Annotated in this window: 94 protein-coding genes and 2 pseudogenes (1 of these 96 cut by a window edge); 36 read left to right on the top strand and 60 right to left on the bottom strand. The window is 60.5% G+C overall.

The window, feature by feature from the left end; genetic code table 11:
- The first annotated feature begins 865 nt into the window (after positions 1–865).
- From PPUTUW4_RS04670 to PPUTUW4_RS04655, 4 genes are read left to right on the top strand one after another with little or no spacing between them, the layout of a single operon-like run.
- The gene (locus PPUTUW4_RS04670) at positions 866–1,342 is read left to right on the top strand and encodes a formate dehydrogenase subunit gamma (RefSeq protein ID WP_015093614.1); all 477 of its coding nucleotides are present in this window, start codon (positions 866–868) and stop codon (positions 1,340–1,342) included.
- Positions 1,342–2,901 carry a formate dehydrogenase beta subunit gene (locus PPUTUW4_RS04665; protein ID WP_015093613.1) on the top strand — a complete coding sequence of 520 codons (1,560 nt, stop codon included), beginning with the start codon at positions 1,342–1,344 and terminating at the stop codon, positions 2,899–2,901. Before PPUTUW4_RS04670 ends, PPUTUW4_RS04665 begins: the two co-directional genes overlap by 1 nt.
- Positions 2,898–5,780: a formate dehydrogenase subunit alpha gene (gene fdhF / locus PPUTUW4_RS04660; protein WP_015093612.1), complete on the top strand. Its 2,883-nt coding sequence runs from the start codon at positions 2,898–2,900 to the stop codon at positions 5,778–5,780. The genes PPUTUW4_RS04665 and fdhF overlap by 4 nt, the downstream gene beginning before the upstream one ends.
- Positions 5,777–5,998: a formate dehydrogenase subunit delta gene (locus tag PPUTUW4_RS04655; RefSeq protein WP_015093611.1), complete on the top strand. Its 222-nt coding sequence runs from the start codon at positions 5,777–5,779 to the stop codon at positions 5,996–5,998. The genes fdhF and PPUTUW4_RS04655 overlap by 4 nt, the downstream gene beginning before the upstream one ends.
- Positions 5,999–6,244: 246 nt before the next feature.
- Here PPUTUW4_RS04655 and PPUTUW4_RS04650 read toward each other — a convergent pair whose 3' ends face one another.
- On the bottom strand, positions 6,245–6,739 hold the full coding sequence (locus PPUTUW4_RS04650) for a hypothetical protein (protein ID WP_144443064.1): 495 nt from the start codon (positions 6,737–6,739) through the stop codon (positions 6,245–6,247).
- A 254-nt stretch (positions 6,740–6,993) separates the two neighbouring features.
- On the opposite strand from PPUTUW4_RS04650, the gene PPUTUW4_RS04645 reads away from it, so the two are divergent.
- Positions 6,994–7,215, top strand: a complete 222-nt coding sequence (locus PPUTUW4_RS04645; RefSeq protein WP_015093610.1) for a formate dehydrogenase subunit delta — start codon at positions 6,994–6,996, stop codon at positions 7,213–7,215.
- A 118-nt stretch (positions 7,216–7,333) separates the two neighbouring features.
- Here the strand turns inward: PPUTUW4_RS04645 and PPUTUW4_RS04640 are convergent, their stop codons facing one another.
- The 8 genes from PPUTUW4_RS04640 to PPUTUW4_RS04605 form a co-directional block, all read right to left on the bottom strand.
- Complete coding sequence (locus tag PPUTUW4_RS04640) at positions 7,334–7,675, bottom strand: potassium channel family protein (RefSeq protein WP_015093609.1); 342 nt, start codon at positions 7,673–7,675, stop codon at positions 7,334–7,336.
- A 276-nt stretch (positions 7,676–7,951) separates the two neighbouring features.
- Positions 7,952–9,595 carry a fatty acid--CoA ligase gene (locus PPUTUW4_RS04635; protein ID WP_015093608.1) on the bottom strand — a complete coding sequence of 548 codons (1,644 nt, stop codon included), beginning with the start codon at positions 9,593–9,595 and terminating at the stop codon, positions 7,952–7,954.
- 23 nt (positions 9,596–9,618) lie between these two features.
- Positions 9,619–11,397 (bottom strand): acyl-CoA dehydrogenase C-terminal domain-containing protein, encoded by a 1,779-nt coding sequence (locus PPUTUW4_RS04630; RefSeq protein ID WP_015093607.1) that lies wholly within the window; start codon positions 11,395–11,397, stop codon positions 9,619–9,621.
- Positions 11,398–11,403: 6 nt separating this feature from the next.
- Positions 11,404–13,923 (bottom strand): MMPL family transporter, encoded by a 2,520-nt coding sequence (locus PPUTUW4_RS04625; RefSeq protein WP_015093606.1) that lies wholly within the window; start codon positions 13,921–13,923, stop codon positions 11,404–11,406.
- A gap of 16 nt (positions 13,924–13,939) precedes the next feature.
- The gene (locus tag PPUTUW4_RS04620; protein WP_015093605.1) at positions 13,940–15,031 is read right to left on the bottom strand and encodes a YCF48-related protein; all 1,092 of its coding nucleotides are present in this window, start codon (positions 15,029–15,031) and stop codon (positions 13,940–13,942) included.
- 149 nt (positions 15,032–15,180) lie between these two features.
- Positions 15,181–16,539 carry a DUF1329 domain-containing protein gene (locus PPUTUW4_RS04615; protein WP_015093604.1) on the bottom strand — a complete coding sequence of 453 codons (1,359 nt, stop codon included), beginning with the start codon at positions 16,537–16,539 and terminating at the stop codon, positions 15,181–15,183.
- A 41-nt stretch (positions 16,540–16,580) separates the two neighbouring features.
- Entirely contained in the window at positions 16,581–18,584 is a 2,004-nt protein-coding gene (locus PPUTUW4_RS04610; RefSeq protein ID WP_015093603.1) for a DUF1302 domain-containing protein, read from the bottom strand.
- Positions 18,585–18,707: 123 nt separating this feature from the next.
- Positions 18,708–19,274 (bottom strand): alpha/beta hydrolase, encoded by a 567-nt coding sequence (locus PPUTUW4_RS04605; RefSeq protein ID WP_015093602.1) that lies wholly within the window; start codon positions 19,272–19,274, stop codon positions 18,708–18,710.
- 356 nt (positions 19,275–19,630) lie between these two features.
- Here PPUTUW4_RS04605 and PPUTUW4_RS04600 point away from each other — a divergent pair, with 356 nt between their 5' ends.
- A complete protein-coding gene (locus PPUTUW4_RS04600) occupies positions 19,631–20,665 on the top strand; it encodes an AraC family transcriptional regulator (protein ID WP_015093601.1) in 1,035 nt (344 codons plus the stop codon).
- Positions 20,666–21,378: 713 nt separating this feature from the next.
- Here the strand turns inward: PPUTUW4_RS04600 and PPUTUW4_RS04590 are convergent.
- The 9 genes from PPUTUW4_RS04590 to PPUTUW4_RS04550 all read right to left on the bottom strand — a co-directional run bounded on the left by PPUTUW4_RS04590 (position 21,379) and on the right by PPUTUW4_RS04550 (position 28,898).
- Positions 21,379–22,389, bottom strand: coding sequence for a putative sulfate exporter family transporter (locus PPUTUW4_RS04590; RefSeq protein ID WP_015093599.1), 1,011 nt, complete (start codon positions 22,387–22,389; stop codon positions 21,379–21,381).
- Positions 22,386–22,712: a Rieske 2Fe-2S domain-containing protein gene (locus tag PPUTUW4_RS04585; RefSeq protein ID WP_015093598.1), complete on the bottom strand. Its 327-nt coding sequence runs from the start codon at positions 22,710–22,712 to the stop codon at positions 22,386–22,388. Before PPUTUW4_RS04585 ends, PPUTUW4_RS04590 begins: the two co-directional genes overlap by 4 nt.
- A complete protein-coding gene (locus tag PPUTUW4_RS04580) occupies positions 22,709–23,371 on the bottom strand; it encodes a DsbA family oxidoreductase (protein WP_015093597.1) in 663 nt (220 codons plus the stop codon). The genes PPUTUW4_RS04585 and PPUTUW4_RS04580 overlap by 4 nt, the downstream gene beginning before the upstream one ends.
- Positions 23,368–24,699 (bottom strand): MFS transporter, encoded by a 1,332-nt coding sequence (locus tag PPUTUW4_RS04575; protein WP_015093596.1) that lies wholly within the window; start codon positions 24,697–24,699, stop codon positions 23,368–23,370. The genes PPUTUW4_RS04580 and PPUTUW4_RS04575 overlap by 4 nt, the downstream gene beginning before the upstream one ends.
- A 92-nt stretch (positions 24,700–24,791) precedes the next feature.
- Positions 24,792–25,844 carry a 3-keto-5-aminohexanoate cleavage protein gene (locus PPUTUW4_RS04570; RefSeq protein ID WP_008001201.1) on the bottom strand — a complete coding sequence of 351 codons (1,053 nt, stop codon included), beginning with the start codon at positions 25,842–25,844 and terminating at the stop codon, positions 24,792–24,794.
- Between the two features lie 101 nt (positions 25,845–25,945).
- Positions 25,946–26,794 carry a TauD/TfdA family dioxygenase gene (locus tag PPUTUW4_RS04565; RefSeq protein ID WP_007979208.1) on the bottom strand — a complete coding sequence of 283 codons (849 nt, stop codon included), beginning with the start codon at positions 26,792–26,794 and terminating at the stop codon, positions 25,946–25,948.
- 13 nt (positions 26,795–26,807) lie between these two features.
- Complete coding sequence (locus tag PPUTUW4_RS04560; protein WP_015093595.1) at positions 26,808–27,788, bottom strand: quinone oxidoreductase; 981 nt, start codon at positions 27,786–27,788, stop codon at positions 26,808–26,810.
- A gap of 107 nt (positions 27,789–27,895) precedes the next feature.
- Positions 27,896–28,159 (bottom strand): hypothetical protein, encoded by a 264-nt coding sequence (locus PPUTUW4_RS04555; protein ID WP_015093594.1) that lies wholly within the window; start codon positions 28,157–28,159, stop codon positions 27,896–27,898.
- 112 nt (positions 28,160–28,271) lie between these two features.
- Positions 28,272–28,898 carry a hypothetical protein gene (locus PPUTUW4_RS04550; protein WP_041474784.1) on the bottom strand — a complete coding sequence of 209 codons (627 nt, stop codon included), beginning with the start codon at positions 28,896–28,898 and terminating at the stop codon, positions 28,272–28,274.
- 125 nt (positions 28,899–29,023) lie between these two features.
- On the opposite strand from PPUTUW4_RS04550, the gene PPUTUW4_RS04545 reads away from it, so the two are divergent.
- From PPUTUW4_RS04545 to PPUTUW4_RS04530, 4 genes are all read left to right on the top strand, one after another.
- Positions 29,024–30,943 carry an alkaline phosphatase D family protein gene (locus PPUTUW4_RS04545; protein ID WP_015093592.1) on the top strand — a complete coding sequence of 640 codons (1,920 nt, stop codon included), beginning with the start codon at positions 29,024–29,026 and terminating at the stop codon, positions 30,941–30,943.
- 140 nt (positions 30,944–31,083) lie between these two features.
- The gene (locus PPUTUW4_RS04540) at positions 31,084–31,566 is read left to right on the top strand and encodes a hypothetical protein (protein WP_015093591.1); all 483 of its coding nucleotides are present in this window, start codon (positions 31,084–31,086) and stop codon (positions 31,564–31,566) included.
- Positions 31,567–31,775: 209 nt separating this feature from the next.
- The gene (locus PPUTUW4_RS04535) at positions 31,776–32,030 is read left to right on the top strand and encodes a type II toxin-antitoxin system prevent-host-death family antitoxin (RefSeq protein WP_015093590.1); all 255 of its coding nucleotides are present in this window, start codon (positions 31,776–31,778) and stop codon (positions 32,028–32,030) included.
- Positions 32,027–32,281: a Txe/YoeB family addiction module toxin gene (locus PPUTUW4_RS04530; protein ID WP_015093589.1), complete on the top strand. Its 255-nt coding sequence runs from the start codon at positions 32,027–32,029 to the stop codon at positions 32,279–32,281. The genes PPUTUW4_RS04535 and PPUTUW4_RS04530 overlap by 4 nt, the downstream gene beginning before the upstream one ends.
- Before the next feature lie 8 nt (positions 32,282–32,289).
- On the opposite strand, the gene PPUTUW4_RS04525 is transcribed toward PPUTUW4_RS04530, so the two are convergent.
- Positions 32,290–33,465, bottom strand: a complete 1,176-nt coding sequence (locus PPUTUW4_RS04525; RefSeq protein WP_015093588.1) for an aspartate aminotransferase family protein — start codon at positions 33,463–33,465, stop codon at positions 32,290–32,292.
- Between the two features lie 102 nt (positions 33,466–33,567).
- Between PPUTUW4_RS04525 and PPUTUW4_RS04520 the strand changes: the two genes are divergently transcribed.
- Positions 33,568–34,473, top strand: a complete 906-nt coding sequence (locus PPUTUW4_RS04520) for a LysR family transcriptional regulator (RefSeq protein ID WP_015093587.1) — start codon at positions 33,568–33,570, stop codon at positions 34,471–34,473.
- A 34-nt stretch (positions 34,474–34,507) separates the two neighbouring features.
- Here the strand turns inward: PPUTUW4_RS04520 and msrA are convergent, their stop codons facing one another.
- The 3 genes and pseudogenes from msrA to PPUTUW4_RS30115 form a co-directional block, all read right to left on the bottom strand.
- Complete coding sequence (gene msrA / locus PPUTUW4_RS04515) at positions 34,508–35,215, bottom strand: peptide-methionine (S)-S-oxide reductase MsrA (protein ID WP_015093586.1); 708 nt, start codon at positions 35,213–35,215, stop codon at positions 34,508–34,510.
- A 44-nt stretch (positions 35,216–35,259) separates the two neighbouring features.
- Positions 35,260–35,778, bottom strand: a complete 519-nt coding sequence (gene msrB / locus PPUTUW4_RS04510; protein ID WP_015093585.1) for a peptide-methionine (R)-S-oxide reductase MsrB — start codon at positions 35,776–35,778, stop codon at positions 35,260–35,262.
- Positions 35,779–35,929: 151 nt separating this feature from the next.
- A pseudogene (locus tag PPUTUW4_RS30115) lies at positions 35,930–36,034 on the bottom strand (metal ABC transporter ATP-binding protein); the annotation flags it as partial.
- 43 nt (positions 36,035–36,077) lie between these two features.
- On the opposite strand from PPUTUW4_RS30115, the gene PPUTUW4_RS04505 reads away from it, so the two are divergent.
- Together PPUTUW4_RS04505 and PPUTUW4_RS04500 are read left to right on the top strand one after the other, a co-directional pair.
- The gene (locus PPUTUW4_RS04505; protein WP_015093584.1) at positions 36,078–36,797 is read left to right on the top strand and encodes a response regulator transcription factor; all 720 of its coding nucleotides are present in this window, start codon (positions 36,078–36,080) and stop codon (positions 36,795–36,797) included.
- Positions 36,794–38,314: a HAMP domain-containing sensor histidine kinase gene (locus PPUTUW4_RS04500; RefSeq protein ID WP_015093583.1), complete on the top strand. Its 1,521-nt coding sequence runs from the start codon at positions 36,794–36,796 to the stop codon at positions 38,312–38,314. Before PPUTUW4_RS04505 ends, PPUTUW4_RS04500 begins: the two co-directional genes overlap by 4 nt.
- Positions 38,315–38,426: 112 nt before the next feature.
- Here PPUTUW4_RS04500 and PPUTUW4_RS04495 read toward each other — a convergent pair whose 3' ends face one another.
- The 4 genes from PPUTUW4_RS04495 to PPUTUW4_RS04480 form a co-directional block, all read right to left on the bottom strand.
- Positions 38,427–39,182, bottom strand: coding sequence for a class II aldolase/adducin family protein (locus PPUTUW4_RS04495; RefSeq protein WP_015093582.1), 756 nt, complete (start codon positions 39,180–39,182; stop codon positions 38,427–38,429).
- On the bottom strand, positions 39,179–40,129 hold the full coding sequence (locus tag PPUTUW4_RS04490) for a GTP-binding protein (protein WP_015093581.1): 951 nt from the start codon (positions 40,127–40,129) through the stop codon (positions 39,179–39,181). Before PPUTUW4_RS04490 ends, PPUTUW4_RS04495 begins: the two co-directional genes overlap by 4 nt.
- Entirely contained in the window at positions 40,126–41,874 is a 1,749-nt protein-coding gene (locus PPUTUW4_RS04485; RefSeq protein WP_015093580.1) for an amidohydrolase, read from the bottom strand. Before PPUTUW4_RS04485 ends, PPUTUW4_RS04490 begins: the two co-directional genes overlap by 4 nt.
- Positions 41,875–41,955: 81 nt before the next feature.
- The gene (locus tag PPUTUW4_RS04480; RefSeq protein WP_015093579.1) at positions 41,956–43,560 is read right to left on the bottom strand and encodes a 5-guanidino-2-oxopentanoate decarboxylase; all 1,605 of its coding nucleotides are present in this window, start codon (positions 43,558–43,560) and stop codon (positions 41,956–41,958) included.
- Positions 43,561–43,711: 151 nt separating this feature from the next.
- On the opposite strand from PPUTUW4_RS04480, the gene PPUTUW4_RS04475 reads away from it, so the two are divergent.
- From PPUTUW4_RS04475 to PPUTUW4_RS04445, 7 genes are all read left to right on the top strand, one after another.
- A complete protein-coding gene (locus tag PPUTUW4_RS04475) occupies positions 43,712–44,617 on the top strand; it encodes a LysR substrate-binding domain-containing protein (protein WP_015093578.1) in 906 nt (301 codons plus the stop codon).
- A 300-nt stretch (positions 44,618–44,917) separates the two neighbouring features.
- Positions 44,918–46,009 (top strand): ABC transporter ATP-binding protein, encoded by a 1,092-nt coding sequence (locus tag PPUTUW4_RS04470; protein ID WP_015093577.1) that lies wholly within the window; start codon positions 44,918–44,920, stop codon positions 46,007–46,009.
- Between the two features lie 88 nt (positions 46,010–46,097).
- Positions 46,098–47,210 carry an ABC transporter substrate-binding protein gene (locus PPUTUW4_RS04465; protein ID WP_007972055.1) on the top strand — a complete coding sequence of 371 codons (1,113 nt, stop codon included), beginning with the start codon at positions 46,098–46,100 and terminating at the stop codon, positions 47,208–47,210.
- A gap of 10 nt (positions 47,211–47,220) precedes the next feature.
- A complete protein-coding gene (locus tag PPUTUW4_RS04460) occupies positions 47,221–48,093 on the top strand; it encodes an ABC transporter permease (protein ID WP_015093576.1) in 873 nt (290 codons plus the stop codon).
- A 7-nt stretch (positions 48,094–48,100) separates the two neighbouring features.
- A complete protein-coding gene (locus tag PPUTUW4_RS04455; protein WP_015093575.1) occupies positions 48,101–48,928 on the top strand; it encodes an ABC transporter permease in 828 nt (275 codons plus the stop codon).
- A 300-nt stretch (positions 48,929–49,228) separates the two neighbouring features.
- A complete protein-coding gene (locus PPUTUW4_RS04450; RefSeq protein ID WP_007970398.1) occupies positions 49,229–49,933 on the top strand; it encodes a hypothetical protein in 705 nt (234 codons plus the stop codon).
- A gap of 362 nt (positions 49,934–50,295) precedes the next feature.
- Positions 50,296–51,726 carry a PLP-dependent aminotransferase family protein gene (locus PPUTUW4_RS04445; protein ID WP_015093574.1) on the top strand — a complete coding sequence of 477 codons (1,431 nt, stop codon included), beginning with the start codon at positions 50,296–50,298 and terminating at the stop codon, positions 51,724–51,726.
- 113 nt (positions 51,727–51,839) lie between these two features.
- Here PPUTUW4_RS04445 and PPUTUW4_RS04440 read toward each other — a convergent pair whose 3' ends face one another.
- The 10 genes from PPUTUW4_RS04440 to PPUTUW4_RS04395 form a co-directional block, all read right to left on the bottom strand.
- The gene (locus PPUTUW4_RS04440) at positions 51,840–52,640 is read right to left on the bottom strand and encodes an N-acyl homoserine lactonase family protein (RefSeq protein WP_015093573.1); all 801 of its coding nucleotides are present in this window, start codon (positions 52,638–52,640) and stop codon (positions 51,840–51,842) included.
- A 14-nt stretch (positions 52,641–52,654) separates the two neighbouring features.
- The gene (locus PPUTUW4_RS04435; protein ID WP_015093572.1) at positions 52,655–53,614 is read right to left on the bottom strand and encodes a diiron oxygenase; all 960 of its coding nucleotides are present in this window, start codon (positions 53,612–53,614) and stop codon (positions 52,655–52,657) included.
- Between the two features lie 67 nt (positions 53,615–53,681).
- Positions 53,682–54,440 carry a TauD/TfdA family dioxygenase gene (locus PPUTUW4_RS04430; RefSeq protein ID WP_015093571.1) on the bottom strand — a complete coding sequence of 253 codons (759 nt, stop codon included), beginning with the start codon at positions 54,438–54,440 and terminating at the stop codon, positions 53,682–53,684.
- Positions 54,441–54,461: 21 nt separating this feature from the next.
- Positions 54,462–55,334: a branched-chain amino acid aminotransferase gene (locus tag PPUTUW4_RS04425; protein WP_041474782.1), complete on the bottom strand. Its 873-nt coding sequence runs from the start codon at positions 55,332–55,334 to the stop codon at positions 54,462–54,464.
- A 31-nt stretch (positions 55,335–55,365) separates the two neighbouring features.
- A complete protein-coding gene (locus tag PPUTUW4_RS04420; protein WP_015093569.1) occupies positions 55,366–56,706 on the bottom strand; it encodes a lysine 2,3-aminomutase in 1,341 nt (446 codons plus the stop codon).
- A 32-nt stretch (positions 56,707–56,738) separates the two neighbouring features.
- Positions 56,739–57,383, bottom strand: a complete 645-nt coding sequence (gene yfcF / locus PPUTUW4_RS04415) for a glutathione transferase (RefSeq protein WP_015093568.1) — start codon at positions 57,381–57,383, stop codon at positions 56,739–56,741.
- Positions 57,384–57,614: 231 nt separating this feature from the next.
- On the bottom strand, positions 57,615–58,100 hold the full coding sequence (locus tag PPUTUW4_RS04410; RefSeq protein WP_015093567.1) for a cupin domain-containing protein: 486 nt from the start codon (positions 58,098–58,100) through the stop codon (positions 57,615–57,617).
- 84 nt (positions 58,101–58,184) lie between these two features.
- Complete coding sequence (locus PPUTUW4_RS04405; RefSeq protein WP_015093566.1) at positions 58,185–58,679, bottom strand: RidA family protein; 495 nt, start codon at positions 58,677–58,679, stop codon at positions 58,185–58,187.
- 48 nt (positions 58,680–58,727) lie between these two features.
- Positions 58,728–60,008: a hypothetical protein gene (locus PPUTUW4_RS04400; RefSeq protein ID WP_015093565.1), complete on the bottom strand. Its 1,281-nt coding sequence runs from the start codon at positions 60,006–60,008 to the stop codon at positions 58,728–58,730.
- A 42-nt stretch (positions 60,009–60,050) separates the two neighbouring features.
- Positions 60,051–61,151: a hypothetical protein gene (locus tag PPUTUW4_RS04395; protein WP_015093564.1), complete on the bottom strand. Its 1,101-nt coding sequence runs from the start codon at positions 61,149–61,151 to the stop codon at positions 60,051–60,053.
- A gap of 148 nt (positions 61,152–61,299) precedes the next feature.
- On the opposite strand from PPUTUW4_RS04395, the gene PPUTUW4_RS04390 reads away from it, so the two are divergent.
- The 3 genes from PPUTUW4_RS04390 to PPUTUW4_RS04380 all read left to right on the top strand — a co-directional run bounded on the left by PPUTUW4_RS04390 (position 61,300) and on the right by PPUTUW4_RS04380 (position 65,285).
- Entirely contained in the window at positions 61,300–62,718 is a 1,419-nt protein-coding gene (locus tag PPUTUW4_RS04390; RefSeq protein ID WP_015093563.1) for a PLP-dependent aminotransferase family protein, read from the top strand.
- Positions 62,719–63,063: 345 nt separating this feature from the next.
- Complete coding sequence (locus tag PPUTUW4_RS04385; protein WP_015093562.1) at positions 63,064–64,377, top strand: hypothetical protein; 1,314 nt, start codon at positions 63,064–63,066, stop codon at positions 64,375–64,377.
- Positions 64,378–65,006: 629 nt separating this feature from the next.
- Positions 65,007–65,285 (top strand): DUF3077 domain-containing protein, encoded by a 279-nt coding sequence (locus PPUTUW4_RS04380; protein ID WP_015093561.1) that lies wholly within the window; start codon positions 65,007–65,009, stop codon positions 65,283–65,285.
- A gap of 59 nt (positions 65,286–65,344) precedes the next feature.
- Here the strand turns inward: PPUTUW4_RS04380 and PPUTUW4_RS04375 are convergent, their stop codons facing one another.
- The 6 genes from PPUTUW4_RS04375 to cyoA form a co-directional block, all read right to left on the bottom strand.
- Complete coding sequence (locus PPUTUW4_RS04375) at positions 65,345–65,659, bottom strand: helix-turn-helix domain-containing protein (RefSeq protein ID WP_007970375.1); 315 nt, start codon at positions 65,657–65,659, stop codon at positions 65,345–65,347.
- A gap of 203 nt (positions 65,660–65,862) precedes the next feature.
- Entirely contained in the window at positions 65,863–66,750 is an 888-nt protein-coding gene (gene cyoE, locus PPUTUW4_RS04370) for a heme o synthase (protein ID WP_015093560.1), read from the bottom strand.
- An 11-nt stretch (positions 66,751–66,761) separates the two neighbouring features.
- Positions 66,762–67,097 carry a cytochrome o ubiquinol oxidase subunit IV gene (gene cyoD / locus PPUTUW4_RS04365; RefSeq protein WP_015093559.1) on the bottom strand — a complete coding sequence of 112 codons (336 nt, stop codon included), beginning with the start codon at positions 67,095–67,097 and terminating at the stop codon, positions 66,762–66,764.
- On the bottom strand, positions 67,098–67,724 hold the full coding sequence (locus PPUTUW4_RS04360; RefSeq protein WP_015093558.1) for a cytochrome o ubiquinol oxidase subunit III: 627 nt from the start codon (positions 67,722–67,724) through the stop codon (positions 67,098–67,100). It abuts the gene before it with no gap.
- Between the two features lie 3 nt (positions 67,725–67,727).
- Positions 67,728–69,758, bottom strand: coding sequence for a cytochrome o ubiquinol oxidase subunit I (cyoB, locus tag PPUTUW4_RS04355; RefSeq protein ID WP_015093557.1), 2,031 nt, complete (start codon positions 69,756–69,758; stop codon positions 67,728–67,730).
- Between the two features lie 3 nt (positions 69,759–69,761).
- Positions 69,762–70,706, bottom strand: coding sequence for a ubiquinol oxidase subunit II (gene cyoA, locus PPUTUW4_RS04350; protein WP_015093556.1), 945 nt, complete (start codon positions 70,704–70,706; stop codon positions 69,762–69,764).
- A 27-nt stretch (positions 70,707–70,733) separates the two neighbouring features.
- Between cyoA and PPUTUW4_RS04345 the strand changes: the two genes are divergently transcribed.
- On the top strand, positions 70,734–70,994 hold the full coding sequence (locus PPUTUW4_RS04345; protein ID WP_041474780.1) for a hypothetical protein: 261 nt from the start codon (positions 70,734–70,736) through the stop codon (positions 70,992–70,994).
- A gap of 551 nt (positions 70,995–71,545) precedes the next feature.
- Here the strand turns inward: PPUTUW4_RS04345 and PPUTUW4_RS04340 are convergent.
- Positions 71,546–72,055 carry a disulfide bond formation protein B gene (locus PPUTUW4_RS04340; protein ID WP_015093555.1) on the bottom strand — a complete coding sequence of 170 codons (510 nt, stop codon included), beginning with the start codon at positions 72,053–72,055 and terminating at the stop codon, positions 71,546–71,548.
- Positions 72,056–72,332: 277 nt separating this feature from the next.
- Positions 72,333–73,514, bottom strand: coding sequence for an NO-inducible flavohemoprotein (gene hmpA / locus PPUTUW4_RS04335; protein WP_015093554.1), 1,182 nt, complete (start codon positions 73,512–73,514; stop codon positions 72,333–72,335).
- A 156-nt stretch (positions 73,515–73,670) separates the two neighbouring features.
- Here hmpA and norR point away from each other — a divergent pair, with 156 nt between their 5' ends.
- From norR to PPUTUW4_RS04315, 4 genes are all read left to right on the top strand, one after another.
- Complete coding sequence (gene norR / locus PPUTUW4_RS04330) at positions 73,671–75,221, top strand: nitric oxide reductase transcriptional regulator NorR (protein ID WP_015093553.1); 1,551 nt, start codon at positions 73,671–73,673, stop codon at positions 75,219–75,221.
- A 272-nt stretch (positions 75,222–75,493) separates the two neighbouring features.
- Positions 75,494–76,396: a chemotaxis protein gene (locus PPUTUW4_RS04325; RefSeq protein WP_007970363.1), complete on the top strand. Its 903-nt coding sequence runs from the start codon at positions 75,494–75,496 to the stop codon at positions 76,394–76,396.
- A 3-nt stretch (positions 76,397–76,399) separates the two neighbouring features.
- Positions 76,400–76,882, top strand: coding sequence for an N-acetyltransferase (locus PPUTUW4_RS04320; protein WP_041474779.1), 483 nt, complete (start codon positions 76,400–76,402; stop codon positions 76,880–76,882).
- Positions 76,883–77,057: 175 nt separating this feature from the next.
- Positions 77,058–77,384: a hypothetical protein gene (locus PPUTUW4_RS04315; protein ID WP_015093551.1), complete on the top strand. Its 327-nt coding sequence runs from the start codon at positions 77,058–77,060 to the stop codon at positions 77,382–77,384.
- 178 nt (positions 77,385–77,562) lie between these two features.
- On the opposite strand, the gene PPUTUW4_RS04310 is transcribed toward PPUTUW4_RS04315, so the two are convergent.
- Positions 77,563–77,820, bottom strand: coding sequence for a hypothetical protein (locus PPUTUW4_RS04310; RefSeq protein ID WP_015093550.1), 258 nt, complete (start codon positions 77,818–77,820; stop codon positions 77,563–77,565).
- Between the two features lie 213 nt (positions 77,821–78,033).
- Between PPUTUW4_RS04310 and PPUTUW4_RS04305 the strand changes: the two genes are divergently transcribed.
- Both PPUTUW4_RS04305 and PPUTUW4_RS04300 read left to right on the top strand, forming a co-directional pair.
- On the top strand, positions 78,034–79,008 hold the full coding sequence (locus PPUTUW4_RS04305) for a D-glycerate dehydrogenase (protein ID WP_015093549.1): 975 nt from the start codon (positions 78,034–78,036) through the stop codon (positions 79,006–79,008).
- A gap of 175 nt (positions 79,009–79,183) precedes the next feature.
- Positions 79,184–79,732 carry a DUF2165 domain-containing protein gene (locus tag PPUTUW4_RS04300; protein ID WP_015093548.1) on the top strand — a complete coding sequence of 183 codons (549 nt, stop codon included), beginning with the start codon at positions 79,184–79,186 and terminating at the stop codon, positions 79,730–79,732.
- On the opposite strand, the gene PPUTUW4_RS04295 is transcribed toward PPUTUW4_RS04300, so the two are convergent.
- The gene (locus PPUTUW4_RS04295; protein WP_015093547.1) at positions 79,724–80,626 is read right to left on the bottom strand and encodes a DMT family transporter; all 903 of its coding nucleotides are present in this window, start codon (positions 80,624–80,626) and stop codon (positions 79,724–79,726) included. The two genes, PPUTUW4_RS04300 and PPUTUW4_RS04295, sit on opposite strands and share 9 nt — an antisense overlap.
- A 151-nt stretch (positions 80,627–80,777) precedes the next feature.
- On the opposite strand from PPUTUW4_RS04295, the gene PPUTUW4_RS04290 reads away from it, so the two are divergent.
- Positions 80,778–81,653: an AraC family transcriptional regulator gene (locus tag PPUTUW4_RS04290; protein WP_015093546.1), complete on the top strand. Its 876-nt coding sequence runs from the start codon at positions 80,778–80,780 to the stop codon at positions 81,651–81,653.
- Positions 81,654–81,770: 117 nt separating this feature from the next.
- Here PPUTUW4_RS04290 and PPUTUW4_RS04285 read toward each other — a convergent pair whose 3' ends face one another.
- The 6 genes from PPUTUW4_RS04285 to PPUTUW4_RS04260 form a co-directional block, all read right to left on the bottom strand.
- Entirely contained in the window at positions 81,771–84,200 is a 2,430-nt protein-coding gene (locus PPUTUW4_RS04285) for a TonB-dependent receptor (RefSeq protein ID WP_015093545.1), read from the bottom strand.
- A 210-nt stretch (positions 84,201–84,410) separates the two neighbouring features.
- On the bottom strand, positions 84,411–85,352 hold the full coding sequence (locus tag PPUTUW4_RS04280) for an IS110 family transposase (RefSeq protein ID WP_015093544.1): 942 nt from the start codon (positions 85,350–85,352) through the stop codon (positions 84,411–84,413).
- 239 nt (positions 85,353–85,591) lie between these two features.
- Positions 85,592–86,581 (bottom strand): FecR domain-containing protein, encoded by a 990-nt coding sequence (locus PPUTUW4_RS04275; protein ID WP_015093543.1) that lies wholly within the window; start codon positions 86,579–86,581, stop codon positions 85,592–85,594.
- On the bottom strand, positions 86,578–87,150 hold the full coding sequence (locus tag PPUTUW4_RS04270) for an RNA polymerase sigma factor (RefSeq protein WP_041474778.1): 573 nt from the start codon (positions 87,148–87,150) through the stop codon (positions 86,578–86,580). Before PPUTUW4_RS04270 ends, PPUTUW4_RS04275 begins: the two co-directional genes overlap by 4 nt.
- A gap of 253 nt (positions 87,151–87,403) precedes the next feature.
- On the bottom strand, positions 87,404–87,811 hold the full coding sequence (locus tag PPUTUW4_RS04265; protein WP_007970346.1) for an HPF/RaiA family ribosome-associated protein: 408 nt from the start codon (positions 87,809–87,811) through the stop codon (positions 87,404–87,406).
- 213 nt (positions 87,812–88,024) lie between these two features.
- The gene (locus PPUTUW4_RS04260; RefSeq protein ID WP_007970343.1) at positions 88,025–88,972 is read right to left on the bottom strand and encodes a LysR substrate-binding domain-containing protein; all 948 of its coding nucleotides are present in this window, start codon (positions 88,970–88,972) and stop codon (positions 88,025–88,027) included.
- Positions 88,973–89,107: 135 nt separating this feature from the next.
- On the opposite strand from PPUTUW4_RS04260, the gene PPUTUW4_RS04255 reads away from it, so the two are divergent.
- Both PPUTUW4_RS04255 and PPUTUW4_RS04250 read left to right on the top strand, forming a co-directional pair.
- Entirely contained in the window at positions 89,108–90,484 is a 1,377-nt protein-coding gene (locus PPUTUW4_RS04255; RefSeq protein ID WP_015093541.1) for an L-serine ammonia-lyase, read from the top strand.
- A gap of 309 nt (positions 90,485–90,793) precedes the next feature.
- Positions 90,794–91,111: a DUF3509 domain-containing protein gene (locus tag PPUTUW4_RS04250; RefSeq protein ID WP_015093540.1), complete on the top strand. Its 318-nt coding sequence runs from the start codon at positions 90,794–90,796 to the stop codon at positions 91,109–91,111.
- On the opposite strand, the gene PPUTUW4_RS04245 is transcribed toward PPUTUW4_RS04250, so the two are convergent.
- Entirely contained in the window at positions 91,108–91,608 is a 501-nt protein-coding gene (locus PPUTUW4_RS04245) for a phosphate-starvation-inducible PsiE family protein (RefSeq protein WP_015093539.1), read from the bottom strand. The genes PPUTUW4_RS04250 and PPUTUW4_RS04245 overlap by 4 nt on opposite strands.
- 276 nt (positions 91,609–91,884) lie before the next feature.
- Between PPUTUW4_RS04245 and PPUTUW4_RS04240 the strand changes: the two are divergent.
- A pseudogene (locus PPUTUW4_RS04240) lies at positions 91,885–92,124 on the top strand (YebG family protein); the annotation flags it as partial.
- Positions 92,125–92,306: 182 nt separating this feature from the next.
- On the opposite strand, the gene PPUTUW4_RS04235 reads toward PPUTUW4_RS04240, so the two are convergent.
- On the bottom strand, positions 92,307–93,326 hold the full coding sequence (locus tag PPUTUW4_RS04235; protein ID WP_007970336.1) for a Glu/Leu/Phe/Val dehydrogenase dimerization domain-containing protein: 1,020 nt from the start codon (positions 93,324–93,326) through the stop codon (positions 92,307–92,309).
- Between the two features lie 183 nt (positions 93,327–93,509).
- On the opposite strand from PPUTUW4_RS04235, the gene PPUTUW4_RS04230 reads away from it, so the two are divergent.
- Complete coding sequence (locus PPUTUW4_RS04230) at positions 93,510–94,313, top strand: transglutaminase family protein (protein ID WP_015093537.1); 804 nt, start codon at positions 93,510–93,512, stop codon at positions 94,311–94,313.
- A 117-nt stretch (positions 94,314–94,430) separates the two neighbouring features.
- Here PPUTUW4_RS04230 and maiA read toward each other — a convergent pair whose 3' ends face one another.
- Genes maiA through hmgA form a run of 3 tightly spaced genes read right to left on the bottom strand, consistent with a single transcriptional unit; the run spans position 94,431 to position 97,691 of the window.
- A complete protein-coding gene (maiA, locus tag PPUTUW4_RS04225; protein WP_015093536.1) occupies positions 94,431–95,066 on the bottom strand; it encodes a maleylacetoacetate isomerase in 636 nt (211 codons plus the stop codon).
- A 12-nt stretch (positions 95,067–95,078) separates the two neighbouring features.
- Entirely contained in the window at positions 95,079–96,383 is a 1,305-nt protein-coding gene (gene fahA, locus PPUTUW4_RS04220) for a fumarylacetoacetase (protein WP_015093535.1), read from the bottom strand.
- 3 nt (positions 96,384–96,386) lie between these two features.
- On the bottom strand, positions 96,387–97,691 hold the full coding sequence (hmgA, locus tag PPUTUW4_RS04215) for a homogentisate 1,2-dioxygenase (RefSeq protein ID WP_015093534.1): 1,305 nt from the start codon (positions 97,689–97,691) through the stop codon (positions 96,387–96,389).
- Between the two features lie 165 nt (positions 97,692–97,856).
- Here hmgA and PPUTUW4_RS04210 point away from each other — a divergent pair, with 165 nt between their 5' ends.
- On the top strand, positions 97,857–98,657 hold the full coding sequence (locus tag PPUTUW4_RS04210) for an IclR family transcriptional regulator (RefSeq protein WP_015093533.1): 801 nt from the start codon (positions 97,857–97,859) through the stop codon (positions 98,655–98,657).
- Positions 98,658–98,726: 69 nt separating this feature from the next.
- On the opposite strand, the gene PPUTUW4_RS04205 is transcribed toward PPUTUW4_RS04210, so the two are convergent.
- The 3 genes from PPUTUW4_RS04205 to PPUTUW4_RS04195 all read right to left on the bottom strand — a co-directional run.
- A complete protein-coding gene (locus PPUTUW4_RS04205) occupies positions 98,727–101,273 on the bottom strand; it encodes a LuxR C-terminal-related transcriptional regulator (protein ID WP_015093532.1) in 2,547 nt (848 codons plus the stop codon).
- A 142-nt stretch (positions 101,274–101,415) separates the two neighbouring features.
- Positions 101,416–102,783: a DUF1329 domain-containing protein gene (locus PPUTUW4_RS04200; RefSeq protein ID WP_015093531.1), complete on the bottom strand. Its 1,368-nt coding sequence runs from the start codon at positions 102,781–102,783 to the stop codon at positions 101,416–101,418.
- A gap of 23 nt (positions 102,784–102,806) precedes the next feature.
- Positions 102,807–103,028, bottom strand: the 3' end of a protein-coding gene (locus PPUTUW4_RS04195) for a DUF1302 domain-containing protein (protein ID WP_015093530.1). It continues 1,572 nt past the right edge of the window; 222 of the gene's 1,794 nt are visible here — the last part of the coding sequence; the start codon falls outside the window, past its right edge; the stop codon is at positions 102,807–102,809.

Here is a 103,028-nt window from a genome sequence, read left to right as displayed (position 1 = left end):
CGCAGACGCCGTTTTGAAGTCCTCGCTTCTCGTTGAATCTGCAAACGTCCGGTTAGTTAGCAGACCTGGATTTTGCGTAGGTGCGTGTTTTTCGCGCCGATTATCATTGCCGTATCTGCCTTAAAATGTTTTTACACAGCCTCGCCCCATAGCTGTCCCTCGCCAGCGGCAGCTGTCGACCGATTCTGTTGAAAAAGTCCGAGCGTAGTGGGCGACGCGCCGGAATAGCTTTTGGTTTCAAGCGTCAGGCGTGATGCTGTGAGGGCGGGCTTGGTTGCGGTGGGCGGGGTAATCAGTGGGACATGTGGATGCCTTGGGTTTTTCGCGAGCGGGCTCGCTCCTACAGGAGGTGCGGTGAGCTGACAGGCGTTGTTTGGCCCCTGTGGGTTGTGATTTCGGTGCACCTTCAGCATTGATGGTGGTTGGGCTGGCGCTTTCGCGAGCAAGCTCGCTCCCACAGGGTTAGCGGCGTACTTCAGCGCATCTGCTCCGTAGAATCGCCCTGGGTTCTGATGCTTCTTCTCACCTGTAATGCTTGCTATACATCAGCCATCGACAGGCCCTTTGGGCATTAGGCCAGTGCGTGAACGCCCCTTGCGGCACTCATCTAGACTTAATGAATAGTCGTAGGCAGAACCGAGCACGTCGCTTTGGTGCAGGTCGATCAATAGCGGCGTGGCAAGCTGCCTTTTATGCCCAGTTGAGGTGCGGCGAAGACCGTGCCGGGCACAACAAGATGCCCGCTCAGGGTGCCCTGGCCAACGGCCAAATTGCCACGATACCGTGACGTGGTGTGAGTGCCGCAGCCGACACTTTCGGACGACCGACAGCCATCTGGTTTGTCCGTGACCGTGAGGATTGCTGAATGCCTGATGAGATGTTGCACCTGCCTGTGGTCAACAGTTTGCTGGAGCGCCACAAGGGCTCTGCGGGTGCACTGTTGCCCATTCTTCATGATATTCAGGAGCGTATCGGTTACGTCCCCGATGTCGCCGTCCCCGAGATTGCCCATGCCCTGAACCTGAGCCAGGCCGAGGTTCGTGGGGTGATCAGTTTTTACCATGATTTCCGTACTGCACCGCCCGCGCGGCATATCCTGCGGCTGTGCCGGGCCGAGTCGTGCAAGAGCCGTGGCGCCGAGCAGTTGGCTGCGCAGTTGCGTGAGCGTCTGCAACTGGATGACCACGGCAGCAGTGCCGATGGCAGCATCAGTTTGCGTCCGGTGTATTGCCTTGGGGCCTGTGCCTGTTCGCCGGCTCTGGAGCTGGATGGCCGGGTGCATGCGCGGCTCAGTGCCGAGCGTCTGGATGCCTTGCTCGATGCTTGCCGGGAGGACGTGTGATGCCAGCTTTCTATGTGTCTGGTGATTCGGTTGCCCGTGCCGTGGGTGCAGAAGATGTTGTGGTAGCCCTTATCACCCATGCCCGGGGACGCGTTGTGCCGCTGGAGATTAAACGCACCAGCTCGCGGGGCCTTTACTGGCTGGAGCCACTGCTGGAAGTGGACACGCCGCAAGGCCGTTTCGGCTTCGGTCCGCTGACAGATGCTGATGTGCCGTCTGTGCTCGAAGCGCTCAAAGGCGACCCGTCTTCTCATCCACTGGCCTTGGGCCTGGTGGAAGAGTTGCCCTATCTGAAGACTCAGCAGCGACTGTTGTTCGCCCGTGCTGGCATCACTCGGCCGCTTTCGCTGGACGATTATCGAGCCCACGGCGGTTTCGAAGGTTTGAACAGGGCCGTCGCCCTTGGCGGCGAGCAAACTGCGACGGCGGTGTTCGATTCTGGCCTGCGTGGCCGTGGCGGCGCGGCCTTCCCCGCCGGGATCAAATGGCGCACGGTGCGTGCGACCGAAGCGGCGCAAAAGTACATCGTGTGCAACGCCGACGAAGGCGACTCCGGCACCTTTGCCGACCGCATGCTGATGGAAGGCGACCCTTTCCTGCTGATCGAAGGCATGGCGATTGCCGGCCTGTGCGTCGGCGCCACCTATGGCTACATCTATGTGCGCTCGGAATATCCGGATGCCGTGGCCACCCTGCGCAATGCGCTGCAGATTGCCCGGGAGAACGGTTACCTGGGCGCCAATGTCGGCGGCAGCGGTCAGGCCTTTGATATGGAAGTGCGTGTAGGTGCCGGTGCCTACATCTGCGGTGAGGAAACTGCGCTACTGGACTCTCTGGAAGGCAAGCGCGGGATCGTTCGCGCCAAGCCGCCGATTCCTGCCTTGAAAGGGCTGTTTGGACAGCCGACCCTGGTGCACAACGTGCTGACTTTGGCCTCGGTTCCGCTGATTCTGGCCAAGGGGGCGCAGTTCTATCGCGATTACGGCATGGGCCGTTCCCTGGGCACCATGCCCTTCCAGTTGGCGGGCAATATTCGTCAGGGCGGTCTGGTGGAGCGGGCTTTTGGCCTGTCGCTTCGGGAGTTGGTGGAGGACTACGGTGGCGGGACTGCCAGTGGCCGGCCACTGAAGGCTGCACAGGTGGGTGGCCCCCTCGGCGCCTGGGTGCCGCCGTCGCAATTCGACACGCCGCTGGATTACGAAGCCTTCGCCGCCATCGGCGCGATGCTCGGTCACGGTGGTGTGGTGGTGGCGGACGACACCCTGGACATGGCCCACATGGCACGTTTCGCGATGGAGTTCTGCGCCGAGGAATCCTGTGGCAAATGCACGCCGTGCCGCATCGGCTCGACTCGGGGCGTCGAGGTGATCGACCGCCTGCTGGCAGCGCCTGACCAGAACGGTCGGGATGAGCAGGTGATCATCCTCAAGGACCTGTGCGACACCCTGCAATACGGTTCGCTGTGCGCGTTAGGCGGTATGGTCTCTTTTCCGGTCGCCAGCGCCCTCAAGCACTTCCCCGCCGACTTCGGCTTGCAGCCCTCGGAGGCCGAGCAATGATCACTCTCTTCGACCCGAACACCGATATCGATCTGGGCACCCCTGCCCGCGAAAGTCAGGTGCAAATCACCCTGAACATCGACGGCCGCAGCATCAGCGTGCCCGAAGGCACCTCGGTGATGCGCGCCGCTGCGCTGCTGGGCACCACCATTCCGAAACTCTGTGCCACCGACAGCCTGGAAGCCTTCGGCTCCTGCCGCATGTGCCTGGTGGAGATCGACGGCATGCGCGGTTATCCGGCGTCCTGCACCACGCCGGTCACTGAAGGCATGACCGTGCACACCCAGACGCCGAAGCTCGCGACCCTGCGGCGCAACGTCATGGAGTTGTACATCTCCGATCACCCGCTGGACTGCCTGACCTGCTCGGCCAACGGCAATTGCGAGCTGCAAACCGTGGCTGGTCAGGTCGGTTTGCGGGAGGTGCGTTACGGCTATGAAGGCGACAACCATCTGGCCGATGTGAAGGACACGTCCAACCCGTATTTCGACTACGACCCGAGCAAGTGCATCGTCTGCAACCGCTGCGTGCGCGCCTGCGAAGAAACCCAGGGCACCTTTGCCCTGACCATTACCGGGCGCGGTTTTGAATCCCGGGTGGCAGCCGCCGGTGGGGATAACTTCCTCGACTCGGAGTGCGTGTCCTGCGGCGCCTGTGTACAAGCCTGCCCGACCGCAACCCTGATGGAAAAAAGCGTGGTCGAACTGGGTCAGCCGGAACGCAGCGTGATCACCACTTGCGCCTATTGCGGCGTGGGCTGCTCGTTCCGCGCCGAGATGAAAGGCGACCAGCTGGTGCGCATGGTTCCGGACAAGAACGGCCAGGCCAACCACGGCCACTCCTGCGTCAAGGGGCGCTTTGCCTGGGGCTACGCCACCCACCCGGATCGCATCACCAAGCCGATGATCCGCAAGCACATCAACGACCCGTGGCAGGAAGTCAGCTGGGATGAAGCGGTGACCTACGCCGCCAGCGAGTTCCGTCGGTTGCAGCAGAAATACGGCCGCGACTCCATTGGTGGCATCACCTCCAGCCGCTGCACCAACGAAGAAACCTATCTGGTGCAAAAACTGGTGCGCGCCGCGTTCGGCAACAACAACGTCGACACCTGTGCGCGGGTCTGCCACTCGCCGACCGGTTATGGCTTGAAACAGACCTTGGGCGAGTCCGCCGGCACCCAGAGTTTCGACTCGGTGATGCAGGCCGACGTGATCCTGGTGATGGGCGCCAACCCCAGCGACGCCCACCCGGTGTTCGCTTCCCAACTCAAACGCCGCCTGCGTGAAGGCGCGCGGCTGATCGTCATCGACCCACGGCGCATTGATCTGGTGGACTCGGTGCACGCCCGCGCCGAACTGCACCTGGCCCTGCGTCCCGGCACCAACGTCGCCATGCTCAATGCGTTGGCCCATGTCATCGTCACCGAAGGCCTGCTCAACCAGGCCTTTATCGACGCCCGTTGCGAGGGCAGCGATTTCGCCAGCTGGAGTGAGTTCGTCAGCCGCGCGGAGAACTCGCCGGAAGTGCTTGGCGCGATCTGCGGCGTGCCCGCTGCCGACATCCGCGCCGCCGCCCGCCTGTATGCCACCGGCGGCAACGCAGCGATCTACTACGGTCTGGGTGTCACCGAGCACAGCCAGGGCAGCACGGCGGTCATGGGCATCGCCAACCTCGCGATGGCCACGGGCAACATCGGCCGCGAAGGCGTGGGCGTGAACCCGTTGCGGGGGCAGAACAACGTTCAGGGCTCCTGCGACATGGGGTCTTTCCCCCATGAGTTGCCCGGTTACCGGCACATCTCCAACGAGGTGGTGCGGGCGCAGTTCGAACAGGCGTGGAACGTCACTCTGCAACCTGATCCGGGGTTGCGCATTCCCAACATGTTCGAAGCAGCGCTGGGCGGCAGCTTCAAGGGCCTGTATTGCCAGGGTGAGGACATCGCCCAAAGCGATCCGAATACCCAGCACGTCACCGCCGCTTTGTCAGCGATGGAATGCGTGGTGGTGCAGGATATTTTCCTCAACGAAACCGCCAAGTTCGCCCATGTGTTCCTGCCGGGCAGTTCGTTCCTGGAAAAGGACGGCACCTTCACCAACGCCGAACGGCGCATCTCCCGGGTGCGCAAGGTCATGGACCCTCTGGGCGGCAAGGCCGACTGGGAAGGCACGGTGGCCCTGGCCAATGCCCTGGGTTACCCGATGCACTACAAACACCCGTCGGAAATCATGGATGAAATCGCCAGCCTGACGCCGACCTTCACCAACGTCAGCTACACCGAACTGGATCGCCACGGCAGCCTGCAATGGCCGTGCAACGCCGCGGCGCCGGACGGTACGCCGACCATGCACATCGAGGAGTTCGTGCGCGGCAAGGGGCGGTTCATGCTCACCGGCTACGTGCCCACCGAGGAGAAGGTCAACACTCGCTATCCACTGCTGCTGACCACCGGGCGCATCCTCAGCCAGTACAACGTCGGCGCCCAGACCCGGCGTACTGACAACGTCGCCTGGCACGACGAAGACCGCCTGGAAATCCACCCGAGCGACGCCGAGAGCCGTGGCATCAACGAAGGTGACTGGGTCGGCATCGGCAGCCGTGCCGGGCAGACCGTGCTGCGAGCGCGGATCACCGAACGGGTCGCCCCGGGCGTGGTGTACACCACTTTCCACTTCCCGGAATCGGGGGCCAACGTGATCACCACCGACAACTCCGACTGGGCCACCAACTGTCCGGAGTACAAGGTCACGGCCGTCGAAGTCAGCCGCGTTTATCACCCTTCGGAGTGGCAAAAGCGCTTCCAGGAATTCAGCGAGGAACAGGACCGTTTGCTCAAGGATCGCCGCCACGCCCGTGGTGATAAAGCCGAGGTGCGCCGATGAGTACTGAAAACCTGATCAAGATGGCCAACCAGATCGCCCAGTACTTCGCCAGCCAGCCGGACCAGCAACAGGCGGTGCTCAGCGTGCGCAATCATCTGCAGATGTACTGGGCGCCGAGCATGCGCAAGGAATTGCTGGCCTGGCAGACGGAGCATAAAGGGGCGGACCTGCACCCGCTGGTGCAGGCGGCAGTGAGTGGGGCGGGTTGGGGGGCTTAGACCAGGGGAACTGTGTAACCAGAGGGAGCGAGCCCCCTCGCTCCCTCTGGGATTGCATGTACTTTGATCCCAGGATATTCAATCTGAATCGGTTCAGGAGTGAGGTACTGTCGCCGAAGGCAAAAGACATAAATGATCATGCCCGATAAATAGATTGTAACGGGCCTGTCCATTACGAAGAGCCTGGTGATCACGGAAACGACCACCAGGCTTTCGATATCGCTCTTATTACTTTACTGCTTCCATTTATCGCTCATCATGAACCCACCCAATCTTATTCTGATTATATTCATTTTGATCTAGCTTAAACCCCTCGATCTTTTGTTGATTTCTTACTTTACACAACTCAACGAGGAATGGATTTTTTTTCACACAGGAAATTTCAGCGCGTTCTAGACTATCAATAGTCGAGTCTATTTTTTTGGCCAATGACTCTAACTTATCCCATTTAAAGTCTGCATGCTTATAAGAGCTCCGCGCCATTTCATCTCCCAAGAACACGACTTCTGCTTGCTTTTGAGCCAACGTCTCACGTAAAGCATCCGAACTACTCGTGTTAGTTCTTTGCTGATCAGCAGGAAGTTTTTGACTCTTGAGATCCACGATTATTTTCGAGGAGCTTTGCAGAACAGAGTTTATACTACGCGCCAAGTTATCAACATCGCTTTTATGCACAGTTTTTTGGTCAGTATCAAAAGACACGAACCTTGAGCCATGACTGCCAGATACGTTCATCGCCACTTATCTCCAGAGTAACTTTAAATACGCAAGCCATTTACACCCAGCAGCCCGCAGAACAAATTATTGCCCCATTACAAACAGCTGGGCTTGAAGCCTATAGCGCAATAAAATATTTACTCTTTCAAATTTCGCTCACTTTTATAGAATCGGCGCCTACCACCTTCGGAGTGGCAAAAACGCTTCCAGGCATTCAGCGATGAACAGCATCGTCTGCTCAAGGACCGGGCCCACGGCGCCAAAGCGGAGCTTCGCCGATGAGCACCGGCAACCTGATCAAGATGGCCAACCAGTTCGCCCAGTACTTCGCCAGCCAGCCGGACCAGCAACAGGCGGTGCTCAGCGTGCGCAATCATCTGCAGATGTACTGGGCGCCGAGCATGCGCAAGGAATTGCTGGCCTGGCAGACGGAGCATAAAGGGGCGGACCTGCACCCGCTGGTGCAGGCGGCGGTGAGTGGGGCGGGTTGGGGGGCTTAGGTTCAACCTGCTGGCTGCCCCCCTGTAGGAGCGAGCTTGCTCGCGATGGTCGTCAACGATAACGCGTGCTTCCTGGTTAAACGCGGCGCTCTCTAGTCCATCGCGAGCAAGCTCGCTCCTACACGTCCTTGCGTGACGCTGTCACTGTCACTTCAATCGCCCGGACACTGATCGCCGCGAATGTCGCCGTCATCAGTACCCCATTGAAACCCAGCAGAATCGCCAGTACCCGTGAAACACCCAGTTTGGGCACCAGTTCTCCGTAGCCGATGGTCAGCCCGGTCACGAAGGCAAAGTAGACGCCGTCAAACGGGCTCCACCCTTCCAGGTGGGCGATGATGAGGCCGAACGCAATGATCACTAGCAGCAGTATCGAAAAGATCGGCCACACCACTTTGAAGTAGAACCAGACGGCCTTGTAGAACTCGTGGCGGACGTTTGATGCACGGGTGAGGTTCATGTCGTGGGCTTCCTGGGAATTGACTGATGCACAGCGGTTCAATACCCCGTTCAGCTTGGCACAAGCGCTGAAAACTGCGACCAACGGGGCGTTATCTCTGGCCAGGACTATGACAAAGATGACGCCAACCGGGCTATCCAGAAACCGCCCGCTGTTGGATTCCTGTAGGAGCGAGCCTGCTCGCGATGGTCGTCAACGATAACGCGTGCTTCCTGTTTAAACGCGGCGCGCTCTAGTCCATCGCGAGCAGGCTCGCTCCTACAGGGTTCCAGGCTCTCAGTTCGCTTCCGTTTCCCGAATCAGCTTCTTGTTAATCTTGCCAACACTGGTCTTGGGGATTTCGGCGACGAACTTGAACTGCTTGGGGATCGCCCATTTGTTGATGCGGCCGCCGTCGACGAAGGCTTGCAGGTGCGTCTCGAGGATCTTGCGGTCCAGGTATTGCCCCGGCTCGCACACCACCATGGCCATGGGCCGCTCGCCCCACTGCTCATCGACGATGCCCACCACCGCGACGGACATGACGCCCGGGTGTTCGCTGATCAGGCTTTCCAGTTCCAGGGAGCTGATCCACTCGCCGCCGGTCTTGATCACGTCCTTGATGCGGTCCTTGATTTCCACGCCGCCCTGTTTGTCGATCGAGGCCATATCGCCGGTGTGCAGCCAGCCGTTGTGCCACAGCTCCGCGCCTTTGTCCGGGGCTTTCAGATAGCCCTGGGTCAGCCACGGCGCGCGCACCACGATCTCGCCCAGGGACTCGCCGTCATGGGCCACGTCATTGCCCTCGGCGTCGATGATCTTCAGGTCGACCAGCGGCACCGGTGTGCCGGTCTTGATGCGGATCGGCAGCTGGGCTTCGGCGGATAGCTGAAGGTCCTCGTCGCGCAGGTAGGTCAGGCACAGCAACGGGCAGGTTTCCGACATGCCGTAACCGGCGTGCACCACCATGCCCTTGGCATTGGCTTCGCTGGCGATGCCGAGCGTCAGCGCACTGCCGCCCAGGAGCATTTTCCAGCCGTCGAAACGGGTCGCCTTGCCTTCTTCACAGTTGAGGATCATCTGCAAGATGGTCGGCACACAGTGAGAGAAGGTCACCTTCTCTTCGCGGTACAGCCGGACCAGGCTGTTGGGCTCGTAGCGGCCGGGATAGACCTGCTTGATGCCCATCAGGGTCGCGACATACGGCACGCCCCACGCATGTACGTGGAACATCGGCGTGATCGGCATGTACACATCGTCGGAACGCAGCAGCGGCTGTCCCTGATAGACGCCCAGGGTGCCGACGGCATTCAGGGTGTGCAGCACCAGTTGCCGATGGCTGAAGTACACTCCTTTCGGGTCGCCGGTAGTGCCGGTGGTATAGAACAGCGTGGCGACCGAGTTCTCGTCGAAATCCGGGAAGTCGTACTGGTCCGGGGCCAGGGACAACAGGTGCTCGTACTCACCGAGCACCGGCAGCGATGTCGTGCTCGCCTCGTCATCGGTGAGCTGCAGGTAGCCTTTTACCGTTTCCAGCCGCCCGTGAATCTGTTCGACCAGGGGCAGGAAGTCGTCATGCACCAGCACCAGGTCATCCTCGGCGTGGTTCATGGTGAACAGCACCTGCTCCGGCGACAGGCGAATGTTCACCGTGTGCAGCACCGCGCCGATCATCGGCACGGCGAAGAAGCATTCCAGGTAGCGGTGGCTGTCCCAGTCGAGCAAGGCCACGGTGTCGCCGGCCTTGACCCCGGCCGCCGTCAGCGCATTGGCCAGGCGGCGGATGCGCTGGTTCAGCGTCTGGTAGCTATAACGCAGTTTGTCGGCGTAGACGATTTCCCGGCCCGGCTCGTAACGCACGCCGGACAGCAGCAATTGCTTGATCAGCAAGGGATAGGCACAAGCGCCGTCGGCGGGCGGGATTATTTTTGTTTTCAGCATGGTTGGAGTTCCTTGTCCTTCGATCAGAACTGATCGGCTTTCAGCTCGTAGAGGCAGTCACTACCGGCCTTGACCGATGCACTCAACGAGTGGATACGCGGCAGCAACCGGGCGAAATAGAAACGCGCGGTGGCCAGTTTGCTGGTGTAGAAGTCGTCTTCGGCATCCCCGCTGATGACGGCCTTGGCCATCCGCGCCCACATGTAGGCGTATGCGGTGTAGCCAAACACGTGCAGGTACTCGACCGAGGCCGCGCCGATTTCATTCGGGTTGCCCTGGGCCCGGTCCAGCAGCCATGCGGTCAGCTCGTCGAGGGTATCCACAGCGGCATTCAGCGGCTTGGTGAACTCGTCGAGGTCCGCAGCGGCGTTAGCGGTAAAGTAGCGGATCTCCGAGGCGAACAAGCGGTAGAGCGCCCCGCCGCTGCCGACGATCTTGCGCCCGGCCAGGTCCAGGGACTGGATGCCGTTGGTACCTTCGTAGATCTGGGTGATGCGCACGTCGCGCACCAGTTGCTCCTGGCCCCACTCGCGGATGTAGCCGTGGCCGCCGAAGACCATCTGACCGTGCAAGGTGGTTTCCAGGCCCATGTCGGTGAGGAACGCCTTGGCCACCGGGGTCAGCAGTGCCACCAGTTCTTGCGCGCGATTGCGAGTGACTTCGTCTTCGCTGTACCTGGCCGTGTCCAGTTGCAACGCGACGTAGCTGGAGAACGCACGGCCGCCTTCGTTCAAGGCTTTCATGGTCAACAGCATGCGGCGCACGTCCGGGTGCACGATGATCGGGTCGGCGGCCTTGTCCTTGTTCTGCGCACCGGTCGGCGCACGGCTTTGCAGACGGTCGCGGGCGTACGCGACGGCGTTCTGATAGGAACGCTCGCCCTGGGCCAGGCCCTGGATGCCCACACCCAGACGCTCGTAGTTCATCATGGTGAACATCGCCGCCAGGCCTTTGTTCGGCGCGTCGACGATCCAGCCGGTGGCGCCATCGAAGTTCATCACGCAAGTGGCGGAGGCCTTGATGCCCATCTTGTGTTCAATGGAGCCGCAGGACAGCGCGTTGTTTTCGCCCAGCGAACCGTCGGCATTGACCAGCACCTTGGGCACCAGGAACAGCGAGATGCCCTTCGGCCCCGCCGGTGCATCCGGCAGGCGCGCCAGTACCAGATGGATGATGTTCTCGGTCAGGTCGTGGTCGCCGCCGGTGATGAAAATCTTGCTGCCGCTAACCTTGTAGCTGCCATCGGCCTGGGGTTCGGCCTTGGTGCGAATCAGGCCCAGGTCGGTGCCGGCGTGAGCTTCGGTCAGGCACATCGAACCGGTCCAGGTGCCGGCGTACATGTTTGGCAGATAGCGTTGCTTGAGCTCTTCGCTGGCGTGGGCCTTGATCGACAGACAGGCACCGGCGGTCAGCATCGGGTACAGGCCGAACGACAGGCTGGCCGAGTTGACCATCTCTTCGACCTGCGCCGAAATCGCCTTGGGCATGCCCATGCCGCCGTACTGCGGATCACCGCCGACACCGACCCAACCGCCCTCGGCGAAGGCTTGATAGGCCTCGGCAAAACCCTCTGGCGCGGTGACCGAACCATTGCTCCAGGTACAACCCTGTTCGTCGGTGGCGCGGTTCAAGGGTGCGATGACTTCGCCAGTGATCTTGCCGGCCTCTTCGAGGATGGCAGCGGCGGTTTCTTCATCGATCACGTCGGCCAGGCCGGGCAAACTGGCCCAGAGCCGGGACACCTGGAAAACCTCGTTGAGTACGAAGCGCATGTCGCGCAGGGGAGCTTTGTATTCAGACATCTTGGCTTACTCGGAAGTGGTCAGGGCATGGGGCATGCCCGGACGTTCAGTGGATTCAGTGTTGTCGGCGACGGTAGCGGAGCCCGGCTGCGGGGCCCGTTCGCGCAGCAGGAAATACGACAGGGCCGGAATCAGGATCAGCGCGCCGAGCATGTTCCACAGGAACATGAAGGTCAGCAGGATGCCCATGTCGGCCTGGAACTTGATCGGCGACCAGACCCAGCACACCACGCCGGCGGCGAGGGTGATGCCCACCAGGCCGACCACCCGGCCGGTAAAGGACACGGCGTTGCGGTAGGCCTGGGACAGCGGCAAGCCCTGGCGCTGGAAGTGCAGTTGCACGCTGAGCAGGTACAGGGCGTAGTCCACGCCGATGCCGACACCGAGGGCGATCACCGGCAGGGTCGCGACTTTCACGCCGATGCCCATGGCCACCATCAAGGCTTCACAGAGGATCGAGGTCAGCACCAGGGGCAACAGCGCCACCAGCGTGGCCCGCCAGCTGCGGAAGGTGATCAGGCAGAACAGCGTCACCGCCGCGTACACGTACAGCAGCATGGTGCGATTGGCCTCGCGCACCACGATGTTGGTCGCCGCTTCGATACCGGCGCTGCCGGCGGCCAGCAGGAACTGGCGATCCTCGGTGCTGTTTTCTTTGGCGAATTTGTCGGCGATGGCGACCACCGCATCCAGGGTTTCGGCCTTGTGATCCTTGAGGAAAGCGATCACCGGCATCAGCGAGCACTCGGTGTTGAACAGCTCCGGGGAGTTGACCGAGGCTTGCTGCGCGGCGTAGTTGAGCACGTCCTGGTTGCGCTGGATGCTGTTGAGCTTGGGGTTCCCTTCGTAGGTGCCGGCGGTGATCTGCCGTACTGCGTTGACCAAGGACGCGGTGGCCTGCACGCCCGGATACTGTTGCAGCTCCCAGGCCAGGCGGTCGGCGAGCACCAGGGTCTTGTAGTTCAGACAGCCTTCCGGCGCGGTCTTGATCATCACCGCGAACAGGTCGCTGGACAGCGCGTAATGCTGGGTGATGTAGGCGTTGTCGCGGTTGTAGCGCGAGTCGGCGCGCAACTCCGGCGCACCGCTTTCCAGGTCGCCGATCTTCAGGTTGAGGCTGACCACGTAGCCGCCAATGCCCATCAGCACCGCGACCAGCACGGCGCCTGTGGCCCACTTGGCGGTGGTGAAGCGGTCGAGCGCGTCCCACAACCGGCCGAAGCCTTTGTGCTTTTCGGCACGGGTGTCGATTTTCAGCGCGCGCTCGGCGGCCTTGGCGCCAACTCCGATATAGGACAGCGCCACCGGCATCAGCAGCAGCGAGGTGAAAATCAGCACCGCGACACCGATGCTGGCGGTGATCGCCAGGTCCTGGATCACCGGGATGTCGATCAGCATCAGCACCGCAAAGCCCACGGCATCGGCCAGCAATGCGGTGACGCCGGCAATGAACAGGCGGCGGAAGGTGTAGCGCGCAGCGATCAGCTTGTGGGTGCCACGGGCGATGTCCTGCATGATGCCGTTCATCTTCTGCGCGGCGTGGGACACGCCGATGGCGAAGATCAAAAACGGCACCAGCACCGAGTACGGATCGATGGCGTAACCGAGCCAGGCGACGATGCCCAATTGCCAGACCACCGCGACCAGCGAGCAGCCGACCACCAGCAAGGTGCTGCGCACGCAACGGGTGTAGGCGTAGATGATGGCCAGTGAAGTGACGACGGCCAGACCGAAGAACATCATCACCTGGATCAGGCCGTCGATCAGGTCGCCCATGAGTTTGGCGAAGCCGATCACCCGGACCTTGTAATGGCCGGTACCCTCTACCCCGGATTTACGCGCAGCGCTGTCGCCGGCGTATTCGATCTTGTCGCGCAACTGCTCTTCGAGCATCTGCGAGAAAGCGTGGTAGTTGATGCGCTGGCCACCGGCGGCGGCTTTATCCAGCAGCGGCACGATCAGCATGGTCGACTTGAAGTCGCTGGCCACCAGGCTGCCGACAATGCCGGCGCGGGAAATGTTCTGGCGCAGCTGTTCGATCTGTTCAGGCTGCCCTGAATAGGTGTCGGGCATCACCGGGCCACCCTGGAAACCATCCTCGGTGACTTCGGTCCAGCGCACCGCCGGACTCCACAGCGACTTCATCCAGGCGCGGTCGACGCCTTCGGTGAGGAACAACTGGTCGTTGACCTGCTTGAGTACGTCGAGGTATTCGGGATCGAAAATATCGCCCTGGGTGTTCTCCACCACCACCCGCACCGAGTTGCCCAACCCGCGCAAGGAAGCGCGGTTTTCCAGGAAGTTCTGGATGTACGGCTGGCTCTGCGGAATCATCTTTTCGAAGCTGGGACGCAGCTCCAGGCGCGTCGCCGCCATGTAGCCGAGCACCACGGTGGCCAGGGCCATCAGCAGCATGAACAGCGGACGGAAGTTGAACACCAGGCGTTCCAGGCGGTTGCCGGAGCGGTGGTCGAAATCACGCAGATCGCGGATCACCGGCATGGCGTCTTGTTTGATGTTGCCCATGTCTGGGTTCTCGCTCTTAGGGTTCGAGGGCTGGATCGGCGGACAGCGTCCGGGCACCACGGTTTCCCGCCAGCATCAGTGCGCCGTCGGTGGACTGGGCAGCGCCGGCGACCGGTGTCGGTGCCGGTTGCCGCACCAGATGCATCTGCGCGCCCGTCCCCTGGCTGACCAGCATCTGCCCGCCCTGGGTGAACAAGCGATAATTGCCACGGGCATCGATCAGGCCCGCGGTGATGCTGACGTGCAGGCCGCTGTCCAGCGCAGTCCAGCTCTGGCCGCCATCGGTGCTGCGCAGCACGTTGCCGCGCAGGCCGTAGACCAGCACTTCGCCAGGCTTGCCGAGCACGCCGAAGAAGCTGCCCTGATACGGCGTCGGCACGGCATTGAAGCGTTGGGCGCTGTCGTCCCACTTGAGCAACAGGCCTTGCTCGCCGGCGATGTACAACGCATCGCCAGTGGAGGCGATGGCGTTGAGGTGGAAGCCCTGCGGGTTGTCGGTGCGGTCCTGGAAGGGCGTCCAGGTCTGGCCGCCGTCGTCGGTGCGCAGGATCAGGTTGAACACGCCGACCACATAGCCGGTTTTTTCGTTGGCGAACCAGACGTCGAGCAGCGGTTTGTCCGCGCCCTGATCGGCTAGTCGTTGGCCTTCCATAGCCAACTGGGGCCATTGCTCGTTGCCCGGCTCGGCCTTGGCCAGCGCCGAGTAATGCTTGATCAGCAATTCGCCGATCTGGCGACCGTCGAGTTGCTTCTTCCAGGTCGCGCCGGCGTCGCTGCTGTGCAGCACCACGCCGTCATTGCCCACCGCCCAGCCTTGGGTGGCGGTCGGAAAATTCACCGCAGTGAGGTCGGCACTGGCCGGTACGACGGCCTGTTGCCAGTGGTTTCCCGAATCATCGGAAAACAGAATATGGCCACGCTGGCCGACGGTAATCACGCGCCCGCCGGCGCGGGTCATGCCGGACAACGGGCTGTTGATCGCCAAGGCACTGACCCTGGCGGGCAGGTCCAGCACATCGACGTAATCGGCCGCCTGGGTGACGCCCTGCGACAGGCCGAGCACAACGCCGAACGCCAAACGCACAATATTATTTTTATACGAACACATGCTGCGTCCTCTTCGGAAAACCGCGTCGAGCAGGTCATGTGGGAGCGAGCCTGCTCGCGATGGACGTTAACGATGACGCGTGCTTTCTGGATGCCCGCGTCGCCCTCTGGTCCATCGCGAGCAGGCTCGCTCCCACAATGGATCGTGGCTTAGCGAATACCGGCGCCGGCCAGGGATTCCGAAGACCATTGGGCCTTGGAGAGCGGCTCGATGTACTTGATGCCGCCGTAAGGGCCGACCACACCGTTGATGTTGTAGGAACCGCCGACCAGGTCGTAGATCATGAAGGGCGTGGAATCCGGAACCTGCTTGTCATAGCTCTGGCTCAGGAAGGCGAAGGAACCGCGATACAGCTGACCACGGGCGTCATATTGATCCGAGGCCAGAGCGGTCCAGCTGTCTTCGTCGAGGTAGAAGCGGCGCTTGGCGTAGATGTGACGGGCACCGGCCTTGAGGTTGCCTTCGACGACCCACACGCGGTGTTTTTCCCAGCGCACGAAGTCAGGCGACAGGTGATTGGCAGTGGTCAGCGACTTCGGATCCTGGACGTAGGTCAGCTTGTAGGTGTTGTAGGGCACGATCATTTCCTGCTTGCCCACCAGCTTCCAGTCGTAGCGGTCCAGCGCACCGTTGAACACGAACACGTCATCGTAGGTGCCCGCGCCGGCGGTACCCGGGTTAGGCGTGTCGTACGCCAGGCTCGGCGCCAGTTTCACCCGACGCTGGCCCGGCAAGTACTGCCAGGCACGACGCGGCTGCTGCAACGGGTTGGCGGCGTCCTTGAGCATGATCGCCTCGCCGGCACGGCGCGCAGGGCCGGTGTACGCCAGCTTCATCTGGTAGTAAACGTCGGCGCTGCTGATCGGCTGCGAGAGGTTTTCATAGATCGGGTAGGAGATGTTCGCTTGCCCGGTGGTCGCCAGGCTCGCCACGCCAGCCGAGTCGACGTTCCAGGAGTCGTACTTGGAGCTGATGCTGACGCCCTGGTAGCGCAACAGGAAGTTCCACATCGCTTCGTTGCCCGACTGCGGAATCGGGAACGGAATGCCCGGCAGCACGTTGTCGATGGCCAGGCCCCCTTCCAGGGACTTGGCGCCGCTGGCGTTCTTCACGCCGTTATCCAGAATGGCCTGGGGCAGCGAAACGGTGCGGTGCGTCGGGAACACGTCGACACGGAACGTCGGGAAACGCTTGGCCAGTTCCACCGTGGTTGCCGTGAGCTGGCCCTTGTATTGATCGACGTTCTTGCCGTCGATCACCAACAGCGGCTTTTCGCTGGCGAAAGGATCCGGGCGCATGCTGTCGCCGGCTTTGAAGCTGGCCGGCGCGGTGGTCAGGCCACCGTTGTAGGCGGGGATGGAGCCATCGGCGTTCCCGGCTTTTTCAGCCCCTACTTGTGTAAGGCTGGTACCCAGTTTGGCAGCTTCCTGAGTTGAAACAGCAGCCTGTGCCTGGGCGGCGAAGACCATGGCCAGCGAAGCGGCCAACACGGTTTGAACAAATTTCATCTTGTTATTCTCCTGCTTGCTTTGAGCAAATCAGTGGTGAATCAGAATGTTGTTTTCATCGTCAGGTACAGGGCGCCACGGTCCTCGGTCGTGGCACCACCGCCGGAGAAGGACGAGTAGCCGCCGGCGTAGCAGGCGTAGTTTTCGTTGCCGCTGAAGGCGTTCGGGGTGGAGCCGTCACCGCCCTTCGAGCCGGTGCTCACGCCGCTGACGTTGCACTTGTCGGTCTGGCCGAAGGAGTCCACGTACTTCAGGTCGATAAAGTATTTGTTGTACACAATGGCGCCGACGCCCACGGCATAGTTGCCGGTGTCCTTGGCCCCGCCACCGGAGACCGGCGACACACCGTCGAGACCGACGTTGACGGACATTGGTGCGTTGAGGTCGACACCGGGGAACACCTGGTACCAGGTCGGTGTGAAGTTGACTGCCAGGCCCCAGTTGTCACGGGTCGGCGCGTCGATGCCGCGATAGCTGTCCTTGCCCTTGTAGAGCGCCTCGTTCTTGCTATCGAGCTTGAGCAGGTTGCTGTAGTACAGCTCGGCCAGCACGGTTGCCTGATCGAACACCGGGGTTTTCGGCAGGGTCATCAGACCGTTGAGTGTCCAGTGCAGGGTGTCGCCTGTGGCGCTCATACTGTCGCCACGGCTCGGGGTGTCGTAGACCACACCGGTGGCGTCCGTACGTGCAGGCAGCAGACCCAGACCTTGACCCAGGCCCAGCGGGCTGCGGGTACTGACGATCGCCGGGATACTGGCCAGCGGCATGTTGTGGCGAACGTTCAGGTCCGAACCGACGCTGATCCCGCCGACATCCTTGGACAGGCTCAGGCCAAGGATCTTGATGTTGTCGGCATAGGCCAGTTGATAGGTGGCGGTGTCCAGCGAATTGAGGGTGTTGATCACCGCCGGGACCTGCCCTGCCGGGCGGGTGCCGTTCGGGTTGGCCGAGGTAATGCCCCTGGCGTCCAGATAGGCTTGCGGCAGGATTTCCGAGGTTTCGCGGTAGTAAACGCCGAGGGTGCCATCCAGCCACGCCGGCGACCACTTGGCCATGACGCCCCAGTCGCCGCTGTCATGCGGTGTCAGGTCCTTGCCGCGACGCACATTGGTCAAGGCGTTGCACGGCGCCAGGCCACAACCCAGCGGGCTGCCCGGTACCACGGCGTTGGTGTTGCCCAACAGGAACGATTGCGCGCCGAAGCCGACCAGGTCGGAACCACCGTAATAGGTGCCCGCTTCCGGCAAGCGCGCGGCATCCCAATTGAGGAAGTACTGGGCACCCACGGTCAGCTCGGGATTGACGGTGAACGTCATCGACAGCTGGTTACGCGGAACGAACAGTTCCTTGGCTTCGGTACCCGGCGACGCGGCAAGCTTGGCCAGGTCGAGGCCGGACTGGCCATAGCTGACCGAGTGCACCGGGTTGAGAATGGTCTCGCCCCAGAACACGTTGTGCTGACCGGCCTTGGCGCTGAACATCGACTCCTCGCCCACTTCGGTGCTGTAGAACACGAAGGCATCGAGGATTTCGCCCGAAGGACCGCTGTAGTAGCGCTGGGCATAGTTGCTCAGGTGCGGGCTGCCGTTGCCGACGTTGTCACGGGTGACCCCGGCCAGGCGCGGGTCGTTGGCAATCAGGCCCGAACGCGCATCGTTGCCGTTGACGAACGGGTTGGAATTGGAGCCGGTGTTGTCATAGGCCTTGTCGTACCAGCTGGCGGCGCTGACGCGAAAACCCATGGCGTTCTTGTAGACCACGTCCATTTCGGTCAACAGGTCGATACGGTTGGTGATGTTGGTGCCGGCCTTGCGGAAGTTGTAGTCGCCGTCGTTGTTGTTCGGCGTTCCCAACATGCGTTTGTCGGCGCTTTCGGTGCGCACGCCATAGTTATACTTGATGGTGTTATCCACGCGTACGTTCCAGTCCGGATTCCCCGTCTCGATTTCGGCCCCATGGGCCACCGGTACGGTTGCCGCGAGAATGGCCGAGGCCAGCAAGGTGCAGCGTGGAGCGGTGAAGCCGTGACTCTTGTTGTTGTGCATTGCGTTGTCTCCGCCTTTTTGTATTTGTTTTTAGCGCAGCCGCCCTCACGCAAGCCTCTTCGGGTTTGCGTTTAAGGAATGAGGGCAAATGCCGGTGGCGTACTGCCAGTCCAGCTCCTTGTACTAGCGGTCCAGCTCCAGGATGAGTGCTTCGGCTTGCGGCCAGTGGCCAAATCCTGCGGCCGGATTGAGGTGACCGACATCGCCCAGATTGAGCAATTCGGCGCCCCAGCCTTCTGCCATGCGGGTGACCGCAGGCAGCGTGGCAAGGTGATCGTTGGTGCTGCCGGCCACGATGCTGCGAAATGGCAGCGGACCTTGTGGCAGTGGATTCCAGCCCTGGCTGCGCAGGGTTTCGGAGGATGGATAGTTTGCCGGCCAGACCGCATCGAGGTCCGGTGGCGCGGCCAGCAAAGCGCCCTTGATCGGACGGCTGTAATGCGCAGCCCAGTGCGCGACCATCAGTACGCCGGCACTGTGGGCCACCAGAATCACCGGCCCGTCGATCTGCTCGAGTTCGTGCTGGATGGCCCGCACGCGAGCCATGCAATCGAGCTTGTCGGTCTCCAGCGGCGGGACGCTACGCACGTTGCTCAGCCTGGCTTGCAGCAACGTTTGCCAATGTTCGGCCACGTGCTCGCGCAGACCTGGAACAATCAGAACGGTGGCGGCAGTTTGCAGTTTGTCCACGGTGAACACCTTCGCTTTCTCGATAACTCGACTGGCTGTTTGCGCCAGGGGCTTTTTGTAGGCTCGACATTAAAGAGCGCCCACCCGAAGCGCTTTACATTGGACGTCAGGCACTTTTCTTTTGATGACAAATTGTCCGACACTCAGACGCGTGACCGTCGGTCTAAAAAACCCAGCAGGTTGGCGCAAGGTCACTGTAATCAACGGATGAGCGCTGATGGCTCCCTGCAGCGTAGAAGATGGGTGAGCGCACAGCATGAAAACCATCGACGACATGACAACTGTTCAACTGTTGATACGCTGGATATAGTCGCCACGCTCACGCCAATCGCCATCGGCACAGGGAAGCCCCTCGCATGACCAAGCTTGTTCGCGCCGCCGTCTTGACCAACTACCTTGAGGTCACCCAGTACCTGGGTTTCAACCCGCGCGACGTGCTGGCCGCTGTCGGCCTGAGCAGGGCCCAACTGCAAGCCCCTGAACACCGCATCCAGATCGATGCCGCCGTACGCCTGCTGGAAGACTCCGCTACCGCCAGCGGTTGCCAGACCTTCGGCCTGAGCATGGCCGAGTCGCGCCAGCTCTCGGACTTCGGCGTGGTCAGCCTGCTGCTCAGCCACCAGCGCACCCTGCGCGATGCCTTGCAGGTCGTGGTGGATTACCGACACCTGATGAACGATTCGCTGGCCATCTTCATCGAAGAGGCCGGCAAGATGGTGATCATTCGCGAAGAGGTGGTCACCGAAACGCCCATGCCCAGCCGCCAGGCCACGGAGCTGGCCATCGGCGTGATGTTCCGGCTGTGCTCGGCCCTGCTGGGCAGTCACTGGCACCCCTACAGCGTCAACTTCATGCACCAGGCACCGGACAACCTGCACCTGCACCGCCGGCTGTTTGGTTGCAAACTGGAGTTCGGCAGCGAATTCAACGGCATCGTCTGCCCCGACATCAGCCTCGACATGACCAACCCCAACGCCGACCCGGCCATGGCCCGCTACGCCCAGAGCTACCTCGACTCGCTGCAGGGCCACGAAGGCACCTCGATGCTGTTCGAAGTACGCAAGGCGATCTACCTGCTACTGCCCATGGGGCGCGCCACCATCGAACAGGTCGCCCAGAGCCAGGGCATGAACGTGCGCACCCTGCAACGCCGCCTCAAGGACGACGGCTGCGCCTTCAACGACGTGATCAACGATGTGCGCCGTGATCTGGTGCTGCGTTACCTGGACAACCCGAACTACTCGCTGAGCCGCATTGCCGACATGCTTGGGTATTCGATGGCGAGCTCGTTTACGCGGTGGTTTATCAGTCAGTTCGGGATGCCGCCGGCTTCATGGCGTGCGCAAAAACAATCCACAGCAAAACCTGGCGCAGGCCCGAAAGAATCCTGAGTCGAGCACACACATGTAGGAGCCGGCTTGCCGGCGATGGACTCAAGAGCGCCGCGTTCATCCAGTTCACCCGCGTTATCGTTAACGACCATCGCTGGCAGGCCAGCTCCCACAAGGGACCATGCTCACGCTGAACCTGTAGGAGCCAGCCTGCTGGCGATGGACTCCAGTGCGCCGCGTTCATCCAGTTCACACGCGTCATCGTTAACGACCATCGCAGGCAAGCCAGCTCCCACAAGGGACCGCACCCACGCTAAAACTGTAGGAGCCAGCCTGCTGGCGATGGACTCCAGTGCGCCGCGTTTATCCGGTTCACACGCGCTATCGTTGACGACCATCGCTGGCAAGCCAGCTCCCACAAGGGACCGCGCCCACGCTGAAACTGTAGGAGCCAGCCTGCTGGCGATGGACTCCAGCGCGCCGCGTTCATCCAGTTCACCCGCGTTATCGTTGACGACCATCGCTGGCAGGCCAGCTCCTACAGGGGGACCGCGTTTATCCAGCACATAAGCGCTATCGTTAACGCCCATCGCAGGCAAGCCAGCACCTACAAGCGACCGCGTCCGAGTCCAAACCGGTGAAAGCAAAAAAAACGGCGACTGCTGGTACAGTCGCCGCGAAAGACCGGTGTTTGTGACACCGATCGAGAGCCCCACGGCATGAGGAGTCAACGCCGTGTGGCCCTGCCATAAAACCTGTGGGTGATGAGGCGTTCAGAACCCCCAGCGCAGCAGCAACAACACCAGCACGACCAGGAACACCGTCTCCCCCACCATCAACAGGATCGGCTTGATCCCGACTGCTGCCAGCTCACGCAAGCGGGTCTTCATGCCCAGGGCACTGATGGAAATCACCAGGCACCAGCGCGACAGTTCGTTGACCGTGCCTTGCACCGCAGGCGCGATCCATCCGGTGCTGTTGATGCAGGCCAGGATCAGAAAGCCGACGGCGAACCACGGCAACAGCGGCGGGCGTTTGCCGGTCGGGTCGGCGCCCTGCATGCGGGTGATCATCGCGGCGGTGACGATCACCGGCAGCAGCATGGCAACGCGCATCAGCTTGACTACCGTGGCCGTGTCGCCGGTCTCGGTCGACATGCTGTAGCCGGCGCCGACCACTTGGGCCACGTCGTGGATCGTGGCGCCGAGGAACACGCCCGCCACCTGCGGCGATAACTCTAGCCAGTTGGCGATCATCGGGTAGACGATCATCGCCAGGGTCGACAGCGCCGAGACGCCGATGACGGTAAACAGTGTGGCCCGCTCTTTCTGCGGATGGTTCGGCAGCGCCGCTGCCAGTGCCAGGGCCGCCGAGGCGCCGCAGATGGCGGTCGCGCCGCCGGTGAGCATGCCGAACAGGCGTTGGAAACCCAGGGCCTTGGCGGCAATCACAGAGACGCTGATGGTCACCACCACCAGGATCACCACCAGCGCGATCGGCTTCCAGCCCAGCGCGGCCATTTGCTCCAGGGTGATGCGCATACCCAGCAGCGCCACGCCAATGCGCAGCACGGTGCGGGCGGTGAACTCGATACCGGCCTTGCACGGACCGTCATCGGCGAGAAAATTCAGGGCCATGCCCAACAGCAAGGCGAACAACATGACTGGTGCACCGTAGTGCTCGGACAGGAACGACGCGGCGGCCGCCACGATCAGGCTGACGATAAACCCCGGTGCCAGTTCGCGCGTGCGACTGTGGATGCGGGTGAGAGCAATGGCGCTCATGGCGCGGCCTCCTCGGAAACAATGACGATAAACGCCTGGCCGTCGATGATCTCGACCGGGTAGTTGGTGACTTTGACTTGCCTGGAGTTGAGCAAGTAGCCGCTGTGCAAATCGAAGCGCAGACCATGGGCGCAGCATTGAATCACCCGGCCCTCAAGACGCCCGCCACACAGCGAAGCGCCCTGATGCGGGCAGCTGTCGTCGATGGCAAACAGCTGCCCGTCGACGTTGAACAACGCCAGGCTTTTGTCCTCGAATTCGAACAGCGCCCGGCCACCGGCCTGCGGGTGTTTGCCGGCCGGCACGGGAATGCGTCGGGTCATGCTGGCTGCCGCTCGCGATCACTTTCCTTGAGGGCCTCGTTCATGGCCCCGAGCAACGCCTGAGCAGGTTGTGCACCGATCACCGTCATGCGGTTGTCGAACTTGAAGCTCGGCACGCCACTGGTCGCGCCGGGAGATCCTTCGAACGGCGTGGCATCGCCCTTCAGGCAATCGAGCAGCCCGTGCGCATCAACGCCGCAGGAGCGGGCAATGGCCAGCAAGGTCTCGCGGCAACCGAGGTTTTCGCGTCTCAGGAAATAAGCGGCGAACAGTCGTTCGAGCAACATTTCACGCTGACTGGCATTGCCCAGTTCGCTGACACGCTCGAACAAACGATGGGCGTCTGCGGTGTTGGGCATCGTCTCGATACGGCTGAGGTCGATGGCCAGGCCAACCGCACTGGCAGCTTGCTGTACCTGCTTCTGGCGCATGGTCATGGCGTCGGCATTGCCCAGGCGTTTGCGGTAGAAATCGGCGAAGGGTTCACCCTCTACCGGTATCTGAGGCAACAACTGCACGCCATGCCACACGGTGGTGATCTGCACGTCCGGGTGACGACTGCGAAACTGCACCTGCGCATGCTCCAGTTGACGTTTGCCGATCAGGCACCAGGGGCAGATAAAATCGAAAAACACATCAATACGTAAACGACGACTCACAACTTCACCTCTAAACCCGCTTCACCGACAGGGTCAGGCACGCTCTGACCCTGAAGCCGGGCAATATCTTTGTGGTAGTGACACTTGGCATAAAAGAACACCGCTGCCGCCGCGAGGCTGACCAGTGGCACCAGTTGAAACGCGGCATGCAGGCCGATGAGGTCGGACACCCGGCCGGTGATGAACGGCCCCGGTGCCAGCCCCAGCATGTTGTTGGCCAGGGTCAGTGTGGCGAACGCCGTACCGTGCACCGAGTAATGGGTCAGGTTGGCAACCATCGCACCGGCGGGGCCGGTGGTGCCTGTGGCAATCGCCATGCCCAGGCAGATCAGCAGCAGTTGCACTGGCCCTGCCTGCAAGGCAAACGCCGCCGACAACAGCAGGCAACTGCCCAGGCAGAAGCCGATGGCCAGGCTGACCTTGCGCTCCGGCGAGTTGCGACACAGGCGATCGCTGAGCATGCCGCACAGGATCATGCCCGCACCGCTGCACAACACGATGACCGCCGCCATGCCGCCGGCCTTGTCGGTGGGCATGTCGTAGTAGCGGTTGAGGTAGCTGGGAATCCACACCATCACCGTGCCGCCGACGAACAACTGCAAGCCGCTGGCGATATAGGTCGACACCACCGAACGGCTGGACCACAGCGTGCGCAGCGGACGCTTGACCGCCGCAGCCGTCTTGTTCGCAATCTGCGCGGCACGCTGTGGCGCAATGCGCGCTTCCTTGACGATGAGCGGATAAATCATCGCCAGCACCAGGCCAAACAACGACATGCCGGCGAACGACCAGCGCCAGCCCAGCTTGGCGGCAATCGCACCACCCAACGCCATGCCCAACACCGAACCGAACATGCCGCCTGCCATGAAGGCACTGGCCAGGGTGGCCCGCATGTGTTTGGGGAACACCGAAATCACCACCGCAATGCCCACGCTGCCGTAGGCGGCTTCGCCGACACCGACCATGAACCGTGCGATGAACATCTGCTGGTAGTCTTGCGCCAACGCGCAACCCAGGGTTGCCACGCTCCACAGGAACGCCATCAGCGCCAGGCTCTTGACCCGGCCGAAACGGTCCGCCATCAACGACAGGGGAAACGTCAGCAGGCCGACCATCAGGGCGACGATGCCGCTGAGCAGACCCAGCTGTCCGTCGCTCAACGCCCACTCAGTCTTGAGCAGGGGGAATACCGCGTTCAGTACCTGACGCGACATGTAATCGGAAATCAACAGGCCGAACGTCAAGGCAAAGACGATCCAGGCATATTGGCGCGCAACGCCGACTCCGCTGGAGTCGTCATCGTCAGCGGCTATTGGGTGAAAGGCCATGCAGCCTCCTCAAGAGCTTTGTTTTATTTTTGTTATCAAGCGTGTAACGGTCAGGCGGACGAGAGGCCACGGCCTCTCATCCCGACCCTCGGTCAACCGCGTTGCGGTACACCTTTTTGCCCAGCCTTGCGGTTGGGGGCCATGCCGTTGGCCAACAGGGTTTCTTCGATGGTTTCGTACTGCACGCCGATGCGGTAGATCTCGCGGGCTTCTTTGCCGGTGGCGATTTCGCGGCCCAACTCATGAGCGATGCGCACGGTCTGCCGGATCTGTGCCACCGAGCCGAAACGATCGCCCTTGTGATCAATGATAGTGTCTTCATTGCCCACGCGCGGGTGCATGCCCATGGCCATCGACATGGTGTTGAACGGCATGACGTTCTTGAGCAGCGATTCGGAGGTCAGGGTGCAACCGTCCGGCGCGCGGTGGATGAAGTTGAAGAAGTTGAACGGGTTCGGGCCGTCGAAGCCGCCGCCGATGCCGATCCAGGTCAGGTTCAGCGGGCCCTTGTAGATACCCCTGCGCACCAGGCGCTCGAGGGTTTCCATGGCGTGCATGCCGGTCAACTGGAAGTGCGGCTGGATGCCGTTCTCCGTCAGGCGCTTGAGGTGCTCGGCAACCCAGGCCGGACCTGCCGGTACGGTCATTTCGCTGTAGGCGGCCTGGAACATCGGGTTGGCCAGTGAGGTGCCTTCCAGGTACTCCGGATACAGCAGCTCCATGATGTTCATCTGGGTGGTGTTGATCGCCACGGTGACCTGATCCGGCTTGGGGGTCAGCTCGGCCAGCATGTGGCGAGTGTCGTCCGACAGCCACTTGGCCGCTTCGCCATCGCTTTCCGGGGCGAAGGAAATCGAACCGCCGACCTGGATGATCATGTCCGGCACGGCTTCACGCACACCGGCAATGAGCTCGTTGAATTTCGACAGGCGCTTGGAGCCCTTGCCGTCCAGTTCACGCACGTGCAAGTGCAGAACCGTGGCGCCGGCTTCATAGCATTCGACCGCTTTCTGGACTTGCTCGTCCATGGTCAGCGGGATGTCTTCCGGGAAGTCTTCCGGCATCCACTCCGGGCCGTACGGGGCCACGGTGATGACTACCTTTTCCATGTTTTCCGGGTGCAGCGAATCGTCGAAGAATTGCATGGTCTACTCCAGTTCTTATGATTGTCCCGCCCACCCGGGGTCGAGCCGGGTTGGCGTGTTTACGAGTGCGAATGTGCGAGTGCGATGCCGGTGGCGTTCGATCAGAACGTCTTGTCGCCGATGATCCCGGCACGTTCCATCTTGCGATGGCAGGGCGGGTAATCCATGACGGCGTAATGCTGGGTACTGCGGTTGTCCCAGATGGCGATGCTGTTCGGCTTCCAGCGCCAGCGCACCTGATACTCGGGGATGTACGCCTGACTGATCAGGTAGCGCAGCAACTCGCCGGCGCCGGGGTTGGCGTCCTGGCCGAAGCGCACCCGCTCAGGGGTGTGGTAGTTGCTGAAGTGGGTGGTGAAGGCGTTGACGAACAGCACCTTCTCGCCGGTTTCCGGATGGGTGCGCACCACCGGGTGTTCGGCGTCCGGGTACATCGCCTTGAGCGCCAGGCGTTTTTCAATCGGCATCGCCGCACCGAAGCTCGCTTCGATGCTGTGGCGGGCACGCAGGTCGGCGATCTTGACCTTTACGTCCTCCGGCAAGTTCGCATAGGCCTGGACCATGTTGGTCCACATGGTGTCGCCGCCCACTGGCGGGCATTCCACGCAACGCAGCACGCAGCCCATCGGTGGTGCTTCGCGCCAGGTGGCGTCGGTGTGCCAGGCGTTTTCATAGCGGTCCATCGGCTGGTCCGGATTCTTGTAGATCCGCACCAGTCCCGGATGATCCGGATCACTGCCGGCCACCGGATGATCTTCCAGCTCGCCGAAGCGTCGGGCGAAGGCCACGTGCTCGGCGCGGGTGATGTCCTGATCGCGCAGGAACACCACGCGGTGCTTGAGCAACTGGGCACGAATCTCGGCAAACAGACCGTCGTCATGCACCGCGTCGGCCAGGTTGACGCCGATCAGTTCGGCGCCAATGCTGCAGGTCAATTGTTCGACTTTCATGGCTGGCCGCTCCTTAAACGACGAAAATCGAAGAGCCGGTCGTCTTGCGCGATTCAAGGTCGCGATGGGCCTGCACCGCGTCCTGCAAGGCGTAGTGCTGGTTGATCTCGATCTTGATCCGGCCGCTGCCGACGTGGTCGAACAACTCGCCAGCCAGGGCGGCTTTTTCGGCCGGGTCGCTGATGTAGTTGGCCAGGGCAGGACGGGTCAGGTACAGCGAACCTTTCATCGCCAGCATCACCGGGTCGAACGCCGGGATCGGTCCGGATGCGGTACCCACGCAGACCATCAGGCCACGGGGTTTCAACGAATCCAGCGACCCCATGAAGGTGTTCTTGCCAACACTGTCGAACACCACGTTGACGCCCACACCGTCGGTCAGTTCGCGAACGCGAGCGGCGACGTCTTCATGGCTGTAATTGATCGTATGGTCACAACCGTGAGCCCGGGCAATTTCCGCCTTTTGCTCGGTCGAAACCGTGCCGATCACGTTCAGGCCCAGCAACTTGGCCCATTGCGAAACGATCAGGCCGACACCACCGGCAGCGGCGTGCAGCAGGATGCTGTCGCCGGCCTTGAAGTCGTAGATGCGGCGCATCAGGTACGAAGACGTCAGGCCGCGCATGGTCATCGCAGCAGCGGTTTCGAAGCTGATGGTTTCCGGCAGCTTGATCAGCGGTGCGGCCGGGATCAGGCGCTCGGTGCTGTAGGCGCCGAGGGTATTGAGAAAACCGGTGTAGGTGACGCGGTCGCCGACCTCGACGTTGGTGACCCCTTCACCAACGGCCTGGACCACGCCGGAAGCCTCGACGCCCATGCCATTGGGCATAGGAATCGGATAGGTACCGTTACGGAAATAGGTGTCGGCGTAGTTCAAGCCAACCGCCACATGACGCAGACGAACCTGGCCTGGACCGGGTTCGCCGACTTCGACGTCCTCGTAACGTAGAACTTCGGGACCACCGGTTTCATAAAAGCGTACGGCTTTGGCCATTTTTCTTATTCTCCAATCTGCAATATGGGCGTGTTGCATCGAATTGCGCTGATTGGACTGTAGGACGCGGCCTGTTGTGACGCTTCTCATCAGGCGACAATGGCTTTTCATTTCATGACAGGTAGGGCCGCTCCCTCCTTGCCGTCGCTCGGCTGGTCCCCGGTTTTTTCGCCAGCGGCCGGTGCTTGCGGGTTGCTGAATCCGGCCTTGGCGTTTTCGGCTTTGCTCTTGTGGATATCGCAGCCCTCCAACTCGCTGACCTGGGTGCAACCGGATTGCTCAAGCTGTTTGCGGTACTTGTCGTTGATGGCGTGGGCCGGGGATTGGGCTAACAGCAAAATGGCCAGGGTTGGCAGGAGGGTTTTGTTCATTTCACGCTGCTCGAGGGGCTGGGGAGACATGGGTAATTATAGTGGATCAGCCATCGCGCAAAATTGGTGGCTGCAAAAGCAGCCACCAAACTTGGCTATTGAAGCGTTTTTATTACTTCACCAAAACCGTCTCTGAGAATTTTACGGACTTTCCTTCCGCACCTTCACCGGACTTATTAATATTTTCAGCCGATTCAGTTACTCTCGAATCGGGCCGCAGGCTTGCCACATATGTATTGCGTAAGGTTTTAAGCGTATTGGCATCCAACTTTGCATCTTTGACATAAGAATCAATCCCTTTTATGATCAAATCCTTACTTTCGCAAGAACTATTGATCGCAAGGTCCTTATTAGCGCCGGCTAACACCAGATTATCTGCCATTTTGGCAAGAATCAGATTTGAGTCCACTACGAGCTTTTCTTTCTCCGAGCTCGACAACTTCGAAAACTTCGGCAACTCCAACGAGCTCGACAGTGTGGTTTTTTCAAACGCCACGATTAACTTTTCGTAACCCTGTCTAGCAGACTTGAATTCCTCAAACATTTTATTTGCCAGCGCAACGTGTTGATCGTCACTGAGAGTTACACGTCCTCCTGACGAAGATCCATTAACATTTGATATCCCCATAAAACTCATCACCTTTGAGAAATTTAAAATTACGCCTTCACCACTATTAAAATAGCCAGACAACTTAAACCTATGGCACCACACAATATTCATCTGTAAAAAAACGCTCATTTCTTTACATCATTCATCTTCTGATTCAGGCATACCCTTCCCCAAACAGCATGTAATGCTTAACAGGCAACAGAAACCATCTGCGGTATCATCGCCCGCCTGTGCGCCAAGAGCCTTGACCCCGGATGTCCGTACCCTTGCAATTACCTGAACATCAAACCTCATTGCCACCGGTCCTCGCCGGCCCGCTGCTGCGGCGGCTGGAGCCAACGCGCCTGGTGTTATGGCTGGTGGGGTCTCGCGCACTGGAGTTGACCCTGCGCTTGCAGGGCCGCGCCGACATCCGACTGGATACCGGGCAATGCACGGTCATTGCGATAGGCAGCCATACCTTCGTGCATTTGATTGATGTGTCGCTGGACGCCGCTCTGCCCTGTGACGAACGTATCGAATACGACCTGCTGCTGGAAGACGGCAAAGGTATCGCCGAATGGGCGCCGCACCTGCTGTATGGCGATGCAGGTTGCCCGAACTTCGTCCTGCGTTCTCGCATCGATCAACTGCTCCATGGCTCCTGCCGCAAGCCTCATCACCCGGCGGCAGACGGCTTGCTCTGCGTCGACCGGTTGCTGGCGCAGGAACATGCAGCCAAGGACCGCCCGGCACTGCTGATGATGACCGGCGATCAGGTCTACGCCGACGATGTCGCGGGGCCGATGTTGCGGGCGATTCACGCCTTGATCGAGCGCCTGGGCCTGTTCGGCGAACACCTCGAAGGCGCCGTGGTCAGCGACAGCGCCAGGCTCTACGAACATCCGGCCAGTTACTACCACCGTGCGGATCTGCTGCCGGCGCTGCAAAGCAATGAAACCCTGCGCGAGCGTTTCTTCGGTGGCGCACGCAAGCCGATCTTCACCAGCAGCAGTGCCGACAATCACCTGGTGACCTTCGCCGAAGTCATGGCCATGTACTTGCTGGTCTGGTCGCCCGTGCCCTGGACCCTGATCGCCCCCCAGGCACCGACGCTGACACCGGAGCGGCTCAAGCGCTACGCCCTTGAACAGACACGCATCGATGTCTTCACGGCCAGCCTTGGCAAGGTCGCGCGGGCACTGGCGCATCTGCCGACGCTGATGATTTTCGACGACCACGACATCACCGATGACTGGAACCTGTCCGCGCAATGGGAGGAAACGGCCTACGGCCATCCGTTCTCTCGACGCATCATCGGCAACGCGCTGCTGGCATACATGCTGTGCCAGGGCTGGGGCAACAACCCGGATGCCTTCGCGGCCCTGCTGCACAAGGCCGGTGCGTTGAGCGCCAGCACACAGGAGCGCCACCTCGACAGCAGGGTTCAGGACGACCTGATCGATGACCTGCTGAAATTCCAGCACTGGCATTACGTGCTGCCGACCACCCCCGCCATGGTGGTGATCGACACCCGCACCCGGCGCTGGCGCAGCGAAATGAACCTCAAGCAGCCTTCCGGCCTGCTCGACTGGGAAGCCCTGAGCGAACTGCAACAGGAACTGCTGGACCACCCGAGCGCGATCATCGTTTCACCGGCGCCGATCTTCGGCGTCAAACTGATTGAAACCGTGCAGCGGGTCTTCAGCTGGTGCGGTTATCCACTGCTGGTGGACGCGGAAAACTGGATGGCCCACCGCGGCGCAGCCCAAGTGATCCTGAACATATTCCGCCACTCGCGCACGCCGGGTAACTACGTGGTGCTGTCGGGCGATGTGCACTACTCCTTCGTCTACGAAGTGCTGATCCGCCACCGCAAGGCCGGGCCACGCATCTGGCAGATCACCAGCAGCGGCATCAAGAATGAATTTCCCCCGACCCTGCTCGAATGGTTCGACCGCCTCAACCGCTGGCTGTACTCGCCACGCTCGCCACTGAACTGGCTGACCAAACGTCGACGCATGCGCATCGTGCCGCATGTCCCGGAACACGCCGAAGCCGGAGAGCGGCTGTGGAACTCGGCGGGCATCGGGCAGGTGTTCTTTAATGAAAAAGGTCAGCCGCAGGACATTTTTCAACACAACGCCAATGGCTCGCCAAAGACACGAATGGTTGCGCCGGAGGGTGAGGACTAAAGGTATAACCCCTGTGGGAGCGAGCTTGCTCGCGATGGTGGCGTATCAGTCGACATCGATGTTGGCTTTGAGTCCGTCATCGCGAGCAAGCTCGCTCCCACAGTGATCCTCGTCAGGCACATAGGTAGAGGCAACTCGGCATGAACCTCACCCGCACCCTGATCATCGGCAACTCCGGCTCCGGCAAGAGCTGGCTGGCGCAGCGGCTGGCCGAGCAATTGCGTGAGCCCTGGACCGATCTCGACCGGATTCACTGGCTGTCCGACGAACACAGCATCCCCCGCCCCCGCGCCGAAGCATTGACCATGGCGCGGATCGCAGCCGACGAGCAGCGCTGGGTGATCGAAGGGGTTTACGGCTGGATCGCCAGCGAAATCCTTCACCGCGCCACGGCCTTGATCTGGCTATGTGTCGATGACAAGGAATGCGTCGCCAACATTCACCAACGGGAAACGCAGGATGACGAACGGTTGGTGGCAATGCTGGAGTGGGCGGGCAGCTATCACAAACGTGATGATTCAAGTGGATTCGCTGCGCACCAGCGCCTTTTCGCTGGGTTTTGCGGCGAGAAAATCCGATTGGCGGATCGGAAGAAAATCGCAGCGCTGATTCATCACCTGTAGGTTTGCGCAACTGTGGTCGCACACAAACCTAATGGATGGCATGTAACTCAGAATGGAATTACATCTGTCACGGAAACGTCTTGAGGAACATTCGGCTGATACTCGATACAGACGTGGCTGCACTTTCCACGTAACAACCACTCGTAGGTATCGCCTTGCTAACATGTACTCATTTCTGTACGTTCTCTGCATCAAGCGAGGACAATCACATGGAAACCATCAACTACACCAACGCTCGGGCACACCTGGCGCAAACCATGGACCGGGTGAATGAAGATCGCGCCCCGCTACTGGTAACCCGTCAGAAAGGCGAGCCGGTAGTGATGATGTCATTGGCCGAATACAACGCTCTCGAAGAGACAGCCTATCTGCTGCGCTCCCCCGCCAACGCTGAACGCCTGATCAAATCAATCGGTAACCTGCGAGCCGGCGAAACCAAAACCAGGCAACTGATTGAAGAATGAATATCGAGTTCACTCCGGAAGCCTGGGACGATTATCTCTGGTTCCAGCAGAACGATAAGGCTGGGCTCAAACGTATCAACCTGTTGATCAAGGCTATCCAGCGTGAGCCCTTCGACGGTCTGGGGAAACCCGAACCGCTCAAGCATAACTTGAGCGGATTCTGGTCACGCCGGATTACGGCTGAACATCGTCTGGTCTACGCCGTTGAAGACGGCGAAATACGCGTCGTGATGTGCAGATACCATTACTGAGCAGAACTTCAGCCCTCCTTCACCACACCACTCACCCCCCTGACAATCATCTCCACCTCCCGCTCATCCAGAGTCAACGGCGGTAACAGGCGAATGGTTTTGCCCCGCGTGACGTTGATCAGCAAGCCATGATCCCGCGCAGCGATCAGGCTCAGGTCGCGGATCGGTTGCTTGAGTTCGATGCCGATCATCAGCCCCTGACCACGGATCGCCATCACGTTCGGGTTGCCCGCCAACTCGGTGCGCAATCTGTCGAGCAGCCGCGCGCCCTGAAGCCGGGCGTTTTCCAGCAGCCCTTGTTCTTCAACGATATCCAGCACGGTGCAACCGACCCGGCAGGCCAACGGATTACCGCCGAAGGTGCTGCCGTGGCTGCCCGGTGTGAACAGGTCGGCCGCTTTGCCACGGGCCAGGCAAGCGCCGATGGGCACGCCGTTGCCCAGGCCTTTGGCCAGGGTCATGACGTCCGGAACGATGCCTTCGTGCTGGAAGGCGAACCACTGGCCGGTGCGGCCGATGCCGGTCTGGATTTCATCGAGTATCAACAGCCACGAGCGCCGGTTGCACAGTTCGCGCACGGCCTTGAGATACCCCGGTGGCGCCAGTTGCACGCCGCTTTCGCCCTGGATCGGCTCCATCAGTACCGCCACGATCCGCGATCCGTAAGCCTGTTGCACCTTGTCCAGCGCATCGAGGTCGCCAAACGGCACTTTGACGAAATCCCCCGGCAGCTGATTGAACCCCAGGCGCACCGCCGGGCCGTCGCTGGCCGACAAGGTGCCCAGGGTGCGGCCATGGAACGCGTTCTCCATGACCACCACCAGCGGCTGTTCGATACCTTTGTGCCAGCCATGCAGCCGGGCGATTTTCAGTGCGGTTTCGTTGGCTTCGGCCCCGGAGTTGTTGAAAAAAGCCCGGTCCATGCCCGCCAGCCGTGTCAATTTCTGCGCCAGCCGTTGTTGCCAGTCGATGCTGTAGAGGTTCGAGGTGTGCAGCAGTAACCCGGCCTGTTCAACGATGGCTGCGACGATTTTCGGGTGGGAGTGGCCGACGTTGGTCACCGCCACACCGGCGACTGCATCCAGGTATTCGCGACCGGTCTGATCCCACAGGCGAGTGCCCAGCCCCTTGTCAAAACTCAAGGCCAGGGGTTGGTAAGTGCTCATCAGGCAGGCGGCGGTCATGACGTCAAGCTCCAGCAAGGGTCGGTGTTTTTGCAGTATGGTTAGCCACCTGAGCTGGATAAACGCTGTAAAACTTCAATCATTTAAAAGCTGGGCTTGATAATGGATCTGTTCCAGGCAATGAGCGTCTACGTGAAAGTGGTGGAGACCGGCAGCATGACCGCCGCCGCTTTGCAGTGCGATATGTCCACGACCATGGTCGGCAACCACCTCAAGGCCCTGGAGCAGCGGCTGGGTGTGCGCCTGCTCAACCGCACGACGCGGCGTCAGCGGCTGACCGAGTTCGGCGTCGCGTATTACCAGCGTTGCCTGGAAGTGCTGGGGCTGGTGGCCGATTCCGAGCGTCTGGCCGAGCAGGCCCTCGACGAACCGAGCGGGACGTTGCGCATCACCGCTCCCCTGACCTTCGGCACCGAACGCCTGGCACCGGCACTGAGTGAGTTCAGCCGGCAAAACCCGCGGGTGAAACTCGACGTGGTACTGACCAACCGGCGCCCGGATCTGCTGGAAAACGGCCTGGACGTGGCCTTTCGCCTCGGCGCGCTGGAGCCCTCCAACCTGATCGCCCGCCCGCTGATCGACTACACCCTGACCATGTGCGCATCACCGGACTATCTGACCCGTCGCGGCACACCGCAAACGCCTGAAGACCTGCGACACCACGACTGCCTGTCCTTTGCCTATCCGGCCGGGGATGACTGGCAATCGGTGCAAAAGGAATGGCGCCTGGCAGGTCCCGAGGGCGAAGTCAGCGTGGGGGTCAGCGGGCCGATGCTGATCAACAGTTCGGCCGGTTTGCATCAGGCGGCGCGGACCGGCATGGGCATCGTGATGATGCCCGACGCCCTGGTCGAGCAGGACCTCAAGGACGGAAAGCTGTTGGCCTTGATGCCCGATTACTGCCCGCCCAGCCGGCCGATGCACCTGGTCTATGCCCAGGATCGCCACCGTTTGCCGAAACTGCGACGCTTCGTCGAATTCGCCGTACAGATGTGGGGCAAGCACTAGTCGGTCGAACAGGCATGCAGTCGCTGATCGCCATTTACCTCCCCGCCTTCACCAGCACCGGCTGTTCCTGATAACGATTCGGGTACAGCTGCTTCAACTGCGCAACCTTCGGCAAATCATTGATCACGATGTACGGATAGGTCGGATGCTCGGTCAGGAAATCCTGATGTTCCTCCTCCGCCGGGTAGAAACCGTTGAAAGTTTCAAGTTTGGTGACGATCGGCTTGTCGAAGGCATGGGCGGCGTCGAGCTGGGCGATGTAGGCCTGTGCGACCCGCTGCTGCTCGGCACTTTTGGTAAAGATCGCCGAACGATACTGGGTGCCGGTGTCCGGTCCCTGGCGATTGAGTTCTGTCGGGTTGTGCGCCACTGAGAAGTAGATTTGCAGCAAGGTGCCGTAGCTGACCTGGCTTGGATCGAAAGTCACTTCGACAGACTCCGCATGGCCGGTATTGCCGTTGCTGACACGCTCGTATTGCGCCGTGTTGGCTGCGCCACCGGCGTAACCGGAAACCGCATTTTTCACACCTTTGACGTGCTGAAACACCCCTTGCACGCCCCAGAAACAACCGCCGGCGAACACCGCCGTTGCGCTTTGAGCCTGGGTGGTTTCATCGAGGGCCGGCGGCGGAATAACGACGGCTTCTTCAGCACCACTGAGAGAGAACGCCGAGCATGATCCGATAACGCCAACGGTGGCCAGTGCCAACAGCGTACGGCGCCAGGTGAGCAGGTTTTTCATGTAAGGAACTCCTGAATGATCCAAGGGGACAGGGCAGTCAAAAATCAGACTGTTCGGGGCTCGAACTTCATCGCCAGGCCGTTCATGCAGTAGCGCAGGCCGGTGGGTTTCGGGCCGTCATCGAAGACATGGCCCAGATGCCCGCCACAGCGCCGGCAGTGCACCTCTTCGCGGACCATGCCGAACGCACGGTCCTGACGGGTTGCCACGGCCTTGTCCAGCGGTGCCCAGAAACTCGGCCAACCGGTACGGCTGTCGAACTTGGTGGCCGAGGAAAACAGCGGCAGGTCGCAACCGGCACAGACGAAGGTGCCGTCGCGGTGCTCGTTGTTCAGCGGACTGCTGTAGGCCCGTTCGGTGCCCTCCTCGCGCAGGATCTCGTACTGCTCGTCACTGAGAATCGCGTGCCATTCGCTGTCGCTGTGGGTCACTTCGAATGTTTCCGCTGCGCTGGCCTCACTGATCAAGGCCGAGCCTGTGGAAAACTTCGGCAACAGGCCGATCGCCAGAGCTGCAACGCCCAGCCCGCTGCTCGCCAGAAGAAATTGCCGTCGTGAAAACATGCTCGTCTCCAAAAATCCAGGGGTGTTTCATGGAACACAGCCTAGGCTTTGGGTGATCGCCAAATCCTCACGGGAAGTTAAACAATTCGTGATAACTCGGGCGCTGAAAAACCCGCACAATGCATAACGCCAACCTTGAACACTGCTATTCCTGTGGGAGCGGGCTTGCTCGCGAAGGCGGAGTGTCAGTCGATGGTGATACTGGCTGACCTGACGCTTTCGCGAGCAAGCCCGCTCCCACAGGTTTTTTGAACATAAGCCGAATGGCATGCGCTCATTGCACCGAAGGATTGATCTGGATGGAACAAACCAAACGCGTCCTCGTGGTCGAGGACGACCAGCACATCGCCGACCTGATCTGCCTGCATCTTCGCGATGAGCAGTTCGAGGTGGTGCACTGCGCCGATGGCGATGAAGGCATGCGCCTGCTGCAGCAAGGCAACTGGGACGCACTGGTCCTCGACCTGATGCTGCCCGGTGTCGACGGCCTGGAAATCTGCCGCCGCGCCCGGGCCATGGCGCGCTACACGCCGATCATCATCACCAGCGCGCGCTCCAGCGAAGTGCACCGGATTCTCGGCCTGGAGCTGGGCGCCGACGACTATCTGGCCAAGCCCTTTTCCATGCTCGAACTGGTGGCCCGGGTCAAGGCGCTGCTGCGCCGGGTCGATGCCATGGCGCGCAACCTGAAGATGGACGCCGGCAGCCTGCTCACCGACGGCCTGGCAATCGACCCGATCACCCGCGAGGTGGCCCTCGACGGACGACGCCTGGACCTCACGCCCCGGGAATTCGACTTGCTGTACTTCTTCGCCCGCCAGCCCGGCAAGGTGTTTTCGCGCATGGACCTGCTCAACGCCGTGTGGGGCTATAGCCACGAAGGCTACGAGCACACGGTCAACACCCACATCAACCGCCTGCGCGCCAAGATCGAGGCCGATCCGGCGCAACCTGTACGCATCCTCACTGTCTGGGGCCGCGGCTACAAATTCGCCACCGGGGAGGAGCCGCAGCCATGAGGCTGACCCTGACGCAACGCCTGTCCCTGGTGTTCGCCGTGCTGCTGCTGGTGTGCTGCGGCACGTCGGCGTGGATGCAGGTTCGCTCCAACCAGATGCATGAACAGGAAGTGGTGCAAGGCTTGTCCCGGGACCTGGCGCAGCACATCGCCAGCGACACGGTGCTGATGGACACCCAGGGCCTGATGCCCAATGCCGTGCGTGATTTGTTCAGCAAGCTGATGCAGGTCAACCCCAGTGTCGAGGTGTACCTGCTCGACACCGAGGGCAAGATTGTCGGCAGTGCCGCGCCCGAGGGCCGGATCCGTCGGGAGCGGGTCGACCTCGCGCCGATCCAGCGCCTGCTGCGGGGCGATCCGCTGCCGATTCCCGGCGACGACCCGCGCAGTGTCGATGCGCGCAAGGTGTTCAGCGCAGCACCGCTGAAGGTGGATGGCAAGCCGGTGGGCTATCTCTACGTGGTGCTGCTCGGTGAGGATCACGACCGCCTGGCCGAACGCGGTGCAACCAGCGCGGCGCTCAACACAGCGCTGCTGTCCATCGGCCTGGTGGCATTGCTGTGCCTGATTGCCGGCCTCACCGCGTTTGCCCTGATCACCCGGCCGTTGCGCCGCTTGACCGAAACCGTCAGCCAGTTCGACATCGATGGCGTACCGGTCACACCGGCCCTGCCCGTCGCGATGGAAAAAGCCGCCAGCCACGATGAAATCGCCGTGCTCGATGCCACGTTCCGGCAGATGCAGGCCCGCCTGGGCGAGCAATGGCGTTCGTTGACCCGCCAGGACCAGGAGCGCCGCGAACTGGTGGCGAACATCTCCCACGACTTGCGCACGCCGCTGGCCTCGCTGCACGGCTATCTGGAAACCCTGTCGCTCAAGGACGCCACGCTGTCCCCTGCCGACCGCCGTCGCTACCTCGGCATCGCACTGGACCAGAGCCGCAAGGTCGGTGGTCTGGCGCAGTCGTTGCTGGAACTGGTGCGGCTGGAACACGGCTTCGTGCAGCCGGTGCTGGAGCGTTTTTCCCTGACCGACCTGGCCCAGGACATCTTCCAGAAATTCGAACTCACCGCCGAAGCGCGCCAGGTCGAACTCAAGGCCGCGTTCGCGCCAAACACCTCGGCGGCCTGCGCGGATCTCGGGTTGATCGAACGGGTGCTGACCAACCTGTTCGACAATGCCCTGCGCCATACACCGCCAGGTGGAGACGTCGAACTGGGCCTGCGCCCGCAAGGGGCATTCATCGAAGTCACGGTCAGCGACACCGGCCCGGGCATTGCCCCGCAATTGCGCGAAGGTTTGTTCCTGCGTCCGTTCAACATCGGCGGCGCACGGCGCGATGGGGGGTTGGGGCTGCGGATCGTGCATCGCATCCTGCAATTGCACGGGCGCGATATTCAGCTGATCGATGTACCGGGACGGGGGGCGACCTTTCGGTTTTCGTTGCCGATCGATGAAGAGACAGCGTTGGCGTTGGCGGTGCGGTCGATGAACCTGAATACGCCGCGGCAGGCCTGAAAGACCGCGGCGCCTGCTTCGCGAGCAGGCTCGCTCCCACATTTGGAATGCATTCCCCTGTGGGAGCGGGCTTGCTCGCGAAGAGGCCGGCTCAAACAACACAGGATCTGGATCAGTCGCGATAACCCGGCGCCACTCGATCCAGCATTCGCAACAAGGCCGCCCAGGCCAGTTGCATGGCATCCGGGTCATCGAACTCGCCCTCATCCAACGGCCGCCCCGGATCATTGAACTGCCGCTCGGTGTGCGCGCAGACCTCGTGCGACGGCAGAACAACTTCACCGGCAGCTTGCGCCGCCAATTGGATTTCACAGGCCTTTTCCAGGTAATACATGCGCATGAACGCCTGCCCCACCGTCTCGCCCACCGTCAGCAAGCCATGGTTACGCAGCATCATCACCGGCTTGTCACCCATGTCTGCCACCAGCCGTTGTTGCTCACTCAAGTCCAGCGCCACCCCTTCGTAGTCGTGATAGGCAACGCGACCGTAAAACTCCATGGAAATCTGGTTCACCGGCAATAACCCGCACTTCAACGCCGCCACCGCGCACCCGGATCGGGTGTGGGTGTGCAGCACGCATTGCGCATCTTCACGGGCACCATGAATGGCGCTGTGGATCACGAAACCGGCCGGGTTGACCGGGTATGGCGAAGGCTCCACAGCGTGGCCATCGAGGTCGATCTTCACCAGGTTGGATGCGGTGATTTCGTCGAACATCAGCCCGTAGGGGTTGATCAGAAAGTGATGCTCCGGCCCCGGAATGCGCACCGAAATGTGGGTGAAGATCAGATCGGTCATGCGAAAGTGCGCAATCAGGCGGTAGCAGGCCGCCAACTCCTCACGCAGACGTTGCTCTGTCGATGTCATACCCCGGCAACCTCTTTCACAGTGCAATCTTCCAGCCCTTGCCCCAGGGCATCCCAGCCATCGAAACCCCGGCGAGCGATGAACACCAGGCGTGTGGCGTTGGTATGAGCGTCATCCAGCGCCGGCAGAAACTGACTGCGGGTGCCGACATGTTGCAGCCAGTGCGCCGTGCTGCCCGGCGTCAGCAGCACCAGGCCTTTGACCCGGAATACATCGCTGGGCAGCGCCCTCAACCAGCCACGCAAGCACTCGACGTCGAGGGCCGCGTTGCTCTGCCACAACCAGCTGCTGAACATCTCGCCGTGATCACCATCGGCCACCCGGGTCAGCGGTTTCTGTGCCCGAGGCTCAAGGTCCAGATCGGTATCCAGCCACAACGCATCGGGCAACTCGGCTTGCACACTTTCATGCACACGCGTCCTGGCGCCCAGCGCATCGCGCAACGCCTGCAACTGCGCCTCATCGACCAGATCGGTCTTGTTCAGCAGCAGCAAGTCGGCAGCGGCCACCTGCACCCGAGCCAGGCGCGCGTATTCACCGTCGAGTTGCAGATGGCGGGTGGCGTCGACCACTGTAATCACCATATCCAGTTGCATCTGGCTGCGCAGCTGTGGATAAGCCAGGGTCTGCACAATGCGCTGCGGATCGGACACACCGCTGCACTCGATGACGATGCGCTCCAACCTTGGTTCAAGCTGCGCCAGGCTGGCGAGTTGCGCCAGCAGGTCTTCCTGCACCGTGCAGCAGATGCAGCCGTTCTGCAGGCTGTACACCGCGTCGGTGACTTCGGAAACGATGGCCGCATCGATGTTCAGCTCGCCGAAATCGTTGACGATCACCGCCAGCCGACTGCCTTCGGCACGGCGCACCATACGGTTGAGTAGTGTGGTTTTACCGGCGCCGAGAAACCCCGACACCACGGTCACGGCGATACGTGGGGAAGTCATTCTGCCTTGCCCTCCAGCACCGGTGGCTCGCCCTGCCAGACGGCTTTGAGGCCGACGGCTTCCAGCGTTGAGTGGCGGTCGTAGACCAGTTGCCCTTCAACGAAGGTCAGCAGCACCTGGGTCTTGTGGATGTAGTTGCGTGCCGGTGCAGCGAACAGGTCGCGGTCGATGACGATCAGGTCCGCCGATTTGCCCACTTGCAGGCTGCCGGTGCTGTGTTCCAGGCCCATGGCCACTGCGCCGTTGCTGGTGATCACAGTCAGCGCCTGCTCGAGGCTGATCGGGTCGCCGAAGCAAGCCGGGTCGTCGTTCCACGGGTTCTGCCGGGTGATCATGGTTTCCAGCGCCAGCCACGGATCGATGGACGCCACCGGCCAGTCGGTGCCCATCACCGCAGTGCCGCCGGCGGCGAGCACACCTTTGAAATCGTAGATGCGCTTGAGGCGTTCCTGGCCGTAACCGGAACGCGCACCGCTGGCGAACGGCGTCGGGTACCAGGCGGCCGGGGAAAACTCGGCGATGACATTCAGCTCCTTGAAGCGCGGCAGGTTGCCGGGGTGCAGCAAGGTGCTGTGAGCGCACTGGTGACGCACACCGCTGAAACCGTTGCGACGACGGGCCTCGGCCACGGCATCGAGGAACACGTCGGACGCGCCGTCACCGGTGCAGTGGGCGATCACGCGGATGCCCTTGCGGTCCATGTCCACCACCATGTCGGTGATGTGTTCCGGAGTCAGGTTGAGCTTGCCGCGCCAGCTCGACTCCTGCGGCCACGGGGTCAGCAGGTACGAAGACTTCGGCTCCACGGTGCCGTCGAAGTGGAACTTCACCGCGTTGGCGCTCAGGCGCGCGCTGCGGTAGTAGTGACGTTCGCCGGCCAGCAGCTCCCAGCGACGACGCACCGGGAAGATGTCGTCCTGCCAACTGATCGCCGCTTCGATGCGCACCGTCAGTTCGCCGCTGTCGTCGAGTTCCTTGAGGGCTTGCAAACGCTGTTCGCAGACGTGCACGTATTTGCTCGCCGTGACGCCGCGCGAACTCTGGAAGTGCACGCCATCGCGGTAGGCGCGACGCAACACGCTGACCGGTGTCGGTGGCATGGCGGCGTGGATCATCGCGTAGGCACCGTCGATCATCAGGCCGGTGGGTTCGCCGCTCAGCTCGTCACGCTCGAAATAACCGTTGCGCGGGTCGGACGTGTGGCGGTCGATGCCGGCCAGTTCCAGGGCCTTGGAGTTGACCATCATGGTGCCCCACATGCGGTCGAGCAGTGCCACCGGGCGGTCCGGCATGACGCTGTCGAGCCACTCGCGGCCCGGGGTCAGGCCCGCCTCGCGGAAGGTGTAGCGCACCCAGTACTGGCCGTAGATCCAGCCGTCGCCGGGATGGCTGTCGGCATAGGCGAGGATGCTTTCGCGCAGCTGCTCCGGGGTCGGGTCTTCGATGCCGACGTCGAGGTCATCGGCGTAGCGCGGCGCCAACGCGAGGTCGGGGTGCGTGTGCATGTCGTGCAGGCCCGGCATGCAGAATGCGCCTTGCAGGTCGTGCACGCGGGTGTTCGGGCCCTTGAACATCTCGATCTGGCCGAGGCTGGCGACTGCGATCAACTTGCCGTCGCGGATGGCCACGGCCTCGGCCCACGGGTTGGCCGGGTCCTGGGTGTAGATACGCCCGTTGGCGAGGATCAGGTCGGCGTAGGTCCCCTGCACGGAATGGGTAGAGGAAAAGTTATCGGACTCAGCCATGTAAGCCACCTTTGAGTTCAGGAGATTGAAAGGTCTGCCGGACGATCTACGTTTCGGCGACCTGAAAAAATTGTTGTTGTTTTAGTCAGCCAGAAACATGGCGGCGTCGACCTCGATCATCACCGGCTCATCGCTACTGCCGAGTTGCCCCAGCAGCTCGCGCAAGCCGTCCAAATCACGTGCCCGGTGATGGCTGACGTGGCAGCTTTGCGCCAGCGCAGCGAAGTCCGGCGTGAGGATGTCCACCCCCAGCAACGGCACCGCCTTGGCGTTCATGTAGTCGCGGATTTCGGCGTAGCTGCTGTTGTTCCACAGCAGCAGGATCACGCCGACGCCGGCCTCTTTGGCGGCGATCAGTTCGGCGCTGGAAAACTGCAAGCCACCGTCGCCGACCAACGCCACCACCGGTCGCAGGGGTTGGGCCAGCTTGGCGCCGATGGCGGCGGGCAAACCGTAGCCGAGGGTGCCGTAGCCGCTGCCGGCGTTGAACCAGCTATTGGGGGTTGGCGCCCGGTAGCCGAGGGCGCCCTGGTACACTGGTTGGGTCGAATCGCCGACGATCAGTGGCTGCGGCAAGTGATCGCGCAGGGTATCGAGCAGCGTTTGCATACGTGATTGTCTGGCGCTCCAGCCGGCGTGTTCGAGGGCGTTGACCTTGCTCACTCGCTCAGCCGCCCAAGCTGGATCGGCCTGGCGTTGCGGCAGGCGATCGAGCAACAAAAGCAAGCCTTGCCCGGCATCTCCCAGCAAGCCGACCGTGGCCGCTTGTACGCCGAGTATTTGCATGGGGTCGATGTCCAGGCGAATCAGCGGTGCCTTGAACTGCACAGGGCCAAGACCGAAAAAGTCGTAGTCGGTTTCCCCCAGCTCGGTGCCGATGGCCAGCACCAGGTCGGCCTCGGCAAACAGTTCGCGACCATGGGCCGAGGACTGGACACCGTCGAGCAACAAAGGATGTTCGGGGGCCAGCAAACCGCGGGCGTTGGTGGTCAGTGCCACGGGGGCCTGCAGGCGTTCGGCGAGTGCGGTCAGGGCTTCACTGGCCCGGCGCGCGCCACCACCGGCGAGAATCAAGGGACGCTTGGCGTTGTTGATCAGGGCCACGGCGTCATCAATGGCTTGCGGCGCAGGGGCCGGCGCGGCAGGCAATGAACGCGCACGCAAGTCCAGCCCGTCGGCAGACATCTCCAGCACATCCAGCGGAATCTCGATGTGCACTGGCCGCGGCCGCGTACAGCCGAACAAGGCAAAGGCCCGTGCCAGCACTTCCGGCAATTGCGACGGGTGTTGCAGCGTATGGCTGAAGGCACAGACCCCGGCGACCAGCGCGCGCTGATCCGGCATTTCATGCAGGTGGCCATGGCCCAGGCGCAGGTGTTCGCGACGGTTGCAGGTGGAAATCACCAGCATCGGCACCGAGTCGGCATAGGCCTGGCCCATGGCGGTGATGATGTTGGTCATGCCCGGTCCGGTGATGATGAAGCACACCCCGGGCTTGCCGCTGGCACGGGCATAACCGTCCGCCATGAACCCGGCGCCCTGCTCGTGGCGCGGGCTGATGTGCTTCAGGCGACTGCCGTGCAGGCCACGATACAACTCGACGGTGTGCACGCCGGGAATACCGAAGACGGTTTCAACACCATAGCCTTCCAGCAACTGAACGAGCGCCTCGGCACAACGGGTCATGCAGCACCTCTTGGATAAGGGGGCCAGCTCGGCCCAACGACGAATGGGGCTAGTATTGTTGAATCAACCGATACAACAATCGATTTTTTTTGGCCTGACTGTTCGATTTACGTCACCATATCTACCGCTCAAAACCATAACGGGATGATTTATGCGTTTTCCTTCGATGACAGCCCTTCGTGCGCTGGATGCGGTTGCCCGTCTGGGTAGCGTGTCGGTCGCGGCCCGTGAACTGAACCTGACCCGCAGCGCCATCAGCCACCAGATCAGCAAGCTGGAGGAGTGCGTCGGTTTCGCCCTGACCGAGCGCATTGGCCGAGGCATCGGCCTGACGTATCAGGGCGAACGCTATGCGCGGGAAGTGCACGGGATTCTGTTGAACCTGCTCGACGCCGGGCAGTTGGTCGACGACCAGGAAATCTCTGGGCGGCTGTGCGTCAGTTGCGCGCCGGGGTTCGCCACCTATTGGTTGTGCCACCACATTGGTGCGTTTCTGCGCCAGTACCCGCAAGTGCAACTCCAGCTGATTTCGCCGCGCACGCCGGATGACGTAAATAACCCGGCTGCTGACCTGTGCATCGCCTACGGGATTGGCGACTGGCCGGAAATGATCGTCGAGGAGATCGTGGCATTGCGTTTCTTTCCGGTGTGCAGCCCGCGCCTGATCAATGCCTTGGGCGGCCTGAAAAGCCCGCAGGAACTGAGCAGCTACCCCTTGCTGCACATGACCGACTACTCGGACTGGCGCGTGTGGCTGACCGCCGCGGGGGCTTCCGGGGTCAATGCGACGAGCGGCATCCTGTTCTCCGATGCGCACTGCGCCCAGTCCGCGTGCATTGCCGGCCAGGGCATCGCCATCGGTGACAACCTGATCAGCGGTGACGCGTTATCCAAGGGTTTGCTGGTGCGGCCGTTCGACATCACCATCGATTTGCACCGTGGCTACTACCTGGCGGCAGACCCGCAAAAGGCCGACCGCGCCGTGGTCCAGGCCTTCGGCAACTGGATCAAGACCCAGCTGCAATCGTCCCGTCAGACCTGGCAGGACACCCTGTAAAAGCACATCACATTCCCCTGTGGGAGCGAGCTTGCTCGCGATGAGGCCACCACAGTCACCATTGATGTCGCCTGATAAATCGCTATCGCGAGCAAGCTCGCTCCCACAGGGTAGAAGCTCTATTTCGGGGCATCTGGCCGAGGCGAAACACGCAGCTTATTTGTTCAATAAAACTAACCAATACGAGCAAAATAATTCCATTGATGTAGCGATATTTTTAACAATAATAAGCCCAAAGCCCATTTCGGATTCGCATCCGTCCTCGTACGTCTTATGGGCAATAAAAAGAGGAACCTCATTGTGTCCAGCCGTTCAGCGATCCAGCTCAGCGCTCAAGGTATCAGCCAGTATTACGGCCGTTTCGCGGCGCTGGATAACGTCGATCTCGACGTTCGCCAAGGTGAATTTCTTACCCTGCTGGGTCCGTCCGGCTCGGGCAAAACCACCTTGCTGATGATACTGGCCGGTTTCCTCAGCCCGACCTCGGGCAAGTTGATGGAGCAAGGCGTCGACATCATCCGGCGCTCCGCCGAGAAGCGGAACTACGGCATGGTGTTCCAGGGTTATGCGCTGTTCCCGCACATGAGCGTGGCCGACAACGTGGCCTACCCGCTGCGCATCCGCAAAGTCCCCGTTGAAGAACGCAATCGCCGGGTCAAGCACATCCTTGAAGTGGTCGGCCTCGGTGCACACATGCACAAGAAACCCGCCGAGATGTCCGGCGGCCAGCAGCAGCGCGTGGCGATTGCCCGGGCGCTGGTGTTCGAACCGGAACTGCTGCTGCTCGACGAGCCACTGTCGGCGCTGGACAAGAACCTGCGCGAACAACTGCAAACCGAGCTGCAACGCATCCACCGTCAGGTCGGTACCAGTTTCGTGTTCGTCACCCACGACCAGAACGAAGCATTGGCGCTGTCCTCGCGCATCGCGATTTTCAACCACGGCAAGCTGACCCAGGTCGACACCCCGGAAAACATCTACAACCGCCCCGAGAGCCGTTTCGTCGCCGAGTTCCTGGGCAAGATGAACCTGTTCCCGCTGGACAACCTGACCCGCAACGGCCAGATCGCCAGCGGCCGCTGCGGCACCAGCGTATTGCATGCCCAGGCGCCGAACGCACTGAGTGCGGCAGCGATCGTGCTGGCCGTGCGCCCAGAGCACATGGAGCTGCACAGCGAGTGCCCGACCAGGGAGGGCTACAACGTGATGCCCGCGCAACTCACCGACAAGGTTTATCAAGGCTCCAGCACCCATCTGGCGCTCAAGGTCGGCGGCGACACGCTGCCGATCAACCTGTCCGTACCCGGCAATCACCCGGGCGCGTCGATGCCCGGCGGCGCGCCGGTGTGGTTGAGCTGGCCGGTGCAGCAAAGCTTCCTGCTTCAGGCCTGAACCCAAAAAACTGCGTCACAAAGCTCTCTTCCAATGACAACAACAAGGCCGGTGCCCACGCAGGCACCCGCTGACTGAGGACTTGCCCATGCGCCAGGATCACCAACAAGACTGCATCGAAGTGCTTATCGACAAGGCCCGCGACGGTCAGATCAACCGCCGCACCTTTATCCAGGCCATGGGCCTGCTGGCAGCGGTGCCCCTGGCGCTGCGCAGCGGCATCAGCTGGTCGGCGGACAAGCCGCTGGTGGTGGTCAACTGGGGCGGCGACGCCCTGAACGCATTCCGTTCGGCATGGACCGACACCTTCACCAAAAACACCGGCATCCAGGTGCGTATCGACGGTGCCGGCCCGACCGAAGGGGCCATCCGCTCGCAGCTGGCCAGCGGCCAACCGAGCTGGGACGTGGTCGACGTCGAGAGCTACAGCGCCATCGTGCTGGGCCGGGAAAAGATCCTGCAGCCACTGGACTACAACACCATCAAGCGCGATCAGGTGGCCCCGGCGCTCTCCTCCGATTACGGCATCGCCAGCTACCAGTTCAGCTACGTGATGGCCTGGGACAGCGAAAAATTCGGTGAAAACGGGCCCAAGACCTGGGCCGATTTCTGGGATGTGAAGAAATTCCCCGGCAAGCGCACGCTGTACAAGTGGATGAACGGCATGCTCGAAGCGGCGTTGCTGGCCGACGGCGTTCCAGCTGATCAGTTGTACCCGCTGGACGTGCCACGGGCCCTGAAGAAGATCGACGAGATCAAGCCGCACGTCTTGTCGTTCTGGAGTTCGGGTGCCGAGAGCCAGCAACTGATGGTCGACGGCGAGGTGTCGGTGGGTGCGATCTGGCACACCCGCGCCAAGCTGCTCAGCGAAGACACCGACAACCGCGTGCGCTGGAGCTTCGACAACGGCTTCATCAACTCCAGCAGTTGGGCGGTATTGAACGGCAACCCCGGCGGCACTCAACCGACCATGCAGTTCATCCAGCAAGCCTTGCAACCCGAAGGCCAGCTCAAGCTGTTCGAACTGCTGGGCAACGGGCCGTCCAACAGCGCCACGGAAAAGCTGATGTCGGCCAAGCAACTGGAAGCCAACTGCGCCTCCGAAGAAAACCTGAAGAAGCAGATCGCTCTCAACGCCCAGTGGTACGCCGACAACTACTCCAAAGCTCTGGAAGAGTACCTGACGCGGCTGTCCAAGTGAGCCTGTGACCATGACCACCACCCTGACCTCGACCCTGACCGCCCCCAAGCCCCGCTTCAGCTCACCGGGCCTGGAGCGCGGCCTGCTGCTGTTTCCACTGCCGGTGTTGCTGCTGGTCTTCTACGTGCTGCCGTTCCTCGGCGTGGTCGGCTGGAGCTTCTCGCTGCCGACGCCGGGCATCGAGCAGTACCAGCGCATCGCCACGGACCCGGCGATCCACGAAATGCTCTGGCGCACGTTGCGCCTGTGCCTGACCGTCAGTGGCCTGGCCTTGATCATCGGTTACCTGCTGGCCTACTGCTGGGTGTTCAGCCCGCCGTTCTGGCAGCGCGTGGTGGAGATCTGCATCTTCATTCCGTTCTGGATTTCCGTGCTGGTGCGGGCCTTCGGCTGGTTGATCGCCCTGCGCAGCAACGGCGTGCTCAACAACGGGCTGATGGGCATGGGGTTGATCGACCAGCCGCTGCAACTGAGCCGCAATGAGATAGGCGTGGTCATCGGCATGCTCCACGTGATGATTCCGTATGCGGTGTTCCCGCTGCTGTCGACCATGCGTCAACTCGACCAGCGTGTGCTCATGGCCTCGCGCGGCCTGGGGGCCGGTGCCTTGCGCACCTTCTGGCAAGTGCTGCTGCCGCAGACCCTGCCGGGCATTCTGGGCGCGTTCATCATGGTCTTCGTGTTCTGCCTGGGCTTCTTCATCACCCCGGTGCTGTTGGGTGGCGGGCAAACGGTGATGATCGCCGAGTATGTGTTCCTGCAAATGTTCCAGACCAGCAACTGGGGCCTGGGCGCGGCACTGAGCGTGGTGTTGCTGGCCCTGGTCAGCGCGCTGATCTGGGTGCTGTTGAAAATGACCCGCGTCAACCGACTGGTAGGCTGAGATCACTATGAATACCCATCGCACAAGCCTGAGTACGCGGCTGTTGGCCGTGGTCGCCATGGCCTTCATGCTGTTCCCGCTGCTGACGGTCATTCCGGTGTCGTTCACCAGCAAGCGCTTCCTGTCGATGCCCGAAGGCAACTGGTCGCTGCGCCACTACGAAGCGCTGGTGAGCAACCCGGACTGGTTCCACGCCATCAGCCAAAGCCTGACCATCGCCTTCGCCACCAGCGTCATCGCCACCCTGCTGGCCGCCAGTTTCAGCCTCGGCATCTGGTACATGCGCTCCAAATGGGCCACGGCCCTGATCGGCCTGGTGCTGTTGCCGATGGCGATCCCGCCGGTGATTTCCGCACTGGTGCTGTACTTCATGGAGACCAAGCTCGGTCGCTTCGCGCCGGGCATGGGCTACGACACCCTGACCGGCGTGGTGATTGCCCACGTGATCATGGTGGTGCCGTACGGCGTGGTGACCATGCTGGTGGCCCTCAGCCAGATCGACCGGCGCATCGAACTGGCCTCGCGCAACCTTGGCGCCAGCCTGATGCAGACCACGTTCATGGTGATCCTGCCGAACCTGAAACTGGGTCTGGCCTCCACCGCGCTGCTGGGTTTCGCCCTGTCCTGGGAAGAAGTGGCGGTGACGCTGTTCATCACCAGCGTCAACGTCGACACCCTGCCCAAGCGCATCTGGAGCGGCTTGCGCGATAACGTCGACCCGAGCGTCGCGGCGATTTCGGTGTTGCTGATCTCGCTGACCTTGCTGGTGCTGATCGGACGGCTGGTGGTTCAGCATCTGGCGGATAAACGGGCGCAGAAACTCCTGCATCCGTAAGCATTTCAAAAAAAAGCCCTGCGCTTGCCATACAAGCGCGGGGCTTTTTTCGTTCAACCGCCGCCATTCCTGTAGGAGCGAGCCTGCTCGCGATGGTCTCAAGGGCACCGCGCTCATCCAGAATGAACGCGTTATCGTTAACGTCCATCGCGAGCAGGCTCGCTCCTACAGAAAGCGAAATCATGACCAGCCGCCTGTTGATCCGTGACAACGCGGCGTCGGTCCAATAGATTAGGCGGCCTGAAAAAGCCCCCGGGCTTTCTCGCCCCTATTCAAGTTCAAAGAAGTAGTGAAATTTCAATGTCCGATTCCAACACCGCTGAATCCGTAGTCACCTTGTCGTCCAAAGCGGAATACGAAAACTCCATCAATCTTTCACAACACGTACCCCAGGCGAAAACCATCAGCGAGATGGTGCTGGACGCTTTCCAGTCCACCCGCGAAAGTGATCAGATCCGCGAACTGCGCGCCGCCATTCGGCAGGCCCACGACAGCTTCGACGACGACAAGGCCTATGAACTGATGGGCCAGCTCAAGCAACTCAAGGACGCCGAAGCCGCCGACATCGCCGCGCTGGAAGACCTGAGCAGCAAGTTCCCGATAAGCCGCATCCTCTCCAGCTTCAAGGACGACCCGGCGTTCCAGGAAATCGTCTACGGCCTGGCCCTGAAGGTGCTGAACCAGACGCACCAGGCCATCAGCAACCCGAGCGGCGGCAAGAGCAAGGCCGCCAAGGCCAAGAAAGAAGTCGAAGTGTTCACCATCAGCAAGGACGGCATCAGCGTCACCCTGCCGCTGCGCACCCCACGCTCGCGCCTGAACGTCGACCGTGAAGCCCTGGAATTCCTCGGTTTCACCTTCGTTGGCGAAGGCGATGAGGCAGAACTGGAAAGCGAGACGTTCCTGGACAACAGCGGCGCCGAGCAAGCGGTCAACCGCAAGAACATCATCACCGCCCTGCAACAGCAGACCGCGTTCGACGGTTATAGCATCGCTGCGCAGTAATACCTGATGTTGTGGCTAGCGAGCTTGCCTGTGGCGAGGGGGCTTGCCCCCGTTCGGCGGCGAAGCCGTCGTAAACTCGGTGAATGCGGTTTTCCTGAAAGACTCAAATAGCTTGATTGGGGTGGCTGCGCCACCCAACGGGGGCAAGCCCCCTCGCCACAGGTCACTCACTGACTCAAATAAGAGCCCTGCCCTAGCGCAGGGCTTTTTATTGCCCGTGATTCGGGCAAAACCGCGATTACTCTTCCAGTATCGACGCAGAACAACACTTCCCTTCACCCATGAGCACCACGGGTCCGCCTGCGGGGAGCGTCAACTCACTTTCCAGCCCAGACCTCGGTGGTGCAACTGCTGAGGTCATCATGAACACGACCCCTTTGTATCGCCAACTGGCCAATCACTATCTGGACGCTATCCGCAGCGGCACCTTGAAAACCGGTGAACGCTTGCCCTCGATCCGCTTGATGATGGAAAAACACGCCGTCAGCCTGTCGACCGCGGTGCAGGTGTGCCGGGAACTCGAAGACTGCGGCGTGCTGGAAGCCCGACCGCGTTCCGGCAACTACATTCGCCTGCCCGATACCTTGCCCAGACCCGCCCCGGTTGCCTCGGCGCCAGCGCTGGATACCACCGCCTATGTCGGCATTCATCAACAGGTCTCAACGGTGCTCAAGGCCAGTCAGCGCGCAACGATCAAGGTCAATTTCGCCAGCGCCTACTGCGCGCCGGAGCTTTATCCGCTGAAGACCTTGCAAGACAACATGATCAAGTCGCTGCGCTACGACACCCGCCTGCTCGGCGCCGCGAGCTCGACCTGCGGCAACAGCGCATTGCGCCACCTCCTGGCGCGGCGGGCGCTGACCAGCAAGACCCACCTGGCCCCCGAACGGATCGTGATCACCAACGGCGCCACCGAAGCAATCAACCTGGCCTTGCGTGCGGTCACCCGCCCCGGCGACACCGTGGCCGTGGAGTCGCCGACCTTCTACGGTCTGCTGCAAATTCTCGAAAGCCTGAGCCTGCGAGTACTGGAAGTCCCGGCCTCGGCCCACACCGGGCTCAATCTGGCGGCCCTGGAGCTGCTGCTGCAAGGCCCTGAACGGGTCACGGCGTTGATCGTCATTCCCAACCTGCAAAACCCGCTGGGCAGCATCATGCCCGACGCCAACAAGGCACGGCTGGTGAAACTGTGCGCCGAGCACGACACCGTGCTGATCGAGGACGACACCTACGGCGACCTGGTGGACACCGAGCAGCCGCTGTCCACACTCAAACATTGGGACCGCACCGACAACGTGATCTATTGCGCCTCGCTGAACAAAACCCTGGCACCGGGCATGCGCCTGGGCTGGATCAGCGCCGGGAAATGGCACGACCGTGTGGAGATGCTCAAGCACACGCAGTCGCGGGGGTGCGAGCTGTTATCGCAACTGGCGGTCAGCGAATTCATGCGCACACCGTCTTATGAGCGTTACCTGCGACGGTTGAGGAAAACCCTGACCGTACAACGCGCGCAGATGAGCACGGCGATCGCCCGCTATTTTCCCATCGGCACCAGCGTGACCCACCCGCAAGGCGGCACGCTGTTATGGGTGGAGTTGCCTCGCCGGCATTCATCCATGGCGTTTTTTCACGAAGCGCTGAAGGTCAGCATCCAGATTTCCCCTGGGGATATCTTTTCCAACACCGAGCGTTTCGATCACTTTGTGCGCATTGGCTGCGGCGCGCCGTATTCGCCACGGATTGATGAGGCACTGCAGGCCTTGGGTCGCATTCTGAAAAATCAGGGCTAACACGTCCCTGTGGGAGCGAGCCTGCTCGCGAAAGCGGTGTATCAGTCACATCGACTTTGAATGTACTGACGCCTTCGCGAGCAGGCTCGCTCCCACAGGTTGGGGCGTGATCTTCAGATTGGATTCTGGTGCAGACAAACGATATGCGGGTCGTCATTCCAGTGCGCGAAGCGCTCGGCGATCAGCGGGTCGTGACCGGGGATGACGTGGTCTTCACCATCGGCCAGGCGGTCGATCTCGGTGAAGGCTTCGAGGGTTTGCGCCAGGTCATCGAGGATCGGGAACGGACTGCGCTCACGAATGTTCACCCACAGGTGCGCGGCATCCGAGGCCAGCACAATCCAGCCGCGCTCAGTGTTCACGCGCACCACCTGGCTGCCCGGCGTGTGTCCGCCCACGGGGTGCAGGGTCACACCTGGCAACACCTCGACCGTGCCGCTGTGCAATCGCATCCGCCCTTCGAACAGCGGCGGCAGCGCCGACATCACGTCCTCGACCTCGTAGGTTTTGTTCACCGTGCGATGGGCCATTTTCGGCCCGGTGCAGAAACGCAGTTCCGCTTCCTGCAAATGCACGGTCGCCTTCGGGAACAGCCCGAGGTTGCCGGCATGGTCCCAGTGCAAATGGGTCAGGATCAGGTGCTCGACCCGGGCCGGATCGATGTCCAGCTGCCGCAGGGATTCTTCCGGCAGGCGGTACATCTGGCGATTGCGCCGGTCCGCCGTGGCCGGTTGGAAACAGGTGTCGACCACTATCACCTGCTGCTCGTTGCGGATGACCCAGAAGTAGTAATCCAGCGGCATCGGCGCATTCGGATCACCGCAACAGGCGTCGTAGAGAAAATTCTCCCTGGCGGTGCGCTGGGCGTTTGCGCCGACACGGATGGCGAACACTTCGTACACAGGCGTGGACATAGATACCTCCGGGCTCAGGCGGCCGCCGTGGTTTTGAGGGTCGGACGGAAGTCGAAATCGATCTGCTCGCCGATGCCCAGGTCCTGTGCCAGTTTATGCAGGCCGCTGTAGTCGCGCATGATGGTCGCGTTCTTGTTGCTTTCGCGGGTGTCGGCAATGATCATTGCCGCCTCCTCGACCCCGAGCTGCGTCAGAATCGCCTCCCACATCGAGTAGTCCTGAGCGATAAAGGCACTCAGCGCCACAGACAGGTTGCGTGCGAAAAATTCCCGCTGGGTCGGCTGCATGTTGGCGTACATGACCTTCGCCACTTCAGCCAGCACCTTGCTGTGAGCGTATTCGTCGCGGTTGTGCAGTTCGGCCACCCGGCGGTTCTGCGGCTGGATGGTCTGGTCATCCGCCAGCAAATCCAGATAGGCGTTGACGCTGATCTCGGCCACCACCGCAAAAGTGATCGCCGCCAGATCTCGCTGCCATTGCTCGGTCAGCTCTGCCTGCAAGGCTTTCAAGCGCAGGTAAGTGACGGACGGCGGCAGATCCAGATTCTGATCCAGCGCCCGCTCCAGCCTGGTCCGTTCGATGGCGCGCAGGTGCATCAGCGTGTGGTAGTGCTCGTCGATCAGGGTCTGTTGCATGGCCTCGCGAAAATGCCAGTCGTCCTTGCCCAGATACTGATTGGCAATGACGCTGAGGGCCGGATTGACAATGTGTTCTTCGGCGGTGACGGTGCGCAGGTTGTAGCCGATCCAGCCCCAGGTCACCACGCTGCTCTTGAGTTCGTCACTCAAGGCCTGGAATGTCGGGTGATGGAAAAACGGCACCATGCACTCCGGGTAATCCGGGCGCAGCGGGTCGAATTCTTCAGTGATCCGGGCCCTGTCCGGCGCACAAACGGAGGCGCGCTTGGTCCAGGCCTGGTTGAGCCGCACGATCAGTTGATGATCGATCTGGGCGATCTCGATTGCTGTTTGCATGACGCGATACCTGTAAGACGCGTACCCGCCAAGGGGTACGCCAAAAGAATGAAAGGCGCCGGAAAAATCAGGCCAGCCAATAGCGGGTCAGGTTGCGCGCCGGATCAGTGTAACGACTGCGGGCGTGAATCATCCGCCAGTTGTCCCAGATCAGCAGGCATCCGTCGGGAATCAGCACCGGAATGTTGTGCTCGACGAAGTACGCCTCGCCGAGCGCGGCAAACCTGGCCAGCGGCGAAGTGCTGTTGGCGACCAGGGATTGTTGTAGAGCTTCCCTGGACGGGTTTACATCGCCGTAGTGAAACTGGTTGTAGCTGAAGCGGAAAATATCCCCGTCCTCCGTAGGCGTGAGGATGTACTCCTTGACCCGCCGTTGGCCCGGTTCCCCCGGTTTGGCGGTGGCGACAAATTCGACCGGCGTGTCATCGAGCCATGCGCGCAGTTGCGGCTCGCTGCGTTCGAGGGTGCGGAGAAATTCATAGCCGTCCACCAGCCCGGTGTGCCCGCCGCCACACGTCGCCTGTTTATGGCAATGCAATGCCAGGTAACGGGGCGGCGGTCCGTACACCGGCGCCTCAGTGTGCGGGCCAATACCGTTCATGCTCTGGGAATAGGGCAAGTCTTCGTAACCTGGTTTGCGAGTGATGGGAAAGGCCATCTGGCCGTTGAACTGCGGAATGATCGGACCGAACTCATGCAAGGTGCCTACGACATCATCGGCAAATTCTTCCGGGGTCAGCACAGTCCAGCCCAACGTCGACAGCTCTTCATGACGATGGCCGAGCGAAATGTAAGGTTGAGACGCAACAATCCCTTGATCTGACATGGTGAGTTTCCTGGCAGGTGATCAGGCGTTTACGGTTGAGGTGTAAGCGGCAATGAAGTCGCGGCAGGCGCCGCCCGGTCGATAGCGGCACTCATCGATGCTCTGCACCGGGGTGATTTCGGCGGCGGTGCCCGTGAGAAAACATTCATCGAAGTCGCCGAGTTCCGTAGGCAGAATCGTTCGCTCGACCACCTGATAATCCAACGCCCTGGCCAGTTCGATCACGGTTTGCCGGGTGATGCCGTTGAGAAAACAATCCGGCAGCGGGGTGTGCAGCGTCCGGCCCTTGACGAAAAACACATTGGCGCTGGTGGCTTCGGCGACATGGCCGCGCCAGTCGAGCATCAACGCATCGTGGTACCCCGTGTTCTCGGCGTCGTGCTTGCTCAGCGTGGCGATCTGGTAGTGCCCGGAAGCCTTGGCCTCGAACGGGCTGCTGCAAGGTGGCGGGCGGCGCCAGCTCGCGGTTTTCAAGCGGATGCCGGCCATGCGCGCCGCCGGGTCGAAATAGCTCGGCCACTGCCAGCAGGCGATGGCCAGGTGAACACGGTTGAAGCGTGCCGAGGTGGAGATCATTTCACTGCCGCGCCAGGCCACCGGGCGCAAATAACCGTCGACCACCTTGTTGCGTTGCAGCAGTTCATGGCTCGCCGCCTCCAGTTCGGCCAGCTCATAGGGGATGGCAAAGTCCATCAGGTGCGCCGAGCGGTACAGCCGCTCGCTGTGCTCGCGCAGCTTGAAGATCCTGCCGTTGTAGACCCGCTCGCCTTCATACACGGTGCTCGCGTAATGCAGGCCGTGGGTCAGCACATGCAACTGCGCCCGGGACCACTCGACGAACTCGCCGTCGAGCCAGATGACACCCTCGCGCTGATCAAACGGGATACTGCTCATATCCATATCTCCCCATTGTTCATGAATGTTCCTACGCCGTTTCCAGCAACACCGGTATCAATTCCGGCACGGCAGAGAGCTCGGTCTGAAAGAAGAACGAACGCTCGCCGAAGGCCGGTTGCAAGTCGTCGAACCAGGTCACTTGCGGATCGAAGCGCGCGTAGAACGTGCGCAACACCCATTGCGGATTGCGTGCCTGGAGGAACTGCAAGACGAAGACTTTTTCCCCGGCGACGGTCTCGATGCCGTTGATCAACACCTTGCCGTAGAAGGTGCTCATGGACGGCCCGCGCACCGTTCGCGCAAGCCCAGACACCGTGCGGTACGCCGCCTGGAAGATCTCAAAGGCCCGTGCCAGCGGCATCGCGAAGTAGTGGCTGGGGCCGGTGTCACGCTCGACGAACATGTAATACGGCACGGCCCCTAGCCGCACGCCTTCGGTCCACAGCGCGGCCCAATCGGCGGGGTTTTCGTTGATGTGGCGGATCACCGGCGCCTGCATGCGCAGTGTCGCGCCCGTCGAGCGGATGCGCTCGATGGCCTGGCGGGCAATGGCCTGGCGGATCTCCACCGGGTGGTTGTAGTGGCCCATGATCGACAGGTTTTTACCCGCCGCGACGATGCGCCGGAACAGCTCCAGCAACTCGGGCGCATCCTTGTCGCTGACAAAACGCTGCGGCCAGTACGCCACCGATTTGGTGCCGATGCGGATGCTCTTGAGGTGTGGCAATTGCAGCAGCGGCTCGATGTAACCGGCCAGCGAGCGGGTGTTCATGATCATCGGGTCGCCGCCGGTAATCAGCACGTCCGTGACTTCGGTATGCACCCGCAGGTAACTGACCAGCTCCTGGGACTCTCGGGCGTTGAATTTGAGTTCTTCCTCGCCGATGAACTGCGCCCAGCGGAAACAGAAGGTGCAGTACGCGTGACAGGTCTGACCGGCACCGGGGAAAAACAGCACGGTCTCGCGGTACTTGTGCTGGATGCCCGGTAGGACTTTGCCGTTGAGCGTGACGCCGTTGTGGGTCAACTGTCCGGCCGGATGCGGGTTCATGCGCAGCCAGATCGCCTCGATCCGATGCTTGATCGCCGCGCTGTCATCCAGCTCGATCAGTTGTTTGAGCGAGGCGTATTCCTCTGGCAGCAACATGTCCTTGTGGGGGAAGGTCATGCGGAAAACCGGATCGTCCGGAATGTTGTTCCAGTCGATCAGCGTACCCAGCACGTATTCATTGGTGCGAAACGGCATGACCCGGGCCACGACGGTCATGGCCTCCTGCAACGCCGGCGTCAGCTTGTGCCAGTAAGGTGTGTCGCGGATGGTGCGTGAGTTATAGGGTTTGTAGCGTTCGTGCTCCGACAGTCCTTGCATGGCCGCGCTCCTGGTGGTTGCCCTGAGTGTTGTTAGGCGATGGCCGGCGCTTTGCGCTCTATGTCCATCCACGCCCGAACGCTGTCGCGATCCCACTGGCGACGCACATAGGCTTGGAGCCGTGCCGGCACCGGATCGCCGTTGGCAACCAGGCGGTTGAGCATGATTGCCAGGTCGGTGTCGGCAATGCTCCAGTCACCGAACAGATGCTCGGCGCCCTCCTCCAGCAGATGGTCGGCGACGAACAACAGGCGTTCGACGGCGGCTTGGGCCTCGTCGGGCAGCGCGGTGTTTTTCTTGCCGAAGTACACCAGGTCAAACGGGCGCTCCTTGCGCACCGCCAGCAAGTCACTGCGCAACCAGGCCTGCAATTGACGGGCACGGGCACGCTGCTGGAGGCCCTGTGGATAGAGCTTTTTATGCCCCGGGCAGAGTTCATCGAGGTACTCGGCAATCGCCGAGGATTCCGACAAGGCAAAATCGTCGTGAACTAATGTTGGTATTTTGCAGGTCAGCGAAAGATCGCGATAACTCGTCCCATAGTTCTCGCGCGATTTCAGATCAACCGTGACAAGTTCAAATGAAAGTTGCTTTTCCTTGAGCGCGACAAAAGCCGACATCGCAAAAGCGCTGACATGATCGGCGCCGACATACAGTTTTAGCTTCCTGTTTTCCATAGAGCACTCCATTGACTGACTGCAGGGATCAACGTGCATTGGAAGTGATCGTAGTTAGTTGAATGAAGGCTGAATAGATACAGAATTTGTCCGTTTCAATCGATACAGAAAGTTGTTTTCTACCGGCAGACACGCAGCCAAAAGCACTGCAAATGGGGATACAGGGGCAGGCCTGTAAAACAAAAAAGGGAGCCAACGAAGGTTGGCTCCCTGGGTTGATGCGTTGGGTAATTACGGCCGGGTGGTGATCAGGCCATGGCTGTCGGCAAAGTTCGAGAGCAGTGCCATTTGTGGCATGTTGCTCATGTTCAGCATCGCCAGAGACTCGTGTTTGCTGGTGTTGACGAAGCCATGCCGGGTCCAGGCCGGCACCAGCAGCACGTCGCCGCTGCTGACGTCGACCCCATCGGCATCGCCGAGGGTCAGCACGCCACTGCCACACTGGATAACGAACAGATGCCACCAGGAGTGGGCATGACCGTTGAGCGTCACACCGGGGTTCAGCCATTGCATGGCGATCGCCATCCCGGGCGTCACCGCACAGCCGTCAATGCTCTTGTCGTGAGCCAAGGCGACAATATCCACGTCGCTGGCCTCAAGGGTCTGACGCATACCCGCCAGTTCGGTGCCTTTCCACACCTTGGCACTTTGCTGTCGATGATGCAGACTCTGACGAAAGTCCTTATATGAAAAAAACGCACCTTGAAAGTTGTCCATTCGCACGTCCTTTCTTTTTATTTCCCACACTTTAGCGCTAAACCTTAAGTTATAGGGTTCAGCGCTGTAAAGTCTGGAATTAATTTACAAAACCGATGGGCGCAAGGCGGCGATCATGTCCACTTCTATCGCGGCATTCTTGGGTAATTGATAAACACCGACTGTAGTGCGTGTATGTTTACCGGCATCGCCCAACACGTGGCTGAACACATCCGAGGCGCCGTTGGCCACTTCGCTCAAGTCGACAAAATCCGCCGTGGACCTCACATAGACCGTTACCCGGATCAATGACTTGATCTTGTCCAGCGAACCGATGGCATCGACGATCAACGCCAGCCCGCGCATCGCACTGATGCTGGCGGCCGCTTGCGCATCGGCCATGCTGAGGTCCAGCCCGACGCGGCCAGGGTAATGGATCTTGCCGTTCATGCGTGGCACCAGGCCGCTGATGTACAGCTCATCGTGATGACGGATCAGCGGCGCATAATGCCCGCCTGCGGTGTTTTCGCCGTAGATGTCATAGCCAAACTCTTTGGCCAGGGCGATGAAGCGTTCATCGCAGGTCATGTGCTGGATCATTGATCGAACCCTCTTGATCGGTAATGCAAAAAACGGCTGCTTGCAGGCTCAACACACGGCACAGGTAGCCGGTGCCAGGCAAGTCACCTCGATGCGTGACTCAATCGACTCGGCCAGGCGCAACAGGTCGTTGCTCAGTTGCCCGTAGTCTTCGTTGAACAACACGATGTGGCCGACGAATGAGAAGTTGTCTTTCACTAATGCGCTGACCGAGTCGCCAATCCGCTTGGCGTACTGTGCTTCCACCAGGTCGATGCGCAGTTCGCGGGCCAGGGTCTCGATGTCTGGTGTTACCCGCAGGATGCCGCCGGCTGGCGCTCTTAGCAGGCGAATGCCGCAGTAGCCGCGAGCCACCGGCTCATGCTGCTCGGTCTTGCCTTCCACCGCCCAGCGCACCCAGCGTTCCCACGGATCGAAATTGACGAAGGCGCGCTTGGCCAGGTCCCAGATGTGCATGCCGCCGGGGCGCATGTTGGTTTCCACGGCGCTGGTCAGGTTGTCGCGGCGCAGGAACACTTCGTTGTGCCAGGCACCGTTGTCCCGGGACACCAGACCCGACATATGCCGACCGGCAGCCATCAAGCGTGCCTGAACCTGCGCCGCAAGCGGTGCGGGGACGACTTGCTGGATCTCTGCTCGGTAGGCGCCTTCGGTGGTGGTTTTTTCAGTCACCCAGGTGCTGCCGGCCACATAGTCCCAGCTGTATTCGCGGGCGTTCTGCACCAGTTCTTCAAGGACGATGCCGCCTTCGCGGTAGGGCTTGAGGGCGAGCCAGGCGTCATCGCATTCCGAAGGGTGATGGATCACGCGACAGCCTCGGCTCGCCCCTTCGCAGGCTGGCTTGATGAAGGCCTTGCCACCCAGTTCGACGACGCTCTGGCGCAGTTCCGGCAGGCTTTCGATCCGCACGGAAAACACCGGCCGGTATTCTTCAGGGGAGGTGCTGGCCGTCGCTTCAAGCCGACGAAAGATCTGCTTGTCCAGGCCCGCCCGCGCTTCGTCCGGGGTAATGCCCGGCAGGCCGAAGTGAGTGGCCAGTGCTGCACCGAGCAGCACGCCGCGATCGGAGAACGGCAGTACGCCGATCAGCTTCCAGTTATCGGCATTCAGGCACCCCACCACCAGTTCAAGGGACGCCGCCACGTCTTTCTCGGCCAGTGAAGTGCTGCAGACGTGATCGGCCACCTGGTCGTCATGGGGCTGAATCTTCTCGACCAGCAGGATGAGCCTGGCGTTGTAGAGCGACTTGCACAGCTCGCGCAATTTCTGGATGTCGTGAACCCGATTGCCGTTGTAACCGACCACTACCACGCATGAAGTCGTATTCATAATGCCCCCGACCTGCAAAGTGAAAACCGCAACGGCGATGACTCAGTCATGCAGCGACGCATTGGATTGACGGTTGAGCCAGTACCAAGCCAGGATCCCGCCGGCGCCGATGGCGGCGAGGACCAGCGCGTTGTACGGCGCCGGCACCACTCGCATGATCAACACGGTCAGCCCGGCCCCCACCCCCAGGGACACTTCCTTGACGAACATGTTGTTTTGCTTGACCGAGAAGTAATCGAGGTAGCTGAAGGCGCATTCGGCGATCGACAGCAACGCCACCCAGATCAGCGCCCCGGCAAGGGTTTCGACGTGGAATGCGGCTGGCGAAGACAGCACGGCAAAGCCGCCGACGATGATCCCGATCACTGCCACGACCTTGAAGCGCCCGGTGCGCTCGATCAGCTTCATCACCGGCAGCTGGGCGAACACCACCACGGCGCTGTTGAGGATCAGCATCAGGCCGTACCAGGCCGGCAGCTCGCCGGTCTTGAGCAGGATCGCCTGTGGCAGGATCGAGAACACTCCGAACAGCTTGATGCCCATGATGATCCCGGCGATCACCCACGGCAGTTTGTTGCCCCAGCTGCTGCCGACCTGACTGGCCGGACGGGCCAGCACCGGTTCGCTGGTGAAGGTTGCGCCGAGGGCGATCGGCAGGCACAGCAACACGAACGCCGCCGCACCGAGGAAAAACATCGTTGGGGTCAGCAGCGGCGACAGCAGGATCAATCCGGCCACCAGGCTACCCATGTTCATGGCCACGCGGTTGTAGGCCGCGCCTTCCTTGGTCTGGGCCGCTTCGCTCTTGATCAGATAACCGGCTATGGCAATGCCGTAGGCAAAGAGTGCGGCGGCAAACATCACCATGCCTTGATTGCTGGTCAGCGCCAGCAGCACCAAGCCAAGGCCGGCACACAGCAGCGTGACGCTCAGGGAGCGGCGGCCAAGCACCAGTAAAGTCAGGGGCAACAGCAGTAACAAGGCACGATATCCAAGGGCCAGGATGCTGTTGGTGGCCGTGTCGAGCCAGACGTTGGCCTTGCCCAGCACCGCGAACAGCGAGACAGCCGTGATGATCCGGATCGTGAATAACCGCAGGTTAATGACCGGCTTGGCCACCGCGACCGTTGTTTCGACACTCATGCAGCACCTCAGGAACCGGATGAACGCCCACCAATAAAGGCCGACATTCAGAAAAGTCTGTAAGGGCATGGTAGAGAGAGAGGCTTGTCCTGATCAGGGCAAGTTCGTATAGAATCCAACGAACTTTACTGCCGGAGAGACCAGTAAAATGCAGGTTCAACGCGCAGTCATTGCCGCCATTGAATTCCAGCCCGGCGCGCCGCTGGTGCAGCAGATCGTCGATCAGTTGACGCAAGCCATCAGCACCGGGGGCCTGCCCCACGGCGCCAAGCTGCCGCCGATTCGCGAACTCTCCGACTTGATGAACGTGGGCAAGTCCACGGTGGTCGATGCCCTGGACCGCATGCGGGCCAAGGGGCTGGTAGTATCGCGCCAGGGCTCGGGGCATTACGTGCATCGCTCCGAAGCGGCGCTGAAAAGTGGTACCGGCCCGGACCTGCAACCCCAGGACACCCTCAGCGTGATTCGCCGCGCACTGCTGCTGGACAACGGCGCGCTGCGCCCCGGCTGCGGTTTCCTGCCGACCTCGTGGCTACCCGCCGAAGAATTGCAGAAAGCCGTGCGCAGTACTCTGCGAGCGACATCGTTGCGCATGGGCGAGTACGGCGTGGCCGGCGGTTACTTGCCATTGCGCCAGGCTCTGCGGGTCAAACTGGCGACCTTCGGCATCGAAGCGCCGGTGGACCAGATCATCACCACCGCCAACACCATGCAGGCCATCGACCTGCTGATGCGCCTGCTGGTCAAACCCGGCGACACCGTACTGCTCGATGATCCGTGCTACTTCAACATGCACGCCAACCTGGCGCTGCACGGCGCCAAAGTCGTCACCATCGCCCGGGATTGCGACGGCATGGACCTCGACGCGTTCGAGCAACTGCTGATCGCCCACAAACCCGTGCTGTACATGACCAACAGCACGCTGCATAACCCCACCGGCCACTCGTTCACCCCGGCCCAGGTCTACCGCTTGCTGGAACTGAGCCACCGCCATGGCTTCCACATCGTCGAAGACGATCTGTACTGCGACATCCAGCAACGCCGCACCCCGCGCCTGGCGGCCAGCGGGCTGGACAATGTGAGTTATGTCTCCGGCTTCTCCAAGACCCTGACCGCCAACAGCCGTGTCAGCTACACCGTACTGTCACCGCAACTGGCGGCACGCATGGTCGCCCTGAAAATGGCCTGTGGTGGCGTGACCTCGGAACTGGCGGAGCAGATTACCTGCACCATGCTCAGCGACGGCAGCTACGCCAAGCATGCGCGGCGCACGGTGGACCGGCTGTATGAATCCAACAGCCGAGTGGCCGGTTGGTTGGCGCAGGCCGGGTGTTCGCTTTCCTCGCTGCCCGGCGAAGGCGTGTTTATCTGGGCGCGATTGCCTGACGGTTTGCACGCCGAGAATCTGGCTCGCCAAGGGCTGGAGAACAACATGGTATTGGCGCCGGGGACCTTGCTGAGTAAAGGGCCGAATGCCAGTCAGTTCCTGCGCTTCAACGTGGCGCACAGCGACAGCTTGCAGGTGCGTGAGCGGTTTTTCCGCTTGCTCGACACACAAAGTAAATAACTGACACACCAACCCTGTGGGAGCGTTGTACATAAAACCGGCGGCACAACTGAATCTTTCGACTGCTCGCTAAAGTACAAAAATAACTGAGCGCTGCCCAAGCCCGTGGAAGTGGGCTTGCTGGCGAAATCGTTATGCCGCCCGCGCAAACGCGGCGTTGTTTCACCTCCCCCTCACTGACAATGCCCCGTCACGATGAGCGAAATCAGCAATCGCCCACCTCTGTTGCAAGCCATGCTGCGCCTGTTGGATTTCTCGACGGAACGGCTAAAGGTTGTTGCACCTGCCTTTGCAACGCTCCATAGAAAATCGTTTCGGTAAACCTCTTCATTCATAGGTGATTACATGCTGTCAGCAGTTTCCTCGCCCTCCCAAACAGTTCCAAGTAGCGCAGCAAGCACCTCTTCACAGGCGAGTAGTCAACCGCCCCCAGCCCAATCAATTGTTGATTTCAGTAGTGCAACCCCGGCAGAAGCGCAACAGGCCATGGGAACCAGTGCCAACCTCGGCAAGATTGTATTGTTTGAAGGTACACACTTCTATTTGAAAGATGCAGTAAGTTATCTGCCCGTAAGCCCGGAAATGGGTAATGCGATCACCTCGCGAGAAGTCGCCAGCGCCAAGATGTATGGCTTGTTTTTACCCGCACCGGAAGAGTTGATGGTCAATCAATGCGGCTCGATGATGGGAGGCGAAGACAACAAAATTTACATTGCCTCTAAACTCGTCAGCTACCAGGATTTTGCAGACTGTTTAATACGAAAAGAGTTAGCTGATGATCTTGAGCAACAATTCGAGGAGTTCACCAATGTGCATACAGAGGCCTTCAAAAGAAATGCTGACACTGCCAAAGGCCTGACTGACGAACTATGCGTTTTACGGGAAAAACACAGCAATTGGTGGGCAGGGACCGGTGGTGCCCCCAATACAGAGCTGGTTCAAACTTATAGACCCAGGGCGGAACAACTTGATGAAGTGATGCAAGCGCAGATTCACCTGTTACCGGAATCATTGCAGAGACAAATGCAAGAACACCTGGCGGTGTCGCAGCTATTGGGTGATTGGGACCCGATCAACGCTTTTTACAAGAACATGGGCATAGTAAAAGCGGAAGATGGAAATTTGCAGGTAATGCGTGTTGATTTCGGGAGTTGCCTGGATGTTGGCTTTCAAGGGCAATCCAAAGAAACCGGCTTTGACACCGCAGTTAAACAGCGCCCTGCGGTTTTCCCAGAACTTAAAAATGTGTTCAAGATGGAGAACGCCACATTTTCAGAAAAACTACCAAGATTGGCGGAACAGTTTGACGATCTGCCTTATGCAGACCATGCACAATCCATCGCGGGAAAAGCCGAATGGGCTGATAGCACACGCATGAAGGTTGCTTACCGTTGCAGTTTGATACTAGAGCTGCGGGATTGTGTGCAAAACCCTTTTGAGACCATGCTCAAGGAAAACTTGATCGACACCCCTGAACTTACAGCGAAAAATGCCTTGATCGATACGTTCTACGCCCGCATGGAAACGCTTATCAACGAACAATGTGGTGCAAGCGTCAACATGATGAATTGGGAGAAAAATCAGCCAGAGCTTTCGACCTCGATCAGAGCCGATATTTCATCCAGATTGGGCATTGATATGGCACCGTTAAGTACATGACCGACGGCACCACCGTTCCACTGTGGGAGCGAGCGAAAAGGCCGTCACAGCCAATATCCATGTCGCCTGACACACCGCCTTCGCGAGCAGGCTCGCTCCCACAGGGGACCAGCGTCGTACCCGGTATCCGCGATGACCACTAACCATTGTGGGAGCGGGCTTGCCCGCGAAGAGGCCGTCACATCCAGCATCAATGTTGCTTGACACTCCGCCTTCGCGAGCAAGCCCGCTCCCACAGGGGTTGTGGTGTCCCGGTCATCCCCGGCCAGCAGATCGCTACGATTGCCGACTCCATCCTTGCCGGCTAACTTCGCTCCCCGTCGCTGCCAATTCAGCGACCGGGCCTGATAACCCGAGTAAGATACAGGCGCACAAGCGCCACCAATCACGATTGCCGGCGCTTTTTTGTGTCTGCACACTCGTGCAATGGCGGCTGTGCGTGGGAGACCTTCGGGTCTGCCGGGTTCCTGTATCTCCGGTTTATCAGCCCGCGCATAGCTGCCACCCATTCGCCTGATAACGAACGTGGTAGCTCTCTACTTGATACGGGAGTTTTACTCATGAACGCTATTGATCTGTCCGCTTCACTGGTCATCCCACACCACCTGACCTACAGGAGGTGAAGCCCAATGACCAACCCTCAAGACCTCAAAACCATCGGCCTCACCCCGTTCTCCTACCACGCCAACGAACCACTGTTCCGCATCAACGCCGGCGTCCCGGTGATCGAAGCCCTCTACCACGCCTCCGACCTGCTCCACCTCGCCAAACTGCTCGCCTCAGACGCCGCCATGGTTCGCGACTCCGACCGGCATGCCTGGGCCTCGCACTTTTTGCAGGACATGAGCAAGGCGATCATTGATGACGTGGTGAAGGTGCTCGATGCGCCGTGTAACAACCGCGCATGAATGAAAAAGCCCCGCGTTTCGTTTGAAACGCGGGGCTTTTCAGATATTCGACGATGTGATCAGACGACTGCCAGTCGATCAACCATATCCGGAAACTTCTCAACCAACCTGATCAGCAAGGCGGCCTGAGCATTCGGCTTCGACTTTTCCTGCTCCCAGTTTCTCAGGGTGCTGGGACTGGTTCGAATTCGCTTGGCGAAAACAGCCTGGGACATGTGTAGCTTTTCCCGTAGTGCAACAATTTCTTGTGCCCCCACCTCAGGTGCAGGGATGTCCTCCACAACCGTATTGCGCAATGTAATCTTGCCTTCGCGTTGAGCCGCCATCTCATCAACGCCCTGCATCAACTCTGCAAACAGGTCGCGTTTTTTCATGGGGTACCTCATGGTGTCGGTAGGTGACTATAGGCAATTTGCCTATAGTCAGGCAAACAAGTTAAATAGCTGATACTCACCGCTCCCACAGGGGGGTCAGCGTCGTCCTTAAAACTGGCGGCAGCATGGCCTACCAGAATTACCCCAACAAAAAGCCCCGCTCTTCTCTCGAAGGCGGGGCTTTTCGTTACAGCATCTAAACCTTAAGGCGCGTACGTCAGCAGCAACTCGGTCGGCACTTTGAAGTCCAGGGACATCATCACGCTCAACGCGGTAATGGTGAAGATCGAGAACACGAACAGCTTGCGTGCCCAGACCGTGTCATCCACTGCCTTGTAGCCGGTCCAGGCCATGTACAGCCAGTACATGCCCATGGCCGCGGCGACGGCGAGGTAGCTCATGCCGGCGTAGCCGCTGAAGGTCAGCATCAAGGTCGCCACGAGGAAGGCCAGGATGTAGATCAGGATGTGCTTCTTGGCCACCTGGATGCCGCGCTTCACTGGCAGCACCGGAATCGATGCGGCCAGGTAATCGTTGAAGCGGAAGATCGCGATGGCATAGGAATGCGGCATCTGCCACAGGCTGAACATCACTAGCAGGGTCAGCGCGGCCATGTCGAAGGTGTTGCTCACCGCGACGTAGCCGATGACCGGCGGCATGGCGCCCGACAGGCTGCCCACCAGCGTGCCGTGAACCGACTTGCGCTTGAGGTACAGGCTGTAGAAGCCGACGTAGATCACGAAACCGATGACGGCGAACAGCGCGGCCAACGGGTTGGCCACCTTGTACAACAGGGCAACGCCGGCAACACCCAGGACGGTCGCATAAACCAGCGCCAGTTTCAGGGAGATCAAGCCCTGGACCAGCACCCGGTTCTTGGTGCGTTCCATCTTCAGGTCGATGTCGCGGTCGATGCAGTTGTTGAACACGCAACCGGAGGCAACCACCAGGGACGTGCCGATCATGGCGGCCAGGAAGATGGCCAGATCGACATGCCCTTTGGAGGCCAGGAAAAATCCGCCTGCCACAGAAAGCACGTTACCGAAAATGATCCCCGGTTTGGTGATTTGGATAAAGTGCTTAAGGGACATGCGGATCTACCTCACTTCGCCATCATGAACGTGTGGATGCTGAACATGATCCACAGCGACAAGCCAACCAGCAGGACAATCACGATCGCGGCGAAGACAAACGCAATCACGTTGTTACGCTGCGCGGCCGAACGGTCCAGGTGCAGGAAGTACACCAGGTGCACCAGCACCTGGACGATCGCGAACGCCAGGACGATCAACAGGGTGATCGACTTCGGCAGCGTCGGGTACATCACCAGACCGAATGGAATGACGGTCAGGATCACCGACAGGATGAAGCCGATGGCGTACGACTTGTAGCTGCCGTGACCGGCGTCGTCGTGGTGGGAATGAGCTGGGTTAGCCATTTACATAGTCCCCATCAGATAAACAACGGTGAATACGCAGATCCAGACAACGTCCAGGAAGTGCCAGAACAGGCTCAGGCAGCTCAGACGGGTCTTGTTGGTCGCCGTCAGGCCGTTTTTCTGCACCTGGTACATCATGATGCCCATCCAGATCAGACCGGCGGTCACGTGCAGACCGTGGGTACCAACCAGGGTGAAGAACGCGGACAGGAAGCCTGAGCGACTAGGGCCGTAGCCTTCGGAGATCAAAATGTGGAATTCATTGATCTCCATGGCGATAAAGCCTGCACCTAACAGGAAGGTCATGCCCAGCCAGCCCAGCACCGCCTTCTTGTTACCCTTGTACAACGCCAGCATGGCGAAGCCGTAGGTGATCGAACTGAACAACAGAAGAGCGGTTTCGCCCAGTACGTATGGCAGTTCGAAGATGTCGTGACCCGACGGGCCACCCGCTACGTTGTTAACCAGTACCGCGTACACCGCGAAGATCGACGCAAACAGAATGCAGTCGGTCATCAGGTAGAGCCAGAAACCGTATACGGTCATCTCGCCCGAGTCGTGGTGGTGGTCATCATGCCCATGTCCATCGACATGGGTGTGTCCAGCATTGGTCACTAAATTCGACATGGTTTAAGCCTGTTCCAACGAGGTTTCAACACGGGTGGCGGTGGCCGGAATTTTCCCTGCCGCTACCAGACGCTTGTGCTGCTCGGCTTCGATGCGCTCGATCACATCGACCGGCACCATATAGCCTTGATCATCACGGGCCGCGTGGATCACGAAGTAGATCACGGTGCCGGCCAGGCTAGCGATTGCCAGCCACCAGATGTGCCAGATCATCGCGAAACCGAACACGGTCAACAGAGCACCCATGACCACACCGGTGGCGGTGTTGTTAGGCATGTGGATCGGCTGGTACTTGGCCGGAGCCTTGTAAGCGGTGCCGTTTTCCTTGGCTTCGGTGAACGGGTCGATGCAGTCGGCTTTCGGCAGCACGGCGAAGTTGTAGAACGGTGGTGGCGACGAAGTCGACCATTCCAGGGTGTGGGCATTCCACGGGTCACCGTGTTCGCACATGTTTTCCGGCTTGTTGCGGTCACGCACGCTGACGTACAGCTGGATCAGCTGGCAAGCGATACCCACGGCGATCATCACCGCACCGAACATGGCGACGTACAGGTACGGCACCCACTCAGGGTTGGTGGTGGCGTTCAGGCGACGGGTCATACCCATGAAGCCCAGAGCGTAGAGCGGCATGAATGCGACGAAGAAGCCCGAGATCCAGAACCAGAACGCTGCCTTGCCCCAGCCTTCGTGCAGCTTGAAGCCGAACGCTTTAGGGAAGTAGAACGCGAAACCTGCGATGTAACCGAATACCGCACCGCCGATGATCACGTTGTGGAAGTGCGCGATCACGAACAGGCTGTTGTGCAGAACGAAGTCGGCACCCGGGATGGCCAGCAGTACGCCGGTCATGCCACCGATGGCGAAGGTCACCATGAAGCCCAGGGTCCACAGCACCTGGCTGGTGAAACGCAGACGGCCCTGGTAGATGGTGAACAGCCAGTTGAACAGTTTCACACCCGTCGGGATGGAAATCAGCATCGTCGCCAGACCGAAGAAGGCGTTGACGCTGGCACCCGAACCCATGGTGAAGAAGTGGTGCAGCCAAACCATGAAGCCCAGGATCGAGATCGCGCCCGATGCGTAGACCATCGAGTGGTGGCCGAACAGTTTCTTGCCGGTGAAGGTCGAGATGACTTCGGAGAAGATACCGAACGCTGGCAGGATCAGGATGTACACCTCAGGGTGACCCCATGCCCAGAACAGGTTCACGTACATCATCGGATTGCCACCAAGTTCGTTGGTGAAAATGTGGAAATCCATGTAACGGTCAAGCGTCAGCAGTGCCAGGGTAGCGGTCAGGATCGGGAACGAAGCCACGATCAGGACGTTGGCCCAGGTGCAGGTCCAGGTGAAGATCGGCATGTCCATCAGCTTCATGCCAGGGGTACGCATTTTCAGCACGGTGGCCAGGAAGTTGACCCCCGTCAGCGTTGTCCCCAGACCCGATAGCTGTAGCGCCCAGATGTAGTAGTCCATCCCCACGCCAGGGCTGTACTGCAGGCCCGACAGCGGCGGATAGGCAACCCAGCCGGTCTTGGCGAACTCGCCGACGCCCAGGGACAGGTTGATCAGCACCACGCCGGAAACCAGCAGCCAGAAGCTCAAGGAGTTCAGGAACGGGTAGGCAACGTCACGCGCGCCGATCTGCAGCGGCACTGCAAGGTTCATCAGGCCGGTGAAGAATGGCATCGCCATGAAGATGATCATGATCACACCGTGGGCGGTGAAGATCTGGTCATAGTGTTCAGGTGGCAGGTAGCCAGGCGAACCCTCGGTGGCCATGGCCAGCTGGGTACGCATCATGATGGCGTCGGCAAAACCGCGCAGCAGCATGACCATGGCGACGATGATGTACATCACGCCGATTTTCTTGTGGTCGACGGACGTCAGCCACTCGGTCCACAGGTAGGTCCACTTCTTGAAGTAGGTGATTGCAGCGAACAGCGCCAGACCACCGAGCGCGATCATGGCGATGGTCACCATCACGATCGGCTCGTGGAACGGGACCGCTTCCCAACTTAATTTACCAAACATCGTTTACTCCTCTGCCCCGGCAGCTGAATGCGCGTTCATGTCCATTCCTTGCGTAGCGGCCACTTCTTTCTCTTCTTTCTCGTGCTTCACTTTCGGACCCGGTTTCATGCCTTCGTACTTGTCGACGATGGTCTGGAACAGGTTCGGCGTCACCGAGGAGTAGAGCTCGACTGGGTTGTTCTGGCTCTGCTTGGCAAGGGCGGCGTATTCAGCTTGTTCAAGCTGTTTAGGTGCCTTTTTGACTTCACTTACCCAGGCGTCGAATTCTTCCTGGGAAGTGGCGATCGCTTTGAATTTCATACCGGTGAAACCAGCGCCGCTGTAGTTGGCGGAGATACCGTCCATCTCAGCGTTTTCGTTGGCGATCAGGTGCAGCTTGGTCTGCATGCCCGCCATCGCGTAGATCTGGCCACCCAGCGCAGGGATGAAGAACGAGTTCATCACGGCGTCAGAGGTAATGCGGAAGTTGATCGGGGTGTGCGCCGGGAACACGATCTTGTTGACCGTGGCGATGCCTTGTTCCGGGTAGATGAACAGCCATTTCCAGTCCAGAGCGACCACTTCGATGGTCACAGGCTTCACGTCCGATTCCAGTGGCTTGTACGGGTCCAGAGCGTGGGTCGACTTGTAGGTGACGTAACCCAGGGCAATGATGATCAGCACTGGAACGGCCCACACCGCGATCTCGATCTTGGTGGAGTGGTTCCATTTCGGGGTGTAGGTGGCGTTGGTGTTGGACGCGCGGTATTTCCAGGCGAACAGGAAGGTCATGACGATGACCGGAACCACGACCAACAGCATCAGCAGCGTTGCGGTGATGATCAGGTTTCGCTCGTCCAGACCGACCTGGCCCTTGGGATTGAGCAAGGTCATGTTGCAGCCTGACAGCAACAACGTGCCGATCAGCGGCAATAAGCCTAGTAGTCTGGGGTACCTGTTTTTACTCATCTCACGACCTCTAAAGCAGCTTGCGCAATGCAGTTGGGTTTTGATCGCCAACACTTCACCCTGCCAAGGGTTGGCATTTTTCTTGGATTGAATAAGGGCATGCCCGTCGTGCGTCAGACGCTGTACGACAAATCCCGGGCCTGCGGTGAGTTCTTATTCGAATTCGTGGTCAAAGGCCTTGTTACAGACCAATTCCATTTGGTGCGGGTAGTTGGAGGCTCCGACACCTGGGCATCGCATGAAGCCACCAGACCTCTCGACACCCTGTTCCTGCACATACCTGGTTAAGATTTGAGCAGCGTCGGGAATTCAGTGCGGGCGATTGTAGATATGTAGTGTTTTATAAACCATGTCTCATCCCGAAATAATTTTTATCCGAACCGGCAACAATCATTCACCGTTTTCGCAAAAGCGGCGCATCTTATCGAAATTGATTCTCAACAAAAACACCAAAATAAGTAGGTCTTCCACCCACAGTTCAGACAGTATCGGGTGCCTCCCTGCTGCCCTTGACCCTGCCAGAGGCCCGATATGACGGGGACTCCGGCCAATCGCAAGCCCCTGTTAAAACTGCCTGTTCGGGTCCGGAACGGAAAAAAACGGGAGCCTGCAAAACAGCCCAATTTCGTTACCATTCCATGTGCCAATCCGGCCTCCATGAAGGCTCTGCGACACCGACTCTGTGACAACATGTCGCACATGTGTCGCACCCCTGGCTGCCCCACATCAGGGTCTTTTTACCTGGTCTCTGGAATGCGCCGCTCAACACAAAAAAAGCCCCGCTCCTCTGTGCAAGGAACGGGGCTTTTTTGTCCGACAATGCGTGGCGGCAGATGACCTCAGCGCATCGCTTTGCGGTTACGCGACGTCAGCAGCGGCACCAGCACCACGATCAGTACGAACGCCACCAGCGCCCACTGCGCCAGCGACAAACCGAGGATCGGCGGGTATGGCGTGGAGCAGAAACCATCGACCTGGAAACCCAGCGGGAAGATCTTCGCCAGCGGCAAGTCATCGACAATCGGTTGCAACACATCGATGCCGCAGCTGACCGCCGGATAGAACTGCGTATAGACGTGATGCCCGGCAACGCCTGCACCTGCCAACGCGCAGATCACCACCAGGGTTTCGAACACCGTGATGCTGCGACGGTTGCGCATGGCCGCGCCGATGAAGGCGAAGATCGCGATCAGCAGCAACGCATAACGTTGCAGGATGCACAGCGGGCAAGGCGCCTCGCCCAGGACAATTTGCATGTACAGCGCGCCGCCGATCAACGCCAGGCAAATGATGCCCAACAACACCAGGTAGCGCCGTTCACGCCCCAACCGCATGGATTCATCGCTCATCGCGTTTCCCTTCAAGATTCGAGTGCCCGCCAGTCTACACGCTGGCCCGGACCTTTGAGAGTCTGGAGCATGTCCGGGGGATTCGGGGGGAATAGACGACAAGGCGGTTAAGGAGGGATTAACTTTTCAGCTTTTTTCCATTCAAGACCGCGTCGCCTTCATCGTGGGCAAGCCACGCTCCCACAGGTTATGTGTCGTTCACATCGATCTGGATCGACACAAATCCCTGTGGGAGCGGGCTTGCCCGCGATGAAGGCGACGCGGTCTCCGGTACTATTTATTCCAGCGCCGCTGCCGGTCCGAAGAACTCATAGCGGCTTTGCTTCTCCGGCACACCCAGTGCCTTGAGATGGCGCTTGATGGACGCCATGAAACCTTTCGGCCCCAGGAAGTAAACATCCAGGTCACGCTGCTCCGGCAGCCAAGCATTCAACTGCTGCTGGCTCAACAAACCGACCTTGTGCGCCGCCGGGCTCACGCCATCGTCCTCGGAATAGCAGTAGAAGCGCTTGAGTTGCGGGTGACGCTCGGCCAGGCCATCGATCCAGTCGCGGAAGGCATGCACGCTGCCGTTGCGCGCGCAGTGGATGAAATGCACCGGCCGCTGAGTCTCCAGCGCCGCTTCGAGCATCGCCAGGGTCGGGGTGATGCCAACGCCGCCGCTGATCAGTACCAATGGTTTGTCGCTGGCGGTCAGGGTGAACTCGCCCGATGGCGGGAACAACTGGATGCTGTCGCCGACATGCATCTGGTCATGCAGGTAGTTGGAGGCGCGACCACCGGTTTCACGCTTGACGCTGATGCGGTACTGGCCTTTGTTCGCCAGCGCCGACAGCGAGTAGTTACGACGGATCTCTTCACCGTCGAGGATCAGTTTCATGCCGATGTACTGGCCGGGTTCTGCCGCGAGGATCGGACCTTTGTCCGCAGGTTCGAAGTAGAACGAAGTGATCTCGGCGCTCTCCTTGACCTTGTCCACCACGATGAATTCCCGCGCCCCGCGCCAGCCGCCGTGGGCCTGTTCTTTTTGGTCGTAAACGCTGGCTTCGGCACCGATCAGGATGTCCGCCAGTTGGCCGTAGGCCGCGCCCCAGGCCGCGATCACTTCAGGGGTGGCGATCTCTTCGCCCAGTACTTCGGCGATGGCCCGCAGCAGGCAGCTGCCGACAATCGGATAGTGTTCAGGCAGGATCTGCAGGGCCACGTGCTTGTTGATGATCTTGGCCACCAGGTCGCCCAACTGGTCGAGCTGGTCGATATGGCGCGCATACATCAATACGCCGTTGGCCAAGGCACGCGGCTGGTCACCGCTGGCCTGATGAGCCTGGTTGAACAGCGGGCGGACTTGCGGGTATTCGGAGAGCATCATGCGGTAGAAGTGCGTGATCAGCGCCTCACCACCGCTTTCGAGCAGCGGTACGGTGGATTTGACGATGGCACGGTCTTGAGCGCTCAGCATAAGGTGACTCCTGGTCTTCTTGGGTTGCTAACGGATTACCCTATGCGTATCAGCTTTCGTGCCAACTATTTAATCGTTAAAAATCAATGAGTTAATAACTTAATAGTCATTTCGACACTGCCTGCTTTATAGTCATACCGACTACACGGAGTCACTATGACTGCAAAACCACTGCTCACCGCTTTGCTGCCCCTGGTCTCCGACCTGTCCCGCGAGCTGCCCGAGGGCGAGCGTTATCGCCGCCTGCTGGAAGCCATGCGCGCCTTGCTCCCGTGCGATGCCGCCGCCCTGCTGCGCCTTGATGGTGAATGGCTGGTGCCACTGGCCGTCGACGGCTTGAGTACCGACACCCTCGGTCGACGCTTCAAGGTCAGCGAGCACCCGCGTTTCGCAGCGCTGCTCGGCAGCCCCGGCCCGACCCGTTTCGCTGCCGACAGCGACTTACCTGACCCTTATGACGGCCTGGTCGATGGCCTGGATGATCATCTGGAAGTCCACGACTGCATGGGTTGCCCCTTGTTCATCGACGAGCGCCCATGGGGTCTGTTGACCCTCGACGCCCTCGATCCGGAGCGCTTCGAACCGATCGAACTGGATGCCCTGCAAGCCTTCGCCAGCCTCGCGGCCGCCACGGTCAACGCCGCCGAGCGCATCGAGCGATTGAATAACCGGGTCGAAGATGAGCATCAACGCGCCGAGGTCTACCGCCAGGCCAGTGGCCAGCAGAATCGCGAGATGATTGGCCAGAGCAAAACCCATAAAAGACTGGTGGAAGAAATCAACCTGGTCGGCGGCAGCGACCTGACCGTGCTGATCACCGGCGAAACCGGAGTCGGCAAGGAGTTGGTGGCCCAGGCCATCCATGCTGCCTCGCCCCGCGCCGACAAGCCGATCATCAGCCTCAACTGCGCCGCATTGCCCGATACCTTGGTGGAAAGCGAGTTGTTCGGCCATGTCCGCGGCGCCTTTACCGGGGCGATGAACGACCGCCGCGGCAAGTTCGAACTCGCCAATGGCGGCACGCTGTTTCTCGATGAAGTCGGTGAGTTGTCACTGACCGTGCAGGCCAAGCTGTTGCGCGTGTTGCAGAGCGGTCAATTGCAGCGACTGGGTTCGGACCAGGAGCATCAGGTCGACGTGCGCCTGATCGCGGCGACCAACCGCGACCTCGCCGAGGAAGTGCGCAGCGGTCGTTACCGTGCCGACTTCTACCATCGCCTCAGCGTTTATCCGCTGCTGGTGCCGGCCCTGCGCGATCGCGGGCGCGACGTGCTGCTGCTCAGCGGTTACTTCCTCGAGCAGAACCGCTCGCGCATGGGCCTCAACAGCCTGCGCCTGAACAGTGACGCCCAGACCGCGCTTTTGGCCTACGACTGGCCCGGCAATGTGCGCGAGCTTGAACATTTGATCGGCCGCAGCGCCTTGAAAGCCCTGGGCAATTGCAAGGAACGGCCGAAGATTCTCAGCCTGAGCGCCGCCGATCTGGACTTGCCCAACGCCAGCGTTGAAACCGCTGCCGAGCAACCTGTCGCCACCGTCACCCAAGCGCCGACCGGCGATTTGCGTGAGGCCACCGAGCGTTATCAGCGTCAAATGATCGGTGCCTGCCTGGAACGGCACAACAACAACTGGGCAAGCGCGGCCCGTGAGCTAGGCTTGGATCGGGCGAATCTTGGGCGAATGGCCAAGCGGTTGGGGATGAAATAGTGTTTTTCAGTGTCGAGTGAAATCTTGTGGCGAGGGGGCTTGCCCCCGTTCGGCCGCGCAGCGGTCGCAAATCCTGTTACGCGGTTTAACTGATACAAAGCTGAGGGCCGCTTCGCGACCCAACGGGGGCAAGCCCCCTCGCCACAATCGTCTGCCATTTGATCCGAGATGAGGGCATGTGCCCTAAAGCCTGCCCCCGACAAGTCGATAACCCGGCATCGAAGTCATGACAATCCCGGGATTGCCCGTCACCTTTTCCAGAGAAGGTTCCTATGTCCTCCACCAAAGCCCGCGCAGACTCACTTTCGCTTCTGCTGTTTACCCTGCGCAGCGGCAAGCTGATGGCGATCAACCTGCTCAAGGTCAGTGAGATCATTCCCTGCCCGCCGCTGACCCGGCTGCCGGAGTCACACCCCCATGTCAAAGGCATCGCCACCCTGCGTGGTGCATCGCTGTCGGTGATCGACCTCAGCCGCGCCATTGGCGAGCGTCCGCTGGAAGACCCGAACGGCGGCTGCCTGATCGTCACCGATGTCAGCCGCTCCAAGCAGGGCCTGCACGTGCAGGCCGTGAGCAAGATCGTCCATTGCCTGACCACCGACATCCGCCCGCCGCCCTTCGGCTCCGGTGGTTTGCGCGCCTACATCACCGGCGTGACGTCGGTCGATGGCACCCTGGTGCAGGTACTGGACATCGAAAAGGTCATCCACGGCATCGCCCCGGCACAAATCGAAATGGCGCCGACCGAACTGAGCATGGAAGACGCCGAACTGCTCGGCAACGCGCGCATCCTGGTGGTCGACGACAGCCAGGTCGCCCTGCAGCAATCAGTGCACACCTTGCGTAACCTTGGCCTGCAATGCCATACCGCCCGCAGCGCCAAGGAAGCCATTGACTGCCTACTGGACCTGCAAGGCACCGCGCAGCAGATCAACCTGATCGTCTCGGACATCGAAATGTCCGAGATGGACGGCTACGCCTTCACCCGCACCCTGCGGGAAACCCCGGACTTCGCGCATCTTTATGTCTTGCTGCACACGTCGCTGGACAGTGCGATGAACGCCGAAAAAGCACGACTGGCGGGGGCGAACGCGGTGCTGACCAAGTTCTCTTCGCCGGAATTGACCCAGTGCCTGATCACTGCGGCCAAGGCTGTCGCTGAACAGGGATATTGAGCCTTGGCCGAAGATTTTTGCTGGCTGATGCGGCGCGACCTAACAGAAGTCGTGCCGTCACCCGATTGGCCAGCCGGCCTGCAACTGAGCGAATACCATCCCGAAATCGGCGCAGCCGTGCACCGGTTGATGGAGTTCGGTTACCTCGAAGGTGGCGGTCGCGTGGCAGCGCTGGAGATGTGGCAATGGCAGTTCGAAAGCGACCCGGAATATGACCCGGCGCTGTGCTTCATCGCCCGGGATGCCGAAGGCATTGTTGGTGTGTGCCAGTGCTGGACCAGCGCTTACATCAAGAACCTGGTGGTGCATCCACGGTTTCAGGGCCGAGGATTGGGACGTGCCTTGTTGTTGCAGGCGTTCAAGGTGTTCCAGCAACGGCGCGAAGGATATGTGGATTTGAAGGTGCTGGAAGACAACCACCGGGCGCGGCGATTGTATGAAAGTGTCGGGATGCGTGCCGTTCGCCGGGAGCCGGTTCCAGACTGATACGCCGCAATCGCGAGCGGGCTGCTCCCACAGGGTTATGTGTCATGCACAGAATTTGTGGTCGTACTCGGTCACGGTGGGAGCGGGCCTGCCCGCGAAGAGGCCGGCAAAACCGCCTCAAAACCTTCAGGCATACTCCATCCTTGGCCATTGTACATCCAAGGACGCCTGAACCATGAAAGCAGCCACCCTGACTTTTCTCTGCCTCACCGCCCTCACCTCTCAGGCCTACGCCTCCAGCCCCGACGCCTGGGCCGCCTACGACAAGGCCGTACTCACCAGTTGCACCAAGGCCAGCGGCCTGAAAGACGCCAAACCCGTGGGCAACGCCGCGCAGTTCGATGACCGGGTTGGCTATACCGCGCTCCTGCTCCAGGGCCAGTACCCGCAAAAACACATGAAAGGTGCACAAGGCGCCGAGCTGTGCCTCTACAACAAAAAGAGCAAAACCGCGTACGTCACCGAATGGGACTCCATCCGTCCGGCCGCCAAGGTCAATTGAGTGGCGCACATTTCGTTACGGGCAGTTTGATCAATAACTTGGGCTACCGGCAACGGCCCCATCGCGAGCAGGCTCGCTCCCACAAGGGATCTTCAGTGAACATGGAATTTGTGTAGGACACAGATCCACTGTGGGAGCGAGCCTGCTCGCGAAGACGGCAGGCCAGGCACTGGAAATTTCAGCGTTTACCCATCGACCGACGAGTCCCCGGCGGCGCCATGCCCGGCGTCTTGGTGTGGCCGTTCTTGGCGCCGTTCTTGTACCACGGCTGGTTCGAGCCTTTGGCTGCCGCCAGTTCGCCCGGCTTGAACGGGAACTTGAATGCCGGGATCCCGGCTTTGGCTTCGCTGTCGGTGCTGGAGTCAACGCTGACTGGCAGCTCGGCCTGCACGTCGCTCTGGGCGTCGGCGACCGGCGGTTGTTTCGGGGAAGTCATGAAAGCTCCGGGTGATGCATGAAATGTCGGGCCCGGTGAGCGAGCCGCATGCCACAGTATAAGAAGTGCGGCAGTATACCGGAACGGCAGCGACAAGCTTCAAGCGGCAAGCTTCAAGTTAAAAACGATGGGAGCGACTTTTAAACTTGCAGCTTGCCGCTTGAAACTTGTAGCTTGCTAAGCATTCTTCACCGCCCGACGAGCCCGCCTCTCATGAAAAAGACTGTCCTGGCCTTCAGCCGCGTCACTCCGGCAATGGTCGAACGCCTGCAACAGGATTTCGACGTCATCGTGCCGAATCCGAAAAACGGCGACATCAACGCCCAGTTCAACGAAGCCCTGCCCCACGCCCACGGCCTGATCGGCGTTGGGCGCAAACTCGGCCGCGCCCAACTGGAAAATGCCGCCAGGCTGGAAGTGGTGTCCAGCGTCTCGGTGGGCTACGACAACTATGACCTGGCCTACTTCAACGAACGCGCAATCATGCTGACCAACACGCCGGACGTGCTCACCGAAAGCACCGCCGACCTGGCGTTCGCGCTGTTGATGAGCAGCGCGCGTCGCGTCGCCGAACTGGATGCCTGGACCAAAGCCGGGCAATGGCAGGCCACTGTCGGTGCGCAGCTGTTCGGTTGCGATGTGCATGGCAAGACCCTGGGGATCGTCGGCATGGGCAATATCGGTGCGGCCATCGCCCGACGTGGTCGCCTGGGGTTCAACATGCCGGTCATCTACAGCGGCAACAGTCGCAAGACCGGGCTGGAACAGGAACTCGGCGCGCAGTTTCGCAGCCTCGATCAGTTGCTGGCCGAAGCTGATTTCGTCTGCCTGGTGGTACCGCTCAGCGAAAAAACCAGGCACCTGATCAGTCATCGCGAACTGGCGCTGATGAAGCCGAGCGCGATACTGGTGAACATCTCTCGTGGCCCGGTGGTGGATGAACCGGCGCTGATCGAGGCCCTGCAAAACAAGCGCATTCGTGGTGCCGGGCTGGACGTGTACGAAAAAGAACCACTGGCCGAGTCACCGCTGTTCCAGCTGAACAACGCCGTAACCTTGCCGCACATCGGCTCGGCCACCCATGAGACCCGCGATGCCATGGCCAACCGTGCCTTGGCCAACTTGCGCAGTGCCCTGTTGGGCGAGCGGCCACAGGATCTGGTAAACCCGCAAGTCTGGAAGGGCTGACGCAAAACGGGCAGGTGTTACAAGCGCCTGCCCTTTGCCTTCAGAAGTTCGATTAAAACAAACTTGAATTCAACTCATACACACTTTGCAATTCAGCACATCACCCAGCAATAGAACCATCCGCTAAAATCCGTTACTTAAAAGGAAACCTTCCTTAATAATAACGGAGAAAATCTTGAACTCACTCAACACCAACCAGATCATTAGAATCAGCAAAGCCTCGATCCTGCTATTTATCAGCTTTTTCGGGTTATTGACGACTTACAACAATTTCGCCGACTACTCCACAAACTACGAGTATCTCGGCCATATACTGAGCATGGACACGACCCTAAATCAACTCAAGTACAGTAATAGAGCCATCACATCGCCCCTGCTTCATCATCGGATCTTTTGGCTGATCATAACACTTGAAATCATGTTTACACTCCTCTGCACAATAGGAGCCTACTATCTTTATAAAAACATAAACACCAGCAAGGAAGCGTTCCACGAAGCAAAGAAATTTGCAGTCGTCGGACTAGTGATTGCTATTTTTATATATTACGTTTGTTTTCAGGCCATTGGTATCGAATGGTTCAATATGGACGAATCAAAAAAATGGAACTACACGGACTGGGGTCGGCAAGCCGTTGACTTCATACTGTTATCCCTGATCTATATTGTTTTACCGATCGAGAGCGAAGAGCCGCCACTCTCGCCCGCCTCTGCTGAATCACGCTAACTTGCCAGTTCCCTGCATCAACGGCACTTTGGGTTTGCGAAACACCAGTACGTTGCCCGACATCACCAACACCAGCCCCAACAGTGCCGGCATCGTCCACTGATAACCCTCGGCGAACGCCGACACGTTGAGCGCCACCACCGGAAACAACACTGTGCAGTACGCCGCCCGCTCAGGCCCCATGCGGCCGACCAGCGTCAGGTAGGCGGTGAAACCGATCACCGACCCGGGAATCACCAGATACAACAGTGAGCCGATATAACGCGCGCTCATTTCCAGGTCGAAGGGAATGCCTTTGACCAGACACCACACCGAGAGCATCGCCGCCCCGTAGGCCATGCCCCAGGCATTGGTGGTCAGCGGCTTGAGACCGGCCTTCTGTTGCAGGCTTGAGAGCATGTTGCCCGCCGAGAAACACAAGGTGCCGCACAGGGCCAGACCAAGGCCGAGCAAGGTTTCCGGGCTAGCGGTATGCCCAGCCAGTTCCGGCCAGAACAGCAGGCCCAGCCCAAGCAGGCCCAGCGCACCGCCCATCAGCACGTTGCGGACGATTCTCTGACCGAAGAACACCCGCGCGTTGAGGGCATTCCACAAGGTAGCGGTGGAAAACACGACGGCCACCAGACCGCTGGGGATCCACTGGCTCGCGGTAAGGAAGCACATGAAGTTGACGCAGAACAGACACAGGCCCTGAGCCAGGCAAATCAGGTGCCCGCGACGGTTCATCACCTGCAGGCGCCGACTTAGCAACAGAATCACGAACAGCACCAGCGCGGCGAGGCCGAAGCGATAGACGATCGACACGGGAATCGCCACCACGCCCAGCTGCCATTTCAAGGCAATCCAGGTGGTGCCCCAGATCAGCACGGTCAGCAGGTACAAAGAAAGGTTCATGACAAAGGCTCCTCGATAGGTGCCCAGTGTCCGGCGCCACGCCTGGACGCACTTGCATAAACTTGCGCTTTTGTCTGGCGACAGGCTGGCAGGCGCACGTCTACGGAGTAGGATGCAGGGCGTTGGATGCAGGTGTTAGAGAGCAACGATCATGGCTGCACTGGATACCCTACAAGTCTTTCAAGCCCTCAACCGCTCGCCGAATGCTCGTCTGGAGCACAGCGCCGAGCTGGGTGACGGCTTGTCTGCAGCCTTGTGGAGCAATCACCACGACGCCCAGGAATACGAAGCGCCCAGCCACCACACGTTGTCCTGTTACATAGCCGGCGGCACCGGCACCTTCCGTCGCGACCAGCCCGGCAACAAGGGCGGCCCGGACAAACTGTGCATCCTGCCGGCCGACCACCAGTCAGGCTGGGTGATCAACGGCGACATCCGCCTGGCACACCTGTATTTCAGCCCCGAACAATTTGCCCTCGGCTGCGTCACCCTGCTTGATCGCGAGCCACGGGAAATGCAGCTGCGCGAGCAGACCTTTCTCGATGACCCGCAGCAGGCGCTGCGCTTTCGGCAATTGATCAGTTTGAACTGGGACGAGCCGGGCGAGCGCCTGCTGACCAGCAGTCTGGCCCACGAACTGCTCAGCCATGCCCTGCTCAGCCAGGTCAACGCCCGACAAGGCCTGCGCCTTAAAGGTGGGTTGGCCGCGCATCAGCGCCGGCATCTGGTGGAGTACATCGACAGCCATCTGGACGAGGCCATCAGCCTCGGTCAGTTGGCGGCGTTGTGCGCGTTGTCGGAGTACCACTTCGCAAGGATGTTCCGCGAGAGCTTCGGCTTGCCACCCCACCAGTACTTGCTGGCGCGGCGCCTGAACCGGGCGCGGGAATTGCTGCGCACGACGGCGCAGCCACTGGGGGAGATTGCACTGGCTTGCGGCTTCTCCAGTGCCAGCCACTTCACCAATCGCTTTCGCCAGTCACTTGGCGGGACGCCCGGTGAGTATCGGCAGGCGTTTTTGCGCTAGATCCAGGATCTTCGGCGCCTTTCAGGCCGCCATCGCGAGCAGGCTCGCTCCCACCTTTGGACTGCTTTTCCCTGTGGGAGCGAGCCTGCTCGCGAAGAACGATGACGCGGTCTGTCGTCAGAACTCCAAGGTGCTCGACAACGTCACCTGCCGCGAATCCCCCATGGAAACAAAGAACCGGCTCGCCGCCGAGGTGTAGTAGGTGCGGTCGAACAGGTTCTTCACGTTGAGCTGAAACTTGACCCTCTGCCCGTCGAGCCGGGTGTCGTAGGTGGCGAACGCATCGGCCACGGTGTAGCTCGGCAGGTCGAAATCGTTCACCGCGTTGCCCGCGCGCTCACCCACATAACGCGCCCCGGCGCCGACCCGCAGTTGATCAGCGCCAATGACGCTGCCGAAGTCATAGACCGCCGACAACGAACCGCTGTTCTTCGCCACGTTTTGCAGTTGATTACCCTTGTAAACCGGGTCTTCGGTGACTTCGGCATCGGTATAGGCGTAGCTGCCGATCATGCTCCAGCGATCGGTGAGCTGACCGCTCAAGTCCACTTCCAGGCCACGGGAGCGCACTTCGCCAGCGGCGCTGTAGATCGTGGTCGGGCCTTCGGCGTTGGCCACCAGCACATTGCGCTTCTTGATGTCGAACAGCGCGATGTTGCCGGTGACGCGGCCCGGCAGATCAAGCTTGGCACCCAACTCCCAGGACTTGGCTTCTTCCGGCGCGATGCCGCCGTCAAGCACGGTACTGCTGCCGCTCAACGGCGCGATTGTCGAGTTGGGTTTGAACGATTCGGTGTAGCTGCCGTAGAACGACAAGGCATCGGTGTACTTGTACACAAGGCCCGCGCGCGGCACCCATTGCTGCCCGTTGCTGTCGGTGTTGGCGTGGAACGGCACGCCTTTGCCGGCGTACTGGTCATAAACCTGGAAACGCGCGCCGGCCACCAGAATCCATTGCTCGTTGAGGTGGATGGAATCCTGCAGGAAGGCCGAATCGCTGCGCAGTTCATCGGTCTGCGCACTGTCGGGCGCACTGACGGTGGTGCCCGCCACTTCCCGACCATAGACCGGATTGACATAACTGAACGTGGTCAGGCTTTTCTGGCGGATCAGGTCTTCGCGGTAGATCTTGCGGTACTCGTCATCGATGCCGAACAGCAGGTCGTGCTGCATACCGAGCACATTCATATTGCCTTCGAGGCTGGCGGTGGTGAATCGGTCGGTGCTGATCGCGTTCTGCGTGCCGTCCATGTTGCGGGTCAGGGTGCCCTTTTTTGTGTCGATGGCGGTCACTCGCACCTGGCTGGCGTCGTAGGTTTCGCGGTTCCAGCTATAGCCGAAATGGGCTTTCCAGTTGTCGTTGAGTTCGTGATCGGCCTCGAAGTGATAGAGGTCCGAACGCCCTTCCATGTTGTTGAACGGCTCGTCGAGACGCTCGTTGCGCGAGATGTCCAGCGGGTGGTTGGTCCGCGGGTCGATCAGCGTACCGCGGTCGAACGGCGTGAGGAATTCGCGGTGCTCATAGGCGAACAGCAGCTGGGTGCTTTCGCCGTACCAGGCCAGCGACGGCGCAATCAGGCTTTCGCGATGCACGCCGAAGTTGCGCCAGTAATCTTCGTCTTCGTAGTCCAGCACCATGCGGTAGGCCAGCCCGGAATTGCCGAGGGCGCCGGTGCTGTCGAGAGTGCCGCCGCTGCCGTTCTTGCCGTCGTCATAGCTCGAACCGCGCGCAGTCAGCGCGTTGTACTGCTCAAGTTCGGGCTTCTTGCTGACCATGTTGACCACGCCGCCCGGATCCTGGATGCCGTAGAGCAACGAGGCCGGGCCCTTGAGCACTTCGACCCGGTCCACACTGGCGTTGAGGCCGCGCCCCTGCACGATCGGCATGCCGTCGCGCATGATCGAGCCGTTACGGTTGTCCCCAAAACCGCGAACCATCACCGAGTCCTGGGTGCTGCCCAGGGTGTTGGCCTGGGTGATTCCGCTGACGTTGGCCAGGGCGTCATCGAGATAGCGCGGTGCCTGATCGCGGATCACCTGGGCCGGGACGACATTGATGGTCTGCGGGATGTCCTGAATCGGGGCGGAAGAGCGCATCACCGAAGAGGTCGGCGGCGGCTGGTAGCTCATGGACTCATCCATCACCGAGGTGATAGTGGTCGCGCCCAGTGTCAACGCACCTTCAGTCGGCTGCGGTTCCAGCGCCATGGTATGGCCGTCGGTGCGGCGGAACGTCAATCCCGAACCGGTGAGCAGACGTTGCAGGGCCTGTTCGGCACTCATCTGTCCATTGACCGCCGGCGCATTGAGGCCGTACGGCGCTTCATCGGTATAAACGACGCTGATGCCGGTTACCCGACTGAAATCACTCAGGGCCTGGGGCAGCGGTTTGGCGGCCAGCGAGAAACTGAACTGCGCACGCGGCTGACTGCTGCCCGTCTCTGCGGCCAGCGCCAGGCCAAGCGGCAACAACGCCGATGCCGAAAAGCTCAACGCAGACACACCCAACCATTGTTTGACCGAACCCGATTTTGCCCTGGACTTCATGACTCATGACCTGTGTAGAACCACAACGGATGCGAATGACTCGCAGTTTCAGTCACTACACGGATGGCGATCGGATTTACCTCAGCAAAAATCTGAAAATATTTTTATTGAAAGAAAAGTGGCGTTTGACACACCGTCTTCGCGAGCAGGCTCGCTCCCACATTTGAAGTGCATTTCTCTGTGGGAGATTCTATGGTTGAGGGAAAGCCCTCAACTGGCTTTTGGCTGATATTCGCTTTGCCCTTTCAGCAAGGCGAATACCACCCGAGTAAGCTTGCGAGCCAGCATCACCAACGCCTGAGTGGTGCTGAACCCCCGAGTTCTTTGTTCTTCGTAATACCCTTTCCAGGCTTTCGTACGGCTAGCCGACATCGCTGCATTGTGCAGAAGTCGGCGGGCCTCGGGGTCACCGCGCTTGGTCAAACTGCGGCGAGCGTCCTTCTGTCCTGATTTCGCCACCCGTAAATCCATGCCCAGGAAGGCGATAAATGCATCCGCGTTTCTAAAATCCCCTCGCTGAAATGCGGTTATCAAGCGGGCCCCAGTCAAAAAACCAATACCCTCAACTTTCAGGCAGCGCTTCAATTGACCGAGCAAACCGGCTTCTTTGAGCTGATCGTTGATCGTCTTTTCGATCAGCGTCTCAAGCTGCTGCATGGACTTCACTTGCTCGGCAAAAGCCGCCTTGAGCAGCGGCTCATTCGACCAGCTCTGCACCAGGCCGACCCTGGCCTGGACCAAGGCTGCGCGACGGCGGAAAAGGCTCAGGAGCTGGCGGTACAGCGGTGAGGGCGGGGTCCAAGGACGCAACTCCTCGGCTTCGTTCTTCAGGTAACGAGCCAGTAGCTTGGCATCCAGTGCGTCGGTTTTGGCGCGGATTTTCACGCCTTCGCGATAATGTTTGAGTTCATAGCCTCCCACCATGTAAATCGTGCAACCGGCCTCATAGGCCAGATCAGCGAAGTCCAGGTGGTAGATGTTGGTCGCCTCAATGGCAATAGCCACCGTCCCCGACAACGCCTTCAGCCACTGCTTGATGGATGTTTTGGTGTTGGCAATCTCTTCAAGCAAATCACCATCAGACTGATAAATCACCAGTTCATTCTTGGCGACATCCACACCCACGATCGGTTTTGATAGAGAGACCGGCATTGCCACAGGATTTCCTCCGGGATAAGGTTTGAGCACTTGAAGGGCTCACCCAGAGGCGCAGGCTTGTTCCTATCGTCGGTCTAGCCAGATGCATTCTTTATCGGCGCTTGGGTGAAAGGAGGAGGGGCGATATCTCCCACGGTCTGTACTGCGTCAACAGTCAGAATCGAGCCTTGTCCCTCCTCCTCCCTTCAAGTCCTACCATACAAGCGAGCCTGCTCGCGAAGAGGTCATTCGCCTCAACGCAAAATAATCAGATGCCCCAACACCTGATGCTGCTCAAACCCCAACACTCCCTGCAAAGAACTCAACACCGCCTGCGGGTTCCTGCTCGGGAAGCTGCCACTGACCCGGCGTGCCGCCAGTTCATCGTTGAGCAACACAATCCGCCCCGGGTAATAGCGCCCCAGATCCCGCACCACATCGGCCAGCGTCGCCTTGTAATAATTGAGCCAGCCCTGGCGCCATGCCAACTGCGCTTCGCTGTCCACCGCGTGGAGTATTTGTGCCGAGCCTTCGCCGTAGGCGACTTGCTGGCCGGCGGTGAGGATTTGCTGTTCGGCATCCTGGTCCGCCGTCACCCCGACTCGCCCGGACAGCACCGTGACCTGCGCCCCCCGAGGTTGCAAACGGACTTCGAACTGCGTGCCCAGCACCCGTGCCTGGCCTTTCTCGGCGTCCACCACAAACGGCTCACCGCTGTGAGTAACGCTGAAAAACCCGGCGCCGCGACGCAGTTGCACATGCCGCTCGCCGCGACTGAAATCCACGGCGATGGCACTGTCGGCATCCAGTGTCACCTGCGACTGATCGGCCAGGGTGACGGTGCGGATTTCCCCCGGTGCCGAAACGAAGTCCGCGCCCAGGTCATCGATCCAGCGCGAGGGCTGCCAGCCTGTACCGAGACTGACCATCAACAGCAGACACGCCGCCATCGCCAGCGCACCGGACCAACGCCCGACCGTGCTGCGCCGAGACTTGTCCATGGCGTTGAGATACCTCTGCAAGGCCAGGGCTTCTTCATCGGCGAGCATGCGCGCCGGTCCTTCGCTCAGCTCCCACAAGACCTGCGCCCGGGCATAGGCCTCGGCATGGGCGGGATCGGCCTGCAACCAATGACTGAAAGTCGCCTGATCAGCACTGCCGGGCTGGTCATGCAACAGACTCAGCCAGGCAAGCGCTTGCTGTTCCTGAGCGGGCGTCGGGATGACGCGTTCGAAGTGGTTCACGGTGCTTTCCCTGGCGTACGCGGTTCGGGATCCCGAAGGCTGGCCTTGCAGGCTTCGAGGGCGCGCATCATATGTTTTTCCACGGCACTTTGGGACAAGCCCATGGCCTTGGCGATCTCGGCGTATTTACGGCCGTGAATGCGATTGAGCAAAAAGATCTGCCGCGTGCGCTGCGGTAACGCGCGCAATGCGGCTTCGACGTGACGCAGATCGTTGCCCGCCTCCAGCGCCGCTTGCGGTCCGCTGCCATGACTGTCCGGTGATTCCACCAGCATGCCTTCGCTGGCCCGCACCCGCGTGCCTTCACTGCGCAAATGATCGATGGCGATGTTGCCGGCGCAGCGCAACAGGTAGGTACTGAGTTCCTCGACTTGCACCAGCGGCCGCCGCCAGAACCGCAGGAACAAGTCCTGAACCAGGTCCGCTGCCGTCGCCTTGCAACCGACACGCCGACTCACCAGCGCTTCCATTTGCGAACGCTGGGAGAGAAACACCTGGAGAAAATGTGCACGGTCGCCGCGCTGTTGATCACGCTCGATATCGTGGGGGTCGGGTGGGAGAGTCATCATCGTTCATGTTTCGACCTGAAAACCGGGGAGGCCACGACAGCCTCAGGGGCCCGGCAAGGCCGCAATATTAATGATAAATATTCTCATATGCAAAAAAGATCGGGTGCAGCCCTCTATCTCGCCCGTTGGCTCATCGCAAACCCGGCTGTCCCAGAGCCCATGCCAATGACCATGGAATCCAAAAGCCACCGAAACGAGAACGGGCCTGCAGTGCAGGCCCGTTCTCATGGGAAGGTAAAAAGTGAATCAGGTGTCAGCCGTTAAGCGCCGCCTGTTCGTTTTCCAGAAACTCTTCTTCCAGCAGCTGGTCGGCATGGGCGCCACTCTCGATGGGCACCACATTTGCTCGTTTGCCGCGTAGTTTGCCGAACATATGCTCCAGCGCATGTTCAAGTTTGGTGGCTGCTCCGTCGATCGCCTGCTCCATGGTGGAGGCTTTATGGGTAACGGAAACCGGTTGATGGCCTTTTGGCCGCGCCTCCAGCTGGCAGCGCATGTCGTGGGGACCCGGCTTGTCGCCGTTCTCGTCCCGCAGGTGAACCTCGACGCGTGTCAGGTCCTCTTCGTAGCGTTCGAGCGTGCTCTCAATGGTCGTACGTACCCACTCCTCCAGTCGTTTACTGCCTTGAATATGGTTATCGCTATTGACTTGGATTTGCATAGTTCATCCCTTATTTCAGCTAGCTCGCGAGAGGCCGGTCAGCTAAGCCCTTGGGCGTCATCACCGTGACCTCTTGGTTACACAATCGGTCTGTACGCTGAACAATTCAACCCCTAAAAAAGATAAATTTTCAATCGCAAAAAAAGCCGGACAACCGGTAAAAGCGCTGTTAAGGTCGGGAGTTGGGTCGCCCTGCTCTTGCGTAACAATTGCTCACATTTGCTGCTCCCCCAACGGGTGCAGGCTGCGAAAAACCCCCGCTTCCTCCACCAACCAATCGTGCACCGCGCGCACACCCGGATGGCTCAATGCCCCCGGTGCGTAAAGCAGCATGTAGCGCTTGTGATTGGGCACCGCCAGGCCAAACGGCACGATCAACGCCCCGCGTTCCAGCTCATCGTTGAGCAACGTTCGTCGGGCAATCGCCACGCCCATCCCGGCAATGGCCGCTTCGATGGTCAGGTGATTGCGATTGAAGGTATGCCCGCGCCGCACATCCGCCCCTTCGAAGCCGATGGCGTTGAGATAAAACTCCCATTCCGCATATTCATAGCTGCCGCGCCAGGCGGTGATGTCGTGCAACAACGGAAAGTGCATCAGGTCTGCCGGACCGTGCAGCGGCGGACGCCCCCGCAACAGGCTCGGCGCGCACACCGGAAAAATCTGCTCATCGAGCAAGGCTGTGGATAACAGACCCGGGTAGCTGCCGTCGTTCAGGTCGATCGCCAGGTCGAAGTCGCCTTCATGCAATGGCACGCTGCTGTCCTCGGCCACCAGGCGCAACTGGATGTCCGGAAAACGCTGCTGCAAACGCGGCAGGCGCGGCGTCAGCCATTTGCTCAGGAAGGACGGAATCGAACGCACCCGCAGAATCCCGCTGATCATGCCCGCATCCAGTCGCCGCAATTCCGCGTCGATACTGCCAAAAGCCTCGTTGACGGTAATGGCCAGGCGCTGGCCCTCCGCGCTCAGCTCCACGCCACGGGCGCGGCGGTGAAACAGGCGAAAGCCCAGGCGTTCTTCCAGCTGGCGGATCTGCTGGCTGACGGCTCCGGGTGTGATGTGCAGTTCTTCGGCGCAACGGGTGAACGACAGGTGCCGCGCGGCACAGGCAAACACGTTCAGCCAGACATAGGTCTGGGCATGTAATTGACGGCTCATCGTTTAGTCCTGCTAAAGGATGTCTTAGGAAATTTCGTTGGTCACGTAGAACCTTGGCGGGCAGTATCGCCGACATAGCGCTTGTCCTACAAAAATGGCGGCGATTCCTCTTCCATTGCTTGTACAGGCTTTAGCATGGCTATCAGTGTTTTCGATCTCTTCAAAGTTGGCATCGGCCCGTCCAGTTCCCATACCGTCGGTCCGATGCGCGCCGCCGCGACCTTCGCTCAACAACTGCTCGAACTGGGTTTTCTGACGGACGTGCGACGCGTGGAGATTCGCCTTTACGGTTCTCTGTCGGCGACCGGCGTCGGTCACGCAACGGACCGCGCCTGCGTCATGGGCTTGATGGGCGAATGGCCCGACAGCATCGATCCCACCACCATCGACAGCCGCATTCACATCCTGCGCGAAACCGGCAAATTGCGTCTGGCAGGCGTTGCGGACATTGCCTTCGACTGGCACCGCGATCTCCTGCTGCTTGACGAGAGCCTGCCCTACCACCCCAATGCCATGTCCCTGACGGCTTTCAGTGAAACCGGCGAGCTGTTCGAGCAAACCTATTACTCGGTGGGAGGCGGTTTCATCATCGAAGCCGCCGAAGCCGAGTCCGGGATCGCACCGGCCGACGATGTGGTGCTGCCTTACGATTTCTCCAGCGCCGCCGAACTGCTCAAGCTGTGTAGCGAGCACGGGCTGCGGGTCAGTGAGCTGATGATGGCCAACGAACGGGCATGGCGTGGTGATACCGAGATCCGCGAGGGCCTGTTGCATATCTGGTCGGTGATGCGCGAATGCGTCGAGCAGGGCTTGCGTCACGAAGGCATCCTGCCCGGCGGTCTGAATGTTCCACGCCGAGCGGCGAAACTGCATCGCAGCCTGCAGGAAATCGGCAAACCGAATGTCATCACCTCCACCTTGTCAGCGATGGAATGGGTCAACCTGTACGCCCTTGCCGTGAACGAAGAAAACGCGGCAGGCGGGCGCATGGTCACGGCACCGACCAACGGCGCAGCGGGAATCATCCCGGCAGTGCTGCATTACTACATGAAATTCAATGCCGATGCGTCTGACGACGACGTGGTCGCGTTCTTCCTGGGTGCAGCCGCCGTTGGTATCCTGTGCAAGAAAAACGCATCGATCTCCGGGGCCGAAGTCGGCTGCCAAGGCGAAGTCGGCTCTGCTTGCGCCATGGCCGCCGCGGGCCTGGCAGAGGTACTGGGCGCCAGCCCCGAACAGTTGGAAAACGCCGCCGAAATCGGCCTGGAACACAACCTCGGCCTCACCTGCGACCCGGTTGGCGGTCTGGTGCAAGTGCCGTGCATCGAACGCAACGCAATCGCCGCCCTGAAAGCCATCAACGCCACACAAATGGCCCTGCGCGGTGACGGCAAGCACTTCATTTCCCTGGACCGGGTGATCCGCACCATGCGCGATACCGGAGCCGACATGCACGACAAGTACAAAGAGACGTCACGGGGCGGACTGGCGGTGAACTGGGTGGAGTGCTGATCACTTTGGAGGCACGTCGAGGTTTATTGCCCTGAAACGTGCAGAAAACGCGGCCCCTGTAGGAGCGAGCCTGCTCGCGAAAAACCCTCAGGCGCCGCAAACCATCTGGTTTGACGCGTTATCGTTGACGACCATCGCGAGCAAGCTCGCTCCTACAGAACCTGTTTTTTGTCCGACAATTTTTCCGGCATGGGCCTTGCTACTTCCCTGTTGGAACAATGATGGCGAGATGGCCGATGGTCTGGCGTTGCGAACCAACCCGATCACGGCCGGTCAACAACTGCACGTTCAATCAGGCGGTGACGCATCATGGACAATCCTTTCCAGCTCATTACCGATGCCTTTGCAGCGGATTACCAGATCAACCTGAGCATTCAGGGCCTGGACGGCAGCATCATGCTGACCCTCTCCAACAGTGGGCGCGTAGTGGCCAAACGCATGATCAGCGCCGAACAACGCAATGACCCCCAACGCCTCAAGCGACTGGTTCAAAGCATTCAATTCGGCATTGCCATCGAACAGGGCCACAGCGCCGTGGCCATCCTCGAAGCCATGACCACCGGCAGCGGACGGACCTTGCCGCCCCCTCCCGTTAAAGGGCGGCTGCGCCCCACTCTCGGACTCTAGATTTCGCCCTTCTCGACCTCTGGATGTTCACTGGAACCCGCGCCGGTCTTGCGATGCGGATTTTCAATCTTCACCGAGGGAAATTGCGACGAAGCGTAACGCACCACCAGAATCGCAAACGCCAACAGCAGGATCCCGCCGCACAGGTAAATGATCCCCAGGTCCGGCGGGTTGTGGTGCGAAACGTTGGAAATCAGCAGCCGTGTCAGCGCGGTGATCGCCACGTAGATCAGGAAGCGCACGGGCATGTGGTTGGTCTTGAAGTAAATCCCGACCATCGCCCCCAGTTCCAGGTAGATGAACAGCAGCAGGATGTCATCGATCTTGATGTGCCCCTCTTCGATCATCCCGAGAAATTCCATCACCGCCGCCCATGCGGTCACCGCACCGATGGCGAACAGCGCCAGGTAATGAAAGGTCTCGACGAACAGATTGCCCAGGGACTCGGCCAGTTCATGCACGCTCTGCCGCAGTTTCTCGGCCCAGTTGATTTTCACGATGATGCTTCCTTAGGTCGGTTCGACCGGATGATGCGGGTTGGACGTGACGGTTTTTCTGCATGCAGAAAAAAGGCCAGCCCATGATGGCGAGGCGTTCCGGATTGCGCGCCGTGGCGTTTGGTCGCACCTGTGCAGGGCCTCGCCTGACAAATGCCGAAACCGGTCTACATTAAAAAGCCACTACCCAAACGACAGGGTTTCGCTTATCCTTTCGCTGTATATAGATACAGTAGTCGAAACCGACAACCAATGTGAAGGCATGTGAGGTGGTGAATGGCCGTCGAAGTGGTATACCGCAGCAGCCGAGATCTGGAGCGCTTGTTCATGGATAAAGCCGAAGCTGACCGTCATGACAAAATGCTCGAACTGGCCGAATTGCTGGCTGAAGTGTTGCAAAAAGCCGTTCCGTCCCTGACCGAGCAGCAAGTGGAAGAAGCCGGGATCTACATGGCGAAGAATCGCGATGTGTTCGCCAAGGCATTCAAGAGCCAGCCGGACGCCCTGTCCGAACTGCTTGCGGCACCTGTTGAAGTCGCCGAGCCGGTTGCAGTGCCCGCTCCTGTGGAAGAGGCAAACGCTGAGCCGGTTGCCCCGGCCAAGCCAACCAAGGCTGCGAAAACAGCAAAATAAGCGACACCCGAATTGAATAGGCCCTGAGTCCGATGGAGTCAGGGCCTTTTTCATGTCCGATCTTTTTATCGATACAGCACCTTTTCCGCCAACTCGTCCGCCACCCGGGCCGGCGAACGTTTTTCCGCCTGGGCGTGGGCAAACACCTCGGTCAGGCGCGAGCTGATTTTCGACAGGTGTGCGGTGATGGTCGACAGTTCTTCGCCGCGGTGCTTGAGCGACACATAGATCAGACCGCCGGCGTTGATCACGTAGTCCGGCGCATACAGGATGCCGCGACGTTCCAGTTGGTCGGCGACATCCAGATGTGTCAGCTGGTTGTTCGCCGAACCGGCCACTGCCGAGCAGCGCAGTTGCGTCACGCTGTGGCTGTTCAGCACCCCGCCCAGACCGCATGGCGCAAGAATATCGCAAGGTGTGCTGAGCAGTGCGTCGTTGGCGATGGGGTGAGCCCCGAGTTGCTCCATCGCCAGTTGCACCTTGCCGTGATCGATATCGCTGACCAGCAGTTCGGCACCGGCGGCGTGCAACTGTTCTGCCAGGGCATATCCGACGTTGCCCAGGCCCTGAATGGCGACGCGCAGACCTTCGAGGTTATCGCTGCCCAGTCGCGCCATCGCAGTGGCGCGAATGCCGGTGAATACGCCCATCGCCGCGTGCGGCGCGGGGTCACCCGCCGAGGTGGTGCTGGTGACGTGCTGGGTCTGTTGGGCGATGCAATCCATGTCCGCCACTGAGGTGCCGCTGTCGATGGCTGTGATGTAGCGCCCGTCCAGCTGATTGATACAGCGCCCGAAGGCTTCGAACAGCGCGGCGCGGTTGGCCACATGAACGGGGCGAATGATCACCGCGACGCCGCCGCCCTGGGCCAGGCCGGCCAGTGCTGCCTTGTAACTCATGCCTTGGGCGAGGCGCACCGCATCCTCGACCGCAGACTCGTCGCTGGGATAGGCAAGATAACGACAACCACCCAGGGCAGGCCCCAGTCGGCTGTTATGAATGGCAATGACCGCCTTTAACCCGGTGACCGGGTCAACGCTCAGATGCAGCGATTCAAGGCGAGTACTTTGCATGAGAGCGAACATCGTCAGGCTCCCGAATCACTTCTTGTAGACGCCAGTATAGGCTTGCGCCCGAAAATTGCAGAAGCGCACCGGAATAAGCACAGCTGCGATGCAGGCTTTCGGAAATAACCGGAATTCGCTCTTGCGCAGCACTGGACGAATGCCGGCGAGGGGACTAAAACGAGGCATTGCCCGGAGATTTTGATGACCCCGCGCCAATCGTTCTTCGCCTGCCTGCAACGTTCACCGCCCGCGCTGTTCGAGGCGGCGCTATGGATTGCAGTCGAGCATGACGCTGAAGTTAAGCCCCAAGCGGTACAGGCCGATTTCCAGGAATTGCAGCAACGGGTCAGCGGTGGCTTGCCGATGCTGCCGGTCAGTGAACTGGCCCAACCGCTATTGCGGCGCATGAACGACCTGGGCTTCGCCCAGGACGACTTCACACCCTTGCGCCCGCAAGTGGCGCTGCTCGACAAAGTGCTGGAGCTCCGGCGAGGGCAACCCTTGACGCTGGGGTTGATTGCTCTGGAGTTGGCCAGGGGCCTGGAGATCCCCATGGTCGGGGTCAACTTTCCCGGGCATTTCCTGCTGCGGGTGCCGGGCTCCGATCATTTGCTCGATCCCTGCGGCGGCCGTCGCCTTTATCCGAACGATTGCCGAGAGTTGTTGCATCGCCAGTATGGCCCGAACATGAAGCTCAGCGCCGACCATCTGGTCACCGCCGAGCCGGTGCAGATGCTGCAACGGCTGTCGCGCAACCTGCGCCAGTTGTACCTCTCCCACGACGACTTCATCAATGCCCTGATCGACGCCGGGCGCGTCCTGGAACTGGGCAATGCCAGTACCGCCGACTATCTGGCCCGGGCCAGCCTGTACCAACGGCTGGACTGCCCGAACGCCGAGCGTTTTGACCTGGAGCACGCACTGCTGCTCAGCGACGATCCCATCCAGCGGATTCGCCTCACGGACCGGCTGGGGCATTTACCGCCGAATGCCATCGTTCACTGATCAAAAATCATTGTGGGAGCGAGCCTGCTCGCGAAGAGGGAGTGTCAGTCAAATCAATATGACTGACATACCGCTATCGCGAGCAGGCCCGCTCCCACATTGGGTCTGTGTGAACCGTTATGGCGTATCTGGCTGATTCGCCGGATGCGCCTGGATGAACGCCGGATGCGTCGCCGCCAATGCCGCCACTCGCCGAATGCGTGGATAAGCCTCAAGAGAAACATTGAAGCGCTCGGCCGCGTACAGCTGCGGGATCAAATAGACGTCCGCCAGCCCCGGCTCGGGGCCGAAGCAGTAACCGTCATCACCGATCAACTGCTCTACCGTGGCCAGTCCCTGGCTGACCCAGTGGCCGATCCACTCCACCACCTGCGGTTCGTCGTGGCCCGACTGGCGCAGCCGGTTGAGCACGCTGACGTTGTGCAGCGGGTGCACATCGCAGCCGATCACTGCCGCCACGCCACGCTCATGTGCGCGGGTGGCGAGGTCCCTGGACAGCAGCGGCACCTGTGGATAACGTTCCTCCAGGTATTCGATGATCGCGGGAGACTGGATCAGCAACTCGCCTTCATCGGTACGCAAGGCCGGCACGCGGCCCTGTGGGTTGATGCCCAGATAAGGCGGCTGTCGATGCTCGCCGCCCTGGGGTGCGATCAGGTTGACTGGCAGGGATTGATAATCCAGGCCCTTGAGCGCCAACGCGATACGCACCCGGTACGACGACGTCGAACGGTAGTAGGTATAGAGTTCCATGCCCCGCTCCTCTCAGCGCGCCGGCAGCACTTTGCCGCGGCACTCACCGAAACCGATGGAGGCGAAACCGTCGCGGCGGCAACGGCCGCGCAGGATGATTTCGTCACCGTCCTCAAGGAACTTGCGCACTTCGCCCGAGGCCAGTTCGATCGGTTTTTTACCACCCTCGGTAATTTCCAGCAGACTGCCGAACTGACCGTTCTCCGGCCCCGACAAGGTGCCCGAACCGAACAGGTCACCGGCCTGCAACTGGCAGCCGTTGACGCTGTGGTGCGCGACCATTTGCGCCACGGTCCAGTACATGTGCTGTGTGTTGCTCAAGGTCAGGCGATGGGCCGGCAGGTTCTGCTCGCGCATGGCCTCGGTGAGCAGCAGCACTTCCAGTTCGATGTCGAACCCGCCAGCGGCCTGATCGCGCTTGTCGAGCAGGTACGGCAGCGGCTGCGGATCACCTTGCGGACGTGCAGGCTGGGCACGGCGGAATGGCTCCAGCGCTTCGGCGGTGACGACCCACGGCGAGATGCTGGTGATGAAGCTTTTCGACAGGAACGGCCCCAAAGGCTGGTATTCCCAGGCCTGGATGTCCCGTGCCGACCAGTCGTTGAGCAGGCAGAAACCGGCTATGTGATCGGCGGCGTCGCCGATGGCAATCGAGTCGCCCATGTCGTTGCCCTGGCCGATCCAGATGCCCAGTTCCAGTTCGTAGTCCAGGCGTGCGCAAGGGCCGAACGTCGGTTCACTCTGACCGGCCGGCAACGTCTGGCCTTTCGGGCGGCGGACGTCGGTACCGGACGGGCGAATGGTCGACGCACGACCGTGGTAGCCGATTGGCACGTACTTGTAGTTCGGCAGCAATGGGTTGTCGGGACGAAACAATTTGCCGACGTTCTGCGCGTGCTCGATGCCGACGTAGAAGTCGGTGTAATCATTGATTTTTGCCGGCAGGTGCATTTCGCAATCCGCGGCCAGAGGCAGCAGTTTTGCGCCCTGGGCTTCGATCTTGCCGTGCAGGGTGCTGCCCTCGGCGAACAGTTCCAGCAAACGCTCGCGCAACGCGACGCGAGCCTCACGCCCCAGTTCGAAGAAGGCATTCAACTGACCGCCAAGGGTCGCTTCGACCGCGGCTTTCGCAGCGCCATCGAACAACCCGGCCTCAAGGGCCGCTTGCAGGTCAAAGATGTGTTCGCCGATGGCCACGCCACTGCGCGGTGCCGAGCCGTTGAGGCTGAACACGCCCAGCGGCAGGTTTTGCAGGGGGAAATCCGCATGGCCGTTGGCGGATGCAACCCAGCTGCGAGTGATGGAAGTCTGCGTCATGGGTTATCTCCGGGTCGGGTCGAAAGTGGCGGGCAACGTAGCCCAGCAGGCATCGTAAGTGTTTTGCAGTTGCGGGCAATCGAGGGCGAAACGGCTCGGACGCAATACCTGGCTGGTCTCGAACATGAATGCCATGGTGTTGTCGATTTTCGCCGGTTTGAGGTCAGCGTTGATCGCTTTGGTGCAAGTCTCTCCGTCGGGACCATGGGCGCTCATGCAGCTGTGCAAGGACGCACCGCCGGGCACAAAGCCTTCGGCCTTGGCGTCGTATTCGCCCTGGATCAACCCCATGAATTCGTTCATCAGGTTGCGGTGGAACCACGGCGGACGGAAGGTTTTCTCGGCCACCATCCAGCGCGGCGGGAAGATCACGAAGTCGAGGTTGGCCAGGCCATGAACGCTGGTCGGCGAGGTCAGCACGGTGAAGATCGACGGATCGGGGTGATCGAAACTGACGGTGCCGATGGTGTTGAAACGGCGCAGGTCATATTTGTATGGCACGTTGTTACCGTGCCAGGCAACCACGTTGAGCGGCGAATGATTGAGCTCGCACGCCCACAGCTGGCCGAGGAATTTCTGTACCAGCGTGGTGGGTTGTTGCAGGTTCTCGTAGGCCGCCACCGGGGTCAGGAAGTCCCGCGGATTGGCCAGACCATTGCTGCCAATCGGCCCCAGGTCCGGCAGACGCAACGGCGCGCCATGGTTTTCGGCGACATAACCACGGGCCTGCGGATCGAGCAGCTCGATGCGGAATTTAAGACCGCGTGGCAGCACGGCAATTTCCAGCGGTTCCAGTTCAAGCGCGCCCAGTTCGGTGGCAATGCGCAGGCGCCCCAGTTCAGGCACCAGCAACATCTCGCCGTCGGCGTTGAAGAACACCCGCTCCATGGAACGGTTCGCACGGTAGTTGTAGATGCTGATACCGGCCGGTTTTTCCGCGCCCGAGTTGGCGGCCATGCTCACCAGGCCGTCGATGAAGTCGGTCGGCTCGGCGGGAATGTCCAGCGGGTTCCAGCGCAGGCGGTTGGGGGTCACCTCACCCAGCGGGCCGCCGGCCAGTTGCCGATCGAGTTTGATGAACGCCGGATGATTGGCCGACGGCTGAATGCGGTACATCCACGTCCGCCGCCCCTCGCTGCGCGGCATGGTGAACGCCGTGCCGGAGAACAGTTCGGTGTAGAGACCGTACGGGGCTTTTTGCGGGGAGTTCTGGCCAACAGGCAGTGCGCCGGGCAAGGCTTCGCTGCTGAATTCGTTGCCGAAGCCTGACAGGTAGGCCAGCGCTGGCATCGTTGAATCGGGGTTCATGGAGCCTCCTGAACAGGGAGTCGGCAGTGGCCGCTCACTCTGTTGCAGAGGTCGAGGCACGCCTGGGTTATTTTTATCGTAATTTGATTACGCATAACGTAATTTGATTGGTATTGACCGTCAAGCTATAAAGACGCCCATTCGTAACAGGATCAAACTGCCTCCATGCAAAAGCCCTCCAGCGACAACAACGGTAAACAGAAAGTCCGCTCGGCCGAGGTGGGCACTGACATCCTCAAGGCTCTGGCCGAGTTGTCGCCTTCGACTTCGCTGTCGCGCCTGGCCGAACACGTGCAGATGCCGGCGAGCAAGGTCCATCGCTATTTGCAGGCGCTGATCGCCAGCGGATTTGCCGAACAGAACGCAGCGACCAACCATTACGGCCTGGGTCGTGAAGCCTTGCGCGTGGGGTTGGCAGCACTCAACAGTATGGACGTGCTGAAAGTCGCCGCCCTGCCCCTGGCCGAGCTGCGTGATGACTTGAACGAAACCTGCTTTCTGGCGGTATGGGGCAATCAGGGCGCGACCGTGGTGCACATCGAGCCGGCAGTGCGTGCGGTGACGGTGGTGACCCAGCTGGGCTCGGTGCTGCCGCTGCTCAGCTCTTCGACGGGACTGGTATTTGGCGCCTACCTGCCGAAACGCGAGACCGAGGATCTGCGCGTGCAGGAGTTGCAGTCCCACGCAGCCCATGTGCTGGCAGACGATCAGGCCTACGCGGCCCAGTGCGAACAAATCCGCGCACGCGGTTTGCACCATGTACATGGTTTGCTACTGCCAGGGGTGGATGCCTTGTCGGCACCGGTATTCAATGCGATGGGCAGAGTGGTTGCCGTGCTGACGGTGGTGGGGCCGACTTCCTTGTTCCATGCCGATGAAAACGGACCGGCGGCGCAACGCCTGTTATCCGCCAGCCGTGCGGTCAGCTGGCGCATGGGTTATGAACCCGCCGCATCCGCGACCTGACTGCCACAGCTGTGCCAACCAGGCAGGGTTGGCATGCCTTTAATTCATTTCAAAACCAAAAACCAACACTTACCAAACCTGCATTATCAATCCCAGCTTCTTCGCCATGGCAACTGCCTGTGTGCGCCGCTCCACACCCAACTTGCTGTGAATGCGCCGGGCATGGGTTTTCACCGTATGCAACGAAATGAACAGTTGTTCGGCGATTTGCTGATTGGAGTTGCCTTGGGCAATCAGGTCCAGCACTTCAAGCTCTCGCCCGCTCAGCAAACTGACATCGGTGTCTCTATCGACCACTGGCGCCGCGCCCTGTAGACGACAGATCAGACTCGGCTGGCGCAAATTCAAATCACGCAATGCCTGTTGCCCATGACAACGCTTCACCAAGGCCAGGCCGGCCTCCAGCGCTGCATGAGCCATGTCCGGCTCATCCGTCAGGTCCGCCACTTCACAGATTGCCAATTGCAACTCCGTTTCCAGCGCCAGCATGGCCTGTTCTTGCGCATGCTTGAGTAACGCCTTGAGACGATCCATTGGACTTTGCGCCAATTGAAGTTGAGTCTCGGCCAACACCAACTGGTATTCGATACGCGCAATCAGTTGCAGCGTGGCGGGTGGTGCCTGGCGTGCATGAGTCCCGCGATAATGACGCAAGACTCGGGTCAGCGCTTCCCGGACCAACTCCGGGCGCCCTTGCTGCAGCCAGAAATGACTGCTGATTTGCAGCAGTACGCTGCGATAAACCGTGTCGGGGATCTGTCGTTGCTGCATCAACCGTTCGGCTTCGCGCAGACGATCAAACGCAAGGGCATAATCGCGCTGGTTGGCGGCCATCTGCGCTTGCCCGAGAAAGCCATACAGCGCGTGCTTGTCCTGGCTTTTCAGGCAGTCCTCCAGGCCGGACTGGAAGAAACCGGCGGCCAGCTCATCTTGTCCCTGACAGAGGGCCAGCCGTCCTCGGCGCAGGGCAATTCGCCCCAATAGCGGCGTCGGTCGATCAGCTTCTCGAGACAACAGCGCAACAGTATCAGCCAACAAGCTCTCGGCGCGTCGGGGCGCTCCGCGCATCTCCAGCAACTGCGCGTGATCGAGTTCAAGCAGCCCTTCGAACAATAGCGAGCCTTGGGCGCGCGCCAGGCACAGTGCCTCGCGATTGAACGTCTGCGCCACATCGAGTTCGGCGTTGAGCAACGCCTGCTGGGTCAGTCCTGACAGGCACAATAGTCGCGCCGGCCAGGCATCGACACTCAACTCGGCCAGCGCTTCGAGAAAGTGCCCGCGAGCCGCCTCCATACGGCCTTGCAAATGCAGGAGCCAGCCCTGTTGCGCCTGCCAGCGTGCCAGCAGTTGCCGTTGCAGCGCCTGCGTAGGCTGCGGGGTAAATCGTGCCAGTTGCCCGATGCACGCGGCGGCAGGATCGAAACGTCCGGCAAACAACAACGCCGCGCTGACCAGCCCGACCAATTGCGGCGTAACAAGGGTCAGCTCAGCCTGTTGACGCTCGTGGAGTTTCAACAACAGGCAGACATTTTCGCGCCGGAACAAATGTTCGAGGCTGAAGTGCTGCAACAGACTGACCGCCACTTCGAACTCCTGCGCCAACAGCGCCTGCTCGAACGCACCTTGCCAGTCCTCTTCGGCGCTGAACCACTGGCACGCGCGGCGATGCCAGGATCGCCCGGCCGGGGTCGGCTCTTCAGCCATTGCCCGGGCCAGTGGCTCGAAGATCCGCAACCACTCGACGGAATCTTCCCAAGGTTCAATGAAGCAGCCCATGTCCTGCAACGCGTGCAGCCACTGCGCGCCCTCTCCCGTACCGAAAAGATGCTCGCACAGGCTGGCGTTGAAGCGTGGCAGATGAACCAACACCTGCCAGACCTCAACCAACTCCGGCGGCAAGGTGTTGAACAACTCGTGCTGCAGATAATCGAGCAACGTTGCCGAACGCCCCTGCTCAACCGACCACGGGCAACCATTGAGCAACGCAATCCGCACACCAGCGCACCAGCCACCGCTGCGCTCAACCACCCTCTTGGCGGTCTGGGCCGCCAGGGTCGGCTCGACATGACCGAGTAACTGCCCGACCTCGGCCTCGGTAAACGCCAGCGCCCGGCCTTCGCACTCGTACAACTCATCATCGAGCAGCAGCCGCGGCCAGTTGCAGGAGGGTCGACGACGGGAACCCAGCCACCAGGTCAGCGCCGGGCTGGCGACGGCCAACAGGCGATCGAGCATCCGGTCGAGTTCCGCGTTGGGTGCACGGCAGTAATCATCCAGAAACAGCCAGGTCGGGGTCTGTAATCGGGCCAGATGCGCCAGCAGCCCGGGCTCATCCGCCGAGGGCAGATCCAGCGCTTGCGTCAGGCGCAACAGAAAATCGGCAGCACTCAACGACGCCCCCGCCAGCGGCAGCCAACAGACCCGACAGTGCTCCGGCGCCCGCAGCAGGCATTCGCTGAGCAACGCGCTCTTGCCACTGCCGGGCGGTGCGCAAAGCAACTTCACCCTCGCGGTCGACACCAGCATGGGCTCGATCAGCCGCTCGCGGGACAGATGATGGGACGACAGTCGGGGCACAAGGCCTGGGCGGTCCAGACAGTGCGTCATTGCAGTCATTGTGATGCGCCTTTTTTTATAATTCTGGCGCCACCCTAGCCCCCTCCCGAGCGCTTGTTGAAGAAGTATTCAACACACTGATCGCCCCCTATAAAAAAGGTGACCGCAAAGTCACCCTTTTGTGTAGAAGCCTGTAGGAAACCTACCTGACCCCCGTGCTACGCAAGGCTGCTGGTGTGTAGTCCCCCGCTTTTGCATCGATGTTGAATTCGAAGCTGCGCTTTTCTTCGTTCTTCATTCCCAGTGCGATATAGCGACCGGCAATCAGGTCATACAGCGCTTCGACGGTGTAGGCCGGCACCTGGTGATCGTAGTAGAACTGGGCATGCCCTTCGGCGACGCGCCAGAGCTGTCCACGCCCGTCGTAGTGGTCGGCCAGCGCCACTTGCCAGCTGTCTTCGTCGATGTACATGTGGCGCTTGGCGTACACGTGCCGCTCGTTCGGCTTGACCGTGGCGACGACTTCCCAGACCCGGTGCAACTCATAGCGGGTCAGGTCCTGGTTGATGTGCCCGGCCTTGATCACATCCGTGTACTTGAGGTCTGGCGAGTCGAGCTTGTAGCTGTTGTAGGGGATGTACATTTCCTTCTTGCCGATCAGCTTCCAGTCGTAGCGATCCGGCGCGCCGGAAAACATGTCGAAGTTGTCGGTGGTGCGCAGGCCATCGGATGAGGTGCCGACACCGTCATAGGCGACCTGTGGCGCACGCCGTACCCGACGCTGGCCGGCGTTGTAGATCCAGGCCTTGCGCGGTTCCTTGACCTGATCGAGCGTCTCGTGAACCAGCAGCACGTTGCCCGCCAGCCGCGCCGGTGCGGTCACCTCCTGCTTGAAGTAGTTGAGCACGTTATCGTCGCTGCCCGGTTTCAGATCGCTGAGCAACGACGGCACGGCGACTTCGTCCTTGAAGCGGATCACCGTGAAGTCGCCATTGGATTGCGGCGTCGCCTGGGTGATGGTGCGACGCAGATTGCCGCCGTGGTAACGGGTGACGTGGTTCCAGATCACTTCCACGCCATTCTTCGGAATCGGGAACGCGTAGTAGCGATTGCCGGTGAAGTTGGCCAGACCGTTACCGTCGTTGATCGGTGTTACGTTCAGCGCACTGCGCTTGGCCGACTCATAGATTTCTGCCGGTAACGCCACGGTGCGGTGGCTGGGATAGACCGGGATCTTGTAAGTCTCGGGGTAGCGCTTGAACATCGCTATCTGGCCGTCGGAAAGCTTGTCCTTGTACTTGTCGACGGTCGCTGCGGTGATCACGAACAATGGCTTTTCGTTGGCGAACGGGTCGGCCAGGAAACCTTTGCTGTCCACCGCGCCAGCGTTTTTCGGGATGCCACCGGTCCAGGCCGGAATCGAACCATCGGCATTGCCGGCCTTCTCGGCTCCGAGCGGGGTCAGGCTGGTGCCAAGCTTGTTGGCTTCCTCTGGCGACACCGCGGCCATCACGTTGGCGGCCAGCAACCCGAGGGTCAGCACGCCCAATTGCAACATCATCTTGCGCATCGAAATCATCCTTATCAGCCGGGTCAGAAGTTCACACCAAAGCTCAAAGCCACGAAGTCACGGTCGGTGAGGACGTTGTAGTCCCCGCCAAAAAAATCGGTGTAACTGAGGCTTGCGGTATAGGTGTTGCGATAGTCCGCATCGACACCGAGGCTGATGGCCTTGGCGCCTTCGTTGAACAGGCCGTTGGGGCCATAGCCGGCGACGTCGTGGGACCACGAGAGATTGGGCCTGACGTTGATCCC

It is taken from the genome of Pseudomonas sp. UW4 (assembly GCF_000316175.1).
Taxonomy (GTDB): domain Bacteria; phylum Pseudomonadota; class Gammaproteobacteria; order Pseudomonadales; family Pseudomonadaceae; genus Aquipseudomonas; species Aquipseudomonas laurylsulfatiphila.
Note: the sequence above shows the minus strand (reverse complement) of the source record. Positions and strands in the feature narration are given on the sequence as shown.

Coding starts and splice junctions, on each gene's coding strand:
- PPUTUW4_RS04670 (WP_015093614.1), top strand. CDS start 866: ATGCCTGATGAGATGTTGCACCTGCCTGTGGTCAACAGTTTGCTGGAG.
- PPUTUW4_RS04665 (WP_015093613.1), top strand. CDS start 1,342: ATGCCAGCTTTCTATGTGTCTGGTGATTCGGTTGCCCGTGCCGTGGGT.
- fdhF (WP_015093612.1), top strand. CDS start 2,898: ATGATCACTCTCTTCGACCCGAACACCGATATCGATCTGGGCACCCCT.
- PPUTUW4_RS04655 (WP_015093611.1), top strand. CDS start 5,777: ATGAGTACTGAAAACCTGATCAAGATGGCCAACCAGATCGCCCAGTAC.
- PPUTUW4_RS04645 (WP_015093610.1), top strand. CDS start 6,994: ATGAGCACCGGCAACCTGATCAAGATGGCCAACCAGTTCGCCCAGTAC.
- PPUTUW4_RS04640 (WP_015093609.1), bottom strand. CDS start 7,675: ATGAACCTCACCCGTGCATCAAACGTCCGCCACGAGTTCTACAAGGCC.
- PPUTUW4_RS04635 (WP_015093608.1), bottom strand. CDS start 9,595: ATGCTGAAAACAAAAATAATCCCGCCCGCCGACGGCGCTTGTGCCTAT.
- PPUTUW4_RS04630 (WP_015093607.1), bottom strand. CDS start 11,397: ATGTCTGAATACAAAGCTCCCCTGCGCGACATGCGCTTCGTACTCAAC.
- PPUTUW4_RS04625 (WP_015093606.1), bottom strand. CDS start 13,923: ATGGGCAACATCAAACAAGACGCCATGCCGGTGATCCGCGATCTGCGT.
- PPUTUW4_RS04620 (WP_015093605.1), bottom strand. CDS start 15,031: ATGTGTTCGTATAAAAATAATATTGTGCGTTTGGCGTTCGGCGTTGTG.
- PPUTUW4_RS04615 (WP_015093604.1), bottom strand. CDS start 16,539: ATGAAATTTGTTCAAACCGTGTTGGCCGCTTCGCTGGCCATGGTCTTC.
- PPUTUW4_RS04610 (WP_015093603.1), bottom strand. CDS start 18,584: ATGCACAACAACAAGAGTCACGGCTTCACCGCTCCACGCTGCACCTTG.
- PPUTUW4_RS04600 (WP_015093601.1), top strand. CDS start 19,631: ATGACCAAGCTTGTTCGCGCCGCCGTCTTGACCAACTACCTTGAGGTC.
- PPUTUW4_RS04590 (WP_015093599.1), bottom strand. CDS start 22,389: ATGAGCGCCATTGCTCTCACCCGCATCCACAGTCGCACGCGCGAACTG.
- PPUTUW4_RS04585 (WP_015093598.1), bottom strand. CDS start 22,712: ATGACCCGACGCATTCCCGTGCCGGCCGGCAAACACCCGCAGGCCGGT.
- PPUTUW4_RS04575 (WP_015093596.1), bottom strand. CDS start 24,699: ATGGCCTTTCACCCAATAGCCGCTGACGATGACGACTCCAGCGGAGTC.
- PPUTUW4_RS04570 (WP_008001201.1), bottom strand. CDS start 25,844: ATGCAATTCTTCGACGATTCGCTGCACCCGGAAAACATGGAAAAGGTA.
- PPUTUW4_RS04565 (WP_007979208.1), bottom strand. CDS start 26,794: ATGAAAGTCGAACAATTGACCTGCAGCATTGGCGCCGAACTGATCGGC.
- PPUTUW4_RS04560 (WP_015093595.1), bottom strand. CDS start 27,788: ATGGCCAAAGCCGTACGCTTTTATGAAACCGGTGGTCCCGAAGTTCTA.
- PPUTUW4_RS04555 (WP_015093594.1), bottom strand. CDS start 28,159: ATGAACAAAACCCTCCTGCCAACCCTGGCCATTTTGCTGTTAGCCCAA.
- PPUTUW4_RS04550 (WP_041474784.1), bottom strand. CDS start 28,898: ATGAGCGTTTTTTTACAGATGAATATTGTGTGGTGCCATAGGTTTAAG.
- PPUTUW4_RS04545 (WP_015093592.1), top strand. CDS start 29,024: ATGTCCGTACCCTTGCAATTACCTGAACATCAAACCTCATTGCCACCG.
- PPUTUW4_RS04540 (WP_015093591.1), top strand. CDS start 31,084: ATGAACCTCACCCGCACCCTGATCATCGGCAACTCCGGCTCCGGCAAG.
- PPUTUW4_RS04535 (WP_015093590.1), top strand. CDS start 31,776: ATGGAAACCATCAACTACACCAACGCTCGGGCACACCTGGCGCAAACC.
- PPUTUW4_RS04530 (WP_015093589.1), top strand. CDS start 32,027: ATGAATATCGAGTTCACTCCGGAAGCCTGGGACGATTATCTCTGGTTC.
- PPUTUW4_RS04525 (WP_015093588.1), bottom strand. CDS start 33,465: ATGACCGCCGCCTGCCTGATGAGCACTTACCAACCCCTGGCCTTGAGT.
- PPUTUW4_RS04520 (WP_015093587.1), top strand. CDS start 33,568: ATGGATCTGTTCCAGGCAATGAGCGTCTACGTGAAAGTGGTGGAGACC.
- msrA (WP_015093586.1), bottom strand. CDS start 35,215: ATGAAAAACCTGCTCACCTGGCGCCGTACGCTGTTGGCACTGGCCACC.
- msrB (WP_015093585.1), bottom strand. CDS start 35,778: ATGTTTTCACGACGGCAATTTCTTCTGGCGAGCAGCGGGCTGGGCGTT.
- PPUTUW4_RS04505 (WP_015093584.1), top strand. CDS start 36,078: ATGGAACAAACCAAACGCGTCCTCGTGGTCGAGGACGACCAGCACATC.
- PPUTUW4_RS04500 (WP_015093583.1), top strand. CDS start 36,794: ATGAGGCTGACCCTGACGCAACGCCTGTCCCTGGTGTTCGCCGTGCTG.
- PPUTUW4_RS04495 (WP_015093582.1), bottom strand. CDS start 39,182: ATGACATCGACAGAGCAACGTCTGCGTGAGGAGTTGGCGGCCTGCTAC.
- PPUTUW4_RS04490 (WP_015093581.1), bottom strand. CDS start 40,129: ATGACTTCCCCACGTATCGCCGTGACCGTGGTGTCGGGGTTTCTCGGC.
- PPUTUW4_RS04485 (WP_015093580.1), bottom strand. CDS start 41,874: ATGGCTGAGTCCGATAACTTTTCCTCTACCCATTCCGTGCAGGGGACC.
- PPUTUW4_RS04480 (WP_015093579.1), bottom strand. CDS start 43,560: ATGACCCGTTGTGCCGAGGCGCTCGTTCAGTTGCTGGAAGGCTATGGT.
- PPUTUW4_RS04475 (WP_015093578.1), top strand. CDS start 43,712: ATGCGTTTTCCTTCGATGACAGCCCTTCGTGCGCTGGATGCGGTTGCC.
- PPUTUW4_RS04465 (WP_007972055.1), top strand. CDS start 46,098: ATGCGCCAGGATCACCAACAAGACTGCATCGAAGTGCTTATCGACAAG.
- PPUTUW4_RS04460 (WP_015093576.1), top strand. CDS start 47,221: ATGACCACCACCCTGACCTCGACCCTGACCGCCCCCAAGCCCCGCTTC.
- PPUTUW4_RS04455 (WP_015093575.1), top strand. CDS start 48,101: ATGAATACCCATCGCACAAGCCTGAGTACGCGGCTGTTGGCCGTGGTC.
- PPUTUW4_RS04450 (WP_007970398.1), top strand. CDS start 49,229: ATGTCCGATTCCAACACCGCTGAATCCGTAGTCACCTTGTCGTCCAAA.
- PPUTUW4_RS04445 (WP_015093574.1), top strand. CDS start 50,296: ATGAACACGACCCCTTTGTATCGCCAACTGGCCAATCACTATCTGGAC.
- PPUTUW4_RS04440 (WP_015093573.1), bottom strand. CDS start 52,640: ATGTCCACGCCTGTGTACGAAGTGTTCGCCATCCGTGTCGGCGCAAAC.
- PPUTUW4_RS04435 (WP_015093572.1), bottom strand. CDS start 53,614: ATGCAAACAGCAATCGAGATCGCCCAGATCGATCATCAACTGATCGTG.
- PPUTUW4_RS04430 (WP_015093571.1), bottom strand. CDS start 54,440: ATGTCAGATCAAGGGATTGTTGCGTCTCAACCTTACATTTCGCTCGGC.
- PPUTUW4_RS04425 (WP_041474782.1), bottom strand. CDS start 55,334: ATGAGCAGTATCCCGTTTGATCAGCGCGAGGGTGTCATCTGGCTCGAC.
- PPUTUW4_RS04420 (WP_015093569.1), bottom strand. CDS start 56,706: ATGCAAGGACTGTCGGAGCACGAACGCTACAAACCCTATAACTCACGC.
- yfcF (WP_015093568.1), bottom strand. CDS start 57,383: ATGGAAAACAGGAAGCTAAAACTGTATGTCGGCGCCGATCATGTCAGC.
- PPUTUW4_RS04410 (WP_015093567.1), bottom strand. CDS start 58,100: ATGGACAACTTTCAAGGTGCGTTTTTTTCATATAAGGACTTTCGTCAG.
- PPUTUW4_RS04405 (WP_015093566.1), bottom strand. CDS start 58,679: ATGATCCAGCACATGACCTGCGATGAACGCTTCATCGCCCTGGCCAAA.
- PPUTUW4_RS04400 (WP_015093565.1), bottom strand. CDS start 60,008: ATGAATACGACTTCATGCGTGGTAGTGGTCGGTTACAACGGCAATCGG.
- PPUTUW4_RS04395 (WP_015093564.1), bottom strand. CDS start 61,151: ATGAGTGTCGAAACAACGGTCGCGGTGGCCAAGCCGGTCATTAACCTG.
- PPUTUW4_RS04390 (WP_015093563.1), top strand. CDS start 61,300: ATGCAGGTTCAACGCGCAGTCATTGCCGCCATTGAATTCCAGCCCGGC.
- PPUTUW4_RS04385 (WP_015093562.1), top strand. CDS start 63,064: ATGCTGTCAGCAGTTTCCTCGCCCTCCCAAACAGTTCCAAGTAGCGCA.
- PPUTUW4_RS04380 (WP_015093561.1), top strand. CDS start 65,007: ATGACCAACCCTCAAGACCTCAAAACCATCGGCCTCACCCCGTTCTCC.
- PPUTUW4_RS04375 (WP_007970375.1), bottom strand. CDS start 65,659: ATGAAAAAACGCGACCTGTTTGCAGAGTTGATGCAGGGCGTTGATGAG.
- cyoE (WP_015093560.1), bottom strand. CDS start 66,750: ATGTCCCTTAAGCACTTTATCCAAATCACCAAACCGGGGATCATTTTC.
- cyoD (WP_015093559.1), bottom strand. CDS start 67,097: ATGGCTAACCCAGCTCATTCCCACCACGACGACGCCGGTCACGGCAGC.
- PPUTUW4_RS04360 (WP_015093558.1), bottom strand. CDS start 67,724: ATGTCGAATTTAGTGACCAATGCTGGACACACCCATGTCGATGGACAT.
- cyoB (WP_015093557.1), bottom strand. CDS start 69,758: ATGTTTGGTAAATTAAGTTGGGAAGCGGTCCCGTTCCACGAGCCGATC.
- cyoA (WP_015093556.1), bottom strand. CDS start 70,706: ATGAGTAAAAACAGGTACCCCAGACTACTAGGCTTATTGCCGCTGATC.
- PPUTUW4_RS04345 (WP_041474780.1), top strand. CDS start 70,734: ATGCAGTTGGGTTTTGATCGCCAACACTTCACCCTGCCAAGGGTTGGC.
- PPUTUW4_RS04340 (WP_015093555.1), bottom strand. CDS start 72,055: ATGAGCGATGAATCCATGCGGTTGGGGCGTGAACGGCGCTACCTGGTG.
- hmpA (WP_015093554.1), bottom strand. CDS start 73,514: ATGCTGAGCGCTCAAGACCGTGCCATCGTCAAATCCACCGTACCGCTG.
- norR (WP_015093553.1), top strand. CDS start 73,671: ATGACTGCAAAACCACTGCTCACCGCTTTGCTGCCCCTGGTCTCCGAC.
- PPUTUW4_RS04325 (WP_007970363.1), top strand. CDS start 75,494: ATGTCCTCCACCAAAGCCCGCGCAGACTCACTTTCGCTTCTGCTGTTT.
- PPUTUW4_RS04315 (WP_015093551.1), top strand. CDS start 77,058: ATGAAAGCAGCCACCCTGACTTTTCTCTGCCTCACCGCCCTCACCTCT.
- PPUTUW4_RS04310 (WP_015093550.1), bottom strand. CDS start 77,820: ATGACTTCCCCGAAACAACCGCCGGTCGCCGACGCCCAGAGCGACGTG.
- PPUTUW4_RS04305 (WP_015093549.1), top strand. CDS start 78,034: ATGAAAAAGACTGTCCTGGCCTTCAGCCGCGTCACTCCGGCAATGGTC.
- PPUTUW4_RS04295 (WP_015093547.1), bottom strand. CDS start 80,626: ATGAACCTTTCTTTGTACCTGCTGACCGTGCTGATCTGGGGCACCACC.
- PPUTUW4_RS04290 (WP_015093546.1), top strand. CDS start 80,778: ATGGCTGCACTGGATACCCTACAAGTCTTTCAAGCCCTCAACCGCTCG.
- PPUTUW4_RS04285 (WP_015093545.1), bottom strand. CDS start 84,200: ATGAAGTCCAGGGCAAAATCGGGTTCGGTCAAACAATGGTTGGGTGTG.
- PPUTUW4_RS04280 (WP_015093544.1), bottom strand. CDS start 85,352: ATGCCGGTCTCTCTATCAAAACCGATCGTGGGTGTGGATGTCGCCAAG.
- PPUTUW4_RS04270 (WP_041474778.1), bottom strand. CDS start 87,150: ATGATGACTCTCCCACCCGACCCCCACGATATCGAGCGTGATCAACAG.
- PPUTUW4_RS04265 (WP_007970346.1), bottom strand. CDS start 87,811: ATGCAAATCCAAGTCAATAGCGATAACCATATTCAAGGCAGTAAACGA.
- PPUTUW4_RS04260 (WP_007970343.1), bottom strand. CDS start 88,972: ATGAGCCGTCAATTACATGCCCAGACCTATGTCTGGCTGAACGTGTTT.
- PPUTUW4_RS04255 (WP_015093541.1), top strand. CDS start 89,108: ATGGCTATCAGTGTTTTCGATCTCTTCAAAGTTGGCATCGGCCCGTCC.
- PPUTUW4_RS04250 (WP_015093540.1), top strand. CDS start 90,794: ATGGACAATCCTTTCCAGCTCATTACCGATGCCTTTGCAGCGGATTAC.
- PPUTUW4_RS04235 (WP_007970336.1), bottom strand. CDS start 93,326: ATGTTCGCTCTCATGCAAAGTACTCGCCTTGAATCGCTGCATCTGAGC.
- PPUTUW4_RS04230 (WP_015093537.1), top strand. CDS start 93,510: ATGACCCCGCGCCAATCGTTCTTCGCCTGCCTGCAACGTTCACCGCCC.
- maiA (WP_015093536.1), bottom strand. CDS start 95,066: ATGGAACTCTATACCTACTACCGTTCGACGTCGTCGTACCGGGTGCGT.
- fahA (WP_015093535.1), bottom strand. CDS start 96,383: ATGACGCAGACTTCCATCACTCGCAGCTGGGTTGCATCCGCCAACGGC.
- hmgA (WP_015093534.1), bottom strand. CDS start 97,691: ATGAACCCCGATTCAACGATGCCAGCGCTGGCCTACCTGTCAGGCTTC.
- PPUTUW4_RS04210 (WP_015093533.1), top strand. CDS start 97,857: ATGCAAAAGCCCTCCAGCGACAACAACGGTAAACAGAAAGTCCGCTCG.
- PPUTUW4_RS04205 (WP_015093532.1), bottom strand. CDS start 101,273: ATGACTGCAATGACGCACTGTCTGGACCGCCCAGGCCTTGTGCCCCGA.
- PPUTUW4_RS04200 (WP_015093531.1), bottom strand. CDS start 102,783: ATGCGCAAGATGATGTTGCAATTGGGCGTGCTGACCCTCGGGTTGCTG.